At 64.0% G+C, this 115,343-nt stretch carries 100 protein-coding genes, 1 other RNA gene and 1 pseudogene (2 of these 102 cut by a window edge); 41 read left to right on the top strand and 61 right to left on the bottom strand.

The genetic code is table 11. The annotated features are described in order from the left end of the window. Nucleotides 1-235, bottom strand: the 5' portion of a protein-coding gene (locus tag ABIC75_RS08420) for an RNA polymerase sigma factor (protein WP_354013393.1). 284 nt of this gene lie to the left of the window's left edge; the window shows 235 of its 519 coding nt (coding positions 1-235); the start codon lies at nucleotides 233-235; the stop codon falls past the left edge of the window. A gap of 162 nt (nucleotides 236-397) precedes the next feature. Here ABIC75_RS08420 and ABIC75_RS08425 point away from each other — a divergent pair, with 162 nt between their 5' ends. Beyond that, entirely contained in the window at nucleotides 398-958 is a 561-nt protein-coding gene (locus tag ABIC75_RS08425) for a gluconokinase (protein WP_354013394.1), read from the top strand. A 39-nt stretch (nucleotides 959-997) separates the two neighbouring features. Here the strand turns inward: ABIC75_RS08425 and ABIC75_RS08430 are convergent, their stop codons facing one another. Together ABIC75_RS08430 and ABIC75_RS08435 are read right to left on the bottom strand one after the other, a co-directional pair. Beyond that, nucleotides 998-1,264: a hypothetical protein gene (locus ABIC75_RS08430; protein ID WP_354013395.1), complete on the bottom strand. Its 267-nt coding sequence runs from the start codon at nucleotides 1,262-1,264 to the stop codon at nucleotides 998-1,000. 56 nt (nucleotides 1,265-1,320) lie between these two features. Continuing rightward, entirely contained in the window at nucleotides 1,321-2,211 is an 891-nt protein-coding gene (locus ABIC75_RS08435; protein ID WP_354013396.1) for a hypothetical protein, read from the bottom strand. 497 nt (nucleotides 2,212-2,708) lie between these two features. On the opposite strand from ABIC75_RS08435, the gene ABIC75_RS08440 reads away from it, so the two are divergent. After that, nucleotides 2,709-3,611 carry an RNA polymerase sigma-70 factor gene (locus ABIC75_RS08440; RefSeq protein WP_354013397.1) on the top strand — a complete coding sequence of 301 codons (903 nt, stop codon included), beginning with the start codon at nucleotides 2,709-2,711 and terminating at the stop codon, nucleotides 3,609-3,611. 51 nt (nucleotides 3,612-3,662) lie between these two features. On the opposite strand, the gene ABIC75_RS08445 is transcribed toward ABIC75_RS08440, so the two are convergent. After that, nucleotides 3,663-4,427 carry an SDR family oxidoreductase gene (locus ABIC75_RS08445; RefSeq protein ID WP_354013398.1) on the bottom strand — a complete coding sequence of 255 codons (765 nt, stop codon included), beginning with the start codon at nucleotides 4,425-4,427 and terminating at the stop codon, nucleotides 3,663-3,665. Nucleotides 4,428-4,710: 283 nt separating this feature from the next. Between ABIC75_RS08445 and ABIC75_RS08450 the strand changes: the two genes are divergently transcribed. The 3 genes from ABIC75_RS08450 to ABIC75_RS08460 all read left to right on the top strand — a co-directional run bounded on the left by ABIC75_RS08450 (nucleotide 4,711) and on the right by ABIC75_RS08460 (nucleotide 8,536). Beyond that, nucleotides 4,711-5,295, top strand: coding sequence for a TMEM175 family protein (locus ABIC75_RS08450; RefSeq protein ID WP_354013399.1), 585 nt, complete (start codon nucleotides 4,711-4,713; stop codon nucleotides 5,293-5,295). Nucleotides 5,296-5,445: 150 nt separating this feature from the next. Beyond that, nucleotides 5,446-6,522 carry a LysR family transcriptional regulator gene (locus ABIC75_RS08455; RefSeq protein WP_354013400.1) on the top strand — a complete coding sequence of 359 codons (1,077 nt, stop codon included), beginning with the start codon at nucleotides 5,446-5,448 and terminating at the stop codon, nucleotides 6,520-6,522. A 466-nt stretch (nucleotides 6,523-6,988) separates the two neighbouring features. Then, nucleotides 6,989-8,536 (top strand): glycoside hydrolase family 30 protein, encoded by a 1,548-nt coding sequence (locus ABIC75_RS08460; protein ID WP_354013401.1) that lies wholly within the window; start codon nucleotides 6,989-6,991, stop codon nucleotides 8,534-8,536. A 37-nt stretch (nucleotides 8,537-8,573) separates the two neighbouring features. Here ABIC75_RS08460 and ABIC75_RS08465 read toward each other — a convergent pair whose 3' ends face one another. Next, nucleotides 8,574-10,301, bottom strand: a complete 1,728-nt coding sequence (locus ABIC75_RS08465) for an aspartyl protease family protein (protein ID WP_354013402.1) — start codon at nucleotides 10,299-10,301, stop codon at nucleotides 8,574-8,576. A 373-nt stretch (nucleotides 10,302-10,674) separates the two neighbouring features. On the opposite strand from ABIC75_RS08465, the gene ABIC75_RS08470 reads away from it, so the two are divergent. The 7 genes from ABIC75_RS08470 (at nucleotide 10,675) to ABIC75_RS08500 (ending at nucleotide 23,616) form a co-directional block, all read left to right on the top strand. Continuing rightward, the gene (locus tag ABIC75_RS08470) at nucleotides 10,675-11,679 is read left to right on the top strand and encodes a glucokinase (protein WP_354013403.1); all 1,005 of its coding nucleotides are present in this window, start codon (nucleotides 10,675-10,677) and stop codon (nucleotides 11,677-11,679) included. Next, on the top strand, nucleotides 11,676-14,012 hold the full coding sequence (locus ABIC75_RS08475) for a beta-N-acetylhexosaminidase (RefSeq protein WP_354013404.1): 2,337 nt from the start codon (nucleotides 11,676-11,678) through the stop codon (nucleotides 14,010-14,012). Before ABIC75_RS08470 ends, ABIC75_RS08475 begins: the two co-directional genes overlap by 4 nt. Before the next feature lie 195 nt (nucleotides 14,013-14,207). Further along, the gene (locus ABIC75_RS08480) at nucleotides 14,208-17,405 is read left to right on the top strand and encodes a TonB-dependent receptor (RefSeq protein WP_354013405.1); all 3,198 of its coding nucleotides are present in this window, start codon (nucleotides 14,208-14,210) and stop codon (nucleotides 17,403-17,405) included. Between the two features lie 200 nt (nucleotides 17,406-17,605). Next, the gene (locus ABIC75_RS08485) at nucleotides 17,606-18,994 is read left to right on the top strand and encodes an APC family permease (protein ID WP_354013406.1); all 1,389 of its coding nucleotides are present in this window, start codon (nucleotides 17,606-17,608) and stop codon (nucleotides 18,992-18,994) included. Nucleotides 18,995-19,040: 46 nt separating this feature from the next. Next, nucleotides 19,041-21,707 (top strand): glycoside hydrolase family 2 protein, encoded by a 2,667-nt coding sequence (locus tag ABIC75_RS08490; protein WP_354013407.1) that lies wholly within the window; start codon nucleotides 19,041-19,043, stop codon nucleotides 21,705-21,707. A gap of 16 nt (nucleotides 21,708-21,723) precedes the next feature. Then, nucleotides 21,724-22,731: a LacI family DNA-binding transcriptional regulator gene (locus ABIC75_RS08495; RefSeq protein WP_354013408.1), complete on the top strand. Its 1,008-nt coding sequence runs from the start codon at nucleotides 21,724-21,726 to the stop codon at nucleotides 22,729-22,731. A 48-nt stretch (nucleotides 22,732-22,779) separates the two neighbouring features. Continuing rightward, nucleotides 22,780-23,616, top strand: a complete 837-nt coding sequence (locus ABIC75_RS08500; protein WP_354013409.1) for a sulfotransferase family protein — start codon at nucleotides 22,780-22,782, stop codon at nucleotides 23,614-23,616. A gap of 174 nt (nucleotides 23,617-23,790) precedes the next feature. Here ABIC75_RS08500 and ABIC75_RS08505 read toward each other — a convergent pair whose 3' ends face one another. Further along, nucleotides 23,791-25,218: an amidase gene (locus ABIC75_RS08505; RefSeq protein WP_354013410.1), complete on the bottom strand. Its 1,428-nt coding sequence runs from the start codon at nucleotides 25,216-25,218 to the stop codon at nucleotides 23,791-23,793. A 303-nt stretch (nucleotides 25,219-25,521) separates the two neighbouring features. Between ABIC75_RS08505 and ABIC75_RS08510 the strand changes: the two genes are divergently transcribed. Further along, entirely contained in the window at nucleotides 25,522-26,145 is a 624-nt protein-coding gene (locus tag ABIC75_RS08510) for a TetR/AcrR family transcriptional regulator (RefSeq protein WP_354013411.1), read from the top strand. 121 nt (nucleotides 26,146-26,266) lie between these two features. On the opposite strand, the gene ABIC75_RS08515 is transcribed toward ABIC75_RS08510, so the two are convergent. The 6 genes from ABIC75_RS08515 to ABIC75_RS08540 all read right to left on the bottom strand — a co-directional run bounded on the left by ABIC75_RS08515 (nucleotide 26,267) and on the right by ABIC75_RS08540 (nucleotide 31,162). Then, a complete protein-coding gene (locus ABIC75_RS08515; protein WP_354013412.1) occupies nucleotides 26,267-27,574 on the bottom strand; it encodes a hypothetical protein in 1,308 nt (435 codons plus the stop codon). Nucleotides 27,575-28,176: 602 nt separating this feature from the next. Beyond that, complete coding sequence (locus ABIC75_RS08520; RefSeq protein ID WP_354013413.1) at nucleotides 28,177-28,632, bottom strand: hypothetical protein; 456 nt, start codon at nucleotides 28,630-28,632, stop codon at nucleotides 28,177-28,179. Between the two features lie 40 nt (nucleotides 28,633-28,672). After that, nucleotides 28,673-28,990, bottom strand: a complete 318-nt coding sequence (locus ABIC75_RS08525; protein WP_354013414.1) for a hypothetical protein — start codon at nucleotides 28,988-28,990, stop codon at nucleotides 28,673-28,675. A gap of 380 nt (nucleotides 28,991-29,370) precedes the next feature. Beyond that, nucleotides 29,371-29,736: a YciI family protein gene (locus tag ABIC75_RS08530; RefSeq protein ID WP_354013415.1), complete on the bottom strand. Its 366-nt coding sequence runs from the start codon at nucleotides 29,734-29,736 to the stop codon at nucleotides 29,371-29,373. Between the two features lie 165 nt (nucleotides 29,737-29,901). After that, entirely contained in the window at nucleotides 29,902-30,318 is a 417-nt protein-coding gene (locus tag ABIC75_RS08535; protein ID WP_354013416.1) for a DUF4279 domain-containing protein, read from the bottom strand. Between the two features lie 112 nt (nucleotides 30,319-30,430). After that, complete coding sequence (locus ABIC75_RS08540) at nucleotides 30,431-31,162, bottom strand: hypothetical protein (protein ID WP_354013417.1); 732 nt, start codon at nucleotides 31,160-31,162, stop codon at nucleotides 30,431-30,433. 154 nt (nucleotides 31,163-31,316) lie between these two features. Between ABIC75_RS08540 and ABIC75_RS08545 the strand changes: the two genes are divergently transcribed. Further along, a complete protein-coding gene (locus ABIC75_RS08545; RefSeq protein ID WP_354013418.1) occupies nucleotides 31,317-31,877 on the top strand; it encodes a TetR/AcrR family transcriptional regulator in 561 nt (186 codons plus the stop codon). 72 nt (nucleotides 31,878-31,949) lie between these two features. Here ABIC75_RS08545 and ABIC75_RS08550 read toward each other — a convergent pair whose 3' ends face one another. After that, the gene (locus ABIC75_RS08550; protein ID WP_354013419.1) at nucleotides 31,950-33,233 is read right to left on the bottom strand and encodes a M24 family metallopeptidase; all 1,284 of its coding nucleotides are present in this window, start codon (nucleotides 33,231-33,233) and stop codon (nucleotides 31,950-31,952) included. Nucleotides 33,234-33,390: 157 nt separating this feature from the next. Continuing rightward, the gene (locus ABIC75_RS08555) at nucleotides 33,391-34,428 is read right to left on the bottom strand and encodes a TraB/GumN family protein (RefSeq protein WP_354013420.1); all 1,038 of its coding nucleotides are present in this window, start codon (nucleotides 34,426-34,428) and stop codon (nucleotides 33,391-33,393) included. Nucleotides 34,429-34,601: 173 nt separating this feature from the next. Between ABIC75_RS08555 and ABIC75_RS08560 the strand changes: the two genes are divergently transcribed. Beyond that, nucleotides 34,602-35,216: a trimeric intracellular cation channel family protein gene (locus tag ABIC75_RS08560; RefSeq protein ID WP_354013421.1), complete on the top strand. Its 615-nt coding sequence runs from the start codon at nucleotides 34,602-34,604 to the stop codon at nucleotides 35,214-35,216. A gap of 17 nt (nucleotides 35,217-35,233) precedes the next feature. Here the strand turns inward: ABIC75_RS08560 and ABIC75_RS08565 are convergent, their stop codons facing one another. From ABIC75_RS08565 to ABIC75_RS08640, 16 genes are all read right to left on the bottom strand, one after another. Further along, nucleotides 35,234-35,599, bottom strand: coding sequence for a hypothetical protein (locus ABIC75_RS08565; RefSeq protein WP_354013422.1), 366 nt, complete (start codon nucleotides 35,597-35,599; stop codon nucleotides 35,234-35,236). A 73-nt stretch (nucleotides 35,600-35,672) separates the two neighbouring features. Continuing rightward, on the bottom strand, nucleotides 35,673-36,275 hold the full coding sequence (locus ABIC75_RS08570) for an acyltransferase family protein (protein WP_354013423.1): 603 nt from the start codon (nucleotides 36,273-36,275) through the stop codon (nucleotides 35,673-35,675). Between the two features lie 66 nt (nucleotides 36,276-36,341). Beyond that, nucleotides 36,342-36,893 carry a cytochrome b gene (locus tag ABIC75_RS08575; RefSeq protein ID WP_354013424.1) on the bottom strand — a complete coding sequence of 184 codons (552 nt, stop codon included), beginning with the start codon at nucleotides 36,891-36,893 and terminating at the stop codon, nucleotides 36,342-36,344. Nucleotides 36,894-37,168: 275 nt separating this feature from the next. Continuing rightward, the gene (locus ABIC75_RS08580) at nucleotides 37,169-37,732 is read right to left on the bottom strand and encodes a hypothetical protein (RefSeq protein WP_354013425.1); all 564 of its coding nucleotides are present in this window, start codon (nucleotides 37,730-37,732) and stop codon (nucleotides 37,169-37,171) included. A 260-nt stretch (nucleotides 37,733-37,992) separates the two neighbouring features. Beyond that, entirely contained in the window at nucleotides 37,993-38,559 is a 567-nt protein-coding gene (gene ssb, locus ABIC75_RS08585; protein WP_354013426.1) for a single-stranded DNA-binding protein, read from the bottom strand. A 234-nt stretch (nucleotides 38,560-38,793) separates the two neighbouring features. Further along, nucleotides 38,794-39,486 (bottom strand): response regulator transcription factor, encoded by a 693-nt coding sequence (locus tag ABIC75_RS08590; RefSeq protein WP_354013427.1) that lies wholly within the window; start codon nucleotides 39,484-39,486, stop codon nucleotides 38,794-38,796. Next, nucleotides 39,483-42,149, bottom strand: a complete 2,667-nt coding sequence (locus ABIC75_RS08595; RefSeq protein WP_354013428.1) for a sensor histidine kinase KdpD — start codon at nucleotides 42,147-42,149, stop codon at nucleotides 39,483-39,485. The genes ABIC75_RS08590 and ABIC75_RS08595 overlap by 4 nt, the downstream gene beginning before the upstream one ends. 552 nt (nucleotides 42,150-42,701) lie before the next feature. Further along, entirely contained in the window at nucleotides 42,702-43,271 is a 570-nt protein-coding gene (kdpC, locus tag ABIC75_RS08600) for a potassium-transporting ATPase subunit KdpC (RefSeq protein WP_354013429.1), read from the bottom strand. A 10-nt stretch (nucleotides 43,272-43,281) separates the two neighbouring features. Beyond that, a complete protein-coding gene (locus tag ABIC75_RS08605; RefSeq protein ID WP_354013430.1) occupies nucleotides 43,282-44,775 on the bottom strand; it encodes an outer membrane beta-barrel protein in 1,494 nt (497 codons plus the stop codon). Between the two features lie 82 nt (nucleotides 44,776-44,857). After that, a complete protein-coding gene (locus ABIC75_RS08610; RefSeq protein ID WP_354013431.1) occupies nucleotides 44,858-45,058 on the bottom strand; it encodes a hypothetical protein in 201 nt (66 codons plus the stop codon). Between the two features lie 46 nt (nucleotides 45,059-45,104). Next, the gene (gene kdpB / locus ABIC75_RS08615) at nucleotides 45,105-47,186 is read right to left on the bottom strand and encodes a potassium-transporting ATPase subunit KdpB (protein ID WP_354013432.1); all 2,082 of its coding nucleotides are present in this window, start codon (nucleotides 47,184-47,186) and stop codon (nucleotides 45,105-45,107) included. A 24-nt stretch (nucleotides 47,187-47,210) separates the two neighbouring features. After that, nucleotides 47,211-49,013 (bottom strand): potassium-transporting ATPase subunit KdpA, encoded by a 1,803-nt coding sequence (gene kdpA / locus ABIC75_RS08620; RefSeq protein ID WP_354013433.1) that lies wholly within the window; start codon nucleotides 49,011-49,013, stop codon nucleotides 47,211-47,213. Further along, a complete protein-coding gene (kdpF, locus tag ABIC75_RS08625; protein ID WP_354013434.1) occupies nucleotides 49,010-49,102 on the bottom strand; it encodes a K(+)-transporting ATPase subunit F in 93 nt (30 codons plus the stop codon). The genes kdpA and kdpF overlap by 4 nt, the downstream gene beginning before the upstream one ends. Before the next feature lie 354 nt (nucleotides 49,103-49,456). After that, nucleotides 49,457-50,431 carry a DedA family protein/thiosulfate sulfurtransferase GlpE gene (locus ABIC75_RS08630; RefSeq protein ID WP_354013435.1) on the bottom strand — a complete coding sequence of 325 codons (975 nt, stop codon included), beginning with the start codon at nucleotides 50,429-50,431 and terminating at the stop codon, nucleotides 49,457-49,459. A 115-nt stretch (nucleotides 50,432-50,546) separates the two neighbouring features. Next, entirely contained in the window at nucleotides 50,547-52,343 is a 1,797-nt protein-coding gene (locus ABIC75_RS08635) for a gamma-glutamyltransferase family protein (protein ID WP_354013436.1), read from the bottom strand. Nucleotides 52,344-52,479: 136 nt separating this feature from the next. After that, a complete protein-coding gene (locus tag ABIC75_RS08640; protein WP_354013437.1) occupies nucleotides 52,480-53,697 on the bottom strand; it encodes an MFS transporter in 1,218 nt (405 codons plus the stop codon). A 402-nt stretch (nucleotides 53,698-54,099) separates the two neighbouring features. Between ABIC75_RS08640 and ABIC75_RS08645 the strand changes: the two genes are divergently transcribed. Further along, nucleotides 54,100-55,101 carry a polyprenyl synthetase family protein gene (locus tag ABIC75_RS08645; protein ID WP_354013438.1) on the top strand — a complete coding sequence of 334 codons (1,002 nt, stop codon included), beginning with the start codon at nucleotides 54,100-54,102 and terminating at the stop codon, nucleotides 55,099-55,101. Nucleotides 55,102-55,174: 73 nt separating this feature from the next. On the opposite strand, the gene ABIC75_RS08650 is transcribed toward ABIC75_RS08645, so the two are convergent. Genes ABIC75_RS08650 through ubiH form a run of 3 tightly spaced genes read right to left on the bottom strand, consistent with a single transcriptional unit; the run spans nucleotide 55,175 to nucleotide 58,447 of the window. Beyond that, complete coding sequence (locus ABIC75_RS08650) at nucleotides 55,175-55,963, bottom strand: dienelactone hydrolase family protein (RefSeq protein WP_354013439.1); 789 nt, start codon at nucleotides 55,961-55,963, stop codon at nucleotides 55,175-55,177. Nucleotides 55,964-55,997: 34 nt separating this feature from the next. Next, on the bottom strand, nucleotides 55,998-57,212 hold the full coding sequence (locus ABIC75_RS08655; protein ID WP_436407906.1) for a UbiH/UbiF/VisC/COQ6 family ubiquinone biosynthesis hydroxylase: 1,215 nt from the start codon (nucleotides 57,210-57,212) through the stop codon (nucleotides 55,998-56,000). Between the two features lie 5 nt (nucleotides 57,213-57,217). Then, complete coding sequence (gene ubiH, locus ABIC75_RS08660) at nucleotides 57,218-58,447, bottom strand: 2-octaprenyl-6-methoxyphenyl hydroxylase (protein ID WP_354013441.1); 1,230 nt, start codon at nucleotides 58,445-58,447, stop codon at nucleotides 57,218-57,220. 96 nt (nucleotides 58,448-58,543) lie between these two features. Between ubiH and ABIC75_RS08665 the strand changes: the two genes are divergently transcribed. Genes ABIC75_RS08665 through ABIC75_RS08675 form a run of 3 tightly spaced genes read left to right on the top strand, consistent with a single transcriptional unit; the run spans nucleotide 58,544 to nucleotide 60,665 of the window. Then, complete coding sequence (locus ABIC75_RS08665) at nucleotides 58,544-59,149, top strand: hypothetical protein (RefSeq protein WP_354013442.1); 606 nt, start codon at nucleotides 58,544-58,546, stop codon at nucleotides 59,147-59,149. Between the two features lie 19 nt (nucleotides 59,150-59,168). After that, nucleotides 59,169-59,735, top strand: coding sequence for a cob(I)yrinic acid a,c-diamide adenosyltransferase (locus tag ABIC75_RS08670; protein WP_354013443.1), 567 nt, complete (start codon nucleotides 59,169-59,171; stop codon nucleotides 59,733-59,735). Nucleotides 59,736-59,741: 6 nt separating this feature from the next. Then, nucleotides 59,742-60,665 carry a histone deacetylase family protein gene (locus ABIC75_RS08675; protein ID WP_354013444.1) on the top strand — a complete coding sequence of 308 codons (924 nt, stop codon included), beginning with the start codon at nucleotides 59,742-59,744 and terminating at the stop codon, nucleotides 60,663-60,665. Nucleotides 60,666-60,675: 10 nt separating this feature from the next. On the opposite strand, the gene msrB is transcribed toward ABIC75_RS08675, so the two are convergent. Continuing rightward, nucleotides 60,676-61,080, bottom strand: a complete 405-nt coding sequence (gene msrB, locus ABIC75_RS08680; RefSeq protein WP_354013445.1) for a peptide-methionine (R)-S-oxide reductase MsrB — start codon at nucleotides 61,078-61,080, stop codon at nucleotides 60,676-60,678. Between the two features lie 92 nt (nucleotides 61,081-61,172). Between msrB and ABIC75_RS08685 the strand changes: the two genes are divergently transcribed. The 6 genes from ABIC75_RS08685 to ABIC75_RS08710 all read left to right on the top strand — a co-directional run bounded on the left by ABIC75_RS08685 (nucleotide 61,173) and on the right by ABIC75_RS08710 (nucleotide 68,149). After that, nucleotides 61,173-63,641: an LPS-assembly protein LptD gene (locus tag ABIC75_RS08685; RefSeq protein ID WP_354013446.1), complete on the top strand. Its 2,469-nt coding sequence runs from the start codon at nucleotides 61,173-61,175 to the stop codon at nucleotides 63,639-63,641. Between the two features lie 38 nt (nucleotides 63,642-63,679). Then, entirely contained in the window at nucleotides 63,680-65,029 is a 1,350-nt protein-coding gene (locus ABIC75_RS08690; RefSeq protein ID WP_354013447.1) for a peptidylprolyl isomerase, read from the top strand. Between the two features lie 7 nt (nucleotides 65,030-65,036). Next, nucleotides 65,037-66,047 carry a 4-hydroxythreonine-4-phosphate dehydrogenase PdxA gene (gene pdxA / locus ABIC75_RS08695; protein WP_354013448.1) on the top strand — a complete coding sequence of 337 codons (1,011 nt, stop codon included), beginning with the start codon at nucleotides 65,037-65,039 and terminating at the stop codon, nucleotides 66,045-66,047. After that, on the top strand, nucleotides 66,044-66,832 hold the full coding sequence (gene rsmA / locus ABIC75_RS08700; RefSeq protein ID WP_354013449.1) for a 16S rRNA (adenine(1518)-N(6)/adenine(1519)-N(6))-dimethyltransferase RsmA: 789 nt from the start codon (nucleotides 66,044-66,046) through the stop codon (nucleotides 66,830-66,832). Before pdxA ends, rsmA begins: the two co-directional genes overlap by 4 nt. Before the next feature lie 85 nt (nucleotides 66,833-66,917). Then, nucleotides 66,918-67,301 carry a Co2+/Mg2+ efflux protein ApaG gene (apaG, locus tag ABIC75_RS08705; protein WP_354013450.1) on the top strand — a complete coding sequence of 128 codons (384 nt, stop codon included), beginning with the start codon at nucleotides 66,918-66,920 and terminating at the stop codon, nucleotides 67,299-67,301. Beyond that, complete coding sequence (locus tag ABIC75_RS08710) at nucleotides 67,301-68,149, top strand: symmetrical bis(5'-nucleosyl)-tetraphosphatase (RefSeq protein ID WP_354013451.1); 849 nt, start codon at nucleotides 67,301-67,303, stop codon at nucleotides 68,147-68,149. The genes apaG and ABIC75_RS08710 overlap by 1 nt, the downstream gene beginning before the upstream one ends. Before the next feature lie 69 nt (nucleotides 68,150-68,218). On the opposite strand, the gene secA is transcribed toward ABIC75_RS08710, so the two are convergent. Both secA and ABIC75_RS08720 read right to left on the bottom strand, forming a co-directional pair. Next, the gene (gene secA, locus ABIC75_RS08715; protein ID WP_354013452.1) at nucleotides 68,219-70,951 is read right to left on the bottom strand and encodes a preprotein translocase subunit SecA; all 2,733 of its coding nucleotides are present in this window, start codon (nucleotides 70,949-70,951) and stop codon (nucleotides 68,219-68,221) included. Nucleotides 70,952-71,197: 246 nt separating this feature from the next. After that, the gene (locus tag ABIC75_RS08720; RefSeq protein ID WP_354013453.1) at nucleotides 71,198-72,127 is read right to left on the bottom strand and encodes a M23 family metallopeptidase; all 930 of its coding nucleotides are present in this window, start codon (nucleotides 72,125-72,127) and stop codon (nucleotides 71,198-71,200) included. A gap of 31 nt (nucleotides 72,128-72,158) precedes the next feature. Between ABIC75_RS08720 and ABIC75_RS08725 the strand changes: the two genes are divergently transcribed. Then, nucleotides 72,159-72,641, top strand: coding sequence for a DUF721 domain-containing protein (locus tag ABIC75_RS08725; protein ID WP_354013732.1), 483 nt, complete (start codon nucleotides 72,159-72,161; stop codon nucleotides 72,639-72,641). Between the two features lie 231 nt (nucleotides 72,642-72,872). On the opposite strand, the gene lpxC is transcribed toward ABIC75_RS08725, so the two are convergent. The 17 genes from lpxC to rsmI all read right to left on the bottom strand — a co-directional run bounded on the left by lpxC (nucleotide 72,873) and on the right by rsmI (nucleotide 91,193). Next, entirely contained in the window at nucleotides 72,873-73,787 is a 915-nt protein-coding gene (gene lpxC, locus ABIC75_RS08730) for a UDP-3-O-acyl-N-acetylglucosamine deacetylase (RefSeq protein WP_121882533.1), read from the bottom strand. A gap of 459 nt (nucleotides 73,788-74,246) precedes the next feature. Further along, nucleotides 74,247-75,431, bottom strand: coding sequence for a cell division protein FtsZ (gene ftsZ, locus ABIC75_RS08735; RefSeq protein ID WP_354013454.1), 1,185 nt, complete (start codon nucleotides 75,429-75,431; stop codon nucleotides 74,247-74,249). Between the two features lie 118 nt (nucleotides 75,432-75,549). Beyond that, a complete protein-coding gene (gene ftsA / locus ABIC75_RS08740) occupies nucleotides 75,550-76,782 on the bottom strand; it encodes a cell division protein FtsA (protein WP_354013455.1) in 1,233 nt (410 codons plus the stop codon). Continuing rightward, entirely contained in the window at nucleotides 76,779-77,516 is a 738-nt protein-coding gene (locus ABIC75_RS08745) for a cell division protein FtsQ/DivIB (RefSeq protein WP_354013456.1), read from the bottom strand. Before ABIC75_RS08745 ends, ftsA begins: the two co-directional genes overlap by 4 nt. Then, nucleotides 77,513-78,448 carry a D-alanine--D-alanine ligase gene (locus tag ABIC75_RS08750; protein ID WP_354013457.1) on the bottom strand — a complete coding sequence of 312 codons (936 nt, stop codon included), beginning with the start codon at nucleotides 78,446-78,448 and terminating at the stop codon, nucleotides 77,513-77,515. Before ABIC75_RS08750 ends, ABIC75_RS08745 begins: the two co-directional genes overlap by 4 nt. Further along, the gene (gene murC / locus ABIC75_RS08755; RefSeq protein WP_354013458.1) at nucleotides 78,445-79,884 is read right to left on the bottom strand and encodes a UDP-N-acetylmuramate--L-alanine ligase; all 1,440 of its coding nucleotides are present in this window, start codon (nucleotides 79,882-79,884) and stop codon (nucleotides 78,445-78,447) included. Before murC ends, ABIC75_RS08750 begins: the two co-directional genes overlap by 4 nt. Continuing rightward, nucleotides 79,881-80,954: an undecaprenyldiphospho-muramoylpentapeptide beta-N-acetylglucosaminyltransferase gene (gene murG, locus ABIC75_RS08760; RefSeq protein WP_354013459.1), complete on the bottom strand. Its 1,074-nt coding sequence runs from the start codon at nucleotides 80,952-80,954 to the stop codon at nucleotides 79,881-79,883. Before murG ends, murC begins: the two co-directional genes overlap by 4 nt. Next, nucleotides 80,951-82,186, bottom strand: coding sequence for a putative lipid II flippase FtsW (ftsW, locus tag ABIC75_RS08765; protein WP_354013460.1), 1,236 nt, complete (start codon nucleotides 82,184-82,186; stop codon nucleotides 80,951-80,953). Before ftsW ends, murG begins: the two co-directional genes overlap by 4 nt. A gap of 1 nt (nucleotide 82,187) precedes the next feature. Then, nucleotides 82,188-83,288, bottom strand: coding sequence for a phospho-N-acetylmuramoyl-pentapeptide-transferase (mraY, locus tag ABIC75_RS08770; protein ID WP_354013461.1), 1,101 nt, complete (start codon nucleotides 83,286-83,288; stop codon nucleotides 82,188-82,190). Continuing rightward, a complete protein-coding gene (locus ABIC75_RS08775; RefSeq protein ID WP_354013462.1) occupies nucleotides 83,278-84,648 on the bottom strand; it encodes a UDP-N-acetylmuramoyl-tripeptide--D-alanyl-D-alanine ligase in 1,371 nt (456 codons plus the stop codon). Before ABIC75_RS08775 ends, mraY begins: the two co-directional genes overlap by 11 nt. After that, on the bottom strand, nucleotides 84,645-86,117 hold the full coding sequence (locus tag ABIC75_RS08780; RefSeq protein WP_354013463.1) for a UDP-N-acetylmuramoyl-L-alanyl-D-glutamate--2,6-diaminopimelate ligase: 1,473 nt from the start codon (nucleotides 86,115-86,117) through the stop codon (nucleotides 84,645-84,647). Before ABIC75_RS08780 ends, ABIC75_RS08775 begins: the two co-directional genes overlap by 4 nt. After that, the gene (locus ABIC75_RS08785; RefSeq protein ID WP_354013464.1) at nucleotides 86,114-87,928 is read right to left on the bottom strand and encodes a peptidoglycan D,D-transpeptidase FtsI family protein; all 1,815 of its coding nucleotides are present in this window, start codon (nucleotides 87,926-87,928) and stop codon (nucleotides 86,114-86,116) included. The genes ABIC75_RS08780 and ABIC75_RS08785 overlap by 4 nt, the downstream gene beginning before the upstream one ends. Further along, nucleotides 87,925-88,197: a cell division protein FtsL gene (gene ftsL / locus ABIC75_RS08790; protein ID WP_109123819.1), complete on the bottom strand. Its 273-nt coding sequence runs from the start codon at nucleotides 88,195-88,197 to the stop codon at nucleotides 87,925-87,927. The genes ABIC75_RS08785 and ftsL overlap by 4 nt, the downstream gene beginning before the upstream one ends. Then, on the bottom strand, nucleotides 88,194-89,117 hold the full coding sequence (gene rsmH, locus ABIC75_RS08795; RefSeq protein ID WP_354013465.1) for a 16S rRNA (cytosine(1402)-N(4))-methyltransferase RsmH: 924 nt from the start codon (nucleotides 89,115-89,117) through the stop codon (nucleotides 88,194-88,196). The genes ftsL and rsmH overlap by 4 nt, the downstream gene beginning before the upstream one ends. 56 nt (nucleotides 89,118-89,173) lie before the next feature. After that, on the bottom strand, nucleotides 89,174-89,620 hold the full coding sequence (gene mraZ / locus ABIC75_RS08800; protein ID WP_204637175.1) for a division/cell wall cluster transcriptional repressor MraZ: 447 nt from the start codon (nucleotides 89,618-89,620) through the stop codon (nucleotides 89,174-89,176). Nucleotides 89,621-89,934: 314 nt separating this feature from the next. Next, an RNA gene (rnpB, locus tag ABIC75_RS08805) (RNase P RNA component class A) lies at nucleotides 89,935-90,301 on the bottom strand. 64 nt (nucleotides 90,302-90,365) lie between these two features. Then, nucleotides 90,366-91,193 (bottom strand): 16S rRNA (cytidine(1402)-2'-O)-methyltransferase, encoded by an 828-nt coding sequence (rsmI, locus tag ABIC75_RS08810; RefSeq protein ID WP_354013466.1) that lies wholly within the window; start codon nucleotides 91,191-91,193, stop codon nucleotides 90,366-90,368. A 94-nt stretch (nucleotides 91,194-91,287) separates the two neighbouring features. Between rsmI and ABIC75_RS08815 the strand changes: the two genes are divergently transcribed. From ABIC75_RS08815 to ABIC75_RS08855, 9 genes and pseudogenes are all read left to right on the top strand, one after another. Then, entirely contained in the window at nucleotides 91,288-93,141 is a 1,854-nt protein-coding gene (locus ABIC75_RS08815; protein WP_354013467.1) for a penicillin-binding protein activator, read from the top strand. Next, nucleotides 93,141-93,497 carry a YraN family protein gene (locus tag ABIC75_RS08820; RefSeq protein WP_354013733.1) on the top strand — a complete coding sequence of 119 codons (357 nt, stop codon included), beginning with the start codon at nucleotides 93,141-93,143 and terminating at the stop codon, nucleotides 93,495-93,497. The genes ABIC75_RS08815 and ABIC75_RS08820 overlap by 1 nt, the downstream gene beginning before the upstream one ends. A 271-nt stretch (nucleotides 93,498-93,768) precedes the next feature. Next, nucleotides 93,769-94,299 (top strand): hypothetical protein, encoded by a 531-nt coding sequence (locus tag ABIC75_RS08825; RefSeq protein ID WP_436407897.1) that lies wholly within the window; start codon nucleotides 93,769-93,771, stop codon nucleotides 94,297-94,299. 27 nt (nucleotides 94,300-94,326) lie between these two features. Then, complete coding sequence (locus ABIC75_RS08830; RefSeq protein ID WP_354013468.1) at nucleotides 94,327-95,220, top strand: virB8 family protein; 894 nt, start codon at nucleotides 94,327-94,329, stop codon at nucleotides 95,218-95,220. Nucleotides 95,221-95,240: 20 nt separating this feature from the next. Next, nucleotides 95,241-95,525: pseudogene (locus ABIC75_RS08835) on the top strand (TrbG/VirB9 family P-type conjugative transfer protein); the annotation flags it as partial. 5 nt (nucleotides 95,526-95,530) lie between these two features. Then, nucleotides 95,531-96,502: an XVIPCD domain-containing protein gene (locus ABIC75_RS08840; protein WP_354013469.1), complete on the top strand. Its 972-nt coding sequence runs from the start codon at nucleotides 95,531-95,533 to the stop codon at nucleotides 96,500-96,502. Nucleotides 96,503-97,228: 726 nt separating this feature from the next. Further along, nucleotides 97,229-98,725 carry an alpha/beta hydrolase gene (locus ABIC75_RS08845; protein ID WP_354013470.1) on the top strand — a complete coding sequence of 499 codons (1,497 nt, stop codon included), beginning with the start codon at nucleotides 97,229-97,231 and terminating at the stop codon, nucleotides 98,723-98,725. 34 nt (nucleotides 98,726-98,759) lie between these two features. Then, complete coding sequence (locus ABIC75_RS08850; protein WP_354013471.1) at nucleotides 98,760-100,130, top strand: FAD-binding oxidoreductase; 1,371 nt, start codon at nucleotides 98,760-98,762, stop codon at nucleotides 100,128-100,130. Between the two features lie 17 nt (nucleotides 100,131-100,147). Further along, the gene (locus ABIC75_RS08855; RefSeq protein WP_354013472.1) at nucleotides 100,148-100,489 is read left to right on the top strand and encodes a GFA family protein; all 342 of its coding nucleotides are present in this window, start codon (nucleotides 100,148-100,150) and stop codon (nucleotides 100,487-100,489) included. Nucleotides 100,490-100,492: 3 nt separating this feature from the next. On the opposite strand, the gene rhtC is transcribed toward ABIC75_RS08855, so the two are convergent. After that, on the bottom strand, nucleotides 100,493-101,116 hold the full coding sequence (gene rhtC, locus ABIC75_RS08860) for a threonine export protein RhtC (protein WP_354013473.1): 624 nt from the start codon (nucleotides 101,114-101,116) through the stop codon (nucleotides 100,493-100,495). Nucleotides 101,117-101,335: 219 nt separating this feature from the next. Here rhtC and ABIC75_RS08865 point away from each other — a divergent pair, with 219 nt between their 5' ends. Beyond that, nucleotides 101,336-102,604, top strand: a complete 1,269-nt coding sequence (locus ABIC75_RS08865; protein WP_354013474.1) for a nucleoside permease — start codon at nucleotides 101,336-101,338, stop codon at nucleotides 102,602-102,604. 42 nt (nucleotides 102,605-102,646) lie between these two features. Beyond that, nucleotides 102,647-103,633, top strand: a complete 987-nt coding sequence (gene dusB, locus ABIC75_RS08870; RefSeq protein WP_354013475.1) for a tRNA dihydrouridine synthase DusB — start codon at nucleotides 102,647-102,649, stop codon at nucleotides 103,631-103,633. A 40-nt stretch (nucleotides 103,634-103,673) separates the two neighbouring features. Here the strand turns inward: dusB and ABIC75_RS08875 are convergent, their stop codons facing one another. After that, complete coding sequence (locus ABIC75_RS08875) at nucleotides 103,674-104,579, bottom strand: CsgG/HfaB family protein (protein WP_436407907.1); 906 nt, start codon at nucleotides 104,577-104,579, stop codon at nucleotides 103,674-103,676. Between the two features lie 249 nt (nucleotides 104,580-104,828). Continuing rightward, on the bottom strand, nucleotides 104,829-105,029 hold the full coding sequence (locus ABIC75_RS08880) for a hypothetical protein (protein WP_354013476.1): 201 nt from the start codon (nucleotides 105,027-105,029) through the stop codon (nucleotides 104,829-104,831). On the opposite strand from ABIC75_RS08880, the gene ABIC75_RS08885 reads away from it, so the two are divergent. Both ABIC75_RS08885 and ABIC75_RS08890 read left to right on the top strand, forming a co-directional pair. Continuing rightward, nucleotides 105,028-105,744: an alpha/beta hydrolase gene (locus ABIC75_RS08885; RefSeq protein WP_354013477.1), complete on the top strand. Its 717-nt coding sequence runs from the start codon at nucleotides 105,028-105,030 to the stop codon at nucleotides 105,742-105,744. The two genes, ABIC75_RS08880 and ABIC75_RS08885, sit on opposite strands and share 2 nt — an antisense overlap. An 86-nt stretch (nucleotides 105,745-105,830) precedes the next feature. Further along, nucleotides 105,831-106,652 carry a class I SAM-dependent methyltransferase gene (locus ABIC75_RS08890; protein ID WP_354013736.1) on the top strand — a complete coding sequence of 274 codons (822 nt, stop codon included), beginning with the start codon at nucleotides 105,831-105,833 and terminating at the stop codon, nucleotides 106,650-106,652. Here the strand turns inward: ABIC75_RS08890 and ABIC75_RS08895 are convergent. After that, a complete protein-coding gene (locus tag ABIC75_RS08895; RefSeq protein ID WP_354013478.1) occupies nucleotides 106,646-107,341 on the bottom strand; it encodes an SGNH/GDSL hydrolase family protein in 696 nt (231 codons plus the stop codon). The genes ABIC75_RS08890 and ABIC75_RS08895 overlap by 7 nt on opposite strands. A gap of 196 nt (nucleotides 107,342-107,537) precedes the next feature. Between ABIC75_RS08895 and ABIC75_RS08900 the strand changes: the two genes are divergently transcribed. Both ABIC75_RS08900 and metK read left to right on the top strand, forming a co-directional pair. Continuing rightward, the gene (locus tag ABIC75_RS08900; RefSeq protein ID WP_354013479.1) at nucleotides 107,538-109,355 is read left to right on the top strand and encodes an FAD-dependent oxidoreductase; all 1,818 of its coding nucleotides are present in this window, start codon (nucleotides 107,538-107,540) and stop codon (nucleotides 109,353-109,355) included. A gap of 267 nt (nucleotides 109,356-109,622) precedes the next feature. Beyond that, on the top strand, nucleotides 109,623-110,822 hold the full coding sequence (metK, locus tag ABIC75_RS08905) for a methionine adenosyltransferase (protein WP_109123805.1): 1,200 nt from the start codon (nucleotides 109,623-109,625) through the stop codon (nucleotides 110,820-110,822). 148 nt (nucleotides 110,823-110,970) lie between these two features. Here the strand turns inward: metK and ABIC75_RS08910 are convergent, their stop codons facing one another. From ABIC75_RS08910 to ABIC75_RS08925, 4 genes are all read right to left on the bottom strand, one after another. Beyond that, nucleotides 110,971-111,402, bottom strand: coding sequence for a phosphate-starvation-inducible protein PsiE (locus ABIC75_RS08910; RefSeq protein WP_354013480.1), 432 nt, complete (start codon nucleotides 111,400-111,402; stop codon nucleotides 110,971-110,973). An 88-nt stretch (nucleotides 111,403-111,490) separates the two neighbouring features. Next, complete coding sequence (locus tag ABIC75_RS08915) at nucleotides 111,491-112,972, bottom strand: efflux transporter outer membrane subunit (RefSeq protein ID WP_354013481.1); 1,482 nt, start codon at nucleotides 112,970-112,972, stop codon at nucleotides 111,491-111,493. An 11-nt stretch (nucleotides 112,973-112,983) separates the two neighbouring features. Beyond that, on the bottom strand, nucleotides 112,984-114,582 hold the full coding sequence (locus ABIC75_RS08920) for an MDR family MFS transporter (protein ID WP_436407898.1): 1,599 nt from the start codon (nucleotides 114,580-114,582) through the stop codon (nucleotides 112,984-112,986). Then, nucleotides 114,554-115,343 carry the 3' portion of an HlyD family secretion protein gene (locus ABIC75_RS08925; RefSeq protein ID WP_354013483.1) on the bottom strand. 335 nt of this gene lie beyond the right edge of the window, so the window shows 790 of its 1,125 coding nt (coding positions 336-1,125); its start codon lies off the right edge, out of view; the stop codon is at nucleotides 114,554-114,556. The genes ABIC75_RS08920 and ABIC75_RS08925 overlap by 29 nt, the downstream gene beginning before the upstream one ends.

Raw genomic sequence — 115,343 nt, forward strand, 5'->3', positions numbered from 1 at the left:
GACGGAGCACGGCGTGTTCCTTCACCAGGTTGGCGGCCACGGTGAACAGGTAGGCTTCCGGACTGCGGATATTGGCCGCGTCAGCCGGCTCGATGCGCAGCAGGCGAAGATAGACCTCCTGCACGAGGTCCTGCGCGTCCCACCGATGCGCCACGCGGCGCAGGAAATACTTGCTCAGCGTGGCGCCTTTTTCCGCGAACAGCGCCGACCACGCCCCATGCTTTTCACGCACCATGCCTCCTTCGACCGCATTCGCCGAGGAAGGCTACGGCACTCAGACAGCAAGGAGCCTAGGGCGGCGTTATGACCGCTTCGTGACTTCGTTGCACCGCGCATGACAAACACTACGCGCCTCACAGTATGCTCGTGAACGCCAAAACCGTATCGAGCAGAGCCGATGGATCATGGGAAGGAACACAAGCTGCCGGCCATCGTGGTGATGGGTGTTTCCGGTTGCGGCAAGACCAGCGTCGCACACGCCCTGGCCGAACGCATCGGCGCACGCATGATCGAAGGCGATGCGTTCCATCCCGAACGGAACGTGCAGAAGATGCAGGCCGGCGTGCCGCTTACCGACACCGATCGACAGGGCTGGCTGGAACAATTGGGCGCGGAACTCGCGAGTGCCCTTGCCGACAACCACATCGCCGTGTTGACGTGCTCGGCACTCAAGCGCCGCTATCGCGACGCGTTGCGCGCCTCCGTGCCCAACCTCGGCTTCGTCTTTCTCCAACTGTCACCGGAAGCCGCCACCGAGCGCGTGAAAAAGCGCCCCGGTCATTTCATGCCGGCCTCGCTGGTGGAGAGCCAGTTCCGCGACCTCGAACCACCCACGGCTGAGTCCGGCGTACTGACGGTGAACGCGGTCGATCCCTTGCACGTCATCGTCGACCAGGTACAGGCATGGTGGGATGCTTCGAGCGCGCCGCACACCTCGAAGCAGGAACGACACGCCTAGCGCAACGACGATATGCCCGGTCGATGCGCCCTGCCCGACTTACGGCAACCAGCCGGCCATCCAGGATTCGAACAAGGCGATCTGGCTGTCGCTCCAGCCGGCGTTGCCCGGCGGCATCCGTGGCGTTTCGATGCCTTTCAGGCGAGCGAGGACATGCCGCGCATTCGCATAATCGGTGTACACGGCATCGCCCCGCGGATCGGCCATGTAATCGAACTGGCGAAGATGAACACCTGCGCCGCTCATGCAACGCACGTCGCCGTCGGTGAACAGCGGCACGATGTCTTTGGCAAAGGAATGACTCATGGATTTCTCCTGGCTCGCCGGAAACGGCGGGCTGCCGGTGATCGCATGCACATGTTTCAGGATGCGGCGGCCGTGCTCCCTGCCAACCACATCGCCACGTTCTTCACGTACTGCCGGATCGAGTGCTGGGCCTCCGGCGAACCCGCGAGCGCATGTCCGGGGCGTTCGCTCACGAAGCTGGGCGATCCCTTGGCGGGGTCCCAGTTGTAGTCGGCAAAATGGTGGAAGGTGGACTGCGCAATCGCCGGCCCACCATGTGCGGAAGGTTCGAAGGCGACCGCGAGATTGAACGCGCGACCGCTGGCCTGGCTGCGGCCGGTCGCGATCACCCGCGCCGTATCGTCATGCTCGGGCTTGCCCACCGCACCTTCATGGGGATGCGCCGGCAGGAACCGAATCATGCCATCGGCAGACTGCGGATCGTTCAACACCGGATGCACGGGAAGGCTCGGCTCGATGCGCTGGAAGTCACCGTTGGCGCCGGAGTGATAGTTGGGCCACGAGATATTGGTGGTGACGGTATCGTCGATCTGCCGACGCGCGGGGTCCGGATCGGGATGCTTGCTGTGGAAGAAATGCGCCGCACCCACGCCGCCCAAGGTGCACACCGAGCTGCCCAGATCCATGTGGTCACGCGTCACCAGCATGCCACCGCCGCGCTGGCGGAATCGCCCGATGGCCGCGCAATCGTCGTCCGTTAGCCCATTGCCGGTATCCACGGCGAACAGCCACAACTCATCGAAGGGCGAGCTATCCAGTTGCGAGAGCACGCTGTCGGGCGCGCCCAGGGCATCGCGATCGCGCGCGGTCACCTCGAACAACGGCAAGCCGTCATCACCGCGCAGATCGGCCAGGTATTGATGCAGCAGGCTGAAGCGTCCGATATGCCAATCGTCCTCCGCGTAGGGGATGGTGGTCTGCAAGAGGATCCGGTGAATCTGACGCATGATCGTCACTCCGTAAGCGAGCCAACGCATAGTCCCTCTCAGAGGGAACACTCGCGGCGATCCGTGCATTTCGTCGAAGCATCGGCGCCAGCTCGTCATGGTGCACCATGCGCAGTGAAAAGTGCGCGATGCATCCGGCACGTGCCCGCCGGGGTGACATCGTGAACGCCCGGCGCATGGCGCGGTAGATCCGCAGCGGTCGCTACCGTGTTTCCATGGAGGAACCAGTCCGGTCTTTGCTGTTCGGCCGCGCCGTGGGCATGACACCTTGGTATATCCGCCTTGCAGGATCGACATCGCGACGCCACATCTTGAATGTCTCGCCAGCTGCAAGGCTATGGCGGAAGTCGTGTGGTTGGCTAAGATGAGCTGCCACGGAATTCAGCGCGCGCTGGCCAGGACCACGATGGCCGTGCCGCACGTCGGCTCCACCGCTCCTGTGCGGCGTCAGGGAAGACAGCTCGCCAATACGACACTCAAGGCACGCCGGGCATCTCATGGCTGTGAACGACGTCAACGCCAATTTCCAACGACTTCGCGCCCGCCTGCAGGGCATCGCATACAGCATGCTGGGCTCGGTCGCGGATGCCGAAGACGTGGTGCAGGATGTCTGGCTACGCCTGCATCACGCAGAGCAGTCGCTGATCCACAACCTCGAGGCGTGGCTGGTCACCGCCACCACGCGTGTCGCCATCGACCGGCTGCGCGCGCTCAAGGTTCGTCGCGAACACTACGTGGGCATGTGGCTGCCCGAACCCGTGCTTACCGAAAGTCCACCGACGCCCGAGCAGATCGAGGAGCGCTCCAGCGAGGTATCGGTGGCGCTGCTGTCGTTGCTTGAGCGGCTTTCGCCCGAAGCCCGCGCCGCATTCCTGCTGCGCGAGGTGTTCGATGTGGGCTATGCCGACGTCGCCGAGGCACTCAACAAGAGCGAGGCCGCCACGCGGCAGATCGTGCACCGTGCGAAATCGCAGCTGCGCGAGGACGAGCCCAGGTACACGGTGACGCCAGAATCCCATTTGCGCATCGTGCAGCGCTTTGCAGAGGCGCTGAGCAAGGGCGAGTTCAAGGCGATCAAATCGCTGCTCGTCGAGGACGCGGAGCTGGTGGGCGACGGCGGCGGCAGGGTCACCAGTTTTCCCAAGCCGATGGTGGGCGGCCAGCGCATCGCGCAGCTGTTCTATGCCTCCAACCTGCGCTACAGGAGCGGCCTGCGCATCGAGCTGGCGTCGATCAATGGCCAACTGGCGGTGCTTCGTTACATCAACGATGCGCTGGAGTCGGTGCAGTCCATCGAAACCGATGGCGAGCGCATCACGCGCGTGCGCGTGCAGCGCAATCCGGCGAAACTCGCGCGCATCGCCTCCCAGCTCGACGTGCCGTTGCTCACGCCGCCCTGATACCTGGGCCGTGTTTCTCCGCTGTCAGCTCAGCCATGACGCACGCCACGCTTACCAGTTGGCGCCCCAGTATTCCGATTGATTGAGCCACGCGCCGAACCCCATGGCGCAGACATGCGTGTTGCCGCCCGGCAACAGCGAATCCTCGGCCAGCACCGCACCAAAGTAGGGAGCGTTCGCATCGGTGATCACGTCGTACGGCGCTTCGATCTCGGTGAGGAATCGCTGGATGAGTTCGGAAAGCCGCTCGCGGTCGGGGCCAGCCATCTCGATCACCGCGTTCCGCGCCGGCTGCACCGCCAGCTGCGCCATCGCCACCGCAACATCGGCGGAAGCCACGGGCTGGATGTAGGCGGGCGAGAGCCGCAAGCTCTGCTCATACACGCTCAGCTCCACGATCTGCAGCAGGAACTCGTAGAACTGCGTGGCGTGCACGATGGTGAACGGCAGGCCCGAGGCCCGAATCCTCGCTTCCTGCAAGGCCTTCCCGCGAAAATAGGGGCTGTCGTCAAGCCGGTCGGTGCCAACCACCGACACCATCACGTGATGCTTCACACCGGCACGGACTTCAGCGGCGAGCAGGTTGTCGATGGCCTTGCTGAAGAACTCGAAAGGCGCCGGGCCTTCGAGTTCGGGCGAGTTGCTCGCATCGACCAGCACCTCGGCGCCGGCCAGGGCATCGTCCAGACCCGCGCCGGTGACGATGTCGACGCCGGTCCGGCGCGACGCGGCGCTTACATCGTGGCCATCGGCCTTCAACCGGCGGACGATGTTCCCGCCCACCAGTCCATGCCCGCCCACCACAACGATTTTCATGACTTACCTCAACAGTCGATGCTCGCTCGACGCCTGTCCGATGGCGATGCGCGGCCAACGCGGAGACGGTACCGCAGCCTGTTGCCGTCGCATCTTATGCCTCGTTTCGCTGCCTCCATAGATACAACGAAGGACATAGCGAGTTGCCAGTGGCGCACCAATGGCGGCCTGCCTTTCGGTTGACCCCTCGCCATGCCTGCTCAAGACTTTGCTTCAACGAAGGGATCGCCCGGCGCGCGCGCAGCCAATGAGGCGGGCGATCTGCCCCACCCGGGAGACAGCCATGGAAAAGGGACGACTGGAAGCATTCACCGACGGCGTCATTGCCGTGGTGATCACCGTGATGGTGCTGGAACTCAAGGTGCCGAGCGAGGCCACCTGGCCATCGTTGCTGGAGGAGGGCTCGGTGTTCCTCAGCTACATCCTCAGCTTCATCTACGTGGGCATCTACTGGAACAACCATCATCACATGCTGCAGCTGATCAAGCGCATCAATGGGAAGGTGATGTGGGCGAACCTGTTCTTCCTGTTCTGCCTGTCGTTGTTCCCCTTCTCCACCGCGTGGCTCAATCATGCGCAGCCACGCCCCGCCTCGGTGCCGACGATCTTCTATGGCGTCACCTTGCTGCTCACCGCCCTCTCGTGGGAGCTGCTGGCGCGGACATTGATCAGCGCCAATGGTGGAACCACCTCGGACTTGCGCCAGGCGCTCGGCTCGGACAGGAAAACCAAGGCTTCCATCGCCATCGAGGCCGTGGCCGTGGCCTTCGCTTTTCGCTACCCCATCGTCTCCTGCGTGCTGTTCGCGGCCGTCGCCGCACTGTGGTTCGTGCCGGATCGCCGCATCGAACAAAAACTGGGGTCTTAGGCCACGCCACGCTGCTCGCCGGCGGTGTCGCCCGGGACCGATGTCACAACCGGCACGCCTCATACGACTGGAAGGTATGAGTGGAACCACGCAGGTCGTCCATGCGGGCTCCGCCACGTCATCCGGCAGAACTCGATGAGGCACCACGCAATGAACCTTCCCCTTCACGACAAGCCCCAGGGCGATGCGGCCGATGCCCTCGCATCCAGTTTTACGGCCAGTTATGCAGGCGTTGTCGCCTTCATTGCCGTGGCATCGGAAGGCAGCTTCGCCCGCGCGGCCGATCGACTCGGCATTGGCCGTTCCGCCGTGAGCCGCAGCGTGCAGAAGCTCGAGGCCCAGCTCAACGCGCGGCTGTTCCTGCGCACCACGCGAAATACCTCGCTCACCCGCGAAGGCGAGCTGTTCTACGAGAACTGCCACCCCGGCGTGCAGCGCATCGTGCAGGCGCTGGAAGACATGCGCGAACTGCGCGAAGGCCCGCCTCGAGGTCATCTGCGCATCAGTGCGACGGCGGGCTTCGGCCGCCGCATCGTCGCCCCGCTGCTCGCCGGCTTTCGTGCGCGCTATCCCGACGTTTCCATCGATCTGCTGCTGGACGACCGCCTGACCGATTTCACTACCGACCGCGTTGATGTGGCTTTCAGGGATGGGCAACTGGAAGACAGCCAGATCGTGGCCAAGCGACTGGTGCCGATGCAAATGCTCGTGTGCGCCTCGCCCGCCTATGCGAAGAAGCATGGGCTGCCGCACGACCTCGATGAGCTTGCCGGGCACCGCTGCATCAACTTCCGCACGGCCTCCGGCCGCGTGGCCGAATGGGAATTCCGCGTGTGTGGGCAGAAGCACAAGTTCGCGCCGCCCTCCCTGTGCACCTTCAACGATGCGGAGCTCGTACTGCAGAGCGTGCTCGATGGCACGGGCATCGCCCAGCTGGCCGGCTACCAGGCGGGCGAACACCTGCGCGAGGGAACACTGGTGTCCTGCCTCACGCCCTATGCGCCCGATGATCGCGGCCATTACCTGTGCTATCTCAGCCGGCAGCAGTTGCCGACACGAGTGCGCGCGTTCATCGACTACATGACCGACGCGATACGCGCGATGGATTGGCAGGTCGTGCGAGATCCTTCGCCAGCCGATGCGCAGCCCATCGGCGCCGCCCATCATCGGCCCGCACAAGCGCACCGACAGATCGCCCTTCCAACGCTGCAAGAGCGCGTGGATTGATGCATCGCAGGCAGCACGGCGAGCCCGCGCGCACGCAGTGACGTCGCAAGCACGGTCGCCATGCTGAGTCGTCGGGTGGTGATGGCGACCGCGATCATCGCGGCGGCCGGTTTCGATCAAGCAAAGCGCTGGTCCGCGGGCCGCACCACCTTTGGCAGTTCTTGCGCGTGATGTCCATGCACTGCGTGCAGGTTGTGCCGCAGCGCAAGAATTTGGCGTTCCCGGCGTTCTACGCTGCTTCCTTGCATGCACGTTCGGCTCGGCCACCGCGCGCGTCGATGGTTTCCACAGTCAAAGCCGCGTGAGATTGGTATGCTGCGAGCGCGGTGTCGGGTTTGCCCGGGGTTTGCAGGCCACGAACCCGGCGTTGGTTCGAACGTCGACCCCGCCCTTGTTTCAATGTGGAGGCCTGGGAGCTTCGTGATCCAATTGAACCACCCTGTGAGCGATGGGCTTTTTGCGCGCCATGGATGAGCGCAAGTCGGAATCCAGCTGGGCGGCCGCCGCCTTCATCGCTTTGATCACGCTGACTACCCTGGCCGCGCTTTTTGCGCCGCGCTTCAGGCATGCGCCGCCGGCGGTCAAGACCGTGACCTCGACGCGACCGATCATGCCCGCCGTGGCGCTGTGGCTGAGCACGGCGGATCGCCGCCTCAAGTTGGCGCCGCAGCCCGACATCCAAATGAGCGCCCGCGGAACGGCGCCTGCCGATGTGGTGGTCGACGTCCAGAAAACCTACCAGACCATGGACGGCTTCGGCGCGGCGATGACCGATTCCTCGGCGTGGTTGCTCCAGAACAAGCTCAGCCAGCGGCAGCGCACCGCCTTGCTGCAGGAGTTGTACGGCCCGCCACCCAACCTCAACTTCAACATGATGCGCATGACCATCGGCGCCTCCGATTTCTCGTTGAAGCCGTACACGCTGGACGATGTGCCGCCCGGCCAGACCGATCCCGCGCTGGAGCACTTCAACGTCACTTCCAATCTGCAGGACGTGATACCGGTGGTGCGCGAAGTGCTCGCCATCGATCCGGGGCTGCTCATCGTGGCCACGCCCTGGAGTGCGCCGGCGTGGATGAAGAGCAGCGAGAACCTGATTGGCGGCGAGTTGCTGGAGCAGTACGAAAACACGTATGTCGACTATCTCGTCAAATACCTCGACACCATGCGCGGCTATGGCATCCCCATCTTTGCGCTGACCCTGCAGAACGAGCCCGGCTTCGTGCCGGTGACCTACCCGGGCATGGAAATGCCCTCGGCCACGCGGGCGCGCATCGTCGGGCGATATCTCGGGCCGAGGCTGGCCAATCGCACGCCGGCCACGCGCATCCTGGAATGGGATCACAACTGGAACCAGCCCGAGCAGCCGCTGAGCGTGCTGGGCGACGCCGATGCTTCGCGCTACATCGATGGCGTGGCCTGGCATTGCTATGAAGGCAATCCGTTCAACCAAGGCCGCGTCCATCGCGCCTTTCCGCAAAAGGACGCCTATATCACCGAGTGTTCCGGCGGCGATTGGGCGTCAGCCCTCAAGGGCGAATTGATCTGGTTTTCGCGCGACCTGCTGGTCACCGGCATCCGGCAGTGGGCGCGTGGCGTGATCTACTGGAACCTGGTGCTCGACGAGAACCACGGCCCGCATTTCGGCGGCTGCGAACTGTGCAAGGGCGTGGTCACCATCGATTCGAAGACGGGCGCGGTGAGCCGCAACGACGAATACTACGCATTGGCGCACTTCAGCCGATTCGTGCTGCCCGGCGCGGTGCGGGTGAATTCCACCGCCACCGACAAGGGCCTCGACAATGTGGCCTTCCGCAATGCGTCCGACGGCTCGATTGTGCTGGTGATGGTGAACAGCAACACGGAAGCACGCGCCGTCTCGGTGGCAGAAGGCCAGACGCGATTCGACTACACCATGCCGCCACGCAGCGTGGCCACCTTCGTATGGAATCTGAATCCCGCCGACATGTGGACGCAACGCGTCCTCGAGTGGTTGCAGGGCACGCGGCGATAAGCCGTGCGCCTGCGCGCATCGCCAGGACGCAGGCGGCTCAGGGTTCCGGCGTGGTCAGGCCAAACTTGGCGGCCCGCGCCTCGATCTGCGGATCGAGCGTGCGCGCGGTAACCAGGTCGGCTTTCCCCGCGTCCGCCTGCCCACTGCGGATTTTTGCCAGGCCAAGGCCGTAGTGTGCCCATGCGGAACGGGGACTGATCGTCACGGCCTGCGTGTATGCCTTGATCGACTCGGGATAATGCGCCAGTCGCAACTCGACCATGCCGAGGCTGTCGAGATAGGCCGCATTGGCGCCGTCGCGCCGGATGGCCTTGCGGCAATCCTTCAAGGCGTCGTCCAGCATCTGATTGCTCAGCCCACGCGCCCAGCAGCGCTCGTTGAGTGCCGCGCCAAGCAGGGCGTCATCGCCGTGCAGGCGAATCCACTCGTCGAGTATCGGCAGTGCCGCTGCAGGTTGGCCGAGCCGGATGTAGAGCGCGGCGATGTCACGCGCGCGCGACGAGCCCGCCGGCGCCACCGCGCCAGCGGCAGCCGCATCCGATGCCGCGCCGGCGACGTCCTTGCGCGTGAAGCGAAGTTCGGCGCGCATACGCAACGCATCGAAGTTCCTGGGATCGAGGCTCAAGGCCTTGTCCAGATCAGCGAGCGCGGCGTCAGGCTGCTGGTCTGCCGAACGCGCCGCTGCACGCGTGGCGTAGTAGGCGGCTTGATCGGGCGCCATGCGGATCGCTTCGTCCAGGTCGGCCATGGCCGCCTTCGATTCACCGCGCGACAGGTGCGCCTGACCCAGCAAGGCGTAGTCGCCAGCGGTCTTTGGCGCTTCACCGTTGTCCGCCACGGCGTGATCGCCATCGTGTGCAGCGCCGTCGTCGGGCGCTTGCGCATAGGTGAACACGCGCCCGCCGTTATAGGTGAAATAGGCCTTCTTCTTGCCGTTGGCGATGAACATGCGGTGGGCGAGGAGAAAATCCACGCCAAGCAACATGTCGGTGTCGTCGCCGATCCTTCCGTCGATCACCTGCATCTGGCTGTGCTGGATCGTTTCCGATCCTACCGAGAAGGAATCGATGCTCACCGTCCATGTTTTGAGCGACTTCGCGCCCACGCCATGGCTGCTGCCGCCCGCCTTGACGTTCGATGCGTTCAGATCGATGCCTGCACGTTCGGCGGCGCCGCGACTGAGCAGCGTGGCCACGGCGCCGGAATCGAGCAGCGCCCGCACCTTCGTGCCATTGATGACCACGTTGAAGAACGTACGTCGGTCGTAAGGGTTGTTGGTGGGCTCGATGTCGGCCATGTTGTATTGGCCGTCCTTCACCCAATAGGCGAGCGAGGTCTTGTCGCAGTGTTCCGCCTTGAACAGCGTGACCTTGCCATGCGCCAGATCGAGCTCCAGGTCAGCCAGGTCGAGCAGGTTGGCGCCCAGCAATCCATCGCCCGCGTCAGTGCCGCCCACGATGAAATCGACGTTCTTGAACGTGGTGTCGAGTATGCCGAATTCCTTGACGTGCGCCTGCTGGATGTTCGTCGAACCGCCAATGCCGGTCATGCGATACCCAAAGGGCGCGGGCTCGAGCTTGAGCCCCAACGACGCCGCGTTGGCGTTGGACATGAAGTTGAAGAACGCGCCGGTGTCCAGGATGAAGCGCGTGCGGGTTCCATTGATCTTCACCCAGGTGGTGGCGCGACTGCCCACCATTTCCACCGGCAAGGTGCCGTAACTCGCCAGATGGCATTCGTCGGCCCAGGCCTGGCCAGCGAGCAAGACAGCTATGCCGAGACAGCCATACCGCAGCATTCCCATCACCATCCCCCTGTTCGTCGTGGCCGACGCATGTACTTGCGACGATGAGCAACCGCATTGAATCGGAAACGGACGTCCATCGTATTCGTTCACACGTCGCGGGTCTCTCTGGCTTCCGTCGGAACGAATCCGGCGGATGGTGGCGCATGCACAGCGCGTCTATCGCGTACACCTCGTCCCACGCAGACCATCGACGAGCCCCACCCTGGGGGGCCATTTCGGCCATGGTGCGCCACCACTTGACACCGGTGTCAATGTCGTTACACGCTGATGACGGATCCACGGCGGGGGCACGTTGGATGTGGCACACAACCATTCGAATCGAGTGGCGGGGATGACGGCGATACCGTTTCTGGCAGCCGATATTGGCGGCACGCACGGGCGTGTGGCGTTGATGCGCGCGTCCCACGACGGCGTGGAGACGCTGGCCTATCGCGTGTTCGCGTGCGCGGCGTTCCCGGCACTGTCGGAGCTGCTGCGCGCCTTTGTGGACGAGGAAGTGAAGGCCCCGGTGAAGCACTGCGTGCTCGCCTGCGCGGGCCAGATCATGGGCGACGAGGTGGTGAACGACAACCTCGCCTGGCCCATTCACCTCACGCAACTGCGCGACGCGCTTGGCCTGGAGGACGTTGCCGTACTCAACGACTTCGAAGCGCTGGCCTATGCGCTCGATGGCCCGCTCGCGGAAGACGGTCGCCACCTGTGCGGGCCGAACGCGCACACCAAAGGCCCAGCCCTGGTGATCGGGCCGGGTACGGGCCTTGGCGCGTCAGTGCACGTGCCCGGCCCTGACGGCGGCTTCGTGATGGCCACCGAAGCCGGCCAGATGGATTTCGCCCCCCATTCGGTGCGCGACCGCGAGGTGCTTGCGCGCATGGCGCCGGAAGGCGGCTACGTACCGTTCGAACACATCGTGTCAGGCCCGGGCCTGCTGGCGGCGTACGTGGCGCTGTGCGGGCTGCAAGGCGAGACACCGAGACTGGCGACGCCGGAAGCCATCACCACGGCAGCCGTCGCTCGCAGCGATGCGCAGGCAGTGGAAGCGGTGGAGATTTTCTGCAGCTCGCTGGGCAGCTTCACCGGCAATCTCGCCATGGCCTTCATGGCCACGGGTGGCGTGTATCTGGCCGGCGGCTTCCTCTCCTCCATCTTCGAATTGCTCAAGCGCAGCGCTTTCGAGCAGCGATTCCTGCACGGGCGCAGCGCGCGTGCACTGCTTTTGCAGATACCGGTATGGGTCACCGAGCACGGCCACCACGGCGTGCAGGGCGCGGCTCGTTGGTACCTCAGGCACGGCAGCGCACCGCAACCTGCCGCCGCACGTGGGGCGAACCCATGAAGCGGTTCGCGCCGTCGACATGGTTCCGATGCGCAGGCATTGCGTGGCTGGCGGTCGCGGGCGTCGCCACCGCAGCACCCGCCACCGCGCCATGGTCGTTGCTGCCGCAGCCGGCAAGGCTCAGCCCTGCCCCATCGGGTGCGATGGACATCGCCGATGGGGGCGTGATCCTCGTGCACGGCGCGGATATTCAACAGGTGCAATCCATCGCGGAACGATTCGCGCAACGCGTGGCCGACACCAATGGCTTGCATCTGCGCGTGGTGACCACGGACGCCGCGCATCCTGCCATCACCTTCGATGTGGATGCGAAGGCCGATATCGCCGACGACGCCGGCTATCGCATCACGGTGAACGAGGGCGGCATCCTCGTCACCGCGCGCACGCCACGCGGTGCGTTCTACGGCAGCGTCACCGCGTGGCAATTGCTGACGCCGGCCGGATGGACGCGCGGCGCGCCGGTCAAGGTCGCCTACGGCGTGATCGAGGACCACCCGCGCTTCGCATGGCGCGCCTTGCTGCTCGACTCGGGACGTCACTACCAGAGCGTGGCCGAGATCAAGCAGCTGATCGACTGGATGTCGGCCAACAAGCTCAACGTGCTGCTCTGGCACCTCACCGAAGACCAGGGCTGGCGCCTGGAGATTCCCAAGTATCCCGAACTCACGACCATCGGCGCCTGTCGCAAGGCCGTAGGCCTCGACGCCGAACTCACCGGCTCTGCCGAGCAACCCTATTGCGGCCACTACAGCGAAGCGGATGCGCGCGAGATCGTGCGCTATGCCGCGGAACGCTATGTGGATGTGGTGCCGGAGATCGACCTGCCCGGACATTCGCAGGCGGCCATCGCCGCGTATCCGTGGTTGGGCGTCACCGGCAAGCGCCCGGCCGTGTGGACGGATTGGGGCGTCAGCCCGTGGCTGCTCAATCCCAACGAAAAGACCTTGCAGTTCGTCGATGACGTGCTCGACGAAGTGATGCAGCTGTTCCCCTCGCGCTACATCTCCATCGGCGGCGACGAGGCCGACAAGCAGCAATGGAATGCCTCGCCCGAGGTGCAGGCGCAGATGCGCAAGCTGGGCCTGGCAAACATGGATCAGCTGCAAGGCTGGTTCATGAGCCAGGTCGCAGCGCACCTCGTCGAGCACGGCCGCACACCCGTGGGCTGGGATGACGAAATCGCCGAGGGCGCGACGTTGCCGGCATCGCAAGTGGTGATGTCCTGGCATGGCGACCACGACGAACGCGTGGCGCTGGCGGCCCTCAAGCAAGGCCACGACGTGGTGATGACGCCGCAGGAATCGCTGTACTTCGATCACTTCCAGTCCGACCTGCCCGACGAATGGCAGGGACCGTCGCCTGCCGCCACGCTTCGGCAGGCCTATGACACGGTGGTGATTCCCAAGGGTGCGAGCGCGGCCGACGCCAAACGCATCATCGGTGTGCAGGCCGGCCTCTGGGCCGAACAGATGCCGACCTTTGCGCACGATCAGCATGCGGTATTCCCGCGCATCGCCGCGCTGGCCGAACTTGGCTGGTCGCCCGCAAGCGCTCGCCACTGGAACGATTTCCTGCAACGCATGCCGACGGAACTGGCGCGCTACCGCGCACTCGGCATCGGCTATGCCGACAGTGCGTTTGCGCCCGTGTTCCATGTCGCGGCGGCAGCCAAGGGCGCCTTCCGCATCGAGCTGTCCAACCAGGTGGACTTCGGCAAGATTCGTTACACCACGGATGGCTCCAAGCCGGGCGATCAATCCACGCCGTATGCCAAGCCATTCACGCTGCCAGGCAACACGACCCTGCGCGCCGCCACGTTCGCGCCGGACGGTTTCGAACTGGCCGCGCCGCGCACGCAGGTGTTGGATGCATCCACCTTGCTGAGCCGCGACAGCAGCGCGCTGGCCACGTGCTCCAAACAGCCAGGCTCGCGCCTCGAAGGTGCCCGCCCGGCGCAGGGGCCGAAGCCGGTCTACTCCGTCGATATCGGCAACATGTGCTGGCTGTGGCCACGAGCCGCGTTGAATGGCGTCACGCATGTCGAGCTGACAGTCGAGCGCCTGACCTGGCGCTTTGGCGATGAGGCCAAGGACGCCGTCGTGCACCGCAAGACGGGCGCGGCTGGCGAGTTCGAGATTCATGCCGACACCTGCACGGGACCGCTGCTTGCGCGCTTGCCGCTGGACAGCGCGATGCAGGCAACGGGTCAGATGCGACTTGATGCAAAGGTGGCCATGCCGTCGGGGGACGGCGTTCGCAACCTGTGTGTGTTCGCCACCGGCGACCCACGCGAAGGACAGTGGGCGCTGGCGCGAATGGTGTTTTCGAAGTAAGCGATACGCGGGACGGGGGTCCTGCGCGGCCGTACCGAGCAAGTGGCTTTGGTTCGTGTAGCCAAAGTTGGGGACAACGAGAGAGATGGCGTCACGACGGCGTGCGAGCCCGCATGCACCGCCGGCGGCATGCGTTTTCTGCAATTCCACGAAGCACCAGAGGTTCGACAGGCAACACCAACGAGGTCAAAGCCCATGTCCACCGTACTTCGCAAGCATCCATTGTCATTTGCCATCACCGTGTCGCTGTTCGCCATCGTGTCGACGTCAGCGGCCGCGTCGACCTTCGTCGATATGCAGGCCGACGGCCAGGCCACGACGGCACAAGCCGTGCCGCCTCCGTCTCCTGATGCCAAGAAGGCCGACACCAAGAAAGCCGACGGAAGCGACGGCGAGAAAAACGCGGTGACGCTGTCGACCGTGGCCGTCACCGGTGTACGCGCATCTCAGATGCGTGCGATCGACGTGAAACGCGACGCCGCGAACATCCAGGACAGCATTACGGCAGAGAGCATCGGCGCCCTGCCCGACACCACTATCACCGACTCGCTGCAACGCGTCACCGGCGTGCAGATCAATCGCGACGCGGGCGTGGGCACCTCGGTGGACGTGCGCGGCCTGCCGCAGGTCGGCACCATGTTGAATGGCGAAGTATTCATCACCGCCGACCAGATCGACTCGCAGCAGCCCGACTTCACCATGCTGCCTTCCACGCTGTTCCACGGCGTGGACGTGATCAAGTCCCCGATGGCCAGCACCACCGACGGCGGCATCAGCGGCGCCATCGATCTGCACACGTACCGGCCGTGGGATCTTCCTAGCGGCTTCACGTACAGCTATTCGGCCAACGGCGAGCGCGGCAGCACCACCCAGCACACGGGACCTGAGGCCAACGGCCTCATTTCGTACAACGACGAAGGTCACTGGGGCCTGCTGATTTCCGGCGACTTCTCCAACACGCGCCGCATGAACGCCACAGAGGGCCTGGACCAGTACGGCGTCGTGCTCAACGGCGAGAACGCCGCCAGTGCCGGTGGCTACAACGGCTTCCTCACGCCGTGGAACGGCGCACCGATTCCGTCGAAGATCGTGCAGAACGCCGACGGCAGCGTGGACGTGAACGGCGACGGGAAGTCCAACGGCGTGTTCATGGGCAGCCAGGACATCGGCCTCAACGACATCATCACGCAGCGCAAGCGCAAGTCGGGCAACGCGTCGTTCCAGTTCGACTTCGGCAGCGGCTTCACCGGCACCGCGGATTACTTCTATTCGTCGCAGCGCGAGTACGACCGCAACGTCGGCATCCAGTTCAACTCCACCAACTGGCAGGGTGCCACGTACGTTCCGCTGCAGTCGCGCAACACCGGGGCGCCCGCGCTGGGTTCTTACGGCACGCCGGAGCCGGGCTGGGAAGGGTCGCAGTACTACACCACGCAGCAGTACGAAAAGTGGCCCGGCGACGTGGAGTCCTATTCGCAGATCATCCAGAAGAGTTCCGTTGCAAGAAACCTCAACCTGCAACTGGATTACGACAACGGCGGCCCGTTCACGGCGAGCGTGCGCGGTATCCGCGACACGGCATCGCAGTCGTACCAGGAATCGGATGTCAACATTTCCGATTCCGATGGCGCGCTGTGGCCCAACGTGCTGATGGACGGCGTGGACCCCGATTCCGTGCCGCCTGGCACCATGGTGTATCCCGCGCAGCTGGGCGGCAACCGCGTGTTCAACGCCAACGGCATTCCACAGAACACGATACCGATCATCGCCAACTTCAACGGTCGCTACCTCAAGGTCGATGTGCCGTCGTCGCTGGCTTCCAACTTCGCCAACCCGGCCGACTGGACGATGAAGACGCTGGAATCGTCGGGCGATTACGACCGAAAGGTCGCGCTCAATGCCTTGCGCTTCGACGGCAAATACGATTTCCAGGACGGCTTCAAACTGGAATTCGGCATACGCAACAGCATCCGCAGCGCCGACAACGAAGGCTGGACGCTGGAGGCGCCGGTCTACGCGGGCATCGGCGCCAGCGATCCCGCCGGATGCCTGGTGCGCTACGTCGGCGCCGACGTGGTGTTGAACAGCGGCTCGTGTACGGCCGGCAACGACCAGGGTTATTTCCGCGCCGGTCCGCTGTCGGCCATATCGATGCCCAACACGGCCTCGCCGTTGTCGAGCAACTTCAAGCCGTACAACAACCTGCTGGGCTCGGGCATCAACTTCTGGGCCATCGACCCCAACGCGATGGTCAACCCCATCGCTTTCTGGAACTCGCTCTATCCGGGCACCCAGCAGGTGGCCGAGCCCGGCACCACCTGGGCCGTGCGCCTGAAGGAGCTGACGGGCTACCTGCAGGGCGATTTCAACGGCACCCTGTGGGACATGCCATTCAGCGGCAACGTCGGCGTGCGCCTGATCCACACCAACCTCGATGTGACCCAGCATCTCAGCGGCGATCCGGGCGCCTACGGCGATGAACCAGAAGACGTGGGCACGGCGGTGACCAAGCGCAGCTACCAGGATGTGCTGCCATCGGCCAACTTCGCGCTGGACGTCACCGACAACTTCAAGGTGCGCCTGGCCTACTCCAAGAACATGATGCCGCTGGACCTCAGCACCTGGGGCGGTGGTCTTCAGCTCAACTACTCGCTGGCGGAAACGCCTGACGGGCCGATCTTCCGCGTATCCAACGGCACCTCGACGGGCAACCCGAACCTCAACCCATGGCGCTCCACGAACTTCGGTGCCTCGGCCGAGTACTACATCAACGCATCCAGCATGCTCAGCCTGGCGCTGTTCCGCATCAATGTGGACAGCTTCATCAAGAACGGCAGCGTGACCAACTGTACGTTGCCCGACGAGGATGGCGTGGTGCGCGATCACTGCATCGTGATCACCCAGCCCGTGCAGGGCACCGGCAACAGCATCCATGGCGCCGAGCTCGATTACCGCCAGGGCTTCACCTTCCTGCCGGGCTTCCTCTCCAAGACGGGCATGGAAATCAACGGCACGTATGCACCGAGCAACTCTGGTGAAACGGATCTGGCCGGCAAGAAGATTCCGTTCCAGGACAACTCGACCAAGTCCGGCAACCTCATCCTCTGGTATCAGGACGACCACTTCCAGGCACGCGTGGCGTACAACTATCGCTCGCGGCGCGCCGTGATGGACAGCGTGGGCGGCATCACCGGCCTGGAGATGTACGAAGCGCCGCAGAAGTATCTCGATGCGTCAATCTCGTACAAGTTCAACAAGTACGCCGAGGTGTTCCTGGACGGCACCAACCTCACCAACGAGTATCAGAAGTACTACTTGGTGTGGCCCGACCAGCCTGGCCATTCCACCTTCTCCGAACGCATGTTCATGTTGGGTGTGCGAGGTCAGTGGTGAGTCGTTGGGCCAGACGCCTGGTCTAGCGGGAGCGTTCGAAGCCCCTTACCGTCATTCCCGCGCAGGCGGGAATCCAGCGCCTCCAGTAGCGAATAAAGGCACTGGATCCCCGCCTGCGCAGGGATGACGGTGAGGGAGTTGGTAAACAGCGTTTCAACCTAGCTTCACGATCCAGCCCACAACGAGCAAAAGCCAAACGCATGCAAGAATCCAACGCACCTGCGCCCACCCGCGACAACGCCTTCCATCGCTCCATCGGCGTGTTCTCGGGTACGGCGATCAACATGACGCAGATGTGCGGCATCGGCCCGTTCATCACCATTCCCATCATGGTCGCGGCAATGGGCGGGCCGCAGGCGATCATTGGCTGGATCGCCGGCGCCATCCTGGCGATGGCCGATGGCCTGGTATGGGCCGAACTCGGCGCGGCCATGCCGGGTTCCGGTGGAACCTATGTCTACCTGCGCGAAGCGTTCCAGTACCGCACCGGCAAGCTGATGCCGTTCCTGTTCATCTGGACGATGCTGCTGGCCATTCCGCTGCTGATGTCCACCGGCATCATCGGCATGGTGGAATATCTGCAGTTCTTCTTCCCCAACCTGGGCTGGTGGCCGATGCATCTCATCGGCGTGGCGGCCACGGCCGTCGTCACGTGGCTACTGTATCGCCGCATCGAATCGGTTCGTGCGATCACCATTGCGTTGTGGGTGATCATGCTGGTGTCCATCGTCGGCGTGGCGGCGGCGGGTTTCTCACACTTCCATGCGCGCTACGCGTTTGATTTCCCCGCCGACACGTTTGGCGGCCACTTCTTCGTAGGTCTGGGTGCGGGGCTGATCATCGGCATCTACGATTATCTGGGCTACAACACCACGGCCTACATCGGTGATGAGTTGCGCGATCCGGGACGCACCATGCCGCGCTCCATCATCATCTCGGTGATCGCGATGATGGTGGTCTACCTGCTGCTCAACATCAGCGTGCTTGGCGTGGCGCCGTGGCAGGAAATCGCCCAGTCCAAGTCGGTGGCATCGCTGGTGGTGGAACGCAGCTGGGGGCATCTGGCCGCCGCCGTGATGACCGTGCTGATCATCGTCACCGCCTTCGCTTCCGTGTTCACCGGCCTGCTGGGCGGCTCGCGCGTGCCGTTCCAGGCTGCACAGGACAAGGTATTCCTCTCTGTGTTCGCGCGCCTGCACGCCCGACACGGTTTTCCTCACGTGGCGCTGCTGACGATGGGCGTGGTGACTGCCATCGGCACGTTCTTCGACCTGAGCGAAGTCATCAACATGCTGCTGGCCGCCACCATCATCGTGCAGTCGATTGCGCAGATCGCCGCGCTGATCGTGTTGCGCCAGCGCCAGCCGAATCTTGAGCGCCCCTACAAGCAATGGCTTTATCCCGTGCCCTGCGTGATCGCACTGCTGGGATGGATCTACGTGTACGTGTCGGCTTCCACGCTGTCGCTGGTCCTCTCCGGCGTGTGGATCGTGGCTGGCCTGGTGGTGTTTGCGATCTGGGCCAGGCTCAACCAGTCCTGGCCGTTTGCGCCCGTTGAAATACGCGAAACCTATCTTGGGAAACCGTAACGCCATGCAAAAGCCAACCAGGCACGCGCTTCGGGCGATGGTCGCGATGACGATGTCAGCCGCATCGCTGGCAAACGCCCAGACGACCTACGCTCCTACACAGGTAGCTGCTGTCGCAGGCACCGTCACCGCCATCGACCACTGGCAAATGCAGGACAGCGCCAAGGCACAGCAAGGTGGCGCGGAAATTTCCGCCACGGGCTACGCCACCAAGGGCTGGTATCCGGTGAGTGGTCGCGCCACCGTCATGGCCGGCCTGCTGGAAAACCACGCGCTCAAGAACGACGTGTTCTACAGCGACAACCTGCGCGCGGTGCAGGTGCCGGAAGCCAGCGGCAATCTGTTCGTGACGCCGTGGTGGTACCGCACCGAGTTCACGCTGGCGAAGGATGCCGGCGGCAAGCGCACGCTGCTGCGCGCCAACGGCCTGATCGCCAGCGCCGATGTGTGGGTGAACGGGCATCAGGTTGCGGACCACGCCGATGTGGCCGGCGCCTATCCCGTCTACGAGTTTGACGTCACGCGCTGGGTGCACGCGGGCGCCAACATTCTGGCCATGCAGATTTATCCGGCCGATCCAAGACAGAGCCTGTCGATTGGCTGGGTGGACTGGAATCCCACGCCGCCGGACAACGACATGGGCCCCTGGCGTGGCGTGGACATCGTGCAGACCGGCCCCATCGCGCTGAGCTTTCCGCACGTGGCGTCGACCCTGTCGCTGCCCGATCTCTCGCACGCCACGCTGACCGTGAAGGTCACCGCGAAGAATCTCGACACCGTGGCGCATGACGCAATCATCGCGGGCACCGTGGCCGATGTTCCCCTGCAGCAGACCGTGCACCTCGCGCCCGGCCAGACGCAGGTCGTGTCGTTTTCGCCCGCGACAACGCCGGGTCTCGCACTGGATCATCCGAAGGTCTGGTGGCCACTCGGCATGGGCGATCATCCGCTGTATGCGCTTGAGATGACGGCCGCGGTCGATGGCGCCACCTCCGACCGTGCCAAGGCAACGTTCGGCATACGCAGCGTCACCTCGAGCCTGACCAAGCAGGGTTATCGCCAGTTCTTCATCAACGGGAAACCGGTGTTGATCCGCGGCGGCGGCTGGGCGCCGGACATGTTCCTGCGCGACGACCCGGCCCGCATGGAAGCTGAGTTCAGTTACGTGGTGAACCTCGGCCTCAATACCATCCGCAGCGAAGGCAAGCTGGAAAACCAGCGCTTCTACGACCTCGCCGACCGCAACGGCATCATGGTGCTGCCGGGCTGGGAGTGTTGCGACAAATGGGAATCCGCCGCCAAGACCGGCGGTTCGCCGTGGACGGCGGCCGACATGAAGGTCGCGGAGAACTCCATGGCGAGCGAAGCGCGTTTGCTGCGCAACCACCCTTCCGTGATCGGCTTCTACATCGGCAGCGACAACGCACCGCCGCCGCCCATCGCCAAAATGTATAGCGACACGCTGCGGGCCGAGGATTGGTCGTTACCCGTCATCTCCGCGGCGGTCGACCAGGGCACCGCGGAAGCCGGCCCCTCCGGCATGAAGATGGCCGGTCCGTACGATTGGATTCCGCCCAGCTATTGGTACGCCGACAAGTTGGGCGGCGCGTTCGGCTTCGATTCGGAAGTGAGTGCAGGCGCCGACATTCCGCGACTGGAAGACGTGCAACGCATGCTGTCGCCGCGCGACCAGGAAGCGCTGTGGAAGTACCCGGACGCCAGGCAATATCACGCGTCCGCCGACTGGTCCGAGTTCGCGGTGCTCACGCCATTCGACCACGCGCTGGCGCAGCGCTACGGCGCACCCACCAGCCTCGCCGACTATGTCGCCAAGGCCCAGCTCGACAACTACGACAACGTGCGGGCACAGTTCGAGGCATTCAACGCGCGCATGGATGCGGCCAAGCCGGCGACCGGCGTCATCTACTGGATGCTCAACAACGCGTGGCCGTCGTTGCACTGGCATTTGTACGACTACTTCATGAATCCCGCGGGCGCGTACTTCGGCGCGAAGAAAGCCAACGAGCTGGTGCATATCCAGTATTCGTATGACTCGCGCGACATCGTGCTGGTGAACCACGCGCTTAACGATGCGCATGGCCTGCAGGCGAACATCCGCGTGCGCAATCTCGATGGCAGCGTGCGTTACGAGAAGCACCTGCAGGGCATCGACCTCGCCGGCAACCGCACGAAGGCGCTGGCTACGCTGCCATCCATCGCCAACCTGAGCAGTGCCTACTTCATCGAGCTCGATCTCACCTCGGCCGATGGCAAGCCGGTGAGCCGCAACGTCTATTGGCTGTCCACGCGACAGGACGTGCTCGACTGGCCGAAGTCGAACTGGTACCTGACGCCGTTGACGCAATATGCCGACCTGACCGCGTTGAAGTCCTTGCCGGCAGCGACCAGCGAAGTCCATGCCTCCACGACACGCGACGGCGACGACAACGTCACCACGGTCACGCTATCGGTACCGGCAACGTCCAACACCGTGGCGCTGTTCCAGCACGTCTCGATCCGTCGCGGCGCGCAGGGCGATCTTGCGCTGCCGATTCGGTGGAATGACAATGACATCACGCTCTGGCCCGGTGAATCGATGGTCCTGACCGCGCGATACGCAGCGCAGGGAACCGCCGATCCCGTCGTCGAAGTGAGTGGGTGGAACGTCATGACCCAAAGCATTCCGGCTGCCGCGCAGGAAACCCATCATTGAAGACGCAGAGGCTTCCATGTCGCGTGTGACCATCAACGATGTCGCCCGCGCGTCGGACACCTCGAAGAAGACCGTCTCGCGCGTGCTGAACAACGAGCCGAACGTGCGCGACGAAGTACGCGAACGCGTGCTTGCCGCCGTGGCGAAGCTCAACTACCGGCCGCTCACCTCGGCGCGCAGCCTGGCCACCAACCGCTCCTTCATGATCGGCCTGCTCTACGACAACCTGTCGCCGAGCTACATCATGGAAGTGCAGGCTGGCGTGCTGGAGGCGTGCGAGGCAAAGCAATACAGCATGATGGTGCAGCCGCTGGTGTCGACGGCGCCGGATTTCGTGGAGCGCGTGGAGAGCATCCTCTCGCGGCACCAGCCCGACGGGTTGATCCTCACGCCGCCCATCACCGACCACGCGAAGCTGCTCAAACACCTGCGCGAGAACGACCTTCCGTTCGCCTCCATCGCACCACGCCAACCCAAGGGCTGCATCGGCGTGATGCTGCGCGAACGCGAAGCCGCCGCCGCGATGGTGGAACACCTGGTATCGCTGGGCCATCGTCGCATCGCGCACATCCTTGGCGACCCCAAGCATGGCGCGGGCATCTGGCGCCTCGCCGGTTACCGCGATGGTTTGCAGCGCGCAGGGCTGAAGGAAAACCCGGCGTACATGGTGCAGGGGCAGTTCTCGTTCGAGTCCGGCGTGGCTGCCGCTCGCAGGCTGCTTGCGCTCAAGAACCGCCCTACCGCCATTTTCGCAGCCGACGACGACATGGCCGTCGGCGCCATCTGGGCGGCGGCAGAGGCGGGCGTATCGGTTCCCCGCGAGATGTCCATTTGCGGCTTCGACGACACCACCATCGCTACGCAAGTGTGGCCGTTGCTGACCACTGTTCACCAACCCGTACGCGACATGGGCAAGCGCGCCACCGAAGAGCTGCTGCTACGCGTGCTGGGCAAGGGAGAAGCCAGCATGGTCGAAGTCGGCTACGAGATGCGCATGCGCGCATCGACCGCTCCCGCGCCCTGAATCTGGCACCATCCAACAGCCCACGCCATCGATCGAGAGGAACGCCAGATGCCAGACGCCAGCCACCCGCCGCGGACGTTTCATTTCATCTCCGGGCTGCCGCGCGCCGGCACCACGCTGTTGGCCGCCATCCTCAACCAGAATCCGCGCTTCCGCGCCGGCATGACCAGCCCGCTGGCCGACATCATGGGCGTGGTGATGGCCGAAGCGAGCAGCAAGAACGATTTCTCGTTCGACGTTTCCGACGAGCAGCGCGTCGCGCTGTTGCGCGGGCTGGTGGAGAACTTCTATTCGGTCGATGCCGGCGCCAACGTGGTCTTCGACACCAGCCGACTGTGGTGCAGCCGCATGCAGTTGCTCAACGCGCTGTTCCCCGGCGTCAAAGTCATTGCGTGCGTGCGCCAGCTGGCCTGGGTGCTGGACAGCATGGAGCGCCTGGTGCGCAAGCAGCCGCTGAGCGTGAGCAAGGTGTTCCGCTTCGACACCAACACCACCGTGTATTCGCGCATCGAGGCGTTGACCGATCCGCGCGGCATGGTGGGCTTCGCCTATCAAGCCACCAAGGAAGCCTTCTACGGCCAGGACGCGCAAGAACACCTGCTGATGCTGACCTACGAAAGCCTCGTGCGCGACCCCGCCACCGCTGTGCGCGCGGTATACCAATTCCTCGGCGAACCCTGGTTCGAGCACGATTTCGACCACATCGAATACAACGCGGACGAGTTCGATGCACGCGTCGGCATGCCCGGCCTGCATTCCGTCCGGGCGAAGGTGGAAGCCGTCGAACGCCAACCCATCCTGCCGCGCGAGGTGTTCGGTCGCTTCGCGAACGAGGCGTTCTGGATGGATCCCAAGAACAACATCAACCAGGTGACCATCGTCTAAGGCTTGGACATCGTCGGGGAAACGAAAGGCCGCTTGCAGCGGCTATAGCGTCTTGCATTGACCGGTTGAAGTCGCAGTCGAAAATCGGATGCTTCAACTATGCTCGAGCTGCGATTCTTCCCATGACCAGGCCGAGCCATCGCTGACTCGGCCTGTTGACGACAGAACACAACGTTACGACTGGATGCCCATGTTGGCGAGCGTGGGGTGAAGGTCACGCACCGGGCTCAGACTTTCCAGCAGCGAGCCAAGGTGAAGAATCGTCGATTCCGCAAACCAGGGCGACACCAGCTGCACGCCGATCGGCAGGCCATCCCTGCTCGTGCCAAAGCGCATCGATAGGCCCGGCAACCCGGTGACGCTCAGCGGCGCGGTCGCATCCATCACGTGCAGCGAAGACACCGTCTGGCCATTGATGACGAACTCCGCCGCGTCGTGAGCATGCGCCGGCACCGGCGTCACGGGACAAAGCAGCGCATCGTAGCGGGCAAAGTACTGGGCGAAGCCGTCACGCATCGTCTCGATCTGCTGTTCGGCCATGACAAAGTCTTCGATCGACGTGTCAGGTGTGTCGAACACGCCTTGCACATGCTTGTAGATCAGGTCTTCGTGCCCGGCCGTTGCCTTCCTGAAAGCGGGCTTGGTCTCCATGGCCTGTAGCTTCCACAGGACTTCGAGCGCGTTGATCTGCTCCAGCACAGGGATGCGCACCTCCTCGACGATCACTCCCGCGCTCTTCAGTGCCTCGGCAGCGGCCCTCACCGTCGCGGCCACATCGTTGTCGATCGCCCCAAAGCCTGGCTCCACCAGCCAGCCGACGCGGATCGGTCGGTTCGGTACGACGCCAATGCCGGCGTCCAGGCTGAGCGGGCTGGTGGAGAACCCGTCGGCGCCGTCCGGACCCGCCAGGAGTGCATAGGCGAGTGCGATATCGCGTATGGAGCGCGCCATCGGGCCCGCATGCCAGAAACGACGCGGCACGCGCGGCCAGACGCCAGTCATCGGGATACGGCCATGCGTTGCCTTGAGACCGATGACGCCGGTCAACGCAGCCGGGCCTCGCACGGAGATGGCAACGTCCGTCGCCAGACCAATCGGCGACATGCCCGCCGCGATGGCGGCCGACTCGCCGCCACTGGACCCACCGGGAGTGCGATCAAGGTTCCAGGGATTCAACGTGCGGCCCGAGAGCAAGTTGTCGCTCTCGATCCAGTAGGAGAATTCGGGAAGATTGGTCTTGGCAAGAAGAATGCCGCCCGCCTTCTTCATACGTGCAATGCCGGTTGCATCCGTGTCAGGAACGCGGCCTTTGAAGATCGGCGAGCCCAGTTGGGTGAGTACGCCAGCCGTGTCGAAGGAGTCCTTCGCCGTAAAGGGGACGCCATGCAAGGGGCCCAGCTTTTCACCGGCCAGGACAGCAGCTTCTGCCACTTTGGCGGCTTTCAGCGCGTCGTCGGCGACAGTGACAATGGCGTTGATCTTGGGATTGGTCAGGTGGATGCGGTCAAGGTGCGCTTGCACGACCTCCACCGGTGAAACTTCCTTGGTACGGATCAGCTCGGCGAGTTTGGTTGCGTCTTGGTAGACAAGTGCGGTGCTCATGACAGGGATCTCGACATATTGGAGAGGGGTTAACAAGCTCGGGAGCCGGCCTACCTAACGCTTGTTAGGTTGAAGGATAAGCATCATACTAAGCGCCAGTCAACACTTTTTTTCAAAGAGCCGTGTTGGTCAGAGCCATCACTCTTGAGAGAATGGCTGGCGAGAAAGCCGCGCTGGAATGCCGAGGACGCTCGGTCCGATCGCCGCGTGAGCACTGCACGAGGCCCGCGCAGAAGCGGTTGGTTGGATCGGCGTTGTTGCCTCCGGCAGAGTCGACGAGAGGCCTGCAGGCGAACAAAATCCATGAGCCTCCCCGCTTGCCGGATGGCTCATGTCATCGAGGATAGATTCGTGGACAGTCAGACAGGCACGAGTTCCAGGGACAAGATCCTGGACGTTGCGACAAAGATCGCGCAGGCGCATGGCTATGGCGGACTCAACCTGCGCACGCTTGCGGAAGAAGTGGGCATCAAGGCTGCCAGCCTCTACCACCACTTTCCAAGCAAGGCCGATCTTGCAGCTGCCGTTGCCAAGCGCTACTGGCAGGACGCGGCAGCGGGGCTGGAAGCCCTGTCTTTGAAGACCCCGGATCCTGCCGACCGCCTGCGGCGATTTCCAGGAACGTTTCGAAAGTCGCTGGAGAACGACAACCGCATCTGCCTGTGCAGCTTCATGACGGCCGAGTTCGACGACTTGCCCGACGAGGTGAAGAAGGAAGTCGAGACGTTCACCGACGTTAATGTCGCGTGGCTCGGCAAGACGCTTGTTGCGGCGGGAGTTGTCGGCACCAGGGACGCCAAGAAGCGCGCACACGCCATATTCGCTGCCGTAGCGGGCGCGCAGCTGATGGCGCGCGGACGCTCCGATATCAAACTCTTTGACGCCTTGATCAAGAACTACCAGGCAGCCGGGCTTCTGCCATCGTAGAAGCGCTCGTCGCGCGTCAAGGGTTGCCTCGCCTTTTGGTTTCTGGTTGATGTCAGGAGACTTGTCACGTCCGCTTTGGATCGAGAGCGAGCATTCCCCTGCGAGTGCGCAGGCTCGCCTTCTACAAAGTCGAACGGCCCGGGTTTGAGCCCCGCCGAACCACCATGCGGCTTACCTTCGTGCCCCCTTGCGTGTCGACCGATAGCGTGTAACGCCCAGGCGCAAGGAAGAGAACTGCGTCGCCCGGCTTGTCCAAATAGAGCCGGTCTTCGGGCACGCTGGTCGGCTCGCCTACGCGCCTTGCTGTGAGGAGACAGGGATACGCCGTGCACGGGCGCTGCAAGGGCGTTGGCACTCTCCTGCCATCCAGCGCGAGCCAGCCGGCCTTCTCACGATCGGTGGCGAACGGTGGGCGATAGACCGACACGTCCATGGCGCCCGGCCGTGTGGAAAGCGCCACGCCATCCATGAACACCACGCTGGCTCGGTCGAGAGGGACAGCGGCGCGTGCGCCCCACAACTTGGGATCGAGTCCAAGGAGGGCCGCTTGGTCGATAGTCAATGGGTCGATCTGCGTGATGCGCCTGAAGACCATCGCCATGTTCGTGCCTTCCTTGGCTACGTGATCGAAGCCTGCCACCACCAGCATCTTGGCTGAGGGATCGTTGTTGTAAACACTCGCCAGGTTACTCGCCTCGCCGGCGTCCCCGGCTCGATCGTCTCCGGCATCAAACACGTCGTAAGCGACGAGATGGAAGCCCAGAGCCATGGCCTCGCGGATGAGCGCGCCATACACGGGATCGTGCGAATAAATGCCCGTCGTCACGCTGTCGAGCGCATAACCGCGTTGGCACAGGTCGCGGTCGACGAGGGCGATGCAGCCATGCGCAACCGGCGCATCGGCACGATTGAGCGTTTCCAGGGCCAGGTATTGGAAACCTTCCGCGCGCAGCTTGGAGAGAAGTTCGAGCGGAAGCAGCCGTGTAATCGGCGCCCCATGGTTTTCGTTGATGAACACGGCGCGACGATTCCGTGCCATGGCCGCGATGGACGTCGCCGCATCGGCGAATCGCGGCACGCCCCGCTCCTTCGACAACGATGCGATTGCCGTGGCCTGTGAGAACACGGGATAGGTTTGCGCCGCCTTGTCGTAGCGCCCGGCGAATGTATAGAACGTGGCGACAAGTTGTTTGATCGCCAGGGCACGGCCCTTGTCGTTCGTACGTGCCAGCAGTTCGTTGCCCACCTCGATGGCCTGGCCAAGGTCAGCGCCGTCGATGAAGGCCCGAGTAGCCTCATGGTTGAATCGCACGATCCCCGGGTCGTTACCGGCGATGTAGGAGATATCACCACACCACGAAGCAGTGGATAGAAACAGACCAACCGAGGCCAGCAACCATGGGAACCGCACCCTTCCCCCTGCGCGCATGCATTCCTCCCTACAAGCCGCCCAATGAATTGGGCCCCGTTCCCTGCAGCTTTATTGTGCGCTATGCGTCGGAGGTGGACAGTCGATCGACTCCCGGCCTCGTTCTAGGCAAAGCTACCTGACGATCATTCAATAAAAAACTGGGATGCATCCCGGAACTTGAGCGTATCGCCTTCCCGCCAAAACTCGAGCGAATAATGATTGACGTACGACCCCATCTGGTCCGGTGACGAATAGCACACTTGAATGGCTCCGCTTGAGTCCCGGAACCAGTATTCGATGTTCCCGCTCGGCATGAGGGGGTGGCGTTCCCTGGCCGCTATAGCGCGCAGTTCCGCTGCGTCCGAGGGCTCTTGCCTCAGATAGGACCATCCGGAATGGCGCGCGAGACCGCATATGCCGTGGGGATCGATGCATCCCGTCAATCCAAGCCCAAGGGTGGTTAGGAAAACTCCGCGTCCCACGCGTGTCGATCTCAACACAGGTCCTCCCTTTCACCGGTCAGAATGAAATGGCGATGTGCGCCATGGGTCGATGGCGGACACCTGAAACGACTGTTCGCCCGCCGGCTGCATGCATTCACCACGGGCCGATGAATCGCCTCACTTGGCATTGTCTATATTCTTCTTATCCAAGGCATCGAACTCGTGCCACCACGTGTCGAACTTGTCTTTGTCTCCCACGTAGTGGCCATGGTGCACGATTTGAGACCGTCCGTTCTTGGTTGTCACGGCTCGAATGACAACCGCCGGATATGCTGGATGGCTTGGCTTTGTAAAGACGTACAGCGCGGGCTGGCTGGGATCATTGAACAGGTTGATGATGTAGTACTGATCCTGCTCGGTAAGAACAGCACCTGGCCTGTGTGCCAGCTCGTCAAAATAAGACGTCCATTGCTCAAATGTGATCCTGTCATTGGAAAACCTCCATTCGAGGTCCTGAGCGTGCGTGCTTACGATGATGCCTAGCGCCAGGAATAGAGCAAAAAAGCCAAACGCATAACGCCCCCAAAAGTTATCTACGGTCAGCCAAAGCGCCGCGTTGCCTTCGCGGGTCATCGTGTCCGTTATGCATCGCAAACGGACCTCTCCTGACTGGCTATTCTTCGCGCTTCGATGGCACTGCATCTTCGCCGAAATGCATTTCGATGGCTGTCCGCACCAGGCCAGGATAAGCAAACCAATATTGGCGTCTCTCGCGATCGGCCACAAAAGCCGCACCAAGGTCGTGGATGGCCAAACGGCGCTCGAAACCCGACCGCGGAGCTCGATCAAAGCTGAGCAAGGCCCGCCTATATCGGGTCATAAGGCGTTTGAAGTCGCCAACGCGGGTGATTCCAAGCGCCCGCAGTTCTGTTGCCAATTCATCAAACGAACCGTCGCCGTAATCGTTCCTTTGCGGAAACAGGCCCGACATGACTCGGTGTATCAATGCTCCGGTCAGGGGTCGCTCGTAGACAACTCGCCTTGCTGGTACGCGGTTCTCCATTGCCCCTCCCTGGATCGGTCCGCTCCGGGTCGGAAGCGGACACTTCGCTCAATGCCGAATACTAAGCTTTCCCGCCAACGACCCTAAGTACATTGAGCGCCTGAGCATCCATAAACATGAAGCAGAGCCCGAAGCGCACCTTCGCGCCAATTCAAACAGAGCGACCAGGGCACATCCAGGAATCAGCCCGCGTTCCCATTACCGCACGTTTGCTTCGGCTCGGATATACCCACTCAACGCCTGATTCAAGCCGCGCCGGAAACCCGCCGCAGCTTGAATGAATTGTTGCGCCACGCAGCCCGCCCCTTTCAAGACTCGGGATCGAACATGATCTCGCGAACCTCCTGCGCGCAACGGCAGGCAACGGCGATCCGGGCAGCCCACCTGTGCGCCTCTTCGCGAGAGGAAACCTCAATGATCGAGAACCCGCCGATAACGGCCTTAGTCTCCTGCACCGGGCCGGCTGTCACAGTCCCGTCTGTCGCAACAATGGTCGATTGCTGGCGCTCCAGACCGCAGCCGAAGATCCAGACTCCCGCGTCCTTTGCATCACGAAGCACCTCATGGGCTGCCTCGCCCACCGATGGCAAATCCTCGGCAGGGATATGGTCCATCGAGCCGTCGTCAAACGAAATCAAGTACCGTTGAATCGCAACCTTGATGTCAGTGGCCATAAGAATCCCTATGCAGGTCGGACCAGGCTGCCAGCCGCAGTGACTAGCTTGGCTTGGTCCTACCTATCAGACGAACGACGGTGCACGGGATCGACATGGCGCGCATAGGTCACGTCTGGCTGAGGTTTTCTTCGGATCGAAAACGGATCGCCTTCCTTCGCCGGGCTAATCTTCCGAATGATCGTAAACGTCCAAGCCGAGCTCAATGCCTCGTTCGCCCAAAGCGAGCAGATGTGCGGGTGACACAGACAGCCCATTGTTGCCGGAATTCATGAACAACCCTACGAACAAGTCGATTCGACACGTCTCCCTGATCGTGGCCCAAGCACGCATGTCGCTTGTCAGCTTGCCAAGTAGTTCATCGATCTGCCCCGATAAATCTTCGGGCTCCATCCTTGTAGCCTGAAGGCGCCAGAGGCCGGTGCGTGCAACGCGCACCGTTCCAGTCCTCGGGCCGACGATATGCTGGCCCAGGCGCTCGGTAGCAGATGCTTCGCAGCCCAACAACTTGGAGACGTCCTCGGGAATAAGAGTGTGGCCAGAGATGCGAAGTGTTGCTTGCGAATATCCAAACGACCCCACGCTTCTATCCTCGTTGCCGATCTCGATACACCATCCGGAATGGACGCCGCGGCGTCCGCTTTGGGCCGCAACCGGACGCCTTCGGAACGCCTTCAACCTGCCGCAATCCTACCTAGCCGCTGGCATTGGCGCGACCGCTGGCGGGCGTCGCTATTACCCTCCTCTGATCATCACCTGTTGACTGCAGGATGAAGACGCCTAGCCATACGAGCCATACGGACTGGGCGGTAAAAAGGATCTGCATTCCGCGAAGATGGAGAACCAGCCACCCCGTCAGCAGTCCGAGCAGACTCGCGCCTGCCAGCATAAATCCGGCGGTGCCAACCCATCGGCTCGCACCGCGAAACCTAATCATGTCCATTGAAAGCAGGGCAAAGGCAGCTGATAGCGCCAGTTCACCCGCCACGATCAGCACCTGGTTGAGCGACATCGAGTAGCGGATCAAATGATCCATGATCACCAGATTGGGGTCGCCCTCATGGGGATAGGAGGCGACCCGGGCAACAATAAAGCCATCAATGATCGCCGCACCAAGGACACCAATGGTGCCCACTATGAGCATGATTGCTGCGGCACGCGGCAATGGATTCGCCAAATTGCGCGATCCCATCCATGTCAGAAGCGCGTAGAGAATGCCGCATTGGGCCGCAATTAGTAGCCCGTGAACAAGGGCAGCAAATCCCACGACGGCGGCGAGCTGATGAGCTGCCTCATGCACGTCATGGGCCGCGACGGTTGGATGGTGTGCCAGCACCAAGAGCGAAAGCACGGGCAGAACGACCAAAATGAAGCCGGCGGTACGAAGCCCTTTGATGGGCACTGCTTCCGTTTGCATCATCGACATGCCGAAGACCCTCGTTTTTGGACCGAGGAGACGTTAGCGGTATAGCGCCGTGCGTTGCCGGACGAAATCCCGATTTTGTCCAGTTGCCATGCCGGCGCAGTCGAACGCAGTATGCATCTATTCGATATGCCGGCCTGATATCCGAGGACGCCAGATGGATCAACGAGTTGATCGTAGCCGTACTGCGCTCAAGCAAGCCCTATTTAAGCTCCTTCGGACTCGCACGTACACAAGCGTCACCGTAGAAGAAATCGCTCAATGCGCGGGTGTTTCCCGGTCAACATTCTATGTTCACTTCAAGGACAAGGACGCGCTGTTGAGTGAGAGCGCCTCGAAGATGACCGGCTTGATGAGTCAGTTAGCGCTTGAGATCGTGCCTGAAGAATCACTGATCATGGCGCTGGATCACTTTATTTGGGCAGGTGACGCAGCGCTGGCCCTGATGACATCAGAAGCCCGGGCCATCATCGCCGCCACCTTGGCATCGCAGATCCATTCTCACCTGCGCGCGCGAGGACTCCATCGACAAGGTCGGCTCCTGGTTCCAAGCCCTGTACTTAGCGCCATGCTAGCGGACGCCATCTTGGCGGGGGTTCGCATGTGGATGACCTCCTCGAAACGTCTTAAGCCAGCCGATTTCGCAAATGCATTGGCACGTCAGGTAGGCGGCATGGTTAAAGCATCTTTCGCAGGAATGGTGAATCAGGGTGAGTAGCCAGACCGATGTCTGCTTTGGGTTGCGACTTCAGCCGGGAGACGCAACGCCATGCAGCAATCCCCGACCCGATCAGATCGGGTCGTCGATCGACTTCGCGAGCGCCGTGAAAAGCTTCGGTCCGGTGTCGGTCATGTGCCAGCAGTCTTCCAGGCGGATGCCGAATTCGCCGGGAATGTAGATGCCCGGTTCGTCGGAAAAACACATGCCCGCGGCCAGCGGCGTGGCGTCGCCGTGGACGAGATAGGGCGATTCGTGGCCGTCGAGGCCGATGCCGTGGCCGGTGCGATGGGGAAGACCGGGCAGCTTGTAGCCGGGGCCCCAGCCTTCCTTTTCGTAGTAGGCGCGCACGGCATCGTCGATGGCGCCCACGGGCGTGCCCAGCTTGGCGGTGGCCAACGCGATCTCCTGGCCTCGCTTCACGGTGTCCCAGACCTTCCGCTGCTTCGCGGTCGGCTGGCCCATCACCCAGGTGCGCGAGATGTCCGATTGATAGCCATGCACCGCGCAGCCCACGTCCATCAGGATGACCGAACCCTCGTGCAGGGTCTGCGGTTGATGCGAGCCGTGCGGATAGGCACTGGCCTCGTTGATCAGCACGAGAGCGAACTCCGGCGCACCGCCCAGGGCCACGGTGGCAGCATTCATCATGTCGGCGATCTCGCTGGGGCGCATGCCGGCGCGAACGTTGCCATGCACGTAGCGCAGCGCCGCCAGGGTGACGTCATTGGCGGTTTGCATCAGCGCAAGTTCGGCCGGCGTCTTGATCAGCCGAACCGCTTTCACCAGGGCGTCACCGGAAACGACGTGATACGCACCCGCGCTTGCATCGCGCACGCCGTCGACGATGAACAGGCGCGTGGTGGATTCGAAGGCAATCGCGCCGGACGTCACGCCACGGTCGCGAAGCGTGCCCACCAGGAGGGCGAACGGATTCTCGTGTTCGTTCCACGGCCGCACATCGTCGCCCACCGCCAGGGTCTCGCGGATCGAGGGCTCTTCGAAGGCTGGCGTGACGACGACGATGTCGCCCCGGGCCGGGATCACGGCGGCCGTCGTACGCTCCGAGCGATGCCACTGGATGCCGGTGAAGTAGTCCAGGCTCGAACCCGACTCCAGGATCAGGGCGCCGATCTTCTGTTCCACCATCAGCTTCTGCAGCTTGGCGATTCGCGCCCGGCGCTCCTCCACCGAAATCGGCTTGGCGCCAGTGGTCATGGAGGTCAGCCCGGCGAGCCCGGAAGGCGCAGCGGGTGCAGCAGGCAGCGCATGCGCCGACCGGCCGGCCAACGCAAAGGCGGTGGACGCAGCAGCCGTGGTGGCTACCACTCCGGTGAGAAAGTCGCGACGACGCATGGAGACTCCGGGCCGATGGTGAAGGTGCTTCGCAGTATGCCGCCGGAGTCGCCAATGCGACTACTGCCCATCCTGGTGCCGAATGGCGCTTGCAGCATCGCTCGGGCCATGCCCTGCACGCCATGAAGAAGTCGCTCTCGATGAGGCATGGCGCGAATCACTGGTCGGGCGCCTGTACGGCATAGCCATTGGCCTGCAGTGCACCCAGGTAGCCATCGGGCGCAAGCAGTTCGTGTATCGGCAGTACCGCGAAGGTCTGCTTGTTCTTGTCGATCGCCTGCTCGGCACTGTCGATCCAGCTTTTCCTCACGCGGCTTTCGATGTCGTTGATGCCAAGCGCCATGGCGAACTGCGAACCGTCAAGCGTCGACAGGCAGGAATCCTGCTGGACTTGCGACAGGATGGATCGCAGCGCGCCAATGTCTCCGGTGGCCCACGCATTGGCCCGCACCGTCGCCTGCACGAGCCCGTGATCGAGTGCATCCAGCACTTGGCTCAGGCAGTACTGATCGTTCATCGACGCGTTGCTCAATGAGCGCACCGCTTCGCGTGGATCCTTCAGCAACAGCTGATACGACGTGTTGACGCTTGCGATGCCGTCGTGAACCGCGGCCCGGTAAACGATCTTCTCCAGGCCGTCATCGTCAACCAAACCGGCGTGCCCGAGGGCAGCCTCATAGAGTTCGCGTCCCGCCACAATGGGCCGCATGCGTTCCACGCGATCGTCGTCGCCAAGATACCTGGCCTTCAACACCCGCCAGTGTTGATAAAGCGCCGGCGTCAGCACGTCCTGCAAGGTCTGCTGATTGGGGTTTGTTTCAAGCTCCCGGGCCGAGGGCATCATCGAGCTGCGATAGAAGCTTGTGCGTACGCCGATCTCCAGGCTTGGCAGCTTCAACACCGCTTGCGATGAGGCGATTCGGCTTTCAACCTCCGCGGATTTCCACTGCATGTTCTTCGGCAGCGGCGAAGCAAGGCCAAGCACCCACATCACATGATTGCCTTTGCTCACTTTCCAGAGGGCAGGCCCAGGCAGGACGCCAGTCACGACCACTGGCGCGAGCGTGGGTACCACTGCCGACTGCGCGTACGCCGCGCCATTCGAACAGGCTGCCAACGCCACCGCGCCCAAAAGGCCGAGGTAGGTTCGCCTTCGATTCGCCCGCCGAAAGAAACCACGTTCCTTGAGCAGCATGGCCATTCCTCTGCGCGGGCACCATGCCCGCTACGGTAGGCATGAACGCGCAGACCACCTTCTTTACGGCCAGACGCGGTCCTTCGCTCATGCCTCACCAGCGACACTAGCCCGTCCCGGGACGGCGGGCAATCTTGCATTAGACTGCCTCGAACATGGTGCTTGGGGCTCTCATGATCCGCAAACAAGTCGTGCTTGCCGCCGATCTCGCGGGCACCGTGGTCTTTGCGATCGAGGGCGCCAACGCCGCGATAAGCGCCGGGCTGGATTTGCTCGGCGTCGTCGTACTGTCCTTCATCGTGGCACTCGGCGGCGGCATGGTGCGCGACCTGTTGATCGGCGCGACGCCACCCATTGCGATCAGCGACTGGCGCTATCCGGTGCTCGCCTTCACTTCAGGGCTGGTGACGTTTCTCCTTCACACGCAGATCGCCGCGCTGCCGGCGTCGTTGCTGACCACGCTCGATGCCGCCGGTCTCGCACTGTTCGCGGTAGCCGGTGCCGAGAAAGCACTCGACTTCCGGATCAGCCCGTTCATCGCGACGCTCATGGGCGCGATCACCGGCTGCGGTGGCGGCGTGCTGCGCGACGTCCTGCTCGTGCGCGTGCCGATGGTGCTGGTGGCGAACATCTACGCAAGCGCAGCATTGCTGGGCGCGGCCGTGGTCGTTATCGGCAGGCGGTTCGGCTATCCGCCTGCCTTAGCCGCTGTGCTCGGCGGCCTGGTGTGTTTTGTGTTGCGGGTGGCGGCCGTCTACTACAACTGGCAGTTGCCGAAAATTGCCTGACAACGACGCCCCTCCCGCTATCGCTCGACGCGGCGAGGTAGAAAAACCAGCGCCAGGCACACCACCAGGCCGGCCAGGACGAGATAGACGAACCAGTCCCCCCAGCGCCCATAAGGCGTGGATGTTGCACGAAGCGGAAGATCGCCCACGAGCTCCGCATCCCGGTTCTCACTGGATGCTTCCGCCACCACCCGGCCACGATCATCGCTTAGGGTAAGGCGACCGTTGCGAGCGGCACGCGCGACGGCAAAGCCGCCCTCCACGCCACGCATGATCGCCATGCGGCTATGGAGCCAACCATCCACCGTGAAGTCCGATGCGGGAACCAGCAGCAACTGTGCGCGACGCAACGCATAGGCGCGTGCGGTGTCGTGAAAATCCATGTCCTTGCAGTACCCGTGGCGATGGTGGCCAGCGGCAAGCGGTGCTCGCCGTGGTCGACGAGAGCACCGAAGATCATGCCAAGAAGAAATTCGAGCAAGATGGGGGCGAAGACATAGTCCAGTGGAATGGACATGCCAAGGCCACCGAAAGTGGCGTGACGCACGCGACAAGCGCGAACCAGATGGACAAGCCCATGAACACCTTTCGCCCGTAGATCAGGATGCTCAGTGTGGTCACGGCGTAGAAATAGACCTCGAAGGCCAGCGTCCAGGCCGCGGAAACACGAAAGTTCGGGATGCTGTTGATCAGCAGGAGAAGTTCGAACGCCGGCTTTTTCGATACCGACGCCGGAAGCGTCGCCCAGATCATGATGAGTGCCGCCACCCCAAAAACGATCCAGTAAAGCGGATAGATGTGGAGGATCCTCTTCATGGCGAACGCAAAGGCTGCCCGAGCGTGGCCCACGGCAACCACCCGCGCAGCCGAATGCCCTGCTACGTGATAGATGATGAATCCGGAAATCACGAAGAAGATGTCGACGCCGGATAGACCGATTGTAGTCACCCAGGGCTTCGCCCGGTACGTGCGCATCGGTGCGATGTCCCAGAACAAGTGGCTGCAGAAAACCATCAGCGCAGCAACGGCACGCAATCCCTGGATGTTCCGGTAGCGCATGCTTCCGTCCTCCGTTCAGCGGCGTTTTCATCAAAGCTGCGGCAGATGAATTCCTTGACGCCTCGGTCACAGCATCCGCTTCGCCACGCCGTCACGGTTGATCACCACATGCTTCAGCACGGCGCCCAGATGAAGGGCAAGAAGGCCCGCAAGTGCGAAAGCGAGATCGACATGAATGGTCCCGAACAGCACGCGTAGCGACTCGCTGGGTGCAAAAAGATTGGGCCAATTCCACAGGCCAAAAAAGTTGACGGCATGTTTTCCCGTGACGCGATGCGCGTATCCAGAAAGCGGCAGCACCAGCATCGCCAGATAAAGCAGCCCATGGACACCGTGTGCCATCCGCCCTTGCCAGCGCGGAATGCTGGCAGGCAACGGCGGCGGTCGATGGCTCTTGCGCCAGATAATCCGCGCAACGGCCAGCCAGAGCACCAAGGCACCGATCGACCCATGCCAAAACAGGATGCCATTCCATTCCGGTGACGTATGCGCGTAGCCGGGGAAACGCTCCATGCGCAGGCCGATGACAAAGTTCGTCAGTATGAACAGCGCCACCAGCCAGTGCAGAACTTTGGCGGTGCGCGTGTAGCTTACGGTGATACGAGTGGGAACCAGCATGGGTGTAGGGACCTTGTTGAATGGACTCGGCGCCAGGCCCTTCGAGCCGAGGCGCTATCCACATAACCGTTCCACCGTCCGTTTTATTCCGATGAACCCCGACGAGCCCTTCGGAGCCCGCTGCCCCCTGGCGGAATCAGGCGCCCAAGGCCGGTGAGGCGCCTCAATGCGACAGCCACGGGTGGCGCGTCGCGCGCAGCCCTTCTTCCCATTAAAAAGGCCATGAGAAATCATGGCCTTTTCGTCTATCACACGCGCCCAAAGGCCTATGTGGCTTATTGAATCTTGCCCAGCAGATTTTCCGGAGCAAGCAACTGCAGGATGAGCCATCCGGAGAACGCATGGTCACCGACCCGATCATTGACAGGGGCCTCGTTGAGCAAAGCCTGCTTGGCTCCCGCAGCGAAAGTCTCGGGAACCTCGGTGAGCAACGGCCTTAGCCAGATGATCGTTCGGCAATCGGGCGGCACCTCGTCCGTGACAACGGAAGAGAAGGCAGACGCAATATCAATCGAGGTCGCTTGCTGGGGATTACCCAACTTTTTCCATGTGGCCCTGATTAGGCGGGAAAGATCCGTTTTGGTGTCCTGAGCAATCATGCGACGCGACGCGTCCACACTCGGCCTCAGTCCACCGGTTTGCTTGATCCACTGGTCGAGAATGTTCGTCCAAGCGGCGTAACATCGCTGTTGGCTGTCGAAATAGTCGAACGGAAGAGATGTGGCACGCGCATGGGAGCTATCGGACGACGCGCATCCAGCACAAAGAACGAGCGCCGCGACGAGGAAAACAGAGGCACATTTCACGGCTTTTCTCCCGGCAATGACGACGCCTTCCACGCCAGTACGCGGGAAACTAAGCAACGTCGACGGCGTTCTTCATTAAGCACCTCTTGGCGCCTTCTGAGCGGTGATGTTGGGTCGACAAACGCATCGGCTTCCGATTGTGCTGGCGTTGCCTTCGTCATCAATCCCCCGTTGGTTCATGCCCGCCAGAAAAGATATCTCCATGCCACCTGCCGCACCTGAAGTCGCATTAAAAAAAGGCCATGAAGTTCATGGCCTTTTGGTCAAGCACAACGATGTAGTCAACGGCGAACTTAGAACGGAATATCGTCGTCGTCGAAGCTGTTGTTCTGCGCGGGCGGTGCGGACTGGCGCTGCTGGTTGCCGTAGTTGTCGCCACCGCGCGAGCCGCCGCCGAAGTTGTCGCCGCCGCGTGCCTGGCCACCACCACCGCCGCCGTAGCCGCCCTGGCGCTGCTGGCCGCCACCGCCGCCCTGCGCGCGCTGGAAGTTGCCGCCGCCACCGCCGCCCGCGCCGCCTTCGGAACCGCCGCCGAGCATCTGCATTTCAGCGGCGATGATGTCGGTGCTGAAGCGCTCCACGCCGTCCTTGTCGGTGTACTTGTCGGTGCGCAGCGAACCTTCGATATACACCTGGCGACCCTTCTTCAGGTATTCGCCGGCGATTTCAGCGAGGCGGCCGAACAGCTTCACGCGATGCCACTCGGTGCGTTCCTGCTTTTCGCCGCTCTGCTTGTCGGTCCAGTTCTCGGAGGTCGCGATGCGGATGCTGGTAATGGCGGTGCCATTGCCGGTGTAGCGGGTTTCCGGATCGGCGCCGAGATTGCCGACGATGATGACTTTGTTGACGCCACGTGCCATGGATGGGATGTCCTCTGTGAGCCGGTGCTGCGTTCTTGGGCAGTCAGCACCGGGATGTTGAACCGGCAGCCATCATAACCGTGCCCCGGCGGTGGGCAACAGAATTGACGTGCGCCGGGGAACCGTGAATCTGGACCGCCTTCGGCCCGTCCCGGCGTGCGGGAGGGACGAAAAAACGTCCGGGAATCAGACCACTAAACCCTCTCACGGGTTGAGACACGCAGGCCGGCTGGCTCAGGCGGCGCTGATGAAGCGGTAGCCGACGCCGGGCTCGGTCTTGAGCCAGCGGGGCGTGGTGGGGTCGTCGCCCAGCTTCTGGCGCAGCTTACCCACCACGATGCGCAGGTAGTGGCTGTCGTGGGTATGGGTGGCGCCCCAGATCTCGCGCAGCAGCTGCTGCTGGGTCACCACGCGGCCCGCATGACGCAGGAGCAGCGCGAGCACCGCATATTCCTTGCGTGTGAGCGAGAGCTGCGCGCCATCCAGCCACACTTCGCGGCGGCCGAGGTCGACGACCAGCTGACCGTCGTCGTAGCGCTGCATGGCTTCCGGCTCGCCCTGGCGATTGCGCAACAGCGCACGCAGGCGCGCCATCAGCTCCTGGATACCGAAGGGCTTGGTGACGTAATCGTTCGCGCCTGCGTCCAGCGCCTTCACCTTTTCGCTTTCCGCATCACGCACGGACAGCATGATCACGGGCACGTGCGTCCACTGGCGCAACTCGGAGAGCACCTCGTGCCCTTCGCGGTCAGGCAGGCCGATGTCGAGGATCACCAGATCGGGCGAGCGCGTGGCGGCCAGCGCCAGGCCTTCGGCCGCATTCGCCGCGAGCAATACCTCGTAGCCCTCGGCGCGCAGGCCGATATCGAGGAACTTGCGTATCTGTGCCTCGTCGTCGATGACCAGGACACGTGCGGCGGAGGTCATGCGTGGTTCGCGGGCGGCGCCGGGAGCGGCAAGGTGATGCGAATGGTGGTGCCAACGCCGTCGCCCGGCAAGGCCTCCACGCTGCCGCCGTGCGCGCCGATCATGCCGCGGCAGATGGCCAGGCCCAGGCCGGTGCCTTGCGGCGCGCGGTCGCCGCGCGAGACGGAATAGAACATGTCGAAGATGCGTGCGCGCTCGTCTTCCGGAATACCCGGACCGCGATCGATCACATCGATCTGCACCTGCTCGCCCTTGGGACGCACCACCACGCGCACGGGTTGTCCCTGCGGCGAGAAGCGAGCGGCGTTCTCCAGGATGTTGAACAAGGCCTGCTCGATCAATGCCGGATGCACGTAGAGCAACAAGGTTTGCGGCGGCAGCACGATGTCGACCTTGAGGTCGGGAAACAGCTTGCGCAGGCGCGTGGTGGCCGCCGCCACGATCTCGGCGGCATCGGTCCAGTCGCGATTGAGCTTGAGCGTGCCGTGGCCCAGGCGCGTCATGTCGAGCAGGTTCTGGATGTAGCGATCCAGCCGCTGCCCCTCGCCGAGGATGGCTTCGAGCAGCTCGCGGCGTTCTTCCGGTGGCAGCTGGTCGCCGTAGCTGGAGAGCGTGCCCGCGGAACCGATCATCGAAGCCAGCGGCGAACGCAAATCGTGCGATACCGAGGAGAGCAGCGCGTTGCGCAGCCGCTCGGTTTCGCCCTGCACGCGCGCACCTTCCAGTTCCTCGGCCAAACGCGCACGCTGCAGCGCCTGGCCGATGTCCTGCACCATGGTCAGCGCGAGGCTGCGCTCGTCGGTGGAGGGCTCGCCCTGCCCGGCCGGGAAACGCAGTGCGGCCACGCCAAGATGATTTTCGTCGCTACCCAGCGGGAGCACCCAACATGGTGCGGCGTTGAGTGTGTCGGTGTAGCGGCCGGCCTGCTCGGCGTGCTTTTCGCTCCACTCGGCGGCACCCAGATCCTGCGACGTCAGATCGAAATCGCGCGGCGACGCGGCCACCACGCGCAGCACCTGGCTCGCATCGCGCGCCAGCACTGCCACTTCGCAACGCAGCACATGCGCGAGTGCGGCCGCACCCACGCGGCGAATGCCCTCGGCATCCGTGCTGGTGGATAGTCGCTGCCCCAACGCCAACAAGGCACGCGCCTGCGCGTGCGCCATGCGCAGCGATTCCACCTGGCTGGCCAGCTTGGTGGCGAGCCGGCTGGCGACCAACGCCGCGACCAGGAACAGGCTCACCGCCAGCACGTCGTCGACGTTGGCGATCATCAACGTGTAGCGCGGCGGCGCGAAGAAAAAGTTGTAGCCGAGGAAACACAGCACCGCCGTGTAGACGGCCACCGCCATGCGCGTTCTCACTGCCACCACCAGCACGGCGGTGAGGAAGATCAGCGAGAGATTGGCGACGGATAGATACCGATCCGCGATGAACGACAGACCGAACGCCACCAGCGTGGCCAGCGTCGCGTAGATATATTCGCCGCGACGTCCGGTGCCGCCAGGCATGCGCAGGCGCAGCCGCGACTTCGCCCGCTCCGCGGGAGTGGCGATGATGGTGAGCTCAAGGTGCGCGCCACGCCGCAGCAACAACTGCGTCAGCGAACGACCGAGCATGCGTGCCAGCGGTCGCTCGCGCGTACGGCCGAGGATGATCTGGCCGATGCCTTCGCGATCCGCATGCGCGATGAGCTCATCGGCAATGGCATGGCCGCGCAACACCACGGCGTCGCCGCCGAGACGACGCGCCAGCCGCATGGCCGCGTCCAGCCGCTCGCTGCGCGCCTTGTCCAGCGTCACGCCGGTATCGACGAAGGCCACGCTCCATGGCGCGCCGCGCCGCTCGGCGATGCGCCGCGCAATGCGCACCAGGTATTCGCTTTGCGAATGCCCATCGATGGCGGCGAGCACGCGACGACGCACCGGCATGGCGCCACCGCGCGCCAGCATGTGCTCGCGCAGGTCGCTGTCCACGTGGCCGGCCACGGTGTCCACGGCCAGCTCGCGCAACGCAACGAGATTGGTCGGCGAGAAGAAGGCATCGAGCGCGGCGGCAGCCGTCTCGGGCACGTAGACCTTGCCCTGTTTCAGGCGCTGGATCAGTTCGCGCGGCGGAAGATCGACCAGCACGATGTCGCGGGCGCGATCGAGAAAAGCGTCGGGCACCGTTTCGCGCACGGTGACATTGGTGATGCGCCGCACCTGGTCATTGAGGCTCTCCAAATGCTGCACGTTGAGCGCGGTATAGACCTCAATGCCCGCCTCGAGCAGTTCGGCGATATCCTGCCATCGTCGCTCGTGCCGCCCGCCCGGCAGATTGGTGTGCGCCAGTTCGTCGACCAGGATGATGTCCGGGCGACGCGCAAGCGCCGCATCGAGATCGAACTCGGTGAAGTCGCGGCCCTTGTAGTTCACCTTGCGGCGCGGCAGCTGCTCCAGCCCGTCGAGTAGCGCAGCGGTTTCCTGCCGCCCATGCGTCTCCACCAGACCGATCACCACGTCGATGCCCTGCCGCTTCAGTTCACGCGCGGCCGAGAGCATGGCAAACGTCTTGCCCACACCCGGCGCGGCACCGAGAAATATTTTCAAGCGACGCGTGCGCTCTTCCTGCATTGAATCGAGCAAGGCATCGGCACGTGCTTCGCGGGATGGTTCGGACATGGGTGTGGTTGGGGATGTGGTGGGATTAGGGTAGGACTTAGGTCTCAATGCGGATAGTGCACAAGCAGAAAATAGGTTGCGCCCTCGCGAGCACCCGCCCCTCAGCACCATGAAGGCGCTAATGCGACCGTGAAGGTGGCAATGCCCCAGTCCCCTCCCTGCAAGGGAGAGGGAGAAGTGACGTGCAACGCAAAAGGCGATGCAAAGCGAGCCTGCGCCTTAAGTCCTCAGCACCGCCTTACTCGCGATGTAACCATACCGTCGATTAGGGAGATCGTGTCGATCCGGGCTCCAAAACCTCCGGGCTCGTATACCGCAGTCAGCGTGGGTTCTTGAGGCCATTTTCTTTGGGTTACTTTCGACGCGAAGCTAGTCCCCGTGGGATCTTTTGGGCCAGCAAAAGAAAAGTGACTCGAGCGGCGGCAGCCGATCGAAACGCCCGCCGCCTAGGCGGCCTAGTCGCCGCATCGCGACAATCGCAGCGCGAAGTCACTGGATTCCTGCTTTCGCAGAAATGACGATCCAGTGAGGTCCGCGCCACGACGATGGACGCTACCGCCCATCAAGCGCCAGATTCAACTTGAGCACATTGACCCGCGGCTCACCCAACATCCCGAACTGCCGCTCCGTCGTCGCCATGCTCACCATCGCCTTCACCTGCGACTCGCTCAAGCCGCGCGCCTTCGCCACACGCCCTACCTGATAAGCCGCTGCGGCCGGCGAGATGTCCGGATCGAGACCGCTGCCCGACGCCGTCACCAGGTCCACCGGCACCGGTGCCACATTGCCCGGATCAGCCGCGTGCAATGCATCGATGCGCTGCTTCACCGCATCGGTGAGCGCCGGATTGGTCGGCCCGAGGTTCGAGCCCGACGACGACAACCCATTGTTGGGTTGCGGCGAAGTGGCCGAAGGACGACCCCAGAAATACTTGGGGTCGTCGAACGATTGACCGATCAGCGTGGAGCCGATCGGCTTGCCATCCCTGGCGATCAGGCTGCCGTTCGCCTGCGACGGGAACAGCACCTGGGACACGCCCGTGACAACCAGCGGGTAGGCCACGCCGGTGATCACGGTCATCAGGAGCAGCATCACGATGGCGCTGCGAATCAGCTTGCCCATGGGTTTCACCTTAGTAGTGGAGGATCGCGTCAACCAGCGCGATCGCCTGGTAGTTCTTCTTGCCGGCGTTATATGCGTTCACGTCGTACGAGCGCTCGTAGCGGATTTCCGGACGAATCTCCAGATCCGACGACACCCAGTGCGTGAGGCCCAGCGTGTGGCTGCTGTACTTGGTGGCATAGCCGGTGCGCTGGCCCTTCTGGTCGTTGTAGAACTCGTTGCGGAACGAAATCATGTTGCTCGAGTTCAACTCGAAGTTGAGGTAGTTCACCACGCCGTACTCGCCCGCCTTGCCCGGATACGGCGACGATGCGACCACGCCCGGCTCGCCATCCGGCCCGAAGCCCGGGATGTTGCGGCCGTACATGTAATAGGCCTCGGTCTGCATGTGCACGCTCTGGCTGAAGCGGTGGCCCCAGGTCATCACGTACATCTGCACGTTGTTGTAGTTGTAGTCCGAGGTGTTCCAGTTGTTGATGCAGGGATAAAGCATGTCGTTGTTGTCTTTCGACACCCAGCGCACGCAGGCCTGCAGCGAGGGACGCGCGGAGTGGTTCCACGGCGCCGTGTCGTTGCTCGCATTCACGCCCAGCTGCAGCGTCCACTGCTGGCTGAGCTTGGTGGTGGTCATGATGCCGGTCTGCGTATACGGATCGACCGTGTAGAGAATCGAGTGCGTCACCAGGTAGTTCTGCGGGGAGAACTGCGCTTCGATATCCGGCAGCGACAGGTAGCGACCGATGCGCACCACCATGCCCTCGGCCACCGAAGGAATGTACAGGTCGTAGTAGAACAGCATCGGGTCGATGCCGTAGACCTTGCCCGGCAGCGGGCCATTCGAATTGGGATGATTCAGCAGCTGGTTGCTGAACACGCCCTTGGTCACGGTGTAGTGATAGTCGTAGCCGTACAGCGTGGAGATGTTGAAACCCCAGTCCACGTGGTCGGTCTGCACGGTGTCTTCGACGCGCGTGATGTTGAACACCAGCTGGTCGAATTCCAGGCGATTGGGACGCGTGGCATACGACAACGGATAGTTGGTGAAGCTGGACGAACTCGCGTTCAGCGACGGATTGATCCAGCCATTCACCTCGATGCGATTGCGCTTCATCCAGTTGCCGAGCTTGGTGCACGACAGCGCCTTCTGCAGCGGGTACTGGCTGTATGCCACCGGCACACCGATCGGTGCAGCCACGCCGCCGAGCTGCCACTCGCCGTTGGGGAACGGCGGCGAATCGAGCGGCGCATCCATGGCGCGGCGCGGTGCGGCCGGCGCATTCGGATCGGCCGGCTGCGCATCCGCGCGATACGCCGCGCCAAGGCGAGAGAAGAAGCCCTGCGAGCAATCGTCGCTGGCGGCCGTCGGCGCACTGGCCGAGCCGTCATCGAGACCCGCTGCCGGCGTCACGTCGGTACCGGCCACCGAGGCCGCCGAAGCCGCTGCTTCGCCCACGGGGGCGAGCGCCAACAACAGTGCAAACGAAAGAACTTTCTTGGACATCATGGGGTGTTCCTGCAACCGGCTCGAGGGGAGCCGTCCTCTGTTTGGGTAATGGGGTTGGCGGTCTGCCACCTACGGCCGCGTATCAGATGCCGGCGTAGCCGCCGAGCACGTAGTCGTCCTGCTCGCTGTTCGGTGCCTCGGTGTCGCGCAGTTGGATGCGCGGACGACCTTGCACCGGCAGTGCGATCACCACATCGCAGGCGGAGTCGTCTGAAGAGAGACGAAGCTCCATGTCCGGGTGGGTGTCGTCGGGCAACGAAACGGAAAGCTTGAGCACTTGCATGGCAAAGACTCCGTAGATTCCAGTGGTGCGTCAGTGGTTGGCGGTCTTAGGCAAGACCGCAGAGCACCAGCAACATGTCGATCACCTTGATGCCGAGGAAGGGCACCACGATGCCGCCGAGGCCGTAGACCAGCAGGTTGCGGCGCAGCAGCGCACCGGCGCCCAGCGCGCGGTACTTCACGCCTTTCAGCGCCAATGGAATCAGAAAGATGATGATCAACGCGTTGAAGATCACCGCCGAGAGAATCGCGCTCTGCGGCGTGGCCAGCTTCATCACGTTGAGCGTGTTGAGCGCCGGGTACGTCGTCGCAAACGCCGCTGGGATGATGGCGAAGTACTTGGCCACGTCGTTGGCGATGGAGAACGTGGTGAGCGAGCCGCGCGTGATCAGCATCTGCTTGCCGATCTCCACCACTTCGATGAGCTTGGTGGGGTTGGAATCGAGATCCACCATGTTGCCGGCTTCCTTCGCCGCCTGCGTGCCGGTGTTCATCGCCACCGCCACGTCGGCCTGCGCGAGCGCCGGTGCATCGTTGGTGCCGTCGCCGCACATGGCAACGAGTCGGTTCTCGGCCTGGATCTTGCGAATCAGCTTGAGCTTGGCTTCCGGCGTCGCTTCGGCAAGGAAGTCGTCGACGCCTGCTTCGGCAGCAATGGCGGCGGCCGTGAGCGGATTGTCGCCGGTGATCATGATGGTCTTGATGCCCATGCGACGCATCTCGGCGAAACGTTCGCGGATGCCGCCCTTCACGATGTCCTTCAACTCGATCACGCCCAGCGCTGACGCCGCTTCCGTGACGATCAGCGGCGTGGCGCCGCGACGCGCGATGTCCTCGGCCATGCGCTTGACCAGCGGCGGCAGATGGCTGCCGTTGGCTTCGAGATAGCGCTCCACCGCATCGAGCGCACCCTTGCGGATCTGGCGCGAGCCAAGGTTCACGCCACTCATGCGCGTTTGCGCGGTGAAAGGCACGAACTCGGCCTGGCCTTCTTCCAACTGGCGCTCACGGATGCCGAAGCGCTCCTTCGCCAACACCACCACGCTGCGGCCTTCCGGCGTTTCATCGGCCAGCGAGGCGAGCTGCGCGGCGTCGGCCAGCGTGTGTTCGTCCACGCCCGGCGCCGGCAGGAAAGCCACGGCCTGACGATTGCCCAGCGTGATCGTGCCGGTCTTGTCGAGCAGCAGCACGTCCACGTCGCCCGCCGCTTCCACCGCGCGGCCTGATGTAGCGATCACGTTGGCGCGGATCATGCGATCCATGCCGGCAATGCCGATGGCCGAAAGCAGCGCACCGATGGTGGTGGGAATCAGGCACACCAGCAGCGCCACCAGCACGGTGAGCGTGATGGGATTGCCCGCACCTGCCGCTTGCACGCTGTAGATGGAATACGGCAGCAGCGTGGCACAAGCGAGCAGGAAGATCAGCGTAAATTTTGCCAGCAGGATGGTGAGCGCGATCTCGTTCGGCGTCTTGCGACGCGAGGCGCCTTCCACCATGGCGATCATGCGATCGAGGAAACTCTCGCCCGGATTGCTGGTGATGCGCACCACCAGCCAGTCGGACAGCACGCGCGTGCCACCGGTGACGGCGCTGCGGTCACCGCCCGATTCGCGGATCACCGGTGCGGATTCGCCCGTGATCGCGCTTTCGTCGACGCTCGCTGCGCCCACCACCACTTCGCCGTCGCCAGGCATCTGCTCGCCCGCTTCCACCAGCACGTGGTGACCCACGCGCAATTCGGACGAGGGCGTATAGGTGACCGGCGCATCCTTGTATGGTGCCGACAGTCGCTTGGCCACCACGTCCTTGCGCGAGCTGCGCAACGCGGCAGCTTGTGCCTTGCCGCGGCCTTCGGCCAAGGCCTCGGCGAAGTTCGCGAACAGCAGCGTGAACCACAGCCACACCGTCACCCAGAAGATGAAACCGGTCGGCGCCTCGCCGTGCCCGGTCAGCGCCTGCACCCACAGCAAGGTGGTGAGCACGCTGCACACGAACACCACGAACATCACCGGGTTGCGGAACTGCTGGCGTGGCGAGAGCTTGCGGAACGAATCGGCGATCGCCTGGAGGATCAGGTTGCGATCGAAACTGCGAACGCCGTGCACAGGGGTATGAGTCGTTGTCATGGATAAGCTTCCTTCGGGCGCTGATCAGCGCACCGACATCAGGAATTCGGCGATCGGACCAAGGGCCAGCGCAGGCAGGAAGGTGAGCGCACCCACCACCACCACCACGCAGGCAAGCAAGGTGACAAACAGCGGCGTATGCGTGGGCAGCGTGCCGGCCGACGGCGGCACGTGGCGCTTGGCAGCCAGCGAACCGGCCATGGCGAGCATGGCGATGGCCAGCAGGAAGCGCGACAGGTACATGCACACGCCCAGCAGCACATTCCAGAACGGGGTGTTGGCGGACAGGCCACCGAAGGCGCTGCCGTTGTTGTTCGCCGCCGACGACACCGCATACAACACTTCGCTGAAGCCATGCGCACCCGGGTTGGCCACACCGGCCACGCCGGCCGGCGTCATCACCGCAATGGCCGTGCAGATCACCACCAGCGCGCACGGCACCAGCACGGCGAGGCTGGCCATCTTCATTTCGTGCGCTTCGATCTTCTTGCCGAGGTATTCGGGCGTGCGGCCCACCATCAGGCCGGCGATGAACACCGCAACGACTGCGAACGCGAGCATGCCGTAGAGACCCGAGCCAACGCCGCCAAAGATCACTTCACCCAGCTGCATCAGCCACATCGGCACCAGGCCGCCCAGCGGCGTGAGCGAGTCGTGCATCGCATTCACCGCGCCGCACGAAGCTGCCGTGGTCACCGTGGCGAACAAGCCGCTGGCGGCAATGCCGAAGCGCGTTTCCTTGCCTTCCATGTTGCCGCCGGCCTGCAGCGCAGAGGCTTGCTGATCCACCGCCAGTCCATGCAGTGCGGGGTTGCCGGCCTGCTCTGCGGCAATGGCGCCGATCGCGAGCGGAATAAAGATCAGCAGCATGGTGGCGAGGATCGCCCAGCCCTGGCGGCGGTCGCCGACCATGCTGCCAAAGGTGTAGCAAAGACCGCCCGGAATCAAAAAGATCGCCAGCATCTCGATGAAGTTGCTGAAAGGCGTGGGGTTCTCGTACGGATGCGCGGAGTTCGCGTTGAAGAAACCACCGCCATTGGTGCCGAGCTGCTTGATCGCGATCTGCGACGCGGCCGGACCCATCGGCAAGGTCTGCGTGGTAACCGTGGTCGACTTGGTCATGTCCTTGCCCGCGGCATCCTTCACGGTATTGCCGGCGGCATCCTTCACCGTTTCCACCGCCGTCGTGTTCTGCACGAGCGGCACGTCGACGTACGCCTTGAAGTTCTGCACCACGCCCTGCGAGGAAAGCAGCAGCGCGATCACGAACGAGAACGGCAGCAGCACGTAGAGCGTGGTGCGCGTCATGTCGACCCAGAAGTTGCCCACGCTGTCGGCACTGCGACGTGTGAAGCCGCGCACCACCGCTAGCAGCACGGCAATGCCGGTGGCCGCCGAGAGGAAGTTCTGCACCGCCAGCCCGAGCATCTGCGTGAGGTAGCTCATCGCGTTCTCGCCGCCATAGGCCTGCCAGTTGGTGTTGCTGGCGAAGCTGATGGCGGTGTTCATCGCCAGGTCCGGCGACAGCGCATCGAAATGCTGCGGATTGAGCGGCAGCCACTGCTGAACGCGCGTCAGCGCATACACGGCGAACAGGCCGAGCATGTTGAACACCAGCATGGCGATGGCGTAACGGCGCCAGCCCATCTGCTCGTCGCTGCGCACACCGGCGAGGCGATAGAGCAGACGTTCCAGCTTGCCGCCCACGCGATTGACGCCATTGGGCGCATCGGAGAACGCGAGGGCCATGTATGCACCCACCGGCTTGATCAGCAGGAGCAGCACACCCAGGAACAACACGACCTGGAAAATATCGAAGGTGGTCATTCGAACCACTCCGGCTTGAGCAAGGCCACGCACAGGTAGCCCGTCAAGGCCACCGCGATCACGGCAGCCACGAGGTAGATTGCATTCATGGGTGGATCTCCCGCAGGAAAAGCGCGCGCCAGTGGCGTCGTCGCCCGAGGCGACGACCGGCGATCAGGGACGGCGGCCGAGGCGGTCGCAGATCAGCAGAAAGCCGAGCGCCGCCGCAAACAGCACGATCGAAAAGAGGAGGTAAAGGGCATCCATCGAAGTCCGACTCACCGTCTTGGTCAACGGAGGAAATTGTCGGAAGCGGCGCATAAGAAAGGGGTAGCGAATTCACCCCGCCGCGTATAGAAGCCGTAAAAATTTGCCCCTGAGGCCCGGCAGCACCGTAAAGGACCACGCCCGGCGCACGACGGCCGGGCCTATCGATACCGCATCAATATGCGGTCGTGCAGCGCCTAGACGGCGTGCGACACCACGGATTCGTCGTTGGCTGCCGCTGCGCGATGGATCGGATAGCCCGCCTCATCCCACGCATCCAGCCCGCCCAGCAACGGGCGCACGCGCTTGTATCCGCGCGACATCAGCGCCTTGGCCACCAGCGCGGCCGAGGCTTCGTTCGGGCAGGTGCAATAGATCACCAGTTCGGCGTCGAGCGGCACGGCGTTGACGATGAGGTCGACGCTGTTCACGTCGGCCAGCAAGGCACCGGGAATGATGCGCGAGTCCAGCATGCGCGCCGCTTCCGAACGCACGTCCACGATGGCCGGGTTGCGGCCGTCGGCCAGGGCGTCGTTGAGTTCTTGCACGGTGATGCGCGCCATGCGCAGGGCACGGATCAGGCGGTGACGCTGCCACCATTTCACGATGATGTAGAGCGCAAGCAGGCAGACGATGAGCATCAGCGCCACGCTGCCGGCGTTGGCCAGCGTGACCAGCAGCGCGTCGATCTCGGTGGCGAACACATAGCCCAGCGTGACGGCCACGCCCACCCACAACAGCGAACCCATGCCGTCGAAGAACACGAACGGCGCGACGCGCAGGCCCATGGCGCCCACCAGCGGCGGCGCCACGGTGGACAGCCCCGGCACGAACTTGGCGAGCAGCAGCACGCCGCCACGCCAGCGCTGGAAGCGCAGCTCCGACTGCTTCACGCAGGAATCGGGCGAAAGGGAAATGCGGCACAGCGTACGCATCACGCCACCGCCGAAATAGCGGCCCGCCGCATACCAGGCGTAATCCGCGAGCAGGCAGGCCAGCACGGCCACCGCCACCACGCCGGTCAGCGGCAACCGCTCGGTGGACGCCAGGGCGCCAGCCACGATCATGGTGGGTACGGCAGGCAACGGTACGCCCGCCTGTTCGACCAGGACGTTGATGAAGACCAGCAGCAGCCCGTATTGGGCGATCAGCTCGATGATGTGGTGGGCCATGGCAAACCTCGACCGGTGACACCTTGCAGCCTTTCGATGATTGGGGCTGGCGCTCGTAAAAACAATCGATTTCTTGGATTGACCGGGCCGCCGCGGGACGGCCCGGTGCCGGACCTCAGTAGCCGATGACCTGGCCGTCCTTGCGCATCTCGGTGGCGCCCCAGTACACGTGCTGTTTCGGGTCGAGCAGGATGGCCTCGTAGCCGCCGAAATTGCCCGTGCCCGGCTCAATGGTATAGCCGCGGCGTGTCAATTCGGCCTTCACCTGTGGATCGAAGCCCGATTCCATCTCCACCTTGCCGATGCCCTCCGAGGGCTCGCCAGTGGGCTCGGCATTGCCGTAGTGGCGCCAACGGGCGGCGTCGCCGGCGTCCTGCACGTTCATGCCGAAATCGATGATGTTGGTCAGCACCTGCACGTGGGCCTGCGGCTGCATGTCGCCGCCCATCACGCCGAAGGCCAGCCACGGTTCGCCGTCCTTCATCGCGAAGCCCGGAATGATGGTGTGGAAGGGACGCTTGCCCGCCGCGTAGACATTGGCCGCGCCGGGCTTGAGCGAATACAGCTCGCCGCGATCCTGGAACATGAAGCCCAGCCCATCAGCCACCAGGCCCGAGCCCATGCCGCGATAGTTGGACTGGATGATCGACACCATCATGCCGTCCTTGTCCGCGGTGGCGAAATACGTGGTGTCGCCATTGAACAGGCGCGGATCACCGGGGCCGATCGACGGGTTGGCGTGATCGAGACGGATATCCTTGCGCCGCTGCTCGGCATAGCCCTCCGAAATCAGTCCCTTCATCGGCACGTTGACGAAGTTCGGATCGGCGTAGAACTTGGCGAGGTCTTCATAGGCCAGGCGCTTGGCTTCCAGCATCGCGGTGATGGCGTCGGCGCTGCCCACGCCCATCTTGCGCAGATCGAAGCCCTTGAGGATCTGCAGCATTTCCAGCGCCGCAAAACCCTGCCCGTTCGGCGGCAGTTCGTAGACGTCCACGCCGCGATAGTTCACCGACTGCGGCGTCACCCATTCGCCGTGGTAGCTGGCGAAATCGTCGTAGCGCAGGTCACCGCCGATGCGCTTGAAATAGGCGTCCATGGTGTGGGCGATGGCGCCCTTGTAGAACGCATCGCGACCGCCCTGGGCAATCAGGGTGAGCGTGCGCGCGAGATCGGGGTTGCGGAACACTTCACCCTCGGCCGGCGTGTGCCCGTCGATGAGATAGGTGTGGCGCGCGTTGTCCAGTTCCTCGATCAGGCCCTTCTCACGCTCGAACGCGGCGAAGTTGCCCTTCCAGTACTTGGCCACCAGCTGGGTGATGGGAAAACCATCCTTCGCATAGGCGATGGTGGGCGCCAGGTCGTCGGCGATGGGCAGCTTGCCGAACTTCTCGTGCAGCGCGAACCACGCATCCACCGTGCCCGGCACGGTGATGGGCAGCGAGCCCACGGAAGGAATGTGGTCCTTGGCCGGCATGCCGGCCTTCGCATAGGCCGCCTTCACTTCCGCCTGCATCCTGGCCAGGTCGCGTCCCTTCGCGGACGGGCCGGAGCCGTTGTAGCCATAGAGCTTGCGCGTTTTCGGATCCCACACGATCACGAAGCAGTCGCCGCCGATGCCGTTGAGCACGGGCTCCATCAGGCCCAACGCCGCGTTCGCGGCAATCGCCGCATCCACGGCGCTGCCGCCCTTCTTGAGAATGTCGATGGCCACCTGCGAAGCGAGCGGTTGCTCGGTCGCCGCGATACCGTGTTGTGCGATCACCGGCGAGCGCGAGGCCCAGGTATTACCGGAATAGCGGTCGCCGCGACTGATGTCCGCCGCGGCGGCATGGCCAACGCATAGGCTCGTCAGCGCAGCCAGTGCGGTGACCAGGGGAAAACGCGATACACGACATGAAGTGACAGGCATGGGGCGGCCTCGTGAGGGAATGGGGCACGCAACGGCGGCGAGCTCCCCTGCCCCGTCACGTAAGCCTCACGTCATACACCGCCGAACGACCCGCTGCCAAGGAATGCCGCCGCATCCTGGCGCATCGGTTGGTGCGCTAGGCGCTGCGCGCCGCCGCAGCGGCCTCCATCGAGGCGCTGGCGGACTCGATGCGTCGCGCCCCGATCATCACCAAGGGCAGCCACAACAAGGTCAGCGCGGCCGCGCAAAGAAACACGCCATCGATGCCGAGCTTGCCCAGAGCGATGCCGCCCACCGCGCCGCCAACAAAGGCCCCGAGAAACTGGCTGGTGGAATACGCGCCCATGGCGGCGCCGCGCATGGAACCCGGCGCCAACTGGGACACCAGGCTGGGCAAGGCCGCCTCCAACAAGTTGAAGGCCGAAAAGAACACGGCCGCCGCCACGCCCAGCACCGCCACGTGATCGCCCGACAGGCCGAAGCCCAGCAACCCCAGCCCGGTCGCCACGACACATACGGCCACCAGGCGCAGGCTCTGCGCGAGCTCCCGCATGCGATGCAGGCAGGCTCCCATCACGAAGGCCGCAATGACCATCACCGGCAAGTACAGCTCCCAATGACGATTCACCGGCAAATGCAGGCGCTCGGCCAACAGCAACGGCAGGCCCACGAAGCTGGCCGTCAACAACAGGTGCAGGAAGAACACCGAGCCGTTGAGCACCAGCATGCGGCCATCACGCAGCATCGACAAAACGCTGCCCCAGGTGATGGCTGCCGGCGCCGAGGCTCGCTCGGGCGTCGGCACGATCAGCCACAGCAGCACCAGCGCAGCCAGGGCGAGCACCGAGGTGGCGGCGAACAGGCCGGGGAGCCCATCGATGGCTTCCAGCGGTGGCCCCAGGATCAGCGCCAGCAGAAAAGCCACGCCAATGGACACGCCGATGATGCCCATGACCTTGCTGCGGTTTTCGTGCCGCGTGAGGTCGGCCGCCAGCGCGGTACCGGCGCCGGCCACCGCGCCCATGCCCTGCAACGCCCGCCCGATCACGATGCCCAGCAGGCTGTGCGACATGGCCGCTACCCCGCCACCGACGGCGAACACCAGCAGCCCCAGCGTGATCGCCGGCTTGCGGCCGATGCGGTCGGACAGCAGACCCAGCGGAATCTGCAGCAGTACCTGCCCCAGGCCGTAGACGCCCAGCGCCATGCCGATGAGCCAGGGCGTGGCGTCCGGCATGCGCTGCGCGTACAGCGAAAACACCGGCATGATCAGGAACAGGCCAAACAACCGCAGGCTGATCACGCAGGCCAGGGTCAGCGCGCTGCGTCGCTCGAGTGGGGAGAGTTTGCTCACCGGGGCTTCTTAAAAGGGTCGCATGAGCGACCGATTATACGTTTGACCCCAAAAAACCAACCGTGGTGCCGTGTCGCGGCGGTTTCTTGCGGGGCTGCTCTGACCGTTTCCGTGAGGGTGGCATGACCTCCAGCAAGTGCGCAGGGTGCGGGCCAAGACGCTGCTCAGGCTGGCCGCCTGAGCAAGTCATGGACCACGGCCTGCGCGCTTGCTGGAGATCACCCGTAGGGCCGCTTTTGTGTGACCGCAGCTCTGCACCGCGTCGTCTCGACACGCGGCCAGCCTGCCTTCGACGGCTCAACGCGCATCGGCGGTCACACAAAAGCGGTGACATCCTCATGGAAACGGTCAGAGCAGCCAAACTCTATCTATAATCCCCCGATACGACGCTATGACTGCCTCATGACCACGACTCAAGCCGACACCCGCCGCTCTGCCGACTTTGCCGCCGTTCGAGGGCTCGCCGCCGCAGACATGCATCGGGTCGACTCGCTGATCCGCCAACGCCTGTCGTCGGACGTGGTGCTGATCAACCAGATCGCCGACCACATCATTGCCGGTGGCGGCAAGCGTCTGCGCCCGATGCTGCACGTGCTGGCCGCCAACGCCGCCGGATACCGCGGCGAGCACCACATCAAGCTGGCGGCGGTAATCGAGTTCATCCACACCTCCACCCTGTTGCACGACGACGTGGTGGACGAGTCGGACCTGCGCCGCGGCCGCAAGACCGCCAATGCGCTGTGGGGCAACGCGGCCAGCGTGCTGGTGGGCGACTTCCTCTACTCGCGCTCGTTCCAGATGATGGTGGAGCTCGATGACATGCGCATCATGCGCATCCTGGCCGACACCACCAACACCATCGCCGAAGGCGAAGTCCTGCAACTGCTCAACATCGGCAATGCCGACGTGGACGAAGCGGCCTACCTCAACGTGATCGAACGCAAGACCGCCGTGCTGTTTGCCGCCGCCACCGAACTGGGTGGCCTGCTCGGCGGGCTCCCGGTGGAACAATGCGCGGCGCTGCGCCGTTACGGCATGCAGCTGGGCTACGCGTTCCAGATTGCCGATGACCTGCTCGACTACGTCTCCGACGCTGGCACCCTGGGCAAGAACATCGGCGACGACCTGGCCGAAGGCAAGCCCACGCTGCCGCTCATCTATGCATTGCAGCGCGCCGACGCCGAACAGAAGCAGTCGCTGCGCCACGCCATCGAACACGGCGGCCTCGATTCGCTCGACCGCATCATCGCCGCCATCCGCGATTCGGGCGCGCTCGAACGCACGCACGAACGCGCCGTGCTGCACGCCGATGCGGCGCGCGATGCGCTGCGCGTGCTGCCCGATTCGCCGTGGCGCGATGCCATGGCGACGCTGGCGGACTACTCGGTGCAGCGTTCGTTCTGACGCCTCATCCATGGCAAAACGAAAGGGCCGCGCAGCCTATGCGCGGCCCTTTGTTTTTTTGCGCAGGCCCTCGTTACGGCGTGTTGCCGAAGGCGCCGTGCAACCAATCGCGCATCAGGCGATAGCTGCGCTGCGCCGCACGTTCGTCGTAGGCGCAGCCGGCGCTGTGCTGGTCGGTTTCGGTAAAGCAATGCACTGCGTTGCCCAGCACGACGAACTGCCAGTCGGCCTTGCTGCTGCGCATTTCGTCCATGAACTTGTCGGCGTCGGGCATGGTGCCCTTGTCGTCGGCGCCGTTCATCACCAGCACGCGTGCCTTGATGTTCTTGGCCAGCGACGGATCGTCGGTCGCCAGGCCACCATGGAAGGACACCACGGCCGCCACGTCGGCGCCGCTGCGCGCGAGATCCAGCACAGCCGAGCCGCCGAAGCAGAAGCCGATGGCGGCGAGCTTGCTGACGTCGATCGGCGCGCTCTTGCCCTGCGCCTTCAACTGGTCGAGCGCGAGATTGATGCGCTTGCGCATCAGCGCGCGGTCGGTATACAGCGGCCTGGTCGCCGCCTTGGCCTGGTCGTCGCTGGTCGGGCGAATCTTCTCGCCGTACATGTCGGTGACGAGGATGACGTAATCCTTGCCGGCGATGCCTTCGGCCTTCTTGATCGCGCCGTCGTTCACGCCGTACCAGTTGGGCACCATCACCAGACCCGGACGCTTGGCGGTCACCGCATCGTCGTAGACCAGCACGCTGTGGAAGGTGGTGCCGTCCTGCGTCCACTCGACGGGCTTTTCCACCATCTTCGCCTGTGCGGCGAATGCGAATCCGGAAAGCAACAGCAAACTGCAAAGACGGGCGATGCGCATGACGTCCACTCCTGGTTGCGGGATTTTCGAACGATTACAAGCCGGCGGCGTGTTCCGCGAGTCTGCGTTTGATTGGTGACAACTTGTCGACCAGTCGCACGCCAAGTCCGCGCGCGGCGACCAGCGGGGACGCCTGCCAGGCGTAGATACGCGCCAGCGCATCGAAGCCCCACGCATCCATGGTGTCGGCGCTGCGGCGACGGCGCGCGTAGCGACGCAGCACGTGCGCCGCCGCGATGTCGCTTCCCGCCTCGCGCGCGGCGACCAGCGTGTCGCGCAACTCGGCGACGTCCCGCAGCCCGAGGTTCACGCCCTGCCCTGCCAGCGGATGCACGGTGTGGGCCGCGTCGCCAAGCAACACGAAGCGCTCGGCCTGATAGGTGTCGGCCAGTTGCAGGCGCAGCGGGAACGCCGCGCGCGCGGTGGCGCCGGTGATGCGGCCGAGGCGGAAATCGCTGGCTACGCCAAGCGCCTGGAAGAACGCCGCGTCGTCGAGTGCGAGCACATGCTGCGCCTCGTCCTCCGGCAATGACCACACGATGGAGCTGCGCCCATCCGACAGTGGCAGCAAGGCGAGCGGACCGTTGTCGAGAAAGCGCTGCCACGCCGTGCCCTCGTGCGCGCGTTCGGTCTGCACATGCGCCACGATGCCACGCTGCGCGTAATCGCGACCGCGCGTTTCGATACCGGCCATGGCGCGCAGTGGCGACGCGGCGCCATCCGCGGCGACGAGCAGGCGCGCGGATAGCACGTCGGTTTCTGCACCGCTCAGCGTCAGTTGCACGCGATCTTCCAATACCTCGTACCCACTGACTTTCGCCGGGCACACACGCCTCACGCCTGCTGCATCAAGCGCCTGCCAGAGCTGCCATTGCACGAGGCTGTTCTCGACGATGTAGCCGAGCAGGTCGCGGCCTTCCTTCGCCGCATCGAAGTGAATGGATGCGCCGCTGGCGGCATCCCACACATGCATGTGGGCGTACGGACTGGCGCGTGAAGTGCGAATGGACGTCCAGACGCCCAGCGCGTCGAGCAAGGCGATGGACGAAGGCGCGAGGCCAACCACGCGAAGATCGACTTCGTCGTCGACGGACCACGGTGTCGGCGCGCGCGCCTCCACCAGTGCGGTGGCGAATCCTGCGCGCGCCAGCGCCAGTGCCGTGGCCGCGCCGACCATGCCGCCGCCGACCACGGCGACATCGAGCGCGGGACCGCGGCGGCGCGACGATTCACCGCGCGAGGAAGACATCAGGCTCATGGCAGTCGCTCCAGCACGGCCTTCGGTGGATCGCCGCGAAAACCCATGCCGCGGCGCGCGATCAGGCGCTGCAGCGGCGGCAGGCGATCGAACGCCAGCATGGCGATCGATCGCAGGGGCCCGAGCAACGGCTGCGGCAGGCAGGCGAGCTGGACGAGTCCATGGCTCATCGCCATGGTGCCCTCGCGATCCGGCGTGCGGCGTGTCGCGTAATGGTCCAGAAGGTCTTCGGCACCCGGATCATCGGCGCCGGTCAACAACTCCGCCAGGGTCAATGCGTCGCGCAAACCGAGGTTGAAGCCTTGCGCGCCGATGGGATGCACCGTCTGCGCGGCGTTGCCGACCAGCACCGCTCGCGTGGACACCAGCGAACGCGCGACCACGCGTTGAATGGCGTAGGGGTGGCGTTTGCCGGGGCGGCTCAAGCGACCCAGGCGCCAGCCGAAGCGTTCCTGCGCCAACGCAATGAAGGCGTCATCGTCCATCGCCTCCACCGCTTTCGCTTCATGTTGCGGCACGGTGAGCACGAGTCCGCAACGACGGCTTGCCAGCGGCAACAGGGCGATGGGCCCGTTGTCGGCGAAGCGTTCGTAGGCGCGATGCGCGTGGTCGCGCTCCGGCGTCACGGTGCAGACGAACAGCGTCTGGCGGTAATCATGGCGCTCCGCCTCGATGCCGAGGCGATCGCGCACGAACGAGGCCGTGCCGTCGGCGCCGACCAGGAGCGGCGTGTCGATATCGACTGCTCCATCAGCCGTCTGGATGCGTGCGCGCCAGCCGTTCGCCACCGGTTCCAGCGACTCCACGCGCGCGGGCGCCAAGCGGCGCAGACGCGTGCATTCGTCCAGCCGACGCAGCAGTGCAGCACCGAGTTCGCGCGCGGGCAGCGTCCAGCCCAGTGCATCGACGCCCTGGCGTGCCGCGTCCATCTGCACGCTGCCGAACTCGCCGGCCCGCGTGACGTGGATGTGACGGATGGGCGTGGCCTGCGCCGCCGCGTGCTTCCACACGCCGATAGCGGCGAGTCCGTTGACGGTGGCGCGCGCCAGCGCGAGGTTGCGCTCGTCGTAGCTGGGCTGATCGCCGACGCGCGGCGCGGCGGCTTCCACCATTACGGCGTCGATGCCGGCGGCATCCAGCGCGATGGCCAGGCTGGCGCCCACCAGTCCGCCGCCAACGATCAGTACCGGCTGCCGGGCGGCGGCCTGGGAGGATGAGTTCGTCATGGCGCCGCATGATACGCGCTAGGCTGTGGGCCGGGGTCTGCCCAATTGCGATAGACTTCCCGCTTGCATTCGACGCGACCTTTTTTGGAGCAGCTCATGGCTAAGACGCAGACCCAGCGCCTGGGCATCTTTCTGGCCTTGGCCGGAGTGATGGCCGCCACCCGTATTCACCTCTCGCTGTTCCATCACGACGTGTGGGACGCCTCCTGGGGCATCTTCTTCCTGGCCGGCTTCTGGCTGCGCAACTCGGTGCGCTGGGCCTTGCCGCTGCTGCTGGTCGAGTCCGTGCTGATCGACTACCTGGTGATCAGCAACCAGGGCATCAATTTCTGGGAGCACTACTGCGTCTCGGCGGCCTACTGGTTCCTCGTGCCGGCGTACGCCAGCCTGTGGATGGGCGGCAGCTGGCTGGCGGGCCGCAAGCTCGGCCTGAACGCGCAGAGCCTCGGCCTCGCCGTGGCCGCCGTGCTGGTGAGCTGGCTTGCCTGCTACGCGATCTCCAACGGCAGCTATTACTGGTTGAGCAGCACCGTGCCGCAGCCGCGCAGCCTGGCTGCCTGGTTCGAGAACATGGTCGACTGGTACGGTTTCTTCCTCGAAACCACCGCGCTCTATGTGGCGCTGGGCCTGGTGGTCCACGGCCTGGCGGTGCAGCTGTCGCGCATGCTCGGCCATGCGGATTCGTCCAAGCTGTCGCACTGATCCTTGAAGGCACGCCGCGATGGGTAACCGCCTCTCGAAGATCTATACCCGCACGGGTGACGACGGCAGCACTGGCTTGGGCGACGGTTCTCGCGTCGCCAAGGATTCGCTGCGCGTCTCCGCGTACGGCACGGTGGATGAACTCAACAGCACCATCGGCATGGTGCTGGCCTCCGATGGCGTGGGTGACGACGTGCGCGAAACGCTGACCCAGGTGCAGCACGACCTGTTCGACCTGGGCGGCGAGCTTTGCATTCCGGGTATGGCGATGGTCCATGACGCTGATATCGAGCAGCTCGAACAGGTGCTCGATGCCTTCAACGATCCATTGCCGCCGTTGAAAGATTTCATCCTGCCCGGTGGCGGCATGGCGGCTTCGTGCTGCCATCTGGCGCGCACCGTGTGCCGCCGCGCCGAGCGCGAGGTCATTGCGCTGGGACGCGTGGAAGAAGTGCGACCGCAGGCGCAGCGTTATCTCAATCGCCTGTCCGATCTGCTGTTCGTCATCTCGCGCGTGCTGGCCCGCGCCAGTGGCCACGGTGAAGTGCTGTGGCAGCACGAGCGTCGTCGCAAGCCGCAGGCGTGATGCTCGATGCTGCGGCTCTATACCCACACCAGCTGCCTGCAGCACGATCCCGGCGCCGCCCAACCTGAGTCACCCGCCCGTCTGCGCGCTGTGTTGCAGGCGCTGGACCAGGACCGTTTCGCCGCCCTCGATCGCGTGGAAGCACCGCGCGTCACGCGCGAGCAACTGCTGCGCGTGCACACGCCCGAACATGTCGACCGCATTCTCGCCATCGCCCCGGAGCAAGGCACGGTGCGCCTGGACGAAGACACGCTGATGTCGCCGGGCTCGGCCGAAGCGGCGTTGCGCGCTGCTGGCGCGGTGGTCGCTGCGGTGGATGCCGTGCTGGGTTCCGACGGCGGCAAGGCGTTCTGCGCTGTACGCCCGCCGGGTCATCACGCCACTCCCGATCGCGCGATGGGCTTCTGCCTGTTCAACAACGTTGCCGTGGGCGCGGCCCATGCCATTGCCGCGCACGGGCTCAAGCGCGTGGCCATTGCCGATTTCGACGTGCATCACGGCAATGGCACGCAGGACATCTTCGCCCGCGAGCCGCGCGTGCTGTTCATCTCCAGTCACCAGATGCCGCTGTATCCGGATACCGGACACGCCGACGAACGCGGCGTAGGCAACATCATCAATGCGCCCTTGTCGCCGGGCGACGGCTCCTACGAATTCCGCGAGCTGTGGGAAGGCGACCTGCTGCCGAAGCTGCATGCGTTCAAGCCGCAGCTGTTGCTGATCTCGGCCGGCTTCGATGCCCACCGCAACGACCCGCTGGCCGATCTGCGACTGGGCAGCGAGGATTACGCGTGGATCACCCAGCGCCTGGTCGACGTGGCGCACGCCCATGCGCAAGGCCGCGTGGTGTCCACCCTCGAGGGCGGCTACAACCTGCTTGCCCTGTCCACCAGCGTGGCTGCCCACGTGGGCGAGTTGCTCGAAGGCTGAACCCCGGCGTTCAACCGCCGGCCGGCGCGAAATCCAGCGCCACGGAATTGATGCAGTAGCGCAGGCCGGTCGGCTTGGGACCATCCGGAAAGACGTGCCCCAAGTGCGATTCGCAGGTAGCGCAGCGGACTTCGGTGCGGCGCATGCCATGGGTTTCGTCTTGCTGAAGGCTGACCGCCTTGCGCGCGAGGGGCTGGAAGAAGCTGGGCCAGCCCGAGCCCGAGTCGTACTTGGCTTCCGATGCGAACAGCGGTGCGTGGCAAGCCACGCACACGTAGGTTCCGGCGGCCTTGTGCCGATACCACTTGCCGCTGAAGGGCGGCTCGGTGGCCGAGCAGCGGCACACCGCATATTGCTGCGGCGTCAGCCTGGCGCGCCATTGCTCGTCGCTACGGGCCGGTTTCTGATCGCTCATGCTGAATCCTTCTCGCGGTGTGTGCTGCCCAACTGCCGTCCATGGGGCCTTTCTGCTAGTTTTACGAGCCTCCCAGCCGACAGACTGCCATCGTGACGCCCAAGCTGCCTCCGCGCCACCTGCCCCCTCGCCGCCTGTTGGCGGTCGCCGCTGCCCTCGCCCTGTTCGGCGGCCCGGTGGAGGCCCAGTCGGCACCCGAGGCGCCCAGCGAGGCGACGGCCCCGCCGACCACGCCCAGCGTGGCGCGGCCCACCGTATCCAATTGCCCGCTCGGCGCGTTCCGCTGCCCGACGCGGCCGCTGAACTACAACATGTGTCGCCCGAGCGCGATGCTCTCGTTCTACGACCCGACCATGAGCAAGGACAGCTCGGTCCGCGACACGTCCAACACCTATGTCGCCGCCCAGCGCGTGGATAGCTCCAACCAGAGCGTCTACCACCTGGAGGGCGACGTGAAGATGGACCGCGCCGACCAGCGCATGCAGGCCGACGTGGCCGACTACAACGACGACACCACCGACTACGACGCGCGCGGCAACGTGCGCTACCAGGAAGTGGGGCAGTTGGTGTCGTCCGACCATATGCGCGGCAACCAGAACGCGAGCACCAGCATCGCGGACAACGTCGCGTACCAGATGCTCACCAATCGCGGCAACGGCGTGGCCACCCAGGGCCAGATGCTGGACGACCAGCGCAGCCGCTATTTCAACGCCACCTATTCCACCTGCGACGTGGGCAACCACGTGTGGGAGCTCCATGCGAAGGACATCCGCATGGACAAGGAAACCGGCGAAGGCGTGGCGCACGACGCCACCATGTACCTGTACAACGTGCCGTTCTTCTGGCTGCCCACCTTCACGTTCCCGATCAACGACGAGCGCAAGTCCGGTTTCCTGACCCCGACCGTCGGCAACTCCAGCCGTTCGGGCTTCATGGTGAGCGCGCCGTATTACCTGAACCTCGCGCCGAACTATGACGCCACGCTCGATCCGCGCATCTACACCGATCGTGGCGTGATGCTGGCGAGCGAGTTTCGCTATCTCGTACCGGGCAGCCAGGGCCAGGTGAACCTCGAGTTCCTGCCCCATGACAACGGTGCGAACGACCCCGACAGCACGGAAAACACCAAGGGCACTGACCGCTGGTTGCTGAAGCTTTACGACTCCACCCATCTGTACGGGCCATGGTCGCTCAACGCGGGCATCAACCTTGCGTCGGACCGCAACTATCTGCGTGATTTCGGCAACGACTTCTATACGACCACGACCAGTCAGCTGGTTTCCTCCACATATATCAATGGTGCAGGCAAGTGGGGCGCGGCGTACTGGAACGCCAGCTTCGGCGCGGACTATTACCAGAACGCCGACTACTCGCTGCCGGACACGTCAGTTCAGTACAAGCGCTGGCCGCGCGCGACCTTCAACGTCGACTACCCGATCAATCGCTGGCTGGACGTGGGCGCGAATACCGAAGCGGTTGCCTTCCGCAAGGAAGACTCCGTCGAGGGCAACCGCCTCGATCTGTATCCGTATATCCAGGCCGATTTCCGCGGCGCCGCGTGGTTCGTGAAGCCAAGGGTCGCTTATCGCTACACGGGCTATGACCTCACCGGCAACACGGAGCAATACGGTTACTATGGTCCGCTGGGTGCTGGTCAGGCGTCACCGTTCACGAGCAACTCGCCGAGCCGTTCACTGCCCATCGTCAGCGTAGACAGTGGCCTGGTGTTCGACCGCAGCACCTCGCTGTTCGGCACCAGCTACACGCAGACGCTCGAACCGCGCCTGTATTACCTGTACGTGCCCTACCGCAACCAGAACAACATTCCGCTGTTCGACACCAACCTGATGTCGTTCGACACGTGGGAGCTGTTCACGCCCAATACCTTCTCCGGCGCCGACCGCCAGGAGAACGCGAACAACCTCAGCGCCATGCTGACCTCGCGACTGCTTGACGACAACGGCGTGGAGCGCCTGTCGGCGAGCTTCGGCCAGATCCGCTATTTCACCCAGCAGCGAGTGCAGATCCCCACTAGCAACAATGCAGCCCCGGCGCCCACCAACTGGTCCGGCTCCGACTACATCATTGACCTCAGCACCCAGCTCAACGACGACTGGAAGCTGATGTCGCAATACCAATGGAATCCCAATCTGAGCCTCACCGACCTGGGCGCGATCACGCTACAGAAGCGCATCAAGACCGACGGCGTGCTCAACTTCTCCTACCGCTACCGCCGCACGCCGGGCACCGAAGCGCCCCTGCTGGAACAATATGACGCTTCCATTGTCTATCCCGTCTCCGACCGCTGGCGCCTGATTGGCCATTGGACCTACTCGGTACTCGACAAGAAGACCGTGGAGGCCCTGGCCGGCGTGGAGTACGACAGCTGTTGTGTGGCCCTGCGCCTGGTGGGACGCCATTACGTGAATACCTACGACTTCACCAACCAGCTGGGCTCGGCCAATACGGCGATCATGGTGGAAGTGGAGTTCAAGGGCATGGGCGGGTTCACCGGCCAGTCGGAAAACGCCATCCGCAATGGTATTCTTGGTTATCAATAACTTCCCTGTCGCCCACGGCGATCGAAGGCCCCGGACTGATGAAGCAGCACCTCGCGTTGTTCCTGCTCGCGGTCGCTACCGCGACCGCCCTGCCCGCCCATGCCCAGCTGCTGCCCCAGGCCACAGGCCAGGGCAAGCAGCCGCTCGACCGTATCGTGGCGGTGGTGGACGAGGGCGTGATCCTGCAGAGCGAGCTGAATGAGGCCGTCCGTTCGGTCCAGCAGCAGTACGCCAGCAATCCCGGCCAGTTGCCGCCGATCGACGTGCTCCGCCGCCAGGTGCTGGACCGCCTCATCCTGATGAAGCTGCAGGTGCAGCGCGCCGACGACCAGGGCATCCGCGTGTCCGATGCCGACGTCGACCAGGCTGTGAACGCCGTGGCCCAGCAGAACCACATGACGGCCGACCAGCTTCGCGTCGCCGTGGAAGCCGATGGCAACAGCTTTGCCGCGTTCCGCCACCAGCTGTCCGACCAGATCGTCGCCCAGCGCCTGCACGACAGCGTGGTTCGCGACCAGGTGAGCATCACTGACAGCGAAATCAACAACATGCTGGCCAGCCCGTCCTACAAGGCGGGCGAAGTGCATCTGGCGCACATCCAGGTGAGCCTGCCGGCCGGCGCCAGCGCCGCCGACATCAAGGCGGCCCAGGACAAGGCCACGCAGGCCATCGACGCCATCAAGGGCGGCATGGACTTCCACGCCGCCGCCATTCGCTACTCCGACGCGCAGGACGCCCTCGAGGGCGGCGACCTCGGCTGGCGCCGCATGGACGAGATCCCGCCTGCCTTCGCCGACGCGGTGGGCAACATGAAGGCCGGCGAAGTCAGCCCGGCGATGCGCGGCCCGACCGGCTTCCACATCCTGAAGCTCGAGGAACAGCGCGCGCCCAGCCGCCAGGTGGTGGAAGAATTCCACGCCCGCCAGATCCTCATCCGCCCCAGCGAGTTGCTGACGGCCGAGCAGGCACGCGCAAAGGCCCAGGACATCTACAACCGCATCGTCAACAAGCATGAGGACTTCGCCAAGCTGGCGAAGGAGAACTCCAAGGACGACACCACCGCCAACAACGGCGGCGACATGGGTTGGTTCATGCAGAACGACTGGGGTTCGACCATCGCCCAGCACCTGGTCGAGCTGAAGGACAACCAGGTCTCCCCGCCGTTCCAGAGCGAAGCGGGCTGGCACGTCCTGGAACGCCTGGGCACCCGCCAGAGCGACCGTACCGACGATATGGCGCGCAACCAGGCCCGCCAGGCCATCGGCAACCGCAAGGCCGAGCAGGTGTACGACGATTACCTGCGCGAGATGCGCTCCAGTGCCTACGTGAACATCCTGGTGCCCGAGCTGCGCGATCCCAACGAGCAGCAGAGCCCGAAGTCCTCCTGAGGCCGCATTGAACACCCAGACCCTGCCCCGGCTGGCCATCACCGCAGGTGAGCCAGCGGGGATCGGGCCCGAGCTCATCATTCGATTGGCCGCCACTCCGCTGGCGGCCAATTTCGTTGCGGTCACCGATCGCGCGCTGCTGGAGCGCGCCGCGCAGCGCTGCGGCCAGGCGGTCGAATTGATCGATGACGACGGCGGCGACATCACCGAACGCACGCCCGGCCAACTGCGTGTGCAGCACATCCCACTCGGCGCCACGGAGACACCTGGCAGGCCCGACCCGGCGAATGCCAAGCACGTGCTGGCCACGCTCGCCGAGGCCGCCGATGGCTGCCTGGAAGGTCGCTACGCCGCCATCGTCACTGCACCGTTGCAGAAGTCGTCGATCAACGAAGCCGGCATTCCCTTCAGCGGCCACACCGAATTTTTCGCCGAACGCGCACGCGCCGACGTGGTGATGATGCTGGCCAGCCCGGAGCTGCGCGTGTCGCTGGCCACCACGCATCTTCCGCTGGCCGCGGTACCCGCGGCGATCACCCACGATACGTTGGTGCGCGTGCTGCGCATCGCGCATCGCGAACTGCGAGGGAAGTTCGGCCTGGTCGAACCACGCATCGCCGTGCTTGGCCTCAACCCGCATGCGGGTGAAGGCGGGCATCTCGGTCGCGAGGAACTGGACACCATCATCCCCACGCTCGACGCGTTGCGCGCCGAGGGCATGCATCTGCTCGGGCCGTTGCCGGCGGATACCGCCTTTGTGCCGGCACTGCGCGAACGCTACGACGCGGTGCTCGCGATGTACCACGACCAGGCGCTGCCGGTGCTGAAGAGCGAAGCGTTCGACCGCACGGTGAACCTCACGCTCGGCCTGCCCTTCATCCGCACCTCCGTCGACCATGGCACGGCGCTCGATCTGGCCGGCACCGGCCGCGGCGATCCGGCCAGCCTGATCGCGGCCACCCGGATGGCGCTCGAGCTTGTGGCTCGACGCAGCGCCATCGCGCAAGGACACTCATGAACGCCCGCCCCAAGAAAAGTTTCGGCCAGCACTTCCTGCACGAGAAGCGCTACATCGAGCGCATCGTCAGCGCCATCTCGCCGCGTGCCGACGATTTCGTGGTCGAGATCGGCCCGGGCGAAGGCGCGCTCACGCTGCCGTTGCTCGCCGCGGCGGGCAAGCTCACCGCCATCGAATTGGATACCGACCTCATCCCCGACCTGCAGGCGCGCGCTGCCAGCGTGGGTGAGCTGAGCATCATCCATTCGGACGTGCTGAAGGTGGATTTCACGGCACTGGCGCATCGTCACGGTGTGGAGCGCCTGCGCGTCGCCGGCAACCTGCCGTATTACATCTCCAGCCCGATCCTGTTCCATTGCGTGGAGCACGCCAAGTCCATCCAGGACATGCACTTCATGCTGCAGAAGGAAGTGGTGGACCGCATGGCCGCCGAGCCCGGCAGCAAGGTCTATGGGCGGCTGTCCGTCATGCTTCAGCTGGTGTGCCGCGTCGAGCCGCTGTTCGTCGTGCCGCCCGGTGCGTTCCGGCCGCCGCCGAAGGTGGACTCGGCCGTCGTGCGACTGGTGCCGCTCGGTCCTGACCAATTGCCCGATGCCGATCCCGAACGCATTCACACCATCGTGAAGGCCGCCTTCGCGCAGCGCCGAAAGACGCTGAGCAACGCCCTCAAGAACGTGATGGACAGCAGCGCCATCCTGGCCGCCGACGTGGATCCGAAGGCACGCGCGGAAACGCTTTCACCTGACGACTACGTCCGCCTCGCCCGCGTGCCGCACGGCGGATGAAAGGCCGGCGCGGGTCCGTTTTTCGGAAGCCATTCCGCGCCCGTAAGCTTTACCCATGTGACCCGACAACCCGTACAATCGGGCCATGAATGAAAGATCTTCCTACACGATCGACGTGCAGGTCGAACCCCGCTTTGTCCCCGACCAATCCCGTCCCGGCGACAACCGCTATGTTTTCGCCTACACGATCACGCTGCACAACGCGGGCGATATCGCCGCGCGCCTGTTGACGCGCCACTGGATCATCACCGACGCCAACGGTAAGGTCGAAGAAGTCACCGGCGAAGGTGTGGTCGGCGAACAGCCGTGGATTCGTCCAGGCGACGAATACGAGTACACCTCGGGCGCGGTGCTGGAGACCTCGGTGGGTGTCATGCAGGGCAGCTACCAGATGGTGGCCGACGACGGCACCCGTTTCGAAGCTGCGATTCCGCCGTTCACCCTGTCGATTCCGCGTACCCTGCACTGATGGCTACGTACGCAATCGGTGATGTGCAGGGCTGCCTTCCCGAACTTCAACGCCTGCTCGACAAGATCCGCTTCGATCCTTCCGTCGATCGCCTGTGGTTCTGCGGTGACCTGGTCAATCGTGGCGGGCAGTCACTGCAAACGCTGCGGCTGATCCACGGCCTGCGCGAGCAATCCATCGTCACACTGGGCAACCACGACCTCAGCCTGCTGGCCATCGCGCAGCGGCGTCCCGAGGCGCAGTCCAAGGTCAATCCCGAACTGCGCGAAGTGCTGTTCGCTGACGATGCGCCCGTGTTGCTGGAGTGGCTGCGCTCGCAGAAGCTGCTGCATCACGACGAGCAGCTCAACTGGACCATGGTGCACGCGGGCATGGCGCCCATGTGGACGCTGCGCCAGGCGCAGCGCTCGGCGCAGGAAATCGAGCGCGAACTCGGCGGCCCCCGTCATCCGCGACTGCTGAAGAATCTCTTCGGCAATCGCCCCGCCGCGTGGAACAGCCGCCTGCAAGGCATCGAGCGGATGCGCGCATCGATCAATACGCTTACGCGCATGCGCTATTGCGACATCCACGGCCGCATCGACTTCGAAAGCAAGGGCGTGCCGGGCACGCAGAAGCCGGGCATGTATCCGTGGTTCGAAGTGCCGGGCATGCGCCGGCGCGAGTCGCGCATCGTCTGCGGGCACTGGTCGGCACTGGGCCGCTTCGCAGGCATCGGCATTTACGCGATCGACACGGGCTGCGTGTGGGGCGGACAGCTCACCGCGCTGCGCCTCGATTCGGAAGAGCCGCAATACGTCACAGTGGATGCGGAGCCTTATCGAAAGAAGGTTCCCGGTGGCGACTGATCACCCGGTCGTCGTCATGTGAAACGAAACACCCAAAAAGAAACCCCGCCTTGGCGGGGTTTCTTTCTATCAGCTGAGCTGACCGTGGCAGTGCTTGTACTTCTTGCCGGACCCGCACGGGCATGGATCGTTGCGACCCACGCGCGGACCGTCCTGCTGCGCGCTCGTCGGCGCCGTCATGCTGCCGGCGGCCACCGCTTCGGCATCTGCGCCAAGCGCCGCTACTGGCGCGCCGCCACCGCTCGCCAGCATCTGGCGCTGCAGGCGTTCGGCCAAGCGCTGCTGCTCGGCTTCCATCGCGGCCACTTCTTCCTCGCTGCGCACACGCACACGGGCCAGCATCTGCACCACTTCGGTCTTGATACGATCGAGCATGCTGGAGAACAGCTCGAACGACTCGCGCTTGAATTCCTGCTTGGGCTGCTTCTGCGCATAGCCGCGCAGATAGATGCCCTGGCGCAGGTAATCCATGCTCGCCAGATGCTCCTTCCACGCGTTGTCCACCACGCTGAGCATGATGTGCTTCTCGAGCTGACGCATGGTGTCGGCGCCGATCTGCTGTTCCTTGGCCTTGAACAGTTGTTCGACTGCCTGGCGCACGTGCTCCAGGATCATCTTGTCGTCGATCTCGTGCTGCTGCTCGATCCACGGCTGCAGGTCGAGTGACAGGCCGAACTCGCTTTCCAGCTCGCGATCCAGACCGGCGATGTCCCACTGCTCATCGATGCTGTCGGCCGGCACGTAGCGATGCACCACGTCGCTCACCACATCGTCGCGGATGTCGGCAATGGTGTCGGACACGTCATCGACCACCAGCAGCTCGTCGCGCTGGGCGTAGATCACCTTGCGCTGGTCGTTGGCGACGTCGTCGAATTCCAGCAGGTGCTTGCGGATGTCGAAGTTGTGCTGCTCGACCTTGCGCTGCGCCTTTTCGATCTGACGGCTGACCATGCGGTCTTCCAGCGCGTCTTCTTCCTTCATGCCGAACATGCGCATCCAGCGACCGACCCAGTCGCCGGCGAAGATGCGCAGCAGGTTGTCTTCCAGCGACAAATAGAAGCGCGAGGAACCCGGGTCACCCTGACGGCCCGAACGGCCACGCAGCTGGTTGTCGATACGACGCGACTCGTGGCGCTCGGTGCCCACGATGTGCAGGCCGCCCGCAGACAGCACCTGCTCGTGACGCTTCTTCCACTCGGCCTTGACCTTGGCGCGGTCGGCGTCGGAGGCATCTTCCGGCAGCTGCGCGAGCGCTGCTTCCAGGCTGCCGCCGAGCACGATGTCGGTACCGCGACCGGCCATGTTGGTGGCGATGGTCACCGAACCGGGCGCACCGGCCTGCGCCACGATGTGCGCTTCGCGCTCGTGCTGCTTGGCGTTGAGCACTTCGTGCGGAATCTTTTCCTTGCGCAGCAGGTTCGACAGCAGCTCGGATACTTCGATGGACGTGGTGCCCACCAGCACCGGCTGCCCGCGCTTGTGGCAATCCTTGATGTCCTCGATCACATGGTTGTACTTGGCCTGTTGGCCAAGGAAGACCATGTCCGGGTTGTCCTGGCGGATCATCGGCTTGTGGGTGGGGATCACCACCACTTCCAGGCCGTAGATCTGCTGGAATTCGTAGGCTTCCGTATCGGCCGTACCGGTCATGCCGGCCAGCTTCTTGTACATGCGGAACAGGTTCTGGAAGGTGATCGTGGCGAGCGTCTGGTTCTCGCGCTGGATCGGCACGCCTTCCTTCGCTTCCACCGCCTGGTGCAAACCATCGGACCAGCGACGGCCCGCCAGCGTACGGCCGGTGAACTCATCGACGATGATCACTTCGCCGTCGCGCACGATGTAGTCGACATCGCGGTGATAGATCGCATTGGCGCGCAGCGCGGCATTCAAGTGATGCACGACGGCCAGGTTCTTCGAATCGTACAGGCCGCTGTCCGCATCGATCACGCCGGCCTGGCGCAGCAGTTCGTCGGCGTGCGACATGCCCTCTTCGGACAGGTGCACCTGCTTCTGCTTCTCGTCGACGAAATAATCGCCGGCGGCGTCTTCCTTCTCCTGACGGATCATCTTGGGCACGATCTTGTTCACCGCCAGATACAACTGCGGGGAATCCTCGGCCGGGCCGGAGATGATCAGCGGCGTGCGCGCTTCGTCGATGAGGATGGAGTCCACTTCGTCGACGATGGCGTAATGCAGGCCACGCTGATAGCGCTGGTCCTTGCTGAGCGCCATGTTGTCGCGCAGGTAGTCGAAACCGAATTCGTTGTTGGTGCCGTAGGTGATGTCGGCCGAGTACGCCGCATGCTTGTCGGAGTGATCCATGCCCGGCCACACCACGCCGGTGGTCAGGCCGAGGAAGCCATACAGCTTGCCCATCTGGGCCGAGTCGCGGCGGGCGAGGTAGTCGTTCACGGTAACGACGTGCACGCCCTTGCCTTCGAGCGCATTAAGGTACACCGGCAGCGTACCGACCAGCGTCTTGCCTTCACCGGTGCGCATTTCGGCAATGCGGCCCGAGTGCAGCACCATGCCGCCGATCAGCTGCACATCGTAATGACGCATGCCGAGCACGCGCTTGGCGCCCTCGCGCACCACCGCGAACGCTTCCGGCAGCAGCTTGTCCAGCGACTCGCCCGCGGCAACGCGTTGCTTGAACTCGTCGGTCTTGGCGCGCAGCGCCTCGTCGCTCAGCTTCTCGAACTCGGGTTCCAGCGCATTGATGCGCGCGACATTCTTGGAGAGCTGGCGCAGCACACGTTCGTTGCGGCTACCGAAAAGGCTCGTCAGGGCACGATTGAGCATCGATCTTCCGGATCTAAGATTCATGAACCGCCTGCCCGGAAAATCCAGGCAGGACGAAAGGATTGATGATACTAGGGTCCGCGGGCTATCCCAAACGCCGTGCCGCCGCACTTGCCCGCTGGCATAGCGACGTGCGGCAACCTTTACAGGCCAACGCCGCAGACTCCCCCATCATCGCCCCGACCATGGAGTGGCGGCGCGCCGAAAGGCTTTCAAGGGCGTCGTGGGCGCCCCTTGGGCGCACGCTCAGCGATGGTTCTTCACGAAAGCCAGCGGATTGACCACGCGGCCCTTGTACCAAACCTCGAAATGCACGTGAGAGCCCGTGGAGCGGCCCGTGGAGCCGGCTTCGGAAACGACATCGCCGACGTGCACGCGCTGGCCCGGACTGACTTCGAGCCGGCTGTTGTGGGCATAGCGGGTCATGTAGCCATTGCCATGGTCTATCTCAATGACCTCGCCATAGCCTGTGCGCTCGCCCGCATAAGTGACCATGCCCTCGGCCACCGCATGGACCGGCGTGCCCTTGGGTGCCGAGATATCCAGGCCGGTGTGATAGGCGCTATGACCGCTGAACGGGTCCGGGCGGCCACCAAAGTAGGAGGAAATGTAGCCTTCGACCGGCATCCCGGTGGGCTTGAGATTGGACTCGATCTTCGCGTCCAGCAGCAGGCTCTGCAGCGCAGAAAGCTGCGCCTGCTGGCTATCGAACTGGTTGGCGAGCTGGTTGATGCTGGTGTCGAGGTTCTGCGGCAGCGAGTAGCCGCTGTCCGCCGTGTCTTCCACACCACCCACCGCCGGCTGCTCATCGAAATTGAATTCACCGTCGTCGAGCTTGCCGACCTGGGTCAAGCGCTCACCCAGCGCGTTCAATCGGGTGGACTGCGCCTGCAGCTGGCCCAGTTTTACCGCCAGCGCATCGATATCGCGCTGGGCATCCTTGCGCACGCCGGTGAGCTGCTCGTTCTGCTGCTGCACCTGTTGCCGGAGGCGGCGAATTTCCGCCAGCGCCCGGTCGTGCGGGCTGGACACCGCCATGGCCACCGCACCGCCCAGTCCCGCACACGCCAGGATGGCTGCCGCCACCGCCCCAAAGAGGCGAAAGCGCAGGCGCCGGTCGGCGAGATTCCAGGTTTTCGGCACCTTTTTGGTGCGGGACACAAGTATGATTTGCATATTGTTTTTACGTCAGAAGATGTCGGCATCCATGCAGCGCGATGATTCAAAGCCCTATCGCCGCTCCGGTTCCGGCCTCAAAGCCATTACCGATTTCGGCCCTATTGCCTCACTGGCCCGTAAAGCCCGTGAGCTTGATGCCTTGGATCGCGCACTGCGCCAGACGTTACCGTCACCACTCCGCGAACAGGTTCGCTTCGCCAACCTGAAAGACGGACGCCTCGTTTTTCTGGCTCCCTCGCCGGCTCTGGCCGCCAGGCTGCGTCTTCTCCAGACGCAAATCCTCTCGACCGCACGTGCCGTAGGCACGTACGCCAGTTCAGTCACCGTGAAAGTGGCCCCCCAACCACCGACAGAAAACGTGCCGGATCGGTCAAAACCGCTTTCGCCAGCTGCCGCCTCTCACTTGAGAGCCGCCGCAGCCTCAACCACAGACCCCGAATTGCGGGAACTGTTCCTCGAATTGGCGTCCATCGCCGAAGTTTCTGATTCCCGATCCGACGAAACCCGCTGACGCTGGGTTCCGGCAAGCTCCATTGACGTACTTCCCTGACACCGACCCTTCGGTCGGCGCTCATGGGTTTATACCATGCCCCCACGAACCTGATAGACCCCGACGTCATCAGTACGTGAACAGCTGCCAATAGAAGGCGGGAGGTATATCACAAAACAAACGGCCGCGTCCCTGGGACGCGGCCGTTCAGTTTGTTCAGGTTTGTCGAGGACTTAGCGGATCGCGAGGCGATCAGATCGCCTGTGCCGGGTGGGCATAGGAGATCGGCGAGGTGGCCGGATCGTCCGCGAAGCTGACCTCTTCCCAGGCCGTGGCGTCGGCCATCAGGGTGCGCAGGAGCTTGTTGTTGAGCTCGTGGCCCGACTTGTGGGCGTAGTACGCACCGACCAGGCTATGGCCCAGCAGGTACAGATCGCCGATCGCGTCGAGGATCTTGTGCTTCACGAACTCGTCCTCGTAACGCAGGCCGTCTTCGTTGAGCACGCGGTAGTCGTCGAGCACCACGGCGTTGTCCATCGAGCCGCCGAGCGCGAGGTTGTGTTCGCGCAGCATTTCGATGTCACGCATGAAACCGAAGGTGCGAGCGCGGCTCACTTCCTTCACGAACGAGGTGGTGGAGAAGTCGATTTCGGCGCGCGAGGTGCGCTTGCTGATGATCGGGTGGTTGAACTCGATCGAGAAACCGACCTTGAAGCCTTCGAACGGCTCAAAGCTCGCCCACTTGTCGCCGTCCTGCACCTTGATCGGCTTCTTGATGCGGATGAAGCGCTTGGCGACATTCTGTTCCTCGATGCCGGCCGACTGCAGCAGGAACACGAAGGGACCTGCGCTGCCGTCCATGATCGGCACTTCCGGCGCGGACAAATCGACATAGGCATTGTCGATGCCGAGGCCGGCCATTGCCGACAGGAGATGTTCCACCGTCGAAACACGGACATCGCCATTGACCAGCGTGGTCGACAGACGCGTATCGCCGACGTTGTCGGGACGCGCGTAGATTTCGACCGGCGGATTCAGATCGGTACGACGAAACACGATGCCCGTATTCGGGGCAGCGGGACGAAGCGTCATGTACACCTTGTCGCCGGTATGCAGACCGACGCCGGTGGCGCGAATGATGTTCTTGAGCGTACGCTGCTTGATCATTTTTTTGGTACCTGTAAGGGGCAGCAGCCAAATTAGGGAACGGATGCTAACACAGTCTTAACCTGTGAAAAGGCGATCCGCGCCACACACACTGTTCACCCTTTCATGCTCCTTTCATTCATGAATGCGTTCCATTCATGGGGTGCGCAGCATTTTCCCAAGTACTTTCAATGACTTAACTTAAGCGCAACGCCCCGGACCGGGACGGGATCCGGTCTCGGGGCGTTGGACCAGGCCAGAAAATCATTTCCTGGCCGGTCATGCTCATCCATGAAGCATGGCCCTACATCTCGAGAACAAGCGCCGGAATAGCGTCAGCCAAGCCACCGCCCCGAAGGGCAGGAAAACAGGCTCGCGCAGGGGTTCCGTTGGGACAGTTCCCAGGCACGATTCGTTACTGACAAGTGAAACCGGCGATTTGTTCAATTTTTCTTCAAATTATTTGCCCAGTCAGTTTGTTCAGTCCGCCTGACGGCGCAGGAAGGCCGGAATGTCCAGGTAGTCGAAGCTCGGATCGGCGTTCTTGGCCGGACCGCCCGTCTCGACGCGGCTGGTCGTGGTGGTTTCCGGCTGGGCATAGTCGACCACTTCATTGCCGGTACCCGTACGCAGCACCACCGGACGCGGACGCTGGCGCATCTCCACCTGCTGTGCGACGACCGGACGCTGCGGCTGGCGCGTGGCAGCGGCGCGGTTGAGGCCAGTGGCCACCACCGTGACGCGAACGTCGTCCTGCATTTCCGGGTCGAGCGAGGTGCCCATCACCACGGTGGCGTCTTCGCTGGCGAAGTCATGGATGATGCGACCGATCTCGTCAAATTCGCGCATGGTCAGGTTCGGACCCGCCGTGACGTTGACGAGGATGCCGCAGGCGCCGTTGAGATTGACGTCTTCCAGCAGCGGGTTGTTGATGGCGGCCTCGGCGGCAGCCTGGGCGCGGTCGTCGCCGCGGGCGGTGCCTGAGCCCATCATGGCCATGCCCATTTCGGACATCACAGTACGCACGTCGGCAAAGTCGACGTTGATCAGGCCCGGGGCGGTGATCAGGTCGGCAATGCCCTGCACGGCGCCGAGCAGCACGTCGTTGGCGGCCTTGAACGCATTAAGAAGCGTCACTTCGCGGCCAAGCACCGACAGCAGCTTCTCGTTCGGCACGGTGATGAGCGAATCGACGTGCTGCGACAGGTCTTCGATGCCCTTGGCGGCGACCTGCATGCGGCGGCGACCTTCGAACGGGAACGGCTTGGTGACCACCGCGACCGTCAGGATGCCCTTTTCCTTGGCGAGCTGGGCCACGACCGGCGCCGCGCCCGTACCGGTACCACCGCCCATGCCGGCGGTGATGAACACCATGTCCGCGCCTTCGAGCATTTCCTCGATACGCTCGCGGTCTTCCAGCGCGGCCTGGCGGCCCACTTCCGGATTGGCACCGGCACCCAGACCCTTGGTGACGTTGGCGCCGAGCTGCAGGTGCGTACGCGAACCGCAGCTCTTCATCGCCTGCGAATCAGTATTGGCGACGACGAACTCGACGCCTTCGATGTTTGCATTGAGCATGTGTGCCACGGCATTACCGCCGCCGCCGCCCACGCCGATGACCTTGATTACTGCATTGGGTGCGAGTTTTTCGATCAGTTCAAACATTTCCCGTCCTCCGTAGAGCATCGTTGTCGTTGTAACCGCGGGTGCCGACGTTCCTGTCGCCCCGAGGTGGCGGACGAACATCCATTCGTCCTAGGCCTGGCCTCATGCCCTGCCCAAATCAAAAATTCTTGGTGATCCAGCCGCGCAACTTGTCGACCAGGCCGCCCACGCTGCCGCCGCTGGGGCCGCTGACGCGCATGCCGCCCGAGCGCGCGCCGTGCAGCAGCAGGCCCACGCCGGTGGAATGCAGCGGATTGGCAACGACCTCGCCCAGGCCACTCACGTGTTGCGGCACGCCCACGCGCACCATCTTGTGGAAGATCTCCTCGGCCAGTTCCAGCGCACCTTCCATGCGCGAGGCACCGCCGGTGAGCACCACGCCGGCCGCGACCAGGCTCTCGTAGCCGGAGCGGCGCAGCTCGTCCTGCACCATCTCGAAGATTTCTTCGTAGCGCGCCTGCACCGACTGGGCCAGCGACTGGCGCGCGAGACGACGCGGCGGACGATCGCCCACGCTCGGCACCTGGATGGTTTCCTCGGCATGTGCCAGCTGTGCCAGCGCACAGGCGTACTTGATCTTGATTTCCTCGGCATGCGCGGTCGGCGTGTGCACGCCATAGGCGATGTCATTGGTCACCTGGTCGCCACCCACCGGCAGCGACTTGGTGTAACGGATCGCGCCTTGCGTATAGATGGAGATGTCGGTGGTGCCCGCGCCGATGTCCACCAGGCACACGCCCAGCTCGCGCTCGTCATCGGTGAGTACCGATTTGGCGCTGGCCACGGCGGACGGCACGAGTTCATCGACGGTGAGGCCGCAACGCTGGATGCACTTGCTGATGTTCTGCACCGCCGCTGCGGCGCCGGTGACCAGGTGCACGCTCGCTTCCAGGCGCACGCCGCTCATGCCCACCGGGGAGCGGATGCCATCCTGGCCGTCGATGCGGTACTCCTGCGACTCTTTATAGAGAACCTTGCGATCGGCCGGGATGGCGACGGCGCTGGCCGCTTCCAGTACCTGGTCCAGGTCGCCCGGCGTCACTTCGCGATCGCGGATCGCTGCCGTGCCGTGCGAGTTCTTGGTTTCCAGGTGGCTGCCGGAAATGGAGGCGTAGACGGAGCGGATATCGCAGCCCGCCATCAGCTCGGCCTCTTCCACCGCGCGCTGGATAGAATGCACCGTCGATTCGATGTCGACCACCGAGCCGCGCTTCATGCCGCGCGACACGTGCGTGCCGATACCGATCACCTCGATCGGTTCACCAGGCTCGTACTCGCCCACGATCGCCACCACTTTCGAGGTGCCGATGTCGAGGCCGACGACTAGCTGCTTGTCGTTCTTGGTCTTCATGTGCGGGGTGAGCCTCCAGCGTTCACGGTGCTCGCCTGGGGCGGCCATCGAACGGCAAATCCATTGGTGTATCGAAGATCGGCATAGGCAAAGCCATCGCTATGGCCCGCCATCAATTGGGGATAGACATCGAGGAAGCGGCGCAGGCGACGGCCCGCCTGGTCGCGATCGCCGATGACGATCTGCGCACCGTTGCTCGTGGTGAGACTCCAGCTGCCTCGCTCGGTAAGCGAAACGCCGGTGATTTTCAATTTGGTGTTGGCGAACGCCTTCTGCGTTTCCGCATAGAAGCTCACCACTTCGGCCAGCCGCGCATCGGGGCCGCGCAGGTCCGGCAGATCGACGTTGGCCGATACGTCGGGCACGTCGAACACCAGGCCCTGGCGACTGATCAGCTGCTTCTCGTTCCAGCGCGCGAACGGCTGGCGCTCGTAGATGCGCAGGATCAGCGTGTCGGGCCAACGCTTGCGCGCCTCCACCGATTCCACCCACGGCAGCGCAGCCACCGCTTTCTGCACGCCATCGAGATCGAGCGCGAAGAACCCCTTGCCGAGGCGCGGCATCACGACCGAACGGAGCTCGTCCTCGGTCACGTGCTTGAACTCGGCTTGCACCGTCAACTGGGTCACCGGCCAGCGATTGGCCGCAAACCATCCGCGCAGCACGCCGACGATCGGCAGCGCCACCAGCGCAATGGCCAGAACCCAGGCAACGAGGCGGACAGTTCCCCTCACACGCCCTCCCGGAAGCTCGTTTCCAGCACGCGCCAGCACAGCGTCTGGTAGTCGATGCCCGCGACGGCCGCCGCCTTGGGCACCAGCGAATGCGAGGTCATGCCCGGCGCGGTGTTCACTTCCAGCAGCCAGTTGCGGCCCTGCTTGTCGCGCATCACATCCACGCGACCCCAGCCGGAACACGCCAGCGCATCGAACGCACGCAGCGCCAGCTCCTGCATCTCGCGCTCGTCATCGCCGCGCAGACCCGGGCAGATGTACTGCGTGTCTTCGGCGATGTACTTGGCGTTGTAGTCGTAGTACTCGCCCTTGGGCACGATGTTGATGGTGGCCAGCACCTGGCGATCGAGAATGCCGACGGTGTACTCGCCGCCTTCGATCAGCGTTTCCATCAGCATGTCGCCGGGATACTTCTGCGCCAGCTCAACAGCGGCATCGAGGCCGCTCTCGTCGAACACGCGCGTGACGCCAACGCTGGAACCTTCCCAGGCGGGCTTCACGATCAACGGAAAACCGATCTCGCGCGCAGCGGCGTGCACGTCGGCACCACGCGGCAACGCCTTGAACTTCGGCGTCGGCAAACCGATCGCCTGCCACACCAGCTTGGCGCGGATCTTGTCCAGCGACAGCGCCGAACCAAGCACGCCCGAGCCGGTGAACGGCACGCGCAGCGACTGCAGCGCGCCCTGCAGCTCGCCGTTCTCGCCACCGCCGCCATGGAGAATGTTGAACACACGCGCGAAGTGACCCGCGCGCACAGCGTCGAGCAGCGCCGGGATGCCGTCGATGGCGTGCGCGTCGACGCCGCGTGCCCGCAGCGCAGCGAGCACGTTGCGGCCGGAATCCAGCGAGACCTCGCGCTCGGCCGAGCTGCCGCCCATGACGACGGCGACGCGGCCAAACTGTGCGGGATCGGTGATCGTCTTGCTCACTTGTTCGTCCTCAAATGGCCAGTGTTGGCCAGCTCCACCGCCGCCGCGCCGATATCGCCGGCGCCAAGCAGCAGCAACAGATCGCCGTCGCGCAGCAGCGCGGGCAGCGTGTCCTTCAGATCGCGCGGATGATCGACCAGCACCGGATCGACCTTGCCGCGTGCGCGCACGGCGCGTGCCAGGGCGCGGCCGTCGGCACCGGCAATCGGCGCTTCACCCGCCGCGTAGACTTCGGTCAGCACCAGCACATCGGCTTCGGCCAGCACGTTGGCGAAGTCGTCCAACAGGTCGCGCGTGCGGCTGTAGCGATGCGGCTGGAACCCGACCACGAGGCGGCGATCCGGCCAGCCGCCACGCGCAGCGGCGAACACCGCCGCCAGTTCGCGCGGATGATGGCCGTAGTCGTCGACCAGCAACACGTTGCCCTTGTCCAGCGCGATCTCGCCGCGGCGATGGAAGCGGCGACCCACGCCCTGGAAGGCTTCGAGCGCGCGCGCAATTGCTTCGGCTTCCACACCCAGCTGCCAACCGATGGTGGCGGCCGCCAGCGCGTTGAGCACGTTGTGGCGGCCCGGCAGGTTCAACTTCACGTGCAGCGCGTCGTTGCGACCCGGCAGCCACAAGTCGAAATGCATTTCGAAACCGTGCTGCGAGAGGTTGCTCGCGCGCACGTCGGCGTCCTGGGTGTCGATGCCGTAGGTCATCACGCGGCGCGTGGTCGACTTCGCCAGCGCAGCCACTTCCGGATCGTCGACGCACAACACGGCCAAACCGTAGAACGGCAGTCGATGCAGGAAATCGTCGAACGCCTTCTTCACCTGGGCGAAGTCGCCGTTGTAGTTCTCCAGATGATCCGCGTCGATATTGGTGATCGCGGCGATCACCGGCGACAGCATCAGGAACGAGCCATCCGACTCATCGGCTTCGGCCACGATGTACTGGCCCGTGCCCAGTCGCGCATTGGCGCCGGCCGCGTTGAGCTGACCACCGATCACGAAGGTCGGATCGTAGTTCGCCTCGGCCAGCACGCTCGCGGCGAGACTGGTGGTGGTGGTCTTGCCGTGCGTGCCGGCGATGGCAATGCCGCGACGAAAACGCATCAGCTCGCCCAGCATCTCGGCGCGCGGCACCACCGGAATGCGCGCGGCGCGTGCTGCCTGCAATTCCGGGTTCTCGGCTTTGATGGCGCTGGAAGTAACCACCACGTCGGCATCGCCGATGTGCTCGGCGGCATGACCCACGTGCACCACGATGCCCAGGCTCGCCAGGCGCTGCGCCGTCGGCGAGTTGGAGCGGTCGGAACCGGACACGGCATAGCCGAGGTTGTGCAGCACTTCGGCGATGCCGCTCATGCCCACGCCGCCGATGCCGATGAAATGCACGCGACGGAAGGTGGTCATCAAATCTTCGTGCGCGAGCAGGCGACGCGGCGTCATGCGGCCACCTCCATGCAGGCACGTGCGATCACGTCCGCGGCATCAGGCTTGGCCAGCGTGCGCGCGGCCTCACCCATCGCGATCATGCGCTCGCGGTTATCCAGCAACGCTTCCAGGCGCTGCGCCAACTGCTGTACGTCCAGATCCTTCTCCTGAATCAACTCGGCCGCATGCGCGGCGACGAGCGCCTCGGCATTGCGGGTCTGGTGGTCATCCACCGCATACGGGAACGGCACGAGCACGGCGCCGAGCCCGGCAGCCGTCAGCTCGGCCAAGGTCAGTGCGCCGGCGCGGCACACGGCGAGGTCCGCCCAGGCATAGGTGCCGGCCATGTCCTCGATGAAGGGCACGATCTGCGCTTCCACGCCGGCCTTCGCATACGCCGCGCGAGCTTCGTCGATGCCGCGGTTGCCGCACTGGTGCAGCACTTCCGGGCGCTGCGTCGGTGACATGAGGGCCAGCGCCTGGGGCAGCGCGATGTTCAGTGCGCGCGCGCCGAGGCTGCCCCCAAGCACGAGCAGGCGCGGACGCCCGGTACGGCCACCCATGCGTTCGCGCGGCGACGGCAACGCGGCGATGGCGCCACGCACCGGGTTGCCCACCCATTCGGCGTTGGGCAGCGCATCGCTGAAGCCGGCCAGCACGCGCTGGGCGTGGCTGGCGAGCTTGCGATTGGTGAAACCGGCCACGCGATTCTGTTCGTGCACCAGCAACGGACGATGCGTGATGCGCGCCGCCACGCCGCCAGGACCGGCCACATAGCCGCCCATCGACAGCACGCTGCGCGGCTTGATCCGACGCAAGGCGGACAACGACGACAGCAACGCACGCGCCAGCATGAACGGGGCCATCAGGCGCGTTTTCAAGCCTTTGCCACGCAAGCCACCCACCGGCACGGTGACCAGTTCGATGCCGTGTGCCGGCACCACCTTGGTTTCCATGCCGCCTTCGGCGCCGAGCCATACGACCGGCACGCCACGCGCACGCAGCGCTTCCGCCACGGCAAGACCGGGGAAGATGTGGCCACCGGTGCCGCCGGCCATGATCAGCACGGGCTTGGGCGCGCTCATGCGGTCGCTGCCTCCCGCGCTGCCGTAGCAGCTGCATTGGCGTCCGCCAGCGCGTTGGCAGGCATGCGCGTAGCCATCTGACGCGCATCGAGCGCGCGATTGATTTCATACGTGGCCCGCAGCAGCACACCCGCCATCGCACAGGTAAGCACGATGGACGAACCACCAAAGCTGATCAGCGGCAGCGTGAGGCCCTTGGTCGGCAGCGCGCCAAGGTTCACACCGATGGACACCATCGCCTGCAAGCCGATCATGAGCGAGATGCCGCAAGCCACGAAGCCGGCGAACCGCTGGCCGATCTCCATGCCCTTGACGCCCAGGTACAGGCCGCGCCCCACCGCGACGCCAAACAGCGTCATCACGAACAGGATGCCGGCGAGGCCAAACTCTTCGGAGATCACGGCAAAGATGAAGTCGGTGTGCGCCTCGGGCAGATAGGACAGCTTGAGCACGCTCGAACCCAGGCCCACGCCCATCCACTCGCCACGACCAATCGCCATCAGCGACTGCGTGAGCTGGAAACCGTCGTTGAACGGATCGGCCCACGGATCGACAAACGATGTAAGGCGACGCATGCGATACGGCTCGAACTTCGCCACGAACCACAGCAATGCCACCACCGGCAGTCCCATGCCGCCGAGGAACACGGGTTTGGCGCCGCCCATCCAGATCATGCCGATGGTGACCGCGATCATCAGCGTGGCCGATCCGAAGTCCGGCTGCAGCAACAGCAGGACCACGAACATGCCCGCCACCATGATGGGCTTGAACAGGCCCCAGAAACTGGTTTCCACGCTCTCGCGATGACGCACGAGATAGCTGGCCGTGTACACGACCAGGATCAGCTTTACCGCCTCGACGGGCTGAAAGGTGGTGATGAAGAAGTTGAGCCAGCGGCGCGCACCATTGATGCGCATGCCAAATCCAGGCACGAAAACCATGAGCAGCAGCAACACCGCGCCACCAAGCAGCAGATAGGCGTGCTTCTCCAGCAGCTTCAGTTCGGTACGCATGGCAAAGCCGCCCAGCAGCACGCCAAGACTCAGATACAGCAGATGCTTCTTGAGAAAGTAGAACGGGCCGATGTGCTGGCTGTCCGCCACGGCGATGGAGCTGGAGGTGACCATCACGACACCGACGCAGGCCAGACCGACGAGCGCGATCACCAGCAGCATGTCGAAGCTGCCGCGGGGACCCTGTCGTCGTTTGGCTTGGTTGGTGTCGAAGAGCATGTCAGCGCACCTTCAACGTAGCGAGGCCGATGAGCACCAGCACGACGCTGATGATCCAGAAGCGCACGATTACCCGGGGCTCGGGCCAGCCCTTGAGTTCGAAGTGGTGATGAATGGGCGCCATGCGGAACACGCGCTTGCCCGTCATCTTGAAGCTGGCCACCTGGATCATCACCGAGGCGGTTTCCATCACGAACACGCCGCCCATCACCAGCAACACGATTTCCTGGCGCACGATCACGGCGATGGCGGCCAGCGCGGCGCCGATGGCCAGCGCGCCGACGTCGCCCATGAATACCTGTGCGGGATAGGTGTTGAACCACAGGAAGCCCAGGCCCGCGCCGGAAAGCGCGCCGCAGAAGATGGCCAATTCGCCTGCACCCGGAATCGACGGGATGCCCAGGTATTCGGAGAACACGCGGTTACCCGCGAGATACGCGAACACGCCGAGCGCACCGGACACCAGCACGGTCGGCATGATGGCGAGGCCGTCGAGGCCGTCCGTGAGGTTCACCGCGTTGGAGAAGCCCACGATCATGAAGTAGGCGACCACCACGAACAGGATGCCCAGCGGCAGCGCGACCTGCTTGAACAGCGGCACGTATAGCGCAGTCTCGGCAACCGGAGCACCGCCCGTTGCATGCGGCGCCGTGTAATAGAGGAACAACGCCGCGGCAAGACCAAACACGGACTGCCAGAAATACTTCCAGCGCGAGGCGAGGCCGCGGCTGTCCTTCAGCACCAGCTTCTTGTAGTCGTCGTAGAAGCCGATCACGCCGAAGCAGAGCAGCACCGCCAGCACCAGCCACACGTAGCGGTTGTGCAGGTCGGTCCACAGGAGGGTGGAAAGCGTCACGGCGAGCAGGATCATCACGCCGCCCATGGTGGGCGTGCCGGCCTTGGACAGATGCGTCTGCGGGCCGTCCTTGCGCACCACCTGCCCCGCCTTGAGTTCGGCGAGCTTCTGGATAAGCGCCGGACCAAACAGCAGCGACATCGCCAGCGCGGTCAGCGCGGCCATGATCGTGCGGAACGTGATGTACTGGAACAGGTGCAGGGCGGTGAAGTGCCGAGCCATCCAGTCTGCGAGTTCAAGCAGCATCGGATGCGCTCTCCCCATTTCCCTTGTGGTCGCGAAGCGCGACCACGACCTGATCCATGCCGGCGGAACGCGAGCCCTTGATGAGGCAAGTGACGCCGCCGTGCAGTTGTTGTTTGAGTGCGGCGGCCAGCGCCGCCTTGTCGGCGAAATGCTCGCCGCGCTCGCCGAACGCCTTGATGGCTGCCGCACTCAGCGGTCCCACGGCAAACAGGCGATCGATGCCGTGCTGGCGGGCACGCTCGCCGATGCCTGCGTGCAGCATCGCGGCGTTGTCGCCCAGTTCGGCCATGTCGCCCAGCACGAGCCAACGTTCGCCGTCGGCAAGCGCGAGTGTGTCGATGGCCGCACCGACCGAGCCGGGATTGGCGTTGTAGCTGTCGTCGATCAGCGTCCAGCCGCCGGGCATGCGCTCGAACTGCAGGCGACCGGCCACACCTGGCACCTGTTCGAGGCCTTCCACGATGGTGTCCAGCGGCACGTCGAGCGCCAGCGCGATCGACGCGGCAGCCAGCGCATTGGCAATGTTGTGGCGACCAGCCAGCGGCAGATGCACGTCGGCGTCGCCCGCCGGCGTGCTCAGCACGAAGTGCGAGCCATCCACGCGTTGGTCGACGATGTCCGCGCCGATATCGGCCTTGTGATCCAGACCGAAGCGCAATTGACGACGCGAACCGGCCAGCCCCGCGAAGAAGCTGGCGAACGCATCGTCCGCATTGATGATCGCCACGCCATCGACCGGCAAAGCCTGATACAGCGCGCCCTTGGTCTCGGCCACGCCTTCCACACTGCCCATGCGCTCAAGATGCGCGGGAGCGATGGTGTTGACGAGGCCGATATCGGGCCGCGCGATGGCAGCGAGGTAGGCGATGTCACCCGGCTTGCCGGCGCCCATTTCGAGCACGGCATATTCGGTGTCCTGCGGCATCGCCAACAGGGTCAGCGGCAGGCCGAGCTCGTTGTTGTAATTGCCGGCGTTGACGTGCGTGCGGCCGTGGCGCGACAGGATGGATGCGGTCAGCGTCTTCACCGTGGTCTTGCCGTTGGAACCGGTGATGCCGATCACGCGCACGTTGCTTTGTGCACGCACGGCACTGGCCAGGTCGCCCAGCGCCAGCCCGGTGTCGTCGACCACCACTTGCGGCAGCGGCGATTCGACCTTGCGCGTTACCAGAGCGGCGACAGCGCCGCGAGCCATCGCATCGGCGAGGAAATCGTGCCCGTCGACGCGTTCGCCCTTGATGGCGACGAACAGGTCGCCCGCCTGCACTTTCCGCGTGTCGATGGTGACGCGCATGACGTCCGCGTCGGCACCGATCAGGTGACCGCGGGTCCACAGCGCGATGGCGCTCAAGCGCATCATGCGCGACTCTCCAGCGCCTGGCGTGCAACGGCCAGGTCGTCAAACGGGCGCTTGCCGTGTGCGCCTTCCTGATAGGTTTCGTGGCCCTTGCCGGCAATCAGCACCACATCGCCCGATTGCGCCATGGTCAGCGCCTGCTCGATGGCCTTGCCACGATCGCGCTGCACGCGTGCCATGTCGGGATGGCGCAGCCCGGCCATGATGTTGGCCACGATGACGTCGCCGTCTTCGCTGCGCGGGTTGTCATCGGTGACGATGATGGTGTCCGCCAGCCGCTCGGCAATGGCGCCCATCTGCGGACGCTTGCCCGCGTCGCGATCGCCGCCGCAGCCGAACACGCAGATCAACTTGCCTTCGCAATGCGCACGCAATGCGGCAAGCGCCTGCTCCAGCGCGTCCGGCGTGTGCGCGTAGTCGACCACCACCAGCGGCAGGCTCGACACGCCGCCCAGTCGGTTCATGCGACCGTTGATCGGCTCAAGCGATTCCACCGCCTCGACGATGCGCTGGAACGATTCGCCGAGCGCGCCCAGGCACGCAACCACGACCAGCAGGTTGGCAACATTGAAGCGGCCCAGCAGTCGGCTGCGCACCGCATGCGCGCCCCACGGCGTCTGCAGGTCGAATGCCAGACCTTCCGCCGAGGTGACGATGTTCAACGCACGAACGTCGGCCTCCGCGTGCGGCTCCGTGCTCAGGCGCAACGCCTGCACGCCGTGCGGCAGACGCTGGGCAAGCGTGCGGCCGAACGCATCGTCGACATTGATGGCCGCCGCCCTGAGCGTAGGCCACGCGAACAGCTTCGCCTTGGCCTCGCCGTAGGCTTCCATGCTGCCGTGGTAATCAAGATGGTCGCGCGTGAGATTGGTGAACGCGGCGACATCGAACGCCACGGCCGCCACGCGGCCTTGCTCCAGCGCATGCGAGGACACTTCCATGGCCACGTGTGTGGCGCCGTCGTCGCGGAACGAGGCCAGCAGGCCCTGCACGTTGATGGCGTCCGGCGTGGTGCGCTCGCCTTCGTTGATGCGGCCGTGCAGGCCCGCGCCGAGCGTGCCGATGGTGGCCGCACGATGGCCGAGGTATTCCAACGCCTGCGCAAGCAGCTGCACGGTGGAGGTCTTGCCGTTGGTGCCGGTCACGCCGATCACGCGCATCGATTCGGACGGCCGTCCGAAGAAGCGCGACGCGATCTCGCCGACCTTGCCATGCAGGCCATCCACCCACAGCACGGGCACGTCGATGCCTTCGGCGTGCGCAGCCGGCGCTTCGGCCAGCACCACGCGCGCGCCGCGTTCGACGGCGCCGCGCGCAAAGGCGATGCCGTGCTCACGCGTGCCGCGCAGCGCAAAGAACGCATCGCCCGGACGCACCTGGCGCGAATCCAGCGTGAGGCCTGAAACGACGATATCGCCGACACCGGGTGTCTCGGCGATGCCATGGAGCAGTTGATCGAGGCGGGCGGTCATTGCGGCGCCTCGTCGACTGGCGCGTCATCCACGGTCTGCACCGTGGGCGGCTTGCTTCCTGTCAGGCCGTTCTGCCCCTGCAAGGGGCCACCGACATACCAGCGACCAATATTGTCCGGTGGCACGTCCAACAAACGCAGTGCGCCATCCAGGACTTTGGAGAACACGGGTCCGGAAACCAGCGCGCCGTAATAGCTGCCCTTCCTCGGGTTGTCGACGATCACCACCGCCGCCAGGCGCGGGTTGGACGCAGGCACCACGCCGGCAAAGGCGGAACTGTAGTTCTTCTCGGAATAGCCGCCGGCCGTCGCCTTGTGCGCCGTGCCGGACTTGCCGGCCACGCCGTAGTTGGCAATCCATGCATACGGCGCACCGGTGCCGCCGGGCTGCGTCACCGCCACCATCATCTGCACCAGTTCGTTGGCGATCTTGGGGTCGATGATCTGCTTGGCGTCGTTGTCCGAGCCCTTCACGAAGGTGGGCAGGTGCATCACGCCGTTGTCGGCAATGGTGGCGTAGGCGTTGGTGAGCTGCAGCGGCGTCACGTTGAGGCCGTAGCCATACGCCAGAATCGCCTTCTCCAGCATGCCCCAGCCCTTGCCCGGCTTCAGATAGCCCGAGGCTTCGCCGGGGAAGCCGCTGTTGGTGCTGGCACCGAAGCCGAACGCGCGGTAGGTGTCGTACATCAGACCGGTATCCAGCGTCAGCGCGACCTTGGCGGCGCCGATGTTGCTGGACTTGGCGATGATGCCGGTGGGCGACAGCATGCCGTTCGAGTGCGTGTCGCGGATGTCCTTGCGGATATAGAAGAAGTGGCCGTTGCCGGTGTCGATCATCGGACCGGTCGGCGTGTACCGGCCGCTGGACAGCGCGGCGGCCATCAGGATCGGCTTGATGGTGGAACCGGGCTCCACCACGTCGGTCATCGCCCGATTGCGGCGGCTAGACGGGTTGCTGCTGCGCAGCGCATTCGGGTTGTAGGTGGGCCAGTTCACCATGGCCAGCACTTCACCGTTGCGCACGTCGATGATCACCATGGAACCGGAGTCGGCCTCCGACTGTTCGATGGTGTTCTTCAGTTCGTTGTACGCAAGGAACTGAATGCGGCGATCGATGCTGAGCGTGATGTCGCGACCCGGCTGCGGTGCGCGCACCAGGTCCAGGTCTTCCACCACATGGCCCTGGCGATCGCGGATGACGCGCTTGCGGCCTTCCTTGCCGGCCAGCCAATCGTCGAACGCCAGCTCCAGGCCTTCCTGGCCGTGGTCGTCGATGTTGGTGAAGCCGAGCACGTGCGAGGTCACCGGGCCCGACGGATAGAAGCGGCGGAATTCGCGCTGACCGTTCACGCCGGGCACGGCGAGATCGAGCACCACTTGCGCGGCGTCCGGCGACATCTGGCGCTTCAGATAGACGAACTCGCGCTCGGAGCGTTGCGACAGATACTGCTTGAGCGCATCCGCATCCATGCCGATGGCCTTGGCCAGCGCCGGCAGCTTGTCTTCGTTGTCCAGCACTTCGGCCGGATTCGCCCAGATCGACACCACCGGCGTGGATACGGCCAGCGGCTCGCCATTGCGATCGAAGATAGTGCCGCGCGACACCGCGATGGGCACTTCGCGCAGGATGCGGGCGTCGGCCTGGTTCTGATAGAAGTCCTTGCGCACCACCTGCATGTCGAACGCGCGCGCCACCAAACCCAGCGAGGCGGCGGCAAGCACGCAACCCACCACCAGCATGCGACGGCGCGCACTGGGAATCGCCGCGTGGCGGCGGGACGATGAGGTCGAGGTGCGCTGGCGCGGTTTCATCGGCGCACCAGCTGGATGTCTTGCGGCTTGGGATTGGCCATACCGAGCACTTGGCGCGCTTCGTCGTCCACGCGACGCGGCTCGGCCCAGGTGGCCTGCTCCAGTTCCAGCTTGCCGTATTCGATGTTGAGGTCGTCGCGCTGGTTTTGCAGGCGCGTGAGCTCGACGAACAGCACGCGGCTCTCATGGCGCGTCCACACCACGGCAATGGCGCTGGAAAGCACCGCCGCGATCAGGATGAACATGAAGAGGCCGCCGAGTACCCTCATGCGAGCTTCTCCGCCACGCGCAGCACCGCCGAACGGGCGCGCGGATTGACGGACAGCTCTTCTTCCGACGGGAACTGCGCCTTGCCCACGGCGGCAAGGCGGGCAGGCGCGGCCGCCACCGGCGGGCCGCGGCGACTGCCCTGCACGCGACCGGAGTGGTCGCGGATGAACAACTTCACCGCGCGGTCTTCCAGCGAGTGAAAGCTGATGATGGAAAGTCGACCACCCACCTTGAGCAGATCGAGCGCCGCGTTGAGGCCATGCGACAGCGCTTCGAGCTCGCCGTTCACACGGATGCGCAAGGCCTGGAAGCTGCGCGTGGCCGGATGCTTGCCCGGCTCGCGACGACCGATCAGTCGCTCGATGAGCGCGGCCAGCTGACCGGTGCGGGTGATTGGGTTTTCCGTACGATCTTCCACGATGGCGCGGGCGATCTTGCGGCTGAAGCGTTCCTCGCCGTAGATCCACAGCACGTCGGCGATCTCTTTCTCGGTGGCGTGCGCCAGGAAATCCGCCGCGCTTTCGCCCTGCGTGGTGTCCATGCGCATGTCCAGCGGCGCATCGGCCATGAAGCTGAAGCCGCGGGCGGCTTCGTCGAGCTGGGGCGAGGACACGCCGAGGTCGAGCAGGATGCCGTCGAGACCGCCGGCGGTTTCGTCCCACTCGGCCATGCTGGAGAAGTTGGCGTGACGGATCGACACGCGCGGATCGCTGGCGAACTCCGCCTGCGCGGTGGCGATGGCGGTGGGGTCGCGATCCATCAGCAGCAGACGGCCGTCAGGACCCAGGCGCGACAGCACGGCGCGGGCGTGACCGCCGCGTCCAAAGGTGCCATCGAGATAACGCCCGCCAGCCTGCACGGCGAGTCCCTCCACTGCTTCACCCAGCATCACCGGGATGTGCACTAAACGCTCGGCCATGCCGCTCGCACTCCCGCTCCCGTCCCGTCACTACGCCGCGCTGCCACCGTTGCCGGTTACAGCTGCAGCTCCGCCATCTCGTTGGTGATCTCGTCTTCGCCGATGGTCTGGCGGATCTTGGCCAGGTGAGCCTGCTCACTCCAAAGCTCGAACTTGTTACCCATGCCCAGCAGAACCGCCTTTTTTTCGATGCCCGTGGTCGCGCGCTGACTGGCCGGCAGCAACAGGCGCGCGGCGGTATCGGGCTCGACCACGGCGGCGGCACCGACCAGCTTCATCTGCATGTCGCGATGGGCCGCCTTGACCTTGGGAAGCGCGTTGACCTGGTCGCGCACCTTTTCCCACTCCGCATACGGGAACAGCCACAGGCAGCCCGACTCGAAGGGGTTGTAGGTGATCACCAGACGATTGGCGCAGGCGCCCGCCACCAACTCGCGGTACGCGGTTGGAATGGCCAGACGGCCTTTGTCGTCAACGGTGATGGCGGTTTCGCCCTGGAACACGACCGTTAGGCTCCCACGAATTCCCACGATTTCACACAGGAACCCACGATAGTCTCGCCCCCTGAGACTGTCAAGGAAATTTTTCTTGTGAATCAATGAGAAAGGCGGTGATGTGGCAGTAATTCCAGCCTTTTCTGAGGAAACACTCGAAGGTGTTTGAAAGGCTGGGTTTTTTTGATTTCAAACCATGCCATCGGTCACGCTTTCGGAGGTCCTTGAGGGCACCTGAGATGAATCGCTGTTCATAGCCCGCCCGACACGCTCGCCATCACCGCGCCGACGAGTGGCGCGGCGATGACGACCGGTCGTGAAGGAGGTGGAGTCGGCCTGTAAGCCGGGTTCTGTACGCCTTGCGGCGCGACAGTCATTCCTCTCGGCCTGGCGTCACCGCCAGGCTCCAGCAACCTACCCGGGAACAACGCGGGCCGCGTTATCGTTCCCCTATTTGGTCTTGCTCCGAGTGGGGTTTACCGTGCCACGCGACGTTAGCCCCGCGTGCGGTGCGCTCTTACCGCACCCTTTCACCCTTACCACGCGCATCCGAAGACGCCGTTCGGCGGTCTGCTCTCTGTTGCACTGGCCGTCAGCTCACGCTGCCCAGGAGTTACCTGGCACTCTGCCCTGTGGAGCCCGGACTTTCCTCGATGCGCTTGCGCGCGACGCGACTGTCCGGCCGACTCCGCCGCCAATTCTAGATGAATACGGCGCTCAGCGCGTCTGAGAGTTGCCCGTTCACACGGAACGGTCAGCCTTCATAGAGAAGTTTGCGCGGCGCACCGGTGATCGCCGCCGCCAGTTTTGCTGCCTTCGCCGGCGGCAGTTCGTCGCGAAGCATGGCAAAGACGCGCTTGCCTTCCGCTTCGCGAGCATCCGTCTCCTCGCCCCGTCCCGCCACCAGAATCACGCATTCGCCGCGCTGCTGATCCGGGTCGCCGGCGACGCGCGCCGCCAACTCGCCAAGCGGCTCGCCAAGCACCGTCTCGAACAACTTGGTGAGCTCGCGCGCCAGCACGCCTTCGCGCGATTCGCCAAAAACATCGCGCATATCGGCAAGGCTTTCGGCCACGCGATGCGACGACTCATAAAAGATGAGCGTGCGCGCATCGCCCGCAAGTTCCTGCAAGCGCGCGCGCCGCGCGGCGGCCTTGGGCGGAAGAAAACCCTCGAACACGAAGCGGTCGCTCGGCAAGCCCGCCACCGACAGCGCGGCAATCGCCGCGCAGGCACCCGGCACCGGCGCGCAACGGATTCCCGCCGCTCGCGCGGCCCGCACCAGGCGAAAGCCCGGATCGCTGATGAGCGGCGTGCCCGCATCGGAAATCAGCGCCACCGACTCACCGCCCTGCAGGCGACGCACGATGGCATCGACAATCTCGCGCTCGTTGTGCTCGTGCAGCGCCACCATGGGCGTGCCCACGTTGTAGTGCATCAGCAAGGGACGGCTGTGCCGCGTGTCCTCGGCGGCAATCACGGCGACGGAACGCAGCGTCTCGATGGCACGCGCGGAAAAGTCGTCCCGATGACCAATCGGTGTGGCGACCACCCATAGCAGACCAGGCTGAATCTGTGACATCTTGCTGTTTCCTATGCATCGGGGCGGCAACCCAATGGGCTATCATCGCCCATCCGCCGACCATGTCGTCAAAAAAGCTCGAAGGGATTTGGCCATGCGCTTGACTCGCGCCGCAGGCGTTGCCCTGCTTGTTTCTCTGGCATTGAGTGGCTGCGTGCCGCCAGCCGCACAGAAATCGCCGGCGGAAATCGCGGCGAGCCAGCAGGCCGACACCCTTATCCAGCAAGGCAAGTTCGACGAGGCCGCGCAGGCGTATCTCGCACTGGCCCAAACGGGCGGCAACCGTGACCATTATCAGCTGCTCGCTGCCGAAGCCTATCGCCAGGAAGGCCAGCTCGATCGTGCGGCACCACTGCTCGACGGCATCCGTCGCCAGCGACTGACCGGTGACGAACCCTCGCGACTCGACCTGCTGCAAGCCGAATTGGCCTTGAAGCAGCACAACGCGCCTCGCGCGCTGCAACTCACCACGCAGCCCAACATCAGCGTGCCACCCGCATTGCAGTTGCGCCTGCTGGAACTGCGCTCGCAATCCATGCAGCAAACCGGCGACCTCTGGGGCGCCGCGCGTACACGCGTTGAAATGGACGGCCAATTGAGTGGCCTCGATCAGGCACAGAATCGCAAGCAGATCGTTTCGCTGCTCACTCAGCTTGGCGTAGAGCCACTGAAGCAGCGCGCCGCCGCCATGCAGCCCAGTGACCGCATGCTGGTGTGGATCAACGAAGCCCTGACCCAGCTTGGCGTTGCCGTGGCGCACCCCGCACCAGCCCTCGAACAAGAAGTGGGCACCATGATGCCGGGCGAAGGCGCCAATGTACGCGAAGGCTTCAAGATGCCAGCGCACGTTGCGCTGCTGTTGCCGACGAGCGGCAACCTCGCCTCGGCCGGCACCGCCATTCGCGAGGGCTTTTTCGCCGCCTACGCCGACTCCTCGCGCAACCACGTGCCACGTCCACCGGTGCGCGTCTACGACAGCGCGGGTACGACGGCCGGCGCCATCAAGGCGTACCAGCAGGCGGTCAGCGATGGTGCGCAGCTCATCATCGGCCCGCTGACGCGCGGCGAAGTCTCGGCCTTGTTCGGCCTGCCGCAGCTGCCAGTGCCCCTGCTCGCCCTCAACCATCCCGACGACAAGAGCCTGCCCGCCAGCGGCGTGAGCGAGTTTGGCCTGCTGCCCGAGACCGAAGGCGCACAGGCAGCGGATCACATGGCGGAGGGCGGCATCGTCAACGCCTTCGTCATCGTGAGCAGCGATGACTTCGCGCAGCGCGCCGCCAAATCGTTCAAGGCGGAATTCGAAGCGCGTGGCGGCAAGGTCGCCGGTATGGGCAACCTCACGGGTACCGGCGTCAACTTCGCGTCGACCATTTCCGGCCTCGGCATGCCGACCGACAACGGCGATGCCAGCGCCAACAAGGACAGCGGCATCTTCATCAGCATGCGTCCGCAACAGGCTCGCCTGCTGCTACCCCAGCTGAAGCTCGCACGCGTGAACCTGCCGGTGTACGGCACGTCGCACATCTATGCCGGCGTGGATGATGCGGGCGCCAACCGCGACCTCGAAGGCGTCGAGTTCTGCGACTCGCCGTGGCTGTTCGATGTGCAGCCGGGTCTGCCCAACCACGGCGACATCGCTGCACAGCTGCCCGCCGCACGCGGCACCTCCGCCCGCCTGTTCGCCTTCGGCATGGATGCGTGGGACCTCGCTCCCTACATCGATTGGCTGCGCGCACATCCCGGCAGCTACCTGCCCGGCGCCAGCGGCCAGCTCACTTCCGACCAGTTTGGCCGCATCCGTCGCGTGCTGGTGTGGGCCAAGTTCCAGGATGGCCTGGCGCGCCCGCTCAACGGCAGCCTGCAGATGGACACCGCCCCCGCCATGGCGCCGCCGACCGACGCCAGCGGCTCGCCGCAGCTCCAAACCGAGCAGCCCACCTCGCATTGATGCGCGCTGCCGGCGCCGCATTTGAACAACGCGCCTGCGCGGAACTCCAACGCGCAGGCCTCAAACTGCTTGCCCGCAACTACACCACGCGCTACGGCGAGCTCGATCTGGTGATGCTCGATCGCGACATCGTCGTCTTCGTCGAAGTTCGCCATCGCCTGACCAGTTCGCGAGGCGGGGCCGCGGCTTCGGTCAACAGCGGCAAGCAGGCCAAGCTCATAAAAACGGCAGAGCTCTGGTTAGCGGCCAACTCACAACATGCCAACCGCGCGTGCCGGTTCGATGTGGTGACATACGACGGCCCCCACGATCGGGCAGTCGCACACTGGCTTCGAGCCGCATTTGATGCCAGCTAGATAGTCCATCCGCGTAAGCGGAAGGCGACACTCCAGAGCCAACAATCCTGCGGCCAGCGGGGGATTGCACTCGCAAGCAAACATGCTTGCCTCGCACGCAACCGGCGCACTCAGCACGCGAAAATGAGCGGCCGCAGGCTGTTAGCACTTAGCCCAAGGCTTGCCTCCATAGATAGAGGGACCGCCAGGCGTCGCTTCACGCAGTTTGCTCTGTGCGAATGCACGTCGCCAATGCCCGCCGGAAAGAACACATGGACAGTGTTGGGGAACCATGAAAAATGTAATTGGAACAGCCGTCTCCGTGGTGTGTTCGCGTGGCGACCGCAAAAGAGGCTTCGGAGCGACGAAAACGCTTGTTATCGCGAGCACTGTGTTGCTGCTGGCTGGTTGCGCCACACCGCCGGCCAAGGATTACTCGGGAAAATGGAAGCCCGTTAATCGCTACCAACAAGCGCCCACCGCCATCCCTCTCAATGGCGAGTACGTTTACTACGCCACGCCCATGGACGGCACCCTTCGAACCATGCTTCGCCGGTGGGCGAAAGATTCCGGTATGCAGTTCTCTTACCAGTTGCAGGCTGACTACACGCTCTCTCAGCCCATTGCCTCCATCCGCACCACCGACGTTCATCGAGCGCTGGCCGAAGTGAATACCGTGTACGGCCCTCAAGGCGTTCAGGTCTACGCCAGAGGAAACGAAATCACCGCCAAACCCGCATCCGCTTCGAAAGTTTCGCCCAATCCTGTAGCCGCCCCGCCAATGGAGACAGGTGCCGGCACGAAAGAGCAAAACACGAAGTGATCGGCCGTCGTCATCTCCTCACCAACGATGCGTCAAGAGATGCTAAATAAAAGAAAGAATTCCGACGGTATCGATCGGGCCGTCAAACAATCTATCAACTTTGAAGTCAGCATCGCAGATCTCGCCAAGCGCAGTGAACGGCGCGCATGGTGGACGGCTGCGTCAGCCCTGGTCATGTCCCTCATCCTTGCTGGTGGTTACTTCTACGTACTGCCGCTCAAGGAAAAAGTGCCCTATCTGATCATGGCGGATGCCTATACGGGCACCAGCACACTCACACGCCTCACCGAGGATGTCACCGAGCAGCGGCTCAGCGCTAATGAAGCCATCAATCGCAGCAACATCGCGCACTTCATTCTTGCCCGCGAATCCTACGACGCGACGCTGACGGCACTTCGCGACTGGTCCACCGTGCTCACCATGTCCTCCTCCGGTGTGGCGGCGGAATATACCAATCTCTACACAAGCAGGAACCCAAAGAGTCCGGTGACGCTATATGGCCGCGATACCGCCATCCGCGTAAAGATTCTGAGCATCGTGCTGATTGGCGGAAGTAACGGCGGTGCCCCGAAAGGCGCCACTGTTCGCTTCCAGCGCAGCCTCTACAGCAAGGTCAACGGCTCAACCCGCCCGCTTGACAACAAGCTGGCGACGCTTGACTTCGTGTACAAACCCAACTTGCGCATGGACGACCAGCACCGCGCGGAAAATCCGCTGGGCTTTCAGGTCACCAACTATCGGGTCGACAACGACTACGCCTCGACGGTTCCTGACGAGGTTCCTGCACCATCCACGACATCCGCGACAGAGCCCTTGGATGAAGCGCCAAGTCCAGCCACGACGGTCGCAACACCGTATCCGGCAGCATCACAAACCAATCTCGCGCCCAATGGCGCCTCCACACCGCATATCGCCCGATGATCACTCGGAAACGACTACGAATGAGCAATGTGGCCACTTATACATTCTTGGCCCTCACGGGGTGCCTGGGTTTTCTTTCACCAGTGCAGGCCTATGCACAGGCCATCCAGACCTATGAATACCAACCCGACCGAATCTATCCCATCAGGACTGGCCTGGGCATTACCACTCAAATCGAGCTGAGCCCCAGCGAGAAAATCGAAGATTTCAGCACCGGATTCAGCAATGGCTGGGAGTTGTCGCGGCGCGACAACGTCTTCTATATCAAGCCAAAGAACGTCGATGTCGACATCCGTCGGTACATTCACCGGTGACGGGTGTAGTCACATTTGTGGGCGGTCAGTACGGCACCATCAAAATTCGCGATGCCGAGGGAAATAGCCACGAGCTTCTCCACACCCAAGCCCAGTCGGTCGCCGTAGGTCAACACGTATCGGTCGGCGATGAGGTTGGATCAATGGGAGGTCGAGGCCCTCACGGCGCCGGGCAGTATGCGCAACATGTGCACTATCAAATGAAAGATGTGCACGGGCATGCCATTAATCCGGAAGCATATTGGAATAATCGCCATGCTCAAGTAGGTACGGAACACGCTCCTATCGCAGCACACGCAAACTCTTCGCAAGCTGCTGGACATGGGTTGCGGCATCACGCTCATGATCAATCTACAGGCGAACTACAGAGACAATTGAACGCGCTGGGCTACACCGACGCGCATGGCCATCCGCTGCCAAGCCATGGCCGCTTCGACCTGACGACCAAGCATGCAGTGGAATCATTCCAGTTCGAGCATGGTCTGAAGATCGATGGCATCGCCGGACCCAAGACGATGCACAAGATCGAGGATGCGCTGGCAGAGCAGCACTCCCAGAGGCCCATGAAGACGCCCTTATTACTGGATGATCCCGCCCACACCGCCCACCCCTTGTTCAAGCAGAGCCTGCAGTGCGTCGAGCAGCTCAACACCGAGCGAGGCATTGCTTCGTCTCCACGCGATGCCAACATCGCCGGCGCCCTCACCGTGGATGCAACCGCTCGCGGATTGGCCCAAGTCGATCGAGTCATTCCCAGCGAGGACGGCAGTCGCTTGTTCGCCGTGCAGAACTCAGGCGATCTGCTCAAGGAGAAGTTTGCGGCAGTAGATACGGTGACTGCGATTGCCACCCCGTTGGAGCACAGCAGTGCGCAGTGGGTGCAGGCGACGCAGCAACACCAACTTGCGGTAGTACCGCAACCGCAGCGCCACGTCTTGGGTCAGACGCCATCGATCACGATGAGCTGACATATCGAGTCCTGCCCATTCCACGTTAAAAGCCTAACGCGCCACGTCACTATGAAAGCACCATGGATGGTCTTGGGACTTGCTTTGCTGGCGACACCGTCGCTGAGCTCCTCACAAGCTTTTGTCCTTATCCCTTTTCGAACGAATGATCCGTTCGTGTTTTGTACGCAGGGTTGGAGCCCGGTGCGGGCGGCCATGGGTTGGATACCTGCGCCGCCCTACACCACAGGACTAATCATTCCCCTTCGCCCCACCTGGTGGTGGTCGCCTCAGGATTGGACGGCGTTGTGGTACTACCAGACGGTCTGCCCGGCGGCCTTGAAACCAGGGGCGTGGACGGGAGAAACACCATCTCAATTGACACCGTCATTTCATTAGGACTGAGGAGTACTGATGGGCCCAGGCCGCTGTGGTTGTACTTGACCAGGGCCGTCATGTTCGTCTGCAGATGTACGTCGTACTGCCTGTCAACCAAGGCATCACACCAGCCCGCCTTGGCCTTTGAGGTTCGAGAAGCACCGCAATCGGGAAAGCTACATCCAACGTCAAGGGGCGACGCCCCCTAGGATGGCCCAGCTGGCTAGCTCGAGCCCTGGGCCGGCAGGCTGTCGCCCATCCGTTACCGGGCAAAGGCAACCCCTGACAAGCGATCTCGACATTTTGCTCAGGAATCGTCAGGCACACTCCAGAGGGTCGCTTGGGGCGGCCGGACCTTGGGAGAGCACCATGCTTCGGGCATTCGTGAGGGCCGGCAAATGGGCCGCCATTATCCTCTTGGTCTTCCTTGTCGCCGTGCTGGCCATTCGCGCCTGGGACTCGCAGCAGGGCGAACCGTTGGCCCCGTGGCAGACCTTCGTTCCCGATGAGCTTTCGCCGTCGCAACTCGATGCCACGGAATGGGCGGGTTATCTGGCGGCCGAGCAAACCGCGTTTGATGAAATGAAGAAGGAGGTGACCGACAAGCTCGGGCCATCCCAGCGCGTGATCACGAACCGATACTTCGACGGCGCGCCGATGTACCCGGGGCGCTTTGCGCACGATTGGAATCGCTCGTACGTGCTGGAACCCAAAGGCACGCCGATTGGCGCGGTGGTGTTGATCCACGGGTTGACCGATTCGCCCTATAGCCTGCGCGACATCGCCGAGCTGTATCGCGACCACGGCTTTGTTGCGATCGGCCTGCGTGTTCCCGGACACGGCACGGTGCCTGCCGGATTGACCAAGGCCGACTGGCCCCAATGGCTGGCGGCCACGCGACTGGCCATGCGCGAAGCGCGGCGGCGCGTGGGGGCCAACACGCCCATCCACATCGTCGGCTATTCGAATGGCGGCGCGCTGGCATTGAAGTACACGCTGGATGCGTGCGAGCACCCTGAGCTCGCCATGCCGACGCGGCTCGTACTGTTGTCGCCCATGATCGGCGTGACGAGCTTCGCGCGCTTCGCCGGTCTCGCGGGGCTGCCGGCGCTGTTGCCACGTTTCGCCAAGGCCGCGTGGCTGGATCTGCTGCCGGAATACAACCCGTTCAAGTACAACTCCTTCCCGGTGAACGCCGCACGGCAGTCCTATCTGTTGACCGATGCGATTCACAGCCAGATGGTGCGGATGGCGCGCGATCGCCAGCTTTCGCACTTGCCACCGATCCTCACCTTCCAATCCGTGGTGGACGATACGGTGAGCGCATCGGCGGTGATGCGCACGCTCTACGCGAATCTGCCGAGCAATGGCAGCGAGGTGGTGCTGTTCGACGTCAATCGCAACCATCGCTTTGACGCGCTGCTCAAGCCAAGCTCGCTGACTGCAGTCAATCGCATGCTTCCTGCAGGGCCGCAGCCGTATCGCGCCACCGTGATCGCCAATGCGCAAGAAGATGACGAACACACCGTGGCGCGCACCACCGAAGCGGGTCAGACCACGGCGAGCGTGACGCCCCTGACGGTGATGTATCCCGACAACATCTTTTCGCTTTCGCACATCGCACTGCCCTTCCCTCCGAATGATCCGCTCTACGGCACGCAGCCGGACATGACGGAGAATTACGGCATTCGCCTCGGCACGGCGGCGCCTCGCGGCGAGCGTGGTGCACTCATCCTCAATCTCGATGCTGTCCTGCGCATCAGCTCCAACCCGTTCTACCCTTATATCCGCGAGCGGATCGACGGCGTGCTGCCTGCAGGTACCACGCCTTCGCCTGCGCAGGGCGCCGCGCCCGCGGGTGGCTGACCATCCGGGCGCCGGAGAGTGGGATACTTGGCGCATGACTCTTCCCGATGCTTTGCTCGACACGCTCCGCGCGCACTTCCCGGGTGATGCCATGGCGACCGGCATGGCCGAGCGCCTGGCCTATGCCTATGACAATTCGCGTCGCAACGCCCTGCCCGATGCCGTGGTATTTCCGACCACGCACGAACAGACCGAAGCCCTGGTGCAGGCGTGCCGCGCGCACCGCGTGCCGGTGATTGGACGCGGACGCGGCACGAATACCACCGGCGCCACCGTGCCGGTGGATGGTGGCGTGGTGGTGAGTTTCGAGCGCATGAATCGCATCGTGCGCATCGATCCCGACAATCGATTGGCCGTCGTAGAACCGGGCGTACTCAACGGCGACCTGCAGCAGGCATTGAAGCCGCACGGTTTCTTCTGGCCGCCGGATCCATCGTCATCGCCCTGGTGCAGCATCGGCGGCAATCTCGCCTGCAACTCGGCGGGACCGCGCACGGTGAAGTACGGCAGCCCACGCGAGAACACGCTGGGGATGCGCGCCGTTGCCGGTACCGGCGAAGGGTTTCGCTGCGGTACCTATACGAGCAAGGGCGCCACGGGTTATGACCTTACGCGCCTGCTGATCGGGTCGGAAGGCACGCTGGCGCTGATCACCGAGGCCACGCTCAAGCTCACGCCCAAGCCATCCGCGCTGCGCACCATCCGCGCCACTTATCGCGATGTCTCGGCAGCGGCCCGCGCCGTCGCGCGCATCATGGCTCAGCCGGTCACGCCTTGCGCGCTGGAGTTCATCGATGACGTCGCATTGAAACTCGCGCGGGATTACGGCGGCGATACCGTGCCACTGGCGGGCGCGATGTTGATGATCGAAGTGGATGGCGAACCGGAAACGCTGCCAAGCGCGGTGGACGCCGTTTCCCGCGCTGCGCGTGGCGAGGGACTGGAAGATCTGCGCGTGGCCGAAACGGCAGAAGAAACCGCGGCACTCTGGTCGGCACGCAAGGCACTGTCGCCGGCACAACGCACCATCTCGCCGAACAAGATCAACGAAGACGTGGTGGTTCCCGTGAGCCGTCTGCCTGAGCTGGTGGATGGCATCAAGCGGCTGGCGAAGAAGCACGACGTGCTCATCGTGAGTTTCGGCCATGCCGGCAACGGCAACCTGCACGTTAACCTACTGCCGCGCGACGAGGCGGAGCGCGAGCGTTCACATGCCTGTCTTGCCGAAGTATTCGCCTTGGTGATTTCGCTGGAGGGAACCCTGTCGGGCGAGCACGGCATCGGATTGGTCAAGAAGGAGTTCATGCCACTCGCGCTGCAGCCGTCGACGCTGCACCTTATGCGCAGCGTGAAGGACGCCTTCGATCCCGAAGGCATCCTCAATCCGGGCAAGTTGTTGCCCTAGTCGACAAGGACATCCCCATGAAAGGAAGTTGTCACTGTGGCAACGTGCAATTCACGGTCGATGGCGCTCCCACGGAGGCCATGAGCTGCAATTGCTCGATGTGTCAACGCAAGGGCACGCTCATGTGGTTCGTGTCGCGCGAGCAGTTCCATTTGCACACGCCCGAACATCACCTGCGCGATTACACGTTCAACAAACACGTGATCCGGCATCGCTTCTGCCAGCAATGCGGCATTCACGCCTTCTGCGAAGGCATTCGACCCGATGGCGCCGCGATGGTCGCCATCAATGTCCGCTGCCTGGAAGACTTCGATATCGATGCGCTACCGCTCAAGCACTACAACGGCCGCGCGCTGTAACGCTCAAGCACGGCGCGAAAAAATGAGATGCACGCCGAAGGCCACGAACACGGCACCAGCCAGCCCATCGATCCAGCGCGACAGCTTCAGATAGCCGCGACGCATCGCGGGCAAGGCGAACACGCCGGCCACGAAGGTGAACCACACGAAGGTTTCCACGATCACCAGGGTCCATAGGCCCCAGCGCGTGGCCGCGTCGACCCGGTCGCCCAGGAAGGCCGAGAACACGCTGCCGAAATAAATCACCACCTTGGGGTTGGAAAGGTTGGTGAGCAGGCCGGCGCGCAGCGTGGCCCAATCGCTCTGCTGCAGCACCGCGCGGGGTTCGCCGGTGGTGGCCGGAGCCTTCACGGCACCGCGCAGCATTTTCAGTCCCATCCAGGCGAGATAGAGACCGCCGGCAACGGCGATCAGGCGCTCCAGCCAGGCCAGCCGCTGCAACAACAATTGCAGGCCCGCCAAGGCCAACGCCGACCACACCACCACGCCCAGGGTGATGCCGAGCACACCAAACATGGCCTGGCGACGCGTACGGCTCACGGCGGTCTGCGACACGAAGAAGAAGTCCGGACCGGGGCTCAGCAGGGCCACCAGATGCACCAGGGCAATGGTCAGGAACAGGCTCATGGATGTCTCCTCGGGGAAGGGGCCGGTGGCTTCGTGGCGGCGCAGCTTGTCGCCACCGCGACGGTCCTCTAGTCTGCCCGTTTTGGCACGGCCTTGGGACTTCCCAGGCCCTCTGCAGGGGGATCACCGGCTCGTCCGGACAGGTCCGGCCCTTGCCTGCCCTGGGGGCACGAGCGCGCCACCTGCCCACCGTAACCGCTTCACTACCGACATACGCTGATGAGCCTGCGACTGCGCCTGATTGCCCTGAACTTCCTGGAATTTTTCGTGTGGGGGTCGTGGCTGCTTACCATCGGCGCGTACTGGTTCCAAACCAAGCATTGGTCGGGCGCCCAATTCGGCGCGATCTTCTCGACCATGGGCATCGCCTCGCTGTTCATGCCGTCCATCGCCGGCGTGATCGCAGACAAGTACATCAACGCGGAAAAGCTCCACGGCATCTTCCACCTCTGCGGCGCGGCGATTCTGTTCTGCGTGCCGATGGTGCAGTCACCGGGGCTGATGTTCTGGGTGATGCTGCTCAACATGATGTTCTACATGCCCACCATCTCGCTCTCCGTCGCAGTGGCATTCAACGCGCTCAAGAGCGACGGCAAGGACATCGTGCGCGACTTCCCGCCGATCCGCGTGTGGGGCACGGTGGGTTTCATCGCCGCGCTGTGGACGGTGAGCCTGCTGCACCTGGAAACCTCGTCGGGCCAGTTTTACGTGGCCTCGGGCGCGGCGCTGGTACTGGGCCTTTACGCCTTCACGCTGCCCGCCTGCCCGCCGCGCTTCCAGCGCAGGGACAACCAGTCGTGGCTGGACACGTTCGGCCTCACCTCGTTCAAGCTGTTCCGCGATGCGCGCATGGCGGTGTTCTTCATCTTCGCAATGCTGCTGGGCGCGGCGCTGCAGCTGACCAACGCGTACGGCGATACGTTCCTGCACGACTTCGCCCAGATGGATGCGTACAAGGATCTGGTGGCGGTGCGTTACCCCGCCATCATCATGTCCATCTCGCAGATTTCCGAAACGCTGTTCATCCTGGCCATTCCGTTCTTCCTGCGCCGCTTCGGCATCAAGGCGGTGATGCTGATCAGCATGCTGGCGTGGACGCTGCGCTTTGGCCTGTTTGCCTATGGCGATCCGGGCCCGGGCCTGTGGATGATCGTGCTGTCGTGCATCGTGTACGGCATGGCGTTCGACTTCTTCAATATCTCCGGCCAGCTGTTCGTGGAGGGCCAGAGCGATCCGTCGATCCGCGCCAGCGCGCAGGGCCTGTTCATGCTGATGACCAACGGCATCGGCGCCGTGCTGGGCAGTTCCATCAGCGGCCTGGTGATCGAGGCGTTTTTCACCCGTCCGGACCAGAGCAAGGACTGGCACGGCATCTGGATCACCTTCGCCAGCTATTCGCTGATCGTGGCCGTGCTGTTCATGGTGCTGTTCAAGCACAAGCACGACCGTGCGGCGGCCGAGGCGCTGGCCGCCAAAGTCGCTCACTGAGCCATCCAGGCGGCCCGAAAGCGGGCCGGTTACAATAGCCGGATGCAGATCGGCCCCTACCGCATCGACCCGCCCGTGGTGCTCGCGCCCATGGCCGGGGTCACCGACAAACCTTTTCGCCTGCTGTGCAAGCGGCTGGGCGCGGGTTTGGCCGTGTCGGAAATGACCAACGCCGATCCACGCCTGTGGCAGACGCGCAAGTCGCGTCAGCGCATGGATCACGATGGCGAACCCGAGCCGGTGAGCGTGCAGATTGCCGGCTACGATCCAGGCATGCTGGCCGAGGCGGCGCGTTACAACGCGGACAACGGTGCGCAGATCGTCGACATCAACATGGGTTGCCCCGCCAAGAAGGTGTGCAACGTGTGGTCCGGCTCCGCGCTGCTGCAGGACGAGCCACTGGTGGCCCGCATCGTCAAGGCCGTGGTCGATGCGGTGGATGTGCCGGTCACGCTGAAGATCCGCACCGGATGGGATCGCCAGAACAGGAACGCGCTGACCATCGCGAAGATCGCCGAAGACGCCGGCATCGCGGCACTCGCCGTGCATGGTCGCACGCGCGCCGACAAGTACGAAGGCGAAGCGGAGTACGACACCATCGCCGCCGTGAAGGCCAGCGTGCGCATTCCCGTGCTCGCCAATGGCGACGTGGTGACGCCACAGCAGGCCAGGCATGTGCTCGATGTCACCGGCGCCGACGCGGTGATGGTGGGTCGCGGTGCGCAGGGACGTCCGTGGATTTTCCGCGAGATCGCGCACTACCTTGCCACCGGTGAAACCTTGCCGGAGCCGGCGCCGGCCGAGGTGTGCGACATCCTCGTGCATCACCTGGAACATCTGTACGCGTTCTACGGCGAATTGCAGGGTGTGCGCATCGCGCGCAAGCATCTGGGCTGGTACGCCAAGGATCGTCCCGAAAATGCCGCGTTCCGCAACGTGGTGAATCGCGCGGAGACGGCGCAGGACCAGTTGCGCCTGACGCGCGAGTATTTCGCGAACCTGCAGGACGGCGTACTGCTCGCCGCCTGAGCAAACACCGGGCCGCCAACCGACGGCCCGGGCGCCTTGTTTACCGCGACAACTGCAACAAGGTGGATGACACCCAGCCCTTGTTGCCCAGTTCGTCTTCCACTTCCCACATTGCGCCCTGCTTGTTGCCGGTGGGATAAAGCATCATGCCGGGATCCAGCGTGCGCACCACCGCGCCGCCCGTCGCACTACCAAGCAGCCGGCCAGGCTTGAGCATGGTGACTGCCTGCTGCGCATTTGACTGCGACGCATTGGACGGCAGCGAACCCAACTGCGCCACCATCTTGTTGTAGGCCTGCAGGTAGGCCATGGTGATCACCTGACCGACTTCGGTATTGGCGTAACCGCCGACACCCGCGCCGCCCACACCGCTCGCACCCCACAGCGCGCCGCTGCCACCGAAGCCGATGTCGTTCTTCTTGGCGCTGCCGTCGACGGTGGCCACCTGTTCGGACGAACGCACGTCGGTCAGGGTGAGCACCACATCCGCCGTCTTGCTGGAGATATTGAGATTGCCGGCGATGCGGCCCACCTTGCTGTGGCCGAGCAAGCCGCCCAATGCGCCGCCCAACGAGGTGCCGCCAGCGTCCTGGTTGGCGGTGACCAGATCCGGCACCAGCACGTAATCGGCTGCCTTGATCTGTCCCTTGCCCAGGTTGGACCTCACACGCAGGTCGCCGTTGGCGGCAAGATCGCGCTCCTGCTGCGCCATCGCCATGCCGACGCCGCGATCCACCAGCGTGAAGCAGCCCGACTTGGCCACGAACACCTTGATGAGCTTGGTCGGCGACGGCAGCTGACGCTCACTCCACCAGTCCACGCCACGCTCGGGTTCTTCCACCGCCAGGGTGCCCAGCCGGGTGGCGCACGTGGGAATCTGCGTCATCTGCGCAGCGCGCTGGTCCTGCACGCTTTCCGCGTGGATCGAACAGCTTGCCGCCATCATGGCTGCGATGCTCCATGCGCCGCCTTTGATGGCAGCTTTCCTGCGTTGATTCATTTGCCCCTTCCTTCGTCATTGAGACAACTGATGAGGCGTAGAAAGGTCTCAGCCGGGCGACTGGCGATGTAGCGGCGAATGACACCGGCCTTTGTCGTCCAGCTCTATTTTTCGCCAGACCTCAAAGAAACCCGCAAGCCCTTGCGTGATGCTTCCGGGCATCATGGTTGGGACTACCCCTCCGTCGCCGCCATGTCACGACGCTGCCAATCGCCGCTCCTTCGCATCCTTGGCCGCCTGCTGCTGTCGTGGACGCTGTTGCTGCTCGCCGGCTGCGAGGCGACGTTGTTCACCGGGCTTAACGCCACCGACCAGCGCAAGGACATCGTCGAACAGCGCGGCATCGTGTTCGACGCGGCGCACCACTTGGCACTGGACGTCTATGCGCCGCCTCATGCGGTACACGCACCGGGTGGTGGTGTTCTTCTATGGCGGCACATGGGTGCGCGGCGAGCGCGCGTGGTATCGCTTCGTGGGCGCTGCGCTGGCCGCTCACGGCGTGATCACGGTGATTCCCGATTACCGCAAATATCCTCAGGTGACGCTCGATGGCTTCATGCAGGATGCAGCCAATGCCGTGGCATGGACACACGCACACGCCGCGGAAATCGGCAGCTCGCCCGACGATGTGTTCGTGATGGGCCATTCGGCCGGCGGCCAGATCGCCGCCTTGCTCGCCACCGATGCCGAATGGCTCGGCAAGCATGGGCTGCAGCCGGCAGACCTTGCAGGCTTCATCGGCCTCGCTGGTTGCTACGACTTCGTACCCGTGCCGCAGGACGATCCCATCATGCTCGGCGTGTTCGGCGCCACGCCGGAACAACAGCGTCGTGGGCAACCGGTGTCATACGTGCACGGCGCCGAGCCGCCGATGCTGTTGCTGCAGGGCACCGACGACAGCGAGGTGGAACCATCGAACGCGATCTCGCTGTATCGCGCCACGCAGGCCATGCACGGCGACAGTACGCTGCGCACGTACCCCGATGTGGGTCATGAGGCGCTGCTGTTCAGCCTGTCGCGCCCATTGCGCAACGGCGCGCCGGCCCTGAGCGACATACTCGCGTTCATCGCCTCGCATCCGCATGCCAAGGTTGCTGCACCCATGCCCTGAGCGAGCCGGGACACTTTCCCTCCACAACGGCCGGCGTAGCGTGGGAAGCCAAGGTTTCCCAGCGAAGAGACGCCGTCGTGAACAGCATCGTCACCGGTGAGTTTCCCTATATCCACGGCTTTTCGTCGGACGAGCAATCGCGACTGATCCGCCAGGCGCGCATGTTCGAAACCACGCTGTTCAGTCGCATCGACTACAGCGAGGCGTCGCGGCTGCTCGAAGTGGGTTGCGGCGTGGGGGCGCAGACGGAAATCCTGTTGCGGCGCTTTCCTCATCTGGAAGTGACCGGCGTGGATCGCTCCGAAGCGCAACTGGAAGCGGCCGAACGCAATCTCGCGCAATCGGCGTGGTGCACGTCGCGCTACACGCTGCAGCAGGCCGATGCCACCGACCTGCCCTTCCCCGATCGCAGTTTCGACGCGGCCTACCTGTGCTGGGTGCTGGAACACATGCCCAGCCCCGCGCGAGTGCTGAGCGAGCTGCGTCGCGTGCTGAGTCCTGGCGCGGTGGTGTACATCACCGAGGTGCTCAACACCTCATTCTTCCTCGATCCGTATTCACCGCATCTGCTGCGCTACTGGATGGCGTTCAACGACCACCAGTACGACAGCGGCGGCGATCCCTTCATCGGCGCCAAGCTGGGCAACCTGCTGCTGGCCGGCGGCTATCGCGATGTGCAGACCGAGGTGAAGAGTTTCCACCTCGACAACCGCCAACCCGGCAAGCGCAAGCAGATGATGGAATTCTGGGAAGAGTTGCTGCTATCCGCGGCCGATCAGTTGGTGGCCACCGGCAAGGTGGACACCGCGACGGTCGAGGGCATGCGCAGCGAATTGCAGGCGGTGCGCAACGATCCGAACGCGGTGTTCTTTTTTGCCTTCGTGCAGGCGCGGGCGCTGGTTTATTGAGCCGGCTTTGCCACGAAGCCGTAGTCGGCCAGCACGGGCTTCAATGCGGCGATCCACAGCGCGTAACCGGTCGGCTGCATGTGCAGGCCATCGGGGCGGAACAGTTCCGGGCGCGGCTTGCCCTGGGCGTCGACCATCGCAGGCGCGATATCCACGAAGCGGATGTTGTTCTGCGTGGCAGCCCAGTCGCGGATCTTGTCGTTGGCGGCCTTCATGGTCGGCCAGAGAGCCAGGCGCGCGATGCTGGGCTTGATCGAGACATACACGATCGGCACGCCGGGCACGCCCTGGCGCGCGCGCGCCACGAATGCCTGGAACGAGGCGAGCACCTGCTCCGGCGTGGCGCCGTCGTTGATGTCGTTGTCGCCGGCGTACATCACGATCAACTTCGGGTGGTATGGCCACACGATGCGGTCGGCGTAGTACGTGGAGTCAGGCAGCGCTGAACCGCCGAAGCCGCGGTTGATCACCGGGATGCCCGGAAAATCCTGCGCCAGCGACTTCCAGAACTGGATGGACGAGCTGCCGATGAAGAGCACGCCATGCTGGGCGGGCGGATGCTGGTGGTCCGCGGCGACGAACGCGGCGATGTCCGGCTGCCAGTGCGATGGCGGAGCGCTGTCGGCGTGCGTGATCGCCGAGGCCACGACAATCGCAAGTAAAAACGTCAGCCAGGTCAATCGCCTCATTCGCTTGCTCCTGTATCGATGGGAGGGGCGTTCGATTATGGATGTCTCGGCAGGTATGTCCAACGGCTAGCTAAAGACCGCAGCGGTCACCACCAGCCCGCCACTCGTCCCAAAGGCCGCTCCATTCGTCACATCACGCTTGTTCCCGCCTCGCACGAAGGCAGAGTGAGCCCATCCCACTCAAACGGAGTTCGCCATGCATCGCCGCGATCTGCTCAAGGCCGCCCTCGCCCTGCCCTTGCTGCCCTGGGCGTTGTCGCCCGCGGTCGCTGCCGCCCGCGAGGCACTGAGTGGCGTGGCAACGTGGCATTCGCGCGTGCGGCCCGGCGATCCGGGTTGGCCAACGCCCGCCCAGTGGGACGAACTGAGCCGCGCCGTGGGTGGCCGGCTGCAACGCCTCCAGTCACCGTTCGAACACTGCGGCGCCAGCGACGCGGCATGCCAGGAGGCGCTGAAGCAGGTTCGAAACCCCTACTACCTGGGCGACACCCCGTCGCTTACCCAGACCAGTGGCTGGGTGGATGCATGGACATCGCGCCCCAGCGTCTACGCGGTGGCCGCGGAGAACACCGCCGATGTGGTGGCCGCCGTGAACTTCGCGCACAAGCATCACCTGCGACTGGTGGTGAAAGGCGGTGGGCACAGTTACCAGGGCACGTCGGACGCGCCCGACTCGTTGCTGATCTGGACGCGCCACATGAATCACATCGCGCTGCACGACGCCTTCGTGCCGCAAGATTGCGAAGGCACGCATACGGCCGTGACGGTCGAGGCAGGCGCGATGTGGGTGGACGCATACACGGCGGTCACCACCCAGGGCGGCCGCTACGTGCAGGGCGGTGGATGCATGACGGTGGGCGTGGCCGGCCTGGTGCAGAGCGGTGGCTTCGGCAGTTTCTCCAAGCGCTTCGGCACCGCCAGCGGCAATCTGCTGGAAGCGGAAGTGGTCACGGCCGACGGCAAGGTGCACACGGTGAACGCCTGTCGCGAACCGGAGCTGTTCTGGGCGATCAAGGGCGGCGGTGGCGGCAGCATCGGCGTGGTGACTAAGCTGACGTTGCTGACGCACGATCTACCCGACACCTTCGGCGCCGTGTTCGGCGCGATACAGGCCGACTCCGATGCGGCGTACCGCGCGCTCATTGCACAGGCCATGCGCTTCTATCGCGACGCCCTGTTCAACCCGCACTGGGGCGAGCAACTGAAGTTCCACGAGAACATGCTGCACCTCTCGATGGTGTTCCAGGGCCTGAGCCAGCAGGAGGCGGAACAGGTGTGGGCGCCGTTCCTTGCATGGGTCAAGGCGCGCAGCGCGTATCGCTTCAAGGAAGACGTGCGCGTGATCGCCCTGCCCGCGCGACATTTCTGGAACGCGGATTTCTTCCGCCAGCACGCACCGCAACTGATCGTTCCCGACAGCCGTCCCGACGCGCCGCGCGATCACGTGCTGTGGGCCGGCGACGAGGGACAGGTGGGGCAGTTCATCCATGGCTACCGCTCCGCGTGGCTGCCGCAATCCCTGCTGGACGAACGCCAGCTCGACGCGCTGAGCGATGCGATGTTCCAGGCATCGAAGCACTGGGGCTATTCGCTGCACTTCAACAAAGGCCTGGCCGGCGCGCCCGCCGACGCCATGGCCCGTTCGCGCGATACCGCCATGAACCCCGGCGCGATGGGCGCGTTCGCGCTCGCCATCACCGGCAGCGAGAGCGAGCCGGCATTTCCGGGCATGCCGGGCGCCTCGCCCGATCTCGACAAGGCCCGGCGCGACGCCGCCCGCATCGACCAGTCGATGGACACACTGCTAAGGGTCGCCCCGGGCGCCGGCTCGTACGTGTCGGAAAGCAATTACTTCGAACGCGACTGGCAGAACTCGTTCTGGGGCAGCAACTACCCGCGGCTGGCCGCCGCCAAGCGCCAGTACGACCCGGAAGGCCTGTTCTTCGTGCACCACGGCGTGGGCAGCGAAGACTGGAGCGACGATGGCTTCACCCGCCTGAAACGGCCCGGCTGACCCGCATCGACCGGCTTTCGCTGACGCTCCGCCAGGGGCCTCTGCGACACCCTTGGAGTATTCTGACCGCTTGCGCCGCCGCCCTCAGGGCGGTTTTGGCGTGCCCGGGACAGCCCCGGAGAAGAGCCGCAAAGCCGTCCAAATGGCTGAATCGGCATGAAATCGTCATGTGCCGGCCCCATCCTGAGGCTGCAAACCGAGGGGAGGCCGTGTATCATGCGCCACCCCCTTTTATCTCTCTATCCGTAAGGAAGGATATAACCCGCGATGAGCAACTTCCTCTTCACCTCCGAGTCGGTCTCCGAAGGCCATCCGGACAAAGTCGCCGACCAGATCTCCGATGCCGTCCTCGATGCGATCATCGCGCAGGATCCGCGTGCGCGCGTGGCCTGCGAAACGATGGTGAAGACGGGCGTGGCGATCGTCGCCGGCGAAATCACCACCAGCGCCTGGATCGACCTGGAAGCGCTGACCCGCAAGGTCATCACCGACATCGGTTATGACTCCTCCGACGTCGGCTTCGACGGCGAGACCTGCGGCGTGCTGAACCTGATCGGCAAGCAGTCGCCGGACATCAACCAGGGCGTGGACCGCAAGAAGCCGGAAGAACAGGGCGCTGGCGACCAGGGCCTGATGTTCGGCTATGCCACCAACGAGACCAAGGACTTCATGCCCGCGGCCATCTACTACTCGCACCGTCTGGTCGAGCAGCAGGCCAAGGTGCGCAAGAAGAAGAACTCGCCGCTGCCGTGGCTGCGCCCGGACGCCAAGAGCCAAGTCACCCTGCGTTACGAAGACGGTGTCGCTACTGCCATCGACGCCGTGGTGCTGTCGACCCAGCACGATCCGAGCGTCAAGCAGAAGGATCTGATCGAGGCCGTGCGCGAGCACATCCTCAAGCCCGTGCTGCCGGCCAAGCTGCTGCACAAGGGCACCAAGTTCCACATCAACCCGACCGGCAAGTTCGTGATCGGCGGCCCGGTGGGCGATTGCGGCCTGACCGGTCGCAAGATCATCGTCGACACCTACGGCGGCTGGGCCCGTCACGGTGGCGGCGCGTTCTCGGGCAAGGATCCGTCGAAGGTTGACCGTTCGGCCGCCTACGCCGCGCGCTACGTCGCCAAGAACATCGTGGCCGCCGGCATTGCCGACCGTTGCGAAGTGCAGGTGAGCTACGCCATCGGCGTGGCCGAGCCGACCTCCATCTCGGTCACCACCTTCGGCACCGGCAAGATCGCCGACGAGAAGATCGAGAAGCTGATCCGCAAGCACTTCGACCTGCGTCCGTACGGCATCATCAAGATGCTCGACCTGGTGCACCCGATGTACCAGCAGACTGCCAGCTACGGCCACTTCGGCCGCACCCCGCAGGAAGTGAAGGGTCCGGACGGCAAGACCTACACGACGTTCTCGTGGGAAAAGACCGATAAGGCCGAAGCGCTGCGCGCCGATGCCAAGCTGAAGTAAGCAACGCTTGCTTCACCATGAAAACGGGCCGCGAAAGCGGCCCGTTTTCTTTGGCCGCAAGAGCACTTTCGAGGTGTTGCCGGGGCCTGGTTGACCTGCGGCGGACAAGTCTCGACGACTATCGCGGTCCGACCATCGACGTTACTCGCTAACTCGAATGCGTGCGCTCTGCGCCACCTTCATCGGTATACGGCATGCGGGTGTGGCCAAAGCGCACCAGCAGTACCGCTGCGGCCAACAAGAGGATGGCGCCGGCTTCCGCCACGACGATCCACGGTGACACTTCGCTGGTGTTGAGGATCAGATGCCGGGAGATGGCGATCATCGCGATGTAGAGCGGTATGCGAACCGGCAGCCGGCCGGCACGCCAGTACACCGAGCTCATGGTGACGACTTCGAGATAGATAAACAGCAACAGCAGGTCGCTCACACCAACACGCCCGGATTGCCACATCACGGCAATCTCCTGAGCGCCCGCGAGCACCGCCGCGCCGAGCACGATCAGCAAGCCGACGTGCTCGATGAGCGAGATGACCTTGCTCCCCAACTGCTTGACGTCCAGCGACCGCAGGCCTGACATGGCGCCCTCGCGACGGAGTGGGTGTGCGCCCATGCTATCGCAAGTAGGCGGGGCGATCGCGCCGCGCCCCACGCAAGCATGGTCCAACTTACCTCCAGCCCAGGCCGAGGCTCTTCTGCAGCGATACGTAGTCCTTGAGCAGGTCGGCCTGGCCTTCGACAAGGTTCTGCTGCGCACTGAATTGCGTGCGCTGCACGTCCATCAGATCGATAAGCGAGGAAGCGCCGGCGCTGTAGCGCTGGTGCATCAGCGCCTCGGAGCGATTGGCAGACGCTTCGATCTGCGTCATGCGCTGCACGCTCTCCCGCTGATGCCCGTAACGCGACAGTGCGTTGTTGGCGTCCTGCAAGGCAGCGAGCACGGTCTGGGTGTAGTTGGCGGCTGCCTCGTCACGGCCTGCTTCCGCCTGGCGAATGCTGCTCTTGGTGCGGCCGAAATCGAACACGTTCCACTGCAGATAAGGCACGCCTGCCCAGGTCAACGCACTTTTCCTGGACAGGTCAGCGGGGCTGATGCCGCTGGTCCCAAGAAAGCCCAGCAATGTCACCTTGGGAAATAGATCGGCCGTGTGCTGACCGATCTGCGCGTTGCTCGACGCCAGCCGCCGTTCGGCAGCGCGGATGTCCGGACGTTGCTTCAGCAAAGTAGCTGGATCGTCGATCGGCACCGTTGCGGGCAGCCCTGGCAGAGCTGCAGGCTTCGACAGCTGCGCATCGAGCGCGCCAGGCGCCTGGCCGGTGAGTACGGCCAACTGATCCAGGGATTCGGTGATCTGCTCATCGAGCGGAATCAACGTGGCCCGCGTGTTTTCGACTTGCGTGGTCTGCCGCTCGACATCCGCATCGGCAGCGACGCCACGCTCGCGTCGCTGCTGCACCAGCACGAGGGTTTTCTGCGCCAGTTCGGTGGACTGGTTGGCCAACACCAGACGTTGCTGCTGGTCGCGCAGACCGATATAGGCCTGCGCCACTTCAGCCGCCAACGAAACCTGTGCGTCGGCGAAGTCCGCCTCGACCGCATCGGCCTGGGCGGACGCGGACTCCGTCGCGCGCCGTATGCCGCCGAACAAGTCCAGTTCCCAGGAGGCGTCGAAGTCGGCCGTGTAGAGCTGCACGGGCCCGCGGCCGTGTCCGCCGGATGTACTTGCCTGCTGGCCGTCTTGCGTCGAGCTGCTGGACGACGATTGCAGAATCGACAGATCCGGCTCGCGCGTGCGCACGGCTGCCGCAGCCACCGACACGCTGGGCAAGGCCTTGGTGCGCTGCTGCAGCAGTTGTTCGCGCGATTGCCGCAGGCGCGCCTGCGCCGACTGCAGGTTGGGATTGTGGGCGATGGCCGTTTCGATCAGTGCGTTCAGCTGCGGATCGTTGAGTGAGGTCCACCACTGGCTGGGCGCCGGCGTGGGCGCCAGGCCCGTCGATGGCGCGCGCACGAAGGTCTGGGCGTCTTCGCCCGGCACCGCTGGCGCACCGCGGTAATTGGGCCCGACGGTGCAGCCGGCAAGCAGGGTGACGGAAACGGCAAACCCCAACAGCACGCCGCGTGTCTTGCGAACTTCCCAGATCATCATTGGCAGTATCCTCAATGGCCCGACGCTGCCGGCGCGTGGTGGCTCGGCGTCTTCAGCAGCAAGGCGAGCGGCACACAGCAAAGCAAGGCGATGCCAAGCACGTAAAAGATTTCCGAATACGTCATCACCAGCGCCTGTTGCTGGATCTGCGCGGCCAGCTGTCCCAGCGCGCGCATGTGCGAGTAAGCCATGTCGCCGGTATCGGCAAACCCCTTCGCCGCATTGGCGGCGAGGCGTTCCTGCCCAAGCAGGGAATTGGCGGAGAGCGACTCGCGGATGGTGGCCACGTGAAAGGTGTTACGCCTGTCGATCACCGTGCCGATGATGGCAAGACCGATCGATCCGCCCAGGTTGCGCGCCATGTTGTAGATGCCCGCCGCGTCGCCCGACTCCTCGCGCGTCACGGCCGCCATGGAGGCCTGGTTCAAGGGCATCATCGCCAGCATCTGGCCGGCGCCGCGTACCAGCTGCGACCAGAAGAAGTCATCGCCGACGGATTGCGCCGTCAGGTGAATGTCGAGCATGCAACTGCCCACGAAGCACAGCAGCCCGGTGATCACCAGCACGCGATAGTCCACCTTGCCGAGCAGGCGCGGCAGTATCGGCATCATCAGGAAGGCGGGCACACCGGAGACCAGCATCACCCAGCCGGACTGCTCCGCGTTGTAGCCGGCGATGATGCCGAGGAACTGCGGGATCACGTAGATCACGCCGTACAGCGCCGCGCCCACCACCAGCACGATGAAGATCACGCTGGCATAGCGTGGATTCTTCAGCAGGCTCAATCGCATCACCGGCTTTTGCGCGGTGAATTGCGAGATGGCAATCAACACCATGCCGGCCAACGACAGCAGGCTGAGCCAGATGATCATCGGCGACTCGAACCAACGCTCGCGCTGACCTTCCTCCAGCACCACCGTGAGCGAACTGAGGCCGATGGAGAGTCCGAACACGCCCAGCCAGTCGGCTTTTCTCAGCGCCTCCCAATGCGGCTTGTCCGAGGGCAGCCCCGCGACCAGCAGCGTGATCAAACCAATGCACACAGGCAGATTGATGAAGAAGCACCAGTTCCAGCTGATGTTCTCCGTGAGCCAGCCGCCCAGGACAGGCCCCAGCAGCGGGCCCAGCAACACAATGAGGCCGAACGCCGTCATGCCGATGGGCATCTGCGACATCGGCAGGCGGCTGCGGATGATGGTCTGCGCGGTCGGGATCATCGCGCCGCCGGTCAGGCCCTGGCCGATGCGTCCCGCGATCATCATCATCAGCGTGGTCGACACGCCGCACACCATCGAGAACAGGATGAACAGTACGGCGCAGCCGAGCAGGAAGTTGCGCAGGCCGAACACCCGCGTCAGCCACGCCGCCAGCGGGATGATCACGATCTCCGACATCAGGTAGCCGGTGGAAATCCACGTACCTTCGGTGCCGGTCGCGCCGATTTCGCCCTGGATCTGCGGCAACGCCGAGTTGGTGATGGAAATGTCGAGCGTCGCCATCAACGCACCCAGTGAGCCGGCGGCGACGGCGATCCAGTCCGCGACGCTGGCGCGTTCGGGATGACTGGCGGGCGCGGCGGCCTCAGCCATGACGGCCTTCCGCGTCGTCATGCGCCTGGCGCGTATCCACCTTCACCGTGACCGACAGGCCCGGCACCAGCAGCTTGCGCGTCTGTTCGTCGACATCCAGGCGAATGCGCACCGGCACGCGCTGCACGATCTTGGTGAAGTTGCCGGTGGCGTTTTCCGGCGGCAGCAGCGCGAACTCGGCGCCCGTGCCTGGCGCAAAACTCTCCACCACGCCCTGCAGGTCGGCGTCGGGCAACGCATCAACGCGGATGCTCGCGTGTTGCCCCGCGCGCATCTTGCCGATCTGGGTTTCCTTGAAATTGGCGATGAGATAGATGCCTTCCACCGGCACGACGGTCATCATCCGCATGCCGGGCTGCGCATACTGGCCAACGCGAACCGTGCGATCACCCACGCGGCCCGGCAACGAACTGCGGATCAGGGTGTCGCCCAGATCAAGCTTCGCCTGGCGTGTCGATGCCTGCGCGGCCTCCAGCTGGGCCCGCGCCTGCGCGATCTGCGCGTCGAGATCGGCAACCTTCGCCTGCGCCTGATCAAGCGCGGCGGTATCCGCCGCCAAGGTGGCCTGGGCCTGGTCGCGGTTGCTGGTCAACACCGACATCTGGTCGCTGCTTTCCGCGCCGGATGCGGTCAAGGGGGCGTAGCGATGCACTTCGTCATCTGCATGATGCTGGTTGACCTTCGCCACCAAAAGCTGGGCCTTGGCCTGCTCGATCGCCGCGCGCTGTTGCAACAGCGCGGCCTGCGCACGCTGGATGTCGGCCTGACGCGCGTCCACCGTG

This window comes from Dyella japonica, from assembly GCF_040545895.1.
GTDB lineage: Bacteria > Pseudomonadota > Gammaproteobacteria > Xanthomonadales > Rhodanobacteraceae > Dyella > Dyella japonica_D.

Coding starts and splice junctions, on each gene's coding strand:
- ABIC75_RS08425 (WP_354013394.1), top strand. CDS start 398: ATGGATCATGGGAAGGAACACAAGCTGCCGGCCATCGTGGTGATGGGT.
- ABIC75_RS08430 (WP_354013395.1), bottom strand. CDS start 1,264: ATGAGTCATTCCTTTGCCAAAGACATCGTGCCGCTGTTCACCGACGGC.
- ABIC75_RS08435 (WP_354013396.1), bottom strand. CDS start 2,211: ATGCGTCAGATTCACCGGATCCTCTTGCAGACCACCATCCCCTACGCG.
- ABIC75_RS08440 (WP_354013397.1), top strand. CDS start 2,709: ATGGCTGTGAACGACGTCAACGCCAATTTCCAACGACTTCGCGCCCGC.
- ABIC75_RS08445 (WP_354013398.1), bottom strand. CDS start 4,427: ATGAAAATCGTTGTGGTGGGCGGGCATGGACTGGTGGGCGGGAACATC.
- ABIC75_RS08450 (WP_354013399.1), top strand. CDS start 4,711: ATGGAAAAGGGACGACTGGAAGCATTCACCGACGGCGTCATTGCCGTG.
- ABIC75_RS08455 (WP_354013400.1), top strand. CDS start 5,446: ATGAACCTTCCCCTTCACGACAAGCCCCAGGGCGATGCGGCCGATGCC.
- ABIC75_RS08460 (WP_354013401.1), top strand. CDS start 6,989: ATGGATGAGCGCAAGTCGGAATCCAGCTGGGCGGCCGCCGCCTTCATC.
- ABIC75_RS08470 (WP_354013403.1), top strand. CDS start 10,675: ATGACGGCGATACCGTTTCTGGCAGCCGATATTGGCGGCACGCACGGG.
- ABIC75_RS08475 (WP_354013404.1), top strand. CDS start 11,676: ATGAAGCGGTTCGCGCCGTCGACATGGTTCCGATGCGCAGGCATTGCG.
- ABIC75_RS08480 (WP_354013405.1), top strand. CDS start 14,208: ATGTCCACCGTACTTCGCAAGCATCCATTGTCATTTGCCATCACCGTG.
- ABIC75_RS08485 (WP_354013406.1), top strand. CDS start 17,606: ATGCAAGAATCCAACGCACCTGCGCCCACCCGCGACAACGCCTTCCAT.
- ABIC75_RS08490 (WP_354013407.1), top strand. CDS start 19,041: ATGACGATGTCAGCCGCATCGCTGGCAAACGCCCAGACGACCTACGCT.
- ABIC75_RS08495 (WP_354013408.1), top strand. CDS start 21,724: ATGTCGCGTGTGACCATCAACGATGTCGCCCGCGCGTCGGACACCTCG.
- ABIC75_RS08500 (WP_354013409.1), top strand. CDS start 22,780: ATGCCAGACGCCAGCCACCCGCCGCGGACGTTTCATTTCATCTCCGGG.
- ABIC75_RS08505 (WP_354013410.1), bottom strand. CDS start 25,218: ATGAGCACCGCACTTGTCTACCAAGACGCAACCAAACTCGCCGAGCTG.
- ABIC75_RS08510 (WP_354013411.1), top strand. CDS start 25,522: ATGAGCCTCCCCGCTTGCCGGATGGCTCATGTCATCGAGGATAGATTC.
- ABIC75_RS08515 (WP_354013412.1), bottom strand. CDS start 27,574: ATGCGCGCAGGGGGAAGGGTGCGGTTCCCATGGTTGCTGGCCTCGGTT.
- ABIC75_RS08520 (WP_354013413.1), bottom strand. CDS start 28,632: ATGACCCGCGAAGGCAACGCGGCGCTTTGGCTGACCGTAGATAACTTT.
- ABIC75_RS08525 (WP_354013414.1), bottom strand. CDS start 28,990: ATGTCGGGCCTGTTTCCGCAAAGGAACGATTACGGCGACGGTTCGTTT.
- ABIC75_RS08530 (WP_354013415.1), bottom strand. CDS start 29,736: ATGGCCACTGACATCAAGGTTGCGATTCAACGGTACTTGATTTCGTTT.
- ABIC75_RS08540 (WP_354013417.1), bottom strand. CDS start 31,162: ATGTCGATGATGCAAACGGAAGCAGTGCCCATCAAAGGGCTTCGTACC.
- ABIC75_RS08545 (WP_354013418.1), top strand. CDS start 31,317: ATGGATCAACGAGTTGATCGTAGCCGTACTGCGCTCAAGCAAGCCCTA.
- ABIC75_RS08550 (WP_354013419.1), bottom strand. CDS start 33,233: ATGCGTCGTCGCGACTTTCTCACCGGAGTGGTAGCCACCACGGCTGCT.
- ABIC75_RS08555 (WP_354013420.1), bottom strand. CDS start 34,428: ATGCTGCTCAAGGAACGTGGTTTCTTTCGGCGGGCGAATCGAAGGCGA.
- ABIC75_RS08560 (WP_354013421.1), top strand. CDS start 34,602: ATGATCCGCAAACAAGTCGTGCTTGCCGCCGATCTCGCGGGCACCGTG.
- ABIC75_RS08565 (WP_354013422.1), bottom strand. CDS start 35,599: ATGGATTTTCACGACACCGCACGCGCCTATGCGTTGCGTCGCGCACAG.
- ABIC75_RS08570 (WP_354013423.1), bottom strand. CDS start 36,275: ATGCGCTACCGGAACATCCAGGGATTGCGTGCCGTTGCTGCGCTGATG.
- ABIC75_RS08575 (WP_354013424.1), bottom strand. CDS start 36,893: ATGCTGGTTCCCACTCGTATCACCGTAAGCTACACGCGCACCGCCAAA.
- ssb (WP_354013426.1), bottom strand. CDS start 38,559: ATGGCACGTGGCGTCAACAAAGTCATCATCGTCGGCAATCTCGGCGCC.
- ABIC75_RS08590 (WP_354013427.1), bottom strand. CDS start 39,486: ATGACCTCCGCCGCACGTGTCCTGGTCATCGACGACGAGGCACAGATA.
- ABIC75_RS08595 (WP_354013428.1), bottom strand. CDS start 42,149: ATGTCCGAACCATCCCGCGAAGCACGTGCCGATGCCTTGCTCGATTCA.
- kdpC (WP_354013429.1), bottom strand. CDS start 43,271: ATGGGCAAGCTGATTCGCAGCGCCATCGTGATGCTGCTCCTGATGACC.
- ABIC75_RS08605 (WP_354013430.1), bottom strand. CDS start 44,775: ATGATGTCCAAGAAAGTTCTTTCGTTTGCACTGTTGTTGGCGCTCGCC.
- ABIC75_RS08610 (WP_354013431.1), bottom strand. CDS start 45,058: ATGCAAGTGCTCAAGCTTTCCGTTTCGTTGCCCGACGACACCCACCCG.
- kdpB (WP_354013432.1), bottom strand. CDS start 47,186: ATGACAACGACTCATACCCCTGTGCACGGCGTTCGCAGTTTCGATCGC.
- kdpA (WP_354013433.1), bottom strand. CDS start 49,013: ATGACCACCTTCGATATTTTCCAGGTCGTGTTGTTCCTGGGTGTGCTG.
- kdpF (WP_354013434.1), bottom strand. CDS start 49,102: ATGAATGCAATCTACCTCGTGGCTGCCGTGATCGCGGTGGCCTTGACG.
- ABIC75_RS08630 (WP_354013435.1), bottom strand. CDS start 50,431: ATGGCCCACCACATCATCGAGCTGATCGCCCAATACGGGCTGCTGCTG.
- ABIC75_RS08635 (WP_354013436.1), bottom strand. CDS start 52,343: ATGCCTGTCACTTCATGTCGTGTATCGCGTTTTCCCCTGGTCACCGCA.
- ABIC75_RS08645 (WP_354013438.1), top strand. CDS start 54,100: ATGACCACGACTCAAGCCGACACCCGCCGCTCTGCCGACTTTGCCGCC.
- ABIC75_RS08650 (WP_354013439.1), bottom strand. CDS start 55,963: ATGCGCATCGCCCGTCTTTGCAGTTTGCTGTTGCTTTCCGGATTCGCA.
- ABIC75_RS08655 (WP_436407906.1), bottom strand. CDS start 57,212: ATGTCTTCCTCGCGCGGTGAATCGTCGCGCCGCCGCGGTCCCGCGCTC.
- ubiH (WP_354013441.1), bottom strand. CDS start 58,447: ATGACGAACTCATCCTCCCAGGCCGCCGCCCGGCAGCCGGTACTGATC.
- ABIC75_RS08665 (WP_354013442.1), top strand. CDS start 58,544: ATGGCTAAGACGCAGACCCAGCGCCTGGGCATCTTTCTGGCCTTGGCC.
- ABIC75_RS08670 (WP_354013443.1), top strand. CDS start 59,169: ATGGGTAACCGCCTCTCGAAGATCTATACCCGCACGGGTGACGACGGC.
- ABIC75_RS08675 (WP_354013444.1), top strand. CDS start 59,742: ATGCTGCGGCTCTATACCCACACCAGCTGCCTGCAGCACGATCCCGGC.
- msrB (WP_354013445.1), bottom strand. CDS start 61,080: ATGAGCGATCAGAAACCGGCCCGTAGCGACGAGCAATGGCGCGCCAGG.
- ABIC75_RS08690 (WP_354013447.1), top strand. CDS start 63,680: ATGAAGCAGCACCTCGCGTTGTTCCTGCTCGCGGTCGCTACCGCGACC.
- rsmA (WP_354013449.1), top strand. CDS start 66,044: ATGAACGCCCGCCCCAAGAAAAGTTTCGGCCAGCACTTCCTGCACGAG.
- apaG (WP_354013450.1), top strand. CDS start 66,918: ATGAATGAAAGATCTTCCTACACGATCGACGTGCAGGTCGAACCCCGC.
- ABIC75_RS08710 (WP_354013451.1), top strand. CDS start 67,301: ATGGCTACGTACGCAATCGGTGATGTGCAGGGCTGCCTTCCCGAACTT.
- secA (WP_354013452.1), bottom strand. CDS start 70,951: ATGCTCAATCGTGCCCTGACGAGCCTTTTCGGTAGCCGCAACGAACGT.
- ABIC75_RS08720 (WP_354013453.1), bottom strand. CDS start 72,127: ATGCAAATCATACTTGTGTCCCGCACCAAAAAGGTGCCGAAAACCTGG.
- ABIC75_RS08725 (WP_354013732.1), top strand. CDS start 72,159: ATGCAGCGCGATGATTCAAAGCCCTATCGCCGCTCCGGTTCCGGCCTC.
- lpxC (WP_121882533.1), bottom strand. CDS start 73,787: ATGATCAAGCAGCGTACGCTCAAGAACATCATTCGCGCCACCGGCGTC.
- ftsZ (WP_354013454.1), bottom strand. CDS start 75,431: ATGTTTGAACTGATCGAAAAACTCGCACCCAATGCAGTAATCAAGGTC.
- ftsA (WP_354013455.1), bottom strand. CDS start 76,782: ATGAAGACCAAGAACGACAAGCAGCTAGTCGTCGGCCTCGACATCGGC.
- murC (WP_354013458.1), bottom strand. CDS start 79,884: ATGACGCCGCGTCGCCTGCTCGCGCACGAAGATTTGATGACCACCTTC.
- murG (WP_354013459.1), bottom strand. CDS start 80,954: ATGAGCGCGCCCAAGCCCGTGCTGATCATGGCCGGCGGCACCGGTGGC.
- ftsW (WP_354013460.1), bottom strand. CDS start 82,186: ATGCTCTTCGACACCAACCAAGCCAAACGACGACAGGGTCCCCGCGGC.
- mraY (WP_354013461.1), bottom strand. CDS start 83,288: ATGCTGCTTGAACTCGCAGACTGGATGGCTCGGCACTTCACCGCCCTG.
- ABIC75_RS08775 (WP_354013462.1), bottom strand. CDS start 84,648: ATGATGCGCTTGAGCGCCATCGCGCTGTGGACCCGCGGTCACCTGATC.
- ABIC75_RS08780 (WP_354013463.1), bottom strand. CDS start 86,117: ATGACCGCCCGCCTCGATCAACTGCTCCATGGCATCGCCGAGACACCC.
- ABIC75_RS08785 (WP_354013464.1), bottom strand. CDS start 87,928: ATGAAACCGCGCCAGCGCACCTCGACCTCATCGTCCCGCCGCCACGCG.
- ftsL (WP_109123819.1), bottom strand. CDS start 88,197: ATGAGGGTACTCGGCGGCCTCTTCATGTTCATCCTGATCGCGGCGGTG.
- rsmH (WP_354013465.1), bottom strand. CDS start 89,117: ATGGCCGAGCGTTTAGTGCACATCCCGGTGATGCTGGGTGAAGCAGTG.
- rsmI (WP_354013466.1), bottom strand. CDS start 91,193: ATGTCACAGATTCAGCCTGGTCTGCTATGGGTGGTCGCCACACCGATT.
- ABIC75_RS08815 (WP_354013467.1), top strand. CDS start 91,288: ATGCGCTTGACTCGCGCCGCAGGCGTTGCCCTGCTTGTTTCTCTGGCA.
- ABIC75_RS08820 (WP_354013733.1), top strand. CDS start 93,141: ATGCGCGCTGCCGGCGCCGCATTTGAACAACGCGCCTGCGCGGAACTC.
- ABIC75_RS08825 (WP_436407897.1), top strand. CDS start 93,769: ATGAAAAATGTAATTGGAACAGCCGTCTCCGTGGTGTGTTCGCGTGGC.
- ABIC75_RS08830 (WP_354013468.1), top strand. CDS start 94,327: ATGCGTCAAGAGATGCTAAATAAAAGAAAGAATTCCGACGGTATCGAT.
- ABIC75_RS08845 (WP_354013470.1), top strand. CDS start 97,229: ATGCTTCGGGCATTCGTGAGGGCCGGCAAATGGGCCGCCATTATCCTC.
- ABIC75_RS08850 (WP_354013471.1), top strand. CDS start 98,760: ATGACTCTTCCCGATGCTTTGCTCGACACGCTCCGCGCGCACTTCCCG.
- ABIC75_RS08855 (WP_354013472.1), top strand. CDS start 100,148: ATGAAAGGAAGTTGTCACTGTGGCAACGTGCAATTCACGGTCGATGGC.
- rhtC (WP_354013473.1), bottom strand. CDS start 101,116: ATGAGCCTGTTCCTGACCATTGCCCTGGTGCATCTGGTGGCCCTGCTG.
- ABIC75_RS08865 (WP_354013474.1), top strand. CDS start 101,336: ATGAGCCTGCGACTGCGCCTGATTGCCCTGAACTTCCTGGAATTTTTC.
- dusB (WP_354013475.1), top strand. CDS start 102,647: ATGCAGATCGGCCCCTACCGCATCGACCCGCCCGTGGTGCTCGCGCCC.
- ABIC75_RS08875 (WP_436407907.1), bottom strand. CDS start 104,579: ATGATGGCGGCAAGCTGTTCGATCCACGCGGAAAGCGTGCAGGACCAG.
- ABIC75_RS08885 (WP_354013477.1), top strand. CDS start 105,028: ATGCGGTACACGCACCGGGTGGTGGTGTTCTTCTATGGCGGCACATGG.
- ABIC75_RS08880 (WP_354013476.1), bottom strand. CDS start 105,029: ATGAGGCGGCGCATAGACGTCCAGTGCCAAGTGGTGCGCCGCGTCGAA.
- ABIC75_RS08895 (WP_354013478.1), bottom strand. CDS start 107,341: ATGAGGCGATTGACCTGGCTGACGTTTTTACTTGCGATTGTCGTGGCC.
- ABIC75_RS08900 (WP_354013479.1), top strand. CDS start 107,538: ATGCATCGCCGCGATCTGCTCAAGGCCGCCCTCGCCCTGCCCTTGCTG.
- metK (WP_109123805.1), top strand. CDS start 109,623: ATGAGCAACTTCCTCTTCACCTCCGAGTCGGTCTCCGAAGGCCATCCG.
- ABIC75_RS08910 (WP_354013480.1), bottom strand. CDS start 111,402: ATGTCAGGCCTGCGGTCGCTGGACGTCAAGCAGTTGGGGAGCAAGGTC.
- ABIC75_RS08915 (WP_354013481.1), bottom strand. CDS start 112,972: ATGATGATCTGGGAAGTTCGCAAGACACGCGGCGTGCTGTTGGGGTTT.
- ABIC75_RS08920 (WP_436407898.1), bottom strand. CDS start 114,582: ATGACGACGCGGAAGGCCGTCATGGCTGAGGCCGCCGCGCCCGCCAGT.